105 protein-coding genes, 1 tRNA gene, 2 other RNA genes and 2 pseudogenes (1 of these 110 running past the window's edge) are annotated in these 115,343 nt (G+C 35.6%); 89 read left to right on the plus strand and 21 right to left on the minus strand.

The window, feature by feature from the left end; genetic code table 11:
* A protein-coding gene (locus J2Z26_RS16145) for a hypothetical protein (protein ID WP_193534487.1) crosses the window boundary here: on the minus strand, positions 1–266 show its 5' portion. Its footprint begins 364 nt before the window's first position; only the first 266 of its 630 coding nucleotides appear in the window; the start codon lies at positions 264–266; the stop codon falls past the left edge of the window.
* 211 nt (positions 267–477) lie between these two features.
* Between J2Z26_RS16145 and hprK the strand changes: the two genes are divergently transcribed.
* Genes hprK through J2Z26_RS16170 form a run of 5 tightly spaced genes read left to right on the plus strand, consistent with a single transcriptional unit; the run spans position 478 to position 4,392 of the window.
* Positions 478–1,413 (plus strand): HPr(Ser) kinase/phosphatase, encoded by a 936-nt coding sequence (gene hprK, locus J2Z26_RS16150; RefSeq protein WP_193534486.1) that lies wholly within the window; start codon positions 478–480, stop codon positions 1,411–1,413.
* Positions 1,414–1,443: 30 nt separating this feature from the next.
* Complete coding sequence (gene lgt, locus J2Z26_RS16155) at positions 1,444–2,262, plus strand: prolipoprotein diacylglyceryl transferase (RefSeq protein WP_193534485.1); 819 nt, start codon at positions 1,444–1,446, stop codon at positions 2,260–2,262.
* 22 nt (positions 2,263–2,284) lie between these two features.
* Positions 2,285–3,229: a nucleoside recognition domain-containing protein gene (locus J2Z26_RS16160; RefSeq protein WP_193534484.1), complete on the plus strand. Its 945-nt coding sequence runs from the start codon at positions 2,285–2,287 to the stop codon at positions 3,227–3,229.
* A complete protein-coding gene (gene ppaX, locus J2Z26_RS16165; RefSeq protein ID WP_193534483.1) occupies positions 3,219–3,860 on the plus strand; it encodes a pyrophosphatase PpaX in 642 nt (213 codons plus the stop codon). The genes J2Z26_RS16160 and ppaX overlap by 11 nt, the downstream gene beginning before the upstream one ends.
* A gap of 1 nt (position 3,861) precedes the next feature.
* A complete protein-coding gene (locus tag J2Z26_RS16170) occupies positions 3,862–4,392 on the plus strand; it encodes an acyltransferase (RefSeq protein WP_193534482.1) in 531 nt (176 codons plus the stop codon).
* A 108-nt stretch (positions 4,393–4,500) separates the two neighbouring features.
* On the opposite strand, the pseudogene adhE reads toward J2Z26_RS16170, so the two are convergent.
* Positions 4,501–7,107 (minus strand): annotated as a pseudogene (adhE, locus tag J2Z26_RS16175) (bifunctional acetaldehyde-CoA/alcohol dehydrogenase); the annotation flags it as partial.
* A gap of 65 nt (positions 7,108–7,172) precedes the next feature.
* Positions 7,173–7,400 carry a hypothetical protein gene (locus J2Z26_RS16180; RefSeq protein WP_193534480.1) on the minus strand — a complete coding sequence of 76 codons (228 nt, stop codon included), beginning with the start codon at positions 7,398–7,400 and terminating at the stop codon, positions 7,173–7,175.
* A gap of 415 nt (positions 7,401–7,815) precedes the next feature.
* On the opposite strand from J2Z26_RS16180, the gene J2Z26_RS16185 reads away from it, so the two are divergent.
* From J2Z26_RS16185 to hisIE, 8 genes are all read left to right on the plus strand, one after another.
* A complete protein-coding gene (locus J2Z26_RS16185; RefSeq protein WP_319638013.1) occupies positions 7,816–9,000 on the plus strand; it encodes an ATP phosphoribosyltransferase regulatory subunit in 1,185 nt (394 codons plus the stop codon).
* The gene (hisG, locus tag J2Z26_RS16190) at positions 9,000–9,632 is read left to right on the plus strand and encodes an ATP phosphoribosyltransferase (RefSeq protein ID WP_193534479.1); all 633 of its coding nucleotides are present in this window, start codon (positions 9,000–9,002) and stop codon (positions 9,630–9,632) included. Before J2Z26_RS16185 ends, hisG begins: the two co-directional genes overlap by 1 nt.
* Positions 9,633–9,660: 28 nt before the next feature.
* Complete coding sequence (gene hisD, locus J2Z26_RS16195; RefSeq protein ID WP_193534781.1) at positions 9,661–10,929, plus strand: histidinol dehydrogenase; 1,269 nt, start codon at positions 9,661–9,663, stop codon at positions 10,927–10,929.
* Positions 10,930–11,027: 98 nt separating this feature from the next.
* Positions 11,028–11,615 carry an imidazoleglycerol-phosphate dehydratase HisB gene (gene hisB, locus J2Z26_RS16200; RefSeq protein WP_193534478.1) on the plus strand — a complete coding sequence of 196 codons (588 nt, stop codon included), beginning with the start codon at positions 11,028–11,030 and terminating at the stop codon, positions 11,613–11,615.
* Position 11,616: 1 nt separating this feature from the next.
* Positions 11,617–12,252 (plus strand): imidazole glycerol phosphate synthase subunit HisH, encoded by a 636-nt coding sequence (gene hisH, locus J2Z26_RS16205; RefSeq protein ID WP_193534477.1) that lies wholly within the window; start codon positions 11,617–11,619, stop codon positions 12,250–12,252.
* Positions 12,249–12,986, plus strand: coding sequence for a 1-(5-phosphoribosyl)-5-[(5-phosphoribosylamino)methylideneamino]imidazole-4-carboxamide isomerase (gene hisA / locus J2Z26_RS16210; RefSeq protein WP_193534476.1), 738 nt, complete (start codon positions 12,249–12,251; stop codon positions 12,984–12,986). Before hisH ends, hisA begins: the two co-directional genes overlap by 4 nt.
* Entirely contained in the window at positions 12,983–13,741 is a 759-nt protein-coding gene (gene hisF / locus J2Z26_RS16215) for an imidazole glycerol phosphate synthase subunit HisF (RefSeq protein ID WP_193534475.1), read from the plus strand. The genes hisA and hisF overlap by 4 nt, the downstream gene beginning before the upstream one ends.
* A complete protein-coding gene (gene hisIE / locus J2Z26_RS16220) occupies positions 13,738–14,361 on the plus strand; it encodes a bifunctional phosphoribosyl-AMP cyclohydrolase/phosphoribosyl-ATP diphosphatase HisIE (protein WP_193534474.1) in 624 nt (207 codons plus the stop codon). The genes hisF and hisIE overlap by 4 nt, the downstream gene beginning before the upstream one ends.
* Before the next feature lie 70 nt (positions 14,362–14,431).
* Here hisIE and J2Z26_RS16225 read toward each other — a convergent pair whose 3' ends face one another.
* Positions 14,432–14,842: a hypothetical protein gene (locus J2Z26_RS16225; RefSeq protein WP_193534473.1), complete on the minus strand. Its 411-nt coding sequence runs from the start codon at positions 14,840–14,842 to the stop codon at positions 14,432–14,434.
* A 160-nt stretch (positions 14,843–15,002) separates the two neighbouring features.
* Between J2Z26_RS16225 and J2Z26_RS16230 the strand changes: the two genes are divergently transcribed.
* From J2Z26_RS16230 to J2Z26_RS16260, 7 genes are all read left to right on the plus strand, one after another.
* Positions 15,003–16,511, plus strand: a complete 1,509-nt coding sequence (locus tag J2Z26_RS16230) for a tetratricopeptide repeat protein (protein ID WP_193534472.1) — start codon at positions 15,003–15,005, stop codon at positions 16,509–16,511.
* A 284-nt stretch (positions 16,512–16,795) separates the two neighbouring features.
* Entirely contained in the window at positions 16,796–17,746 is a 951-nt protein-coding gene (gene trxB, locus J2Z26_RS16235; RefSeq protein ID WP_193534471.1) for a thioredoxin-disulfide reductase, read from the plus strand.
* A 616-nt stretch (positions 17,747–18,362) separates the two neighbouring features.
* Positions 18,363–18,821, plus strand: a complete 459-nt coding sequence (locus tag J2Z26_RS16240) for an 8-oxo-dGTP diphosphatase (protein ID WP_193534470.1) — start codon at positions 18,363–18,365, stop codon at positions 18,819–18,821.
* A 28-nt stretch (positions 18,822–18,849) separates the two neighbouring features.
* Complete coding sequence (gene rapZ, locus J2Z26_RS16245) at positions 18,850–19,734, plus strand: RNase adapter RapZ (protein WP_193534469.1); 885 nt, start codon at positions 18,850–18,852, stop codon at positions 19,732–19,734.
* Between the two features lie 2 nt (positions 19,735–19,736).
* Positions 19,737–20,717 carry a gluconeogenesis factor YvcK family protein gene (locus J2Z26_RS16250; protein ID WP_193534468.1) on the plus strand — a complete coding sequence of 327 codons (981 nt, stop codon included), beginning with the start codon at positions 19,737–19,739 and terminating at the stop codon, positions 20,715–20,717.
* 70 nt (positions 20,718–20,787) lie between these two features.
* Positions 20,788–21,744 carry a DNA-binding protein WhiA gene (gene whiA, locus J2Z26_RS16255; protein ID WP_193534780.1) on the plus strand — a complete coding sequence of 319 codons (957 nt, stop codon included), beginning with the start codon at positions 20,788–20,790 and terminating at the stop codon, positions 21,742–21,744.
* 29 nt (positions 21,745–21,773) lie between these two features.
* Positions 21,774–22,031 (plus strand): HPr family phosphocarrier protein, encoded by a 258-nt coding sequence (locus tag J2Z26_RS16260; protein ID WP_193534467.1) that lies wholly within the window; start codon positions 21,774–21,776, stop codon positions 22,029–22,031.
* A 401-nt stretch (positions 22,032–22,432) separates the two neighbouring features.
* On the opposite strand, the gene clpP is transcribed toward J2Z26_RS16260, so the two are convergent.
* Positions 22,433–23,038 (minus strand): ATP-dependent Clp endopeptidase proteolytic subunit ClpP, encoded by a 606-nt coding sequence (clpP, locus tag J2Z26_RS16265; RefSeq protein WP_193534466.1) that lies wholly within the window; start codon positions 23,036–23,038, stop codon positions 22,433–22,435.
* A 468-nt stretch (positions 23,039–23,506) separates the two neighbouring features.
* On the opposite strand from clpP, the gene J2Z26_RS16270 reads away from it, so the two are divergent.
* Positions 23,507–23,578, plus strand: a tRNA-Arg gene (locus J2Z26_RS16270).
* Positions 23,579–23,628: 50 nt separating this feature from the next.
* Here the strand turns inward: J2Z26_RS16270 and J2Z26_RS16275 are convergent.
* A complete protein-coding gene (locus J2Z26_RS16275; RefSeq protein ID WP_193534465.1) occupies positions 23,629–23,805 on the minus strand; it encodes a hypothetical protein in 177 nt (58 codons plus the stop codon).
* A gap of 156 nt (positions 23,806–23,961) precedes the next feature.
* Between J2Z26_RS16275 and rpoN the strand changes: the two genes are divergently transcribed.
* From rpoN to eno, 8 genes are all read left to right on the plus strand, one after another.
* Positions 23,962–25,278: an RNA polymerase factor sigma-54 gene (gene rpoN / locus J2Z26_RS16280; RefSeq protein WP_193534464.1), complete on the plus strand. Its 1,317-nt coding sequence runs from the start codon at positions 23,962–23,964 to the stop codon at positions 25,276–25,278.
* A 39-nt stretch (positions 25,279–25,317) separates the two neighbouring features.
* Positions 25,318–25,554, plus strand: a complete 237-nt coding sequence (locus J2Z26_RS16285; RefSeq protein ID WP_193534779.1) for a glutaredoxin family protein — start codon at positions 25,318–25,320, stop codon at positions 25,552–25,554.
* A gap of 143 nt (positions 25,555–25,697) precedes the next feature.
* Positions 25,698–26,723, plus strand: a complete 1,026-nt coding sequence (locus J2Z26_RS16290) for a sugar-binding transcriptional regulator (RefSeq protein WP_209794384.1) — start codon at positions 25,698–25,700, stop codon at positions 26,721–26,723.
* Positions 26,724–26,763: 40 nt separating this feature from the next.
* Entirely contained in the window at positions 26,764–27,771 is a 1,008-nt protein-coding gene (gene gap, locus J2Z26_RS16295) for a type I glyceraldehyde-3-phosphate dehydrogenase (RefSeq protein ID WP_193534463.1), read from the plus strand.
* Between the two features lie 303 nt (positions 27,772–28,074).
* The gene (locus J2Z26_RS16300) at positions 28,075–29,259 is read left to right on the plus strand and encodes a phosphoglycerate kinase (RefSeq protein WP_193534462.1); all 1,185 of its coding nucleotides are present in this window, start codon (positions 28,075–28,077) and stop codon (positions 29,257–29,259) included.
* A 31-nt stretch (positions 29,260–29,290) separates the two neighbouring features.
* Positions 29,291–30,052, plus strand: a complete 762-nt coding sequence (gene tpiA, locus J2Z26_RS16305) for a triose-phosphate isomerase (protein WP_193534461.1) — start codon at positions 29,291–29,293, stop codon at positions 30,050–30,052.
* On the plus strand, positions 30,045–31,580 hold the full coding sequence (gpmI, locus tag J2Z26_RS16310; RefSeq protein ID WP_193534460.1) for a 2,3-bisphosphoglycerate-independent phosphoglycerate mutase: 1,536 nt from the start codon (positions 30,045–30,047) through the stop codon (positions 31,578–31,580). Before tpiA ends, gpmI begins: the two co-directional genes overlap by 8 nt.
* Positions 31,581–31,602: 22 nt before the next feature.
* Positions 31,603–32,892 (plus strand): phosphopyruvate hydratase, encoded by a 1,290-nt coding sequence (eno, locus tag J2Z26_RS16315; protein WP_193534459.1) that lies wholly within the window; start codon positions 31,603–31,605, stop codon positions 32,890–32,892.
* A gap of 44 nt (positions 32,893–32,936) precedes the next feature.
* Here the strand turns inward: eno and J2Z26_RS16320 are convergent, their stop codons facing one another.
* Positions 32,937–33,080 (minus strand): hypothetical protein, encoded by a 144-nt coding sequence (locus tag J2Z26_RS16320; protein ID WP_193534458.1) that lies wholly within the window; start codon positions 33,078–33,080, stop codon positions 32,937–32,939.
* Positions 33,081–33,338: 258 nt separating this feature from the next.
* Between J2Z26_RS16320 and secG the strand changes: the two genes are divergently transcribed.
* From secG to rnr, 3 genes are all read left to right on the plus strand, one after another.
* The gene (gene secG / locus J2Z26_RS16325) at positions 33,339–33,575 is read left to right on the plus strand and encodes a preprotein translocase subunit SecG (protein ID WP_193534457.1); all 237 of its coding nucleotides are present in this window, start codon (positions 33,339–33,341) and stop codon (positions 33,573–33,575) included.
* Positions 33,576–33,878: 303 nt separating this feature from the next.
* Entirely contained in the window at positions 33,879–34,619 is a 741-nt protein-coding gene (locus tag J2Z26_RS16330) for an alpha/beta hydrolase (RefSeq protein WP_193534456.1), read from the plus strand.
* An 11-nt stretch (positions 34,620–34,630) separates the two neighbouring features.
* Positions 34,631–36,958, plus strand: a complete 2,328-nt coding sequence (gene rnr, locus J2Z26_RS16335) for a ribonuclease R (protein WP_193534455.1) — start codon at positions 34,631–34,633, stop codon at positions 36,956–36,958.
* A 42-nt stretch (positions 36,959–37,000) separates the two neighbouring features.
* Here rnr and cysE read toward each other — a convergent pair whose 3' ends face one another.
* Positions 37,001–37,654 carry a serine O-acetyltransferase gene (gene cysE, locus J2Z26_RS16340; protein ID WP_193534454.1) on the minus strand — a complete coding sequence of 218 codons (654 nt, stop codon included), beginning with the start codon at positions 37,652–37,654 and terminating at the stop codon, positions 37,001–37,003.
* A 189-nt stretch (positions 37,655–37,843) separates the two neighbouring features.
* On the opposite strand from cysE, the gene J2Z26_RS16345 reads away from it, so the two are divergent.
* Positions 37,844–38,422, plus strand: coding sequence for an LOG family protein (locus J2Z26_RS16345; protein ID WP_325168893.1), 579 nt, complete (start codon positions 37,844–37,846; stop codon positions 38,420–38,422).
* 79 nt (positions 38,423–38,501) lie between these two features.
* Here J2Z26_RS16345 and J2Z26_RS16350 read toward each other — a convergent pair whose 3' ends face one another.
* Together J2Z26_RS16350 and J2Z26_RS16355 are read right to left on the minus strand one after the other, a co-directional pair.
* A complete protein-coding gene (locus J2Z26_RS16350) occupies positions 38,502–38,999 on the minus strand; it encodes a hypothetical protein (protein ID WP_193534452.1) in 498 nt (165 codons plus the stop codon).
* Positions 38,999–39,457 carry a hypothetical protein gene (locus J2Z26_RS16355; protein WP_193534451.1) on the minus strand — a complete coding sequence of 153 codons (459 nt, stop codon included), beginning with the start codon at positions 39,455–39,457 and terminating at the stop codon, positions 38,999–39,001. The genes J2Z26_RS16350 and J2Z26_RS16355 overlap by 1 nt, the downstream gene beginning before the upstream one ends.
* Before the next feature lie 252 nt (positions 39,458–39,709).
* Here J2Z26_RS16355 and smpB point away from each other — a divergent pair, with 252 nt between their 5' ends.
* The 4 genes from smpB (at position 39,710) to J2Z26_RS16375 (ending at position 42,369) form a co-directional block, all read left to right on the plus strand.
* Positions 39,710–40,177 (plus strand): SsrA-binding protein SmpB, encoded by a 468-nt coding sequence (gene smpB, locus J2Z26_RS16360; protein ID WP_193470365.1) that lies wholly within the window; start codon positions 39,710–39,712, stop codon positions 40,175–40,177.
* A gap of 139 nt (positions 40,178–40,316) precedes the next feature.
* Positions 40,317–40,655, plus strand: a transfer-messenger RNA (tmRNA) gene (gene ssrA, locus J2Z26_RS16365).
* Between the two features lie 588 nt (positions 40,656–41,243).
* The gene (locus J2Z26_RS16370) at positions 41,244–41,582 is read left to right on the plus strand and encodes an Imm8 family immunity protein (RefSeq protein ID WP_193534450.1); all 339 of its coding nucleotides are present in this window, start codon (positions 41,244–41,246) and stop codon (positions 41,580–41,582) included.
* Positions 41,583–41,736: 154 nt separating this feature from the next.
* Positions 41,737–42,369: a Type 1 glutamine amidotransferase-like domain-containing protein gene (locus tag J2Z26_RS16375; protein ID WP_193534449.1), complete on the plus strand. Its 633-nt coding sequence runs from the start codon at positions 41,737–41,739 to the stop codon at positions 42,367–42,369.
* A gap of 151 nt (positions 42,370–42,520) precedes the next feature.
* Here the strand turns inward: J2Z26_RS16375 and J2Z26_RS16380 are convergent, their stop codons facing one another.
* A complete protein-coding gene (locus J2Z26_RS16380) occupies positions 42,521–43,744 on the minus strand; it encodes an IS110 family RNA-guided transposase (RefSeq protein WP_193534448.1) in 1,224 nt (407 codons plus the stop codon).
* 379 nt (positions 43,745–44,123) lie between these two features.
* Between J2Z26_RS16380 and J2Z26_RS16385 the strand changes: the two genes are divergently transcribed.
* The 3 genes from J2Z26_RS16385 to J2Z26_RS16395 all read left to right on the plus strand — a co-directional run bounded on the left by J2Z26_RS16385 (position 44,124) and on the right by J2Z26_RS16395 (position 45,748).
* Positions 44,124–44,744 (plus strand): nucleotidyltransferase domain-containing protein, encoded by a 621-nt coding sequence (locus J2Z26_RS16385; protein ID WP_319638011.1) that lies wholly within the window; start codon positions 44,124–44,126, stop codon positions 44,742–44,744.
* A gap of 94 nt (positions 44,745–44,838) precedes the next feature.
* Positions 44,839–45,024, plus strand: coding sequence for a hypothetical protein (locus J2Z26_RS16390; RefSeq protein ID WP_227413590.1), 186 nt, complete (start codon positions 44,839–44,841; stop codon positions 45,022–45,024).
* Positions 45,025–45,226: 202 nt separating this feature from the next.
* Positions 45,227–45,748 (plus strand): double zinc ribbon domain-containing protein, encoded by a 522-nt coding sequence (locus tag J2Z26_RS16395; protein WP_193534446.1) that lies wholly within the window; start codon positions 45,227–45,229, stop codon positions 45,746–45,748.
* Between the two features lie 277 nt (positions 45,749–46,025).
* On the opposite strand, the gene J2Z26_RS16400 is transcribed toward J2Z26_RS16395, so the two are convergent.
* On the minus strand, positions 46,026–46,646 hold the full coding sequence (locus J2Z26_RS16400; protein WP_193534445.1) for a hypothetical protein: 621 nt from the start codon (positions 46,644–46,646) through the stop codon (positions 46,026–46,028).
* Positions 46,647–47,040: 394 nt separating this feature from the next.
* Between J2Z26_RS16400 and J2Z26_RS16405 the strand changes: the two genes are divergently transcribed.
* From J2Z26_RS16405 to J2Z26_RS16415, 3 genes are all read left to right on the plus strand, one after another.
* The gene (locus J2Z26_RS16405) at positions 47,041–47,256 is read left to right on the plus strand and encodes a hypothetical protein (protein WP_193534444.1); all 216 of its coding nucleotides are present in this window, start codon (positions 47,041–47,043) and stop codon (positions 47,254–47,256) included.
* Between the two features lie 128 nt (positions 47,257–47,384).
* The gene (locus J2Z26_RS16410) at positions 47,385–47,966 is read left to right on the plus strand and encodes a HEAT repeat domain-containing protein (RefSeq protein WP_227413589.1); all 582 of its coding nucleotides are present in this window, start codon (positions 47,385–47,387) and stop codon (positions 47,964–47,966) included.
* Between the two features lie 58 nt (positions 47,967–48,024).
* Positions 48,025–48,399 (plus strand): hypothetical protein, encoded by a 375-nt coding sequence (locus J2Z26_RS16415; RefSeq protein ID WP_193534443.1) that lies wholly within the window; start codon positions 48,025–48,027, stop codon positions 48,397–48,399.
* Positions 48,400–48,456: 57 nt separating this feature from the next.
* On the opposite strand, the gene J2Z26_RS16420 is transcribed toward J2Z26_RS16415, so the two are convergent.
* Positions 48,457–48,888 (minus strand): hypothetical protein, encoded by a 432-nt coding sequence (locus J2Z26_RS16420; protein WP_193534442.1) that lies wholly within the window; start codon positions 48,886–48,888, stop codon positions 48,457–48,459.
* A gap of 168 nt (positions 48,889–49,056) precedes the next feature.
* Between J2Z26_RS16420 and J2Z26_RS16425 the strand changes: the two genes are divergently transcribed.
* The 36 genes and pseudogenes from J2Z26_RS16425 to J2Z26_RS16605 all read left to right on the plus strand — a co-directional run bounded on the left by J2Z26_RS16425 (position 49,057) and on the right by J2Z26_RS16605 (position 94,138).
* Positions 49,057–49,569 (plus strand): GNAT family N-acetyltransferase, encoded by a 513-nt coding sequence (locus tag J2Z26_RS16425; RefSeq protein ID WP_193534441.1) that lies wholly within the window; start codon positions 49,057–49,059, stop codon positions 49,567–49,569.
* A 112-nt stretch (positions 49,570–49,681) separates the two neighbouring features.
* On the plus strand, positions 49,682–50,035 hold the full coding sequence (locus J2Z26_RS16430) for an Imm8 family immunity protein (protein ID WP_193534440.1): 354 nt from the start codon (positions 49,682–49,684) through the stop codon (positions 50,033–50,035).
* Positions 50,036–50,157: 122 nt separating this feature from the next.
* Positions 50,158–50,685, plus strand: coding sequence for a hypothetical protein (locus tag J2Z26_RS16435; protein WP_193534439.1), 528 nt, complete (start codon positions 50,158–50,160; stop codon positions 50,683–50,685).
* Positions 50,686–50,828: 143 nt separating this feature from the next.
* On the plus strand, positions 50,829–51,710 hold the full coding sequence (locus tag J2Z26_RS16440) for a hypothetical protein (RefSeq protein WP_193534438.1): 882 nt from the start codon (positions 50,829–50,831) through the stop codon (positions 51,708–51,710).
* A gap of 393 nt (positions 51,711–52,103) precedes the next feature.
* Positions 52,104–57,626 carry a DNRLRE domain-containing protein gene (locus J2Z26_RS16445; RefSeq protein WP_193534437.1) on the plus strand — a complete coding sequence of 1,841 codons (5,523 nt, stop codon included), beginning with the start codon at positions 52,104–52,106 and terminating at the stop codon, positions 57,624–57,626.
* A gap of 13 nt (positions 57,627–57,639) precedes the next feature.
* Positions 57,640–58,002: a hypothetical protein gene (locus J2Z26_RS16450; RefSeq protein ID WP_193534436.1), complete on the plus strand. Its 363-nt coding sequence runs from the start codon at positions 57,640–57,642 to the stop codon at positions 58,000–58,002.
* 452 nt (positions 58,003–58,454) lie between these two features.
* Entirely contained in the window at positions 58,455–59,087 is a 633-nt protein-coding gene (locus J2Z26_RS16455) for a hypothetical protein (protein ID WP_193534435.1), read from the plus strand.
* Positions 59,088–59,391: 304 nt separating this feature from the next.
* Positions 59,392–62,592 (plus strand): metallophosphoesterase, encoded by a 3,201-nt coding sequence (locus J2Z26_RS16460; RefSeq protein WP_193534434.1) that lies wholly within the window; start codon positions 59,392–59,394, stop codon positions 62,590–62,592.
* A gap of 597 nt (positions 62,593–63,189) precedes the next feature.
* Positions 63,190–63,627 carry an SMI1/KNR4 family protein gene (locus J2Z26_RS16465; RefSeq protein WP_193534433.1) on the plus strand — a complete coding sequence of 146 codons (438 nt, stop codon included), beginning with the start codon at positions 63,190–63,192 and terminating at the stop codon, positions 63,625–63,627.
* Between the two features lie 419 nt (positions 63,628–64,046).
* Positions 64,047–65,363 (plus strand): TniQ family protein, encoded by a 1,317-nt coding sequence (locus J2Z26_RS16470; RefSeq protein ID WP_193534432.1) that lies wholly within the window; start codon positions 64,047–64,049, stop codon positions 65,361–65,363.
* Between the two features lie 74 nt (positions 65,364–65,437).
* Positions 65,438–68,176: a TnsA endonuclease N-terminal domain-containing protein gene (locus J2Z26_RS16475; protein WP_193534431.1), complete on the plus strand. Its 2,739-nt coding sequence runs from the start codon at positions 65,438–65,440 to the stop codon at positions 68,174–68,176.
* Positions 68,177–68,178: 2 nt separating this feature from the next.
* A complete protein-coding gene (locus tag J2Z26_RS16480; RefSeq protein WP_193534430.1) occupies positions 68,179–69,336 on the plus strand; it encodes an ATP-binding protein in 1,158 nt (385 codons plus the stop codon).
* 18 nt (positions 69,337–69,354) lie between these two features.
* Entirely contained in the window at positions 69,355–70,722 is a 1,368-nt protein-coding gene (locus tag J2Z26_RS16485) for a TniQ family protein (RefSeq protein WP_193534429.1), read from the plus strand.
* Between the two features lie 916 nt (positions 70,723–71,638).
* Positions 71,639–72,559 (plus strand): ABC transporter ATP-binding protein, encoded by a 921-nt coding sequence (locus J2Z26_RS16495; RefSeq protein WP_193534428.1) that lies wholly within the window; start codon positions 71,639–71,641, stop codon positions 72,557–72,559.
* Positions 72,560–73,510 carry an ABC transporter permease gene (locus tag J2Z26_RS16500; RefSeq protein WP_193534427.1) on the plus strand — a complete coding sequence of 317 codons (951 nt, stop codon included), beginning with the start codon at positions 72,560–72,562 and terminating at the stop codon, positions 73,508–73,510.
* Positions 73,511–73,530: 20 nt separating this feature from the next.
* Positions 73,531–74,231: pseudogene (locus J2Z26_RS16505) on the plus strand (response regulator transcription factor).
* Entirely contained in the window at positions 74,228–75,604 is a 1,377-nt protein-coding gene (locus J2Z26_RS16510) for a sensor histidine kinase (protein ID WP_193534426.1), read from the plus strand. Before J2Z26_RS16505 ends, J2Z26_RS16510 begins: the two are co-directional and overlap by 4 nt.
* A gap of 172 nt (positions 75,605–75,776) precedes the next feature.
* Positions 75,777–77,183 carry an ATPase domain-containing protein gene (locus J2Z26_RS16515; protein WP_193534425.1) on the plus strand — a complete coding sequence of 469 codons (1,407 nt, stop codon included), beginning with the start codon at positions 75,777–75,779 and terminating at the stop codon, positions 77,181–77,183.
* 11 nt (positions 77,184–77,194) lie between these two features.
* Positions 77,195–77,641, plus strand: coding sequence for a response regulator transcription factor (locus J2Z26_RS22450; RefSeq protein ID WP_319638007.1), 447 nt, complete (start codon positions 77,195–77,197; stop codon positions 77,639–77,641).
* 165 nt (positions 77,642–77,806) lie between these two features.
* Positions 77,807–78,283 (plus strand): chemotaxis protein CheW, encoded by a 477-nt coding sequence (locus tag J2Z26_RS16525; protein ID WP_193534424.1) that lies wholly within the window; start codon positions 77,807–77,809, stop codon positions 78,281–78,283.
* 12 nt (positions 78,284–78,295) lie between these two features.
* Positions 78,296–79,978: a methyl-accepting chemotaxis protein gene (locus J2Z26_RS16530; protein ID WP_193534423.1), complete on the plus strand. Its 1,683-nt coding sequence runs from the start codon at positions 78,296–78,298 to the stop codon at positions 79,976–79,978.
* Positions 79,979–80,068: 90 nt separating this feature from the next.
* A complete protein-coding gene (locus J2Z26_RS16535; RefSeq protein ID WP_193534422.1) occupies positions 80,069–81,826 on the plus strand; it encodes a putative bifunctional diguanylate cyclase/phosphodiesterase in 1,758 nt (585 codons plus the stop codon).
* A 128-nt stretch (positions 81,827–81,954) separates the two neighbouring features.
* Complete coding sequence (locus J2Z26_RS16540; protein ID WP_193534421.1) at positions 81,955–82,494, plus strand: DUF5698 domain-containing protein; 540 nt, start codon at positions 81,955–81,957, stop codon at positions 82,492–82,494.
* A gap of 155 nt (positions 82,495–82,649) precedes the next feature.
* On the plus strand, positions 82,650–83,678 hold the full coding sequence (locus J2Z26_RS16545) for a F510_1955 family glycosylhydrolase (RefSeq protein ID WP_319638006.1): 1,029 nt from the start codon (positions 82,650–82,652) through the stop codon (positions 83,676–83,678).
* Positions 83,679–83,698: 20 nt separating this feature from the next.
* Positions 83,699–84,364, plus strand: coding sequence for a response regulator transcription factor (locus tag J2Z26_RS16550; protein WP_193534419.1), 666 nt, complete (start codon positions 83,699–83,701; stop codon positions 84,362–84,364).
* A gap of 90 nt (positions 84,365–84,454) precedes the next feature.
* Entirely contained in the window at positions 84,455–85,681 is a 1,227-nt protein-coding gene (locus J2Z26_RS16555; protein ID WP_193534418.1) for a cell wall-binding repeat-containing protein, read from the plus strand.
* Positions 85,682–85,802: 121 nt separating this feature from the next.
* Complete coding sequence (locus tag J2Z26_RS16560; protein ID WP_193534417.1) at positions 85,803–87,179, plus strand: sensor histidine kinase; 1,377 nt, start codon at positions 85,803–85,805, stop codon at positions 87,177–87,179.
* Between the two features lie 85 nt (positions 87,180–87,264).
* Entirely contained in the window at positions 87,265–87,894 is a 630-nt protein-coding gene (locus tag J2Z26_RS16565; protein WP_193534416.1) for an NAD(P)/FAD-dependent oxidoreductase, read from the plus strand.
* 43 nt (positions 87,895–87,937) lie between these two features.
* A complete protein-coding gene (locus J2Z26_RS16570; protein ID WP_193534775.1) occupies positions 87,938–88,480 on the plus strand; it encodes a nucleotidyltransferase family protein in 543 nt (180 codons plus the stop codon).
* 91 nt (positions 88,481–88,571) lie between these two features.
* An RNA gene (rnpB, locus tag J2Z26_RS16575) (RNase P RNA component class B) lies at positions 88,572–88,971 on the plus strand.
* Between the two features lie 167 nt (positions 88,972–89,138).
* On the plus strand, positions 89,139–89,972 hold the full coding sequence (locus J2Z26_RS16580; RefSeq protein WP_193534415.1) for an undecaprenyl-diphosphate phosphatase: 834 nt from the start codon (positions 89,139–89,141) through the stop codon (positions 89,970–89,972).
* A gap of 150 nt (positions 89,973–90,122) precedes the next feature.
* Complete coding sequence (locus tag J2Z26_RS16585; protein ID WP_193534414.1) at positions 90,123–91,265, plus strand: MGDG synthase family glycosyltransferase; 1,143 nt, start codon at positions 90,123–90,125, stop codon at positions 91,263–91,265.
* 32 nt (positions 91,266–91,297) lie between these two features.
* Positions 91,298–91,903: a DedA family protein gene (locus tag J2Z26_RS16590; protein WP_193534413.1), complete on the plus strand. Its 606-nt coding sequence runs from the start codon at positions 91,298–91,300 to the stop codon at positions 91,901–91,903.
* Positions 91,900–92,700 (plus strand): patatin-like phospholipase family protein, encoded by an 801-nt coding sequence (locus J2Z26_RS16595; protein ID WP_193534412.1) that lies wholly within the window; start codon positions 91,900–91,902, stop codon positions 92,698–92,700. Before J2Z26_RS16590 ends, J2Z26_RS16595 begins: the two co-directional genes overlap by 4 nt.
* 132 nt (positions 92,701–92,832) lie before the next feature.
* Positions 92,833–93,519 carry a GntR family transcriptional regulator gene (locus J2Z26_RS16600; RefSeq protein ID WP_227413585.1) on the plus strand — a complete coding sequence of 229 codons (687 nt, stop codon included), beginning with the start codon at positions 92,833–92,835 and terminating at the stop codon, positions 93,517–93,519.
* A 1-nt stretch (position 93,520) separates the two neighbouring features.
* Positions 93,521–94,138 (plus strand): sterol desaturase family protein, encoded by a 618-nt coding sequence (locus J2Z26_RS16605; protein ID WP_193534410.1) that lies wholly within the window; start codon positions 93,521–93,523, stop codon positions 94,136–94,138.
* Positions 94,139–94,189: 51 nt separating this feature from the next.
* Here the strand turns inward: J2Z26_RS16605 and J2Z26_RS16610 are convergent, their stop codons facing one another.
* The 4 genes from J2Z26_RS16610 to J2Z26_RS16625 form a co-directional block, all read right to left on the minus strand.
* Positions 94,190–94,369, minus strand: a complete 180-nt coding sequence (locus J2Z26_RS16610) for a small acid-soluble spore protein H (protein ID WP_193534409.1) — start codon at positions 94,367–94,369, stop codon at positions 94,190–94,192.
* 73 nt (positions 94,370–94,442) lie between these two features.
* On the minus strand, positions 94,443–96,176 hold the full coding sequence (locus tag J2Z26_RS16615) for an ABC transporter ATP-binding protein (protein ID WP_193534774.1): 1,734 nt from the start codon (positions 96,174–96,176) through the stop codon (positions 94,443–94,445).
* Between the two features lie 164 nt (positions 96,177–96,340).
* On the minus strand, positions 96,341–97,411 hold the full coding sequence (locus tag J2Z26_RS16620; protein ID WP_193534408.1) for a GGDEF domain-containing protein: 1,071 nt from the start codon (positions 97,409–97,411) through the stop codon (positions 96,341–96,343).
* A gap of 42 nt (positions 97,412–97,453) precedes the next feature.
* Positions 97,454–98,203, minus strand: a complete 750-nt coding sequence (locus tag J2Z26_RS16625; RefSeq protein ID WP_193534407.1) for a GGDEF domain-containing protein — start codon at positions 98,201–98,203, stop codon at positions 97,454–97,456.
* 545 nt (positions 98,204–98,748) lie between these two features.
* On the opposite strand from J2Z26_RS16625, the gene J2Z26_RS16630 reads away from it, so the two are divergent.
* The 10 genes from J2Z26_RS16630 to J2Z26_RS16675 all read left to right on the plus strand — a co-directional run bounded on the left by J2Z26_RS16630 (position 98,749) and on the right by J2Z26_RS16675 (position 110,400).
* Positions 98,749–99,207 (plus strand): MarR family winged helix-turn-helix transcriptional regulator, encoded by a 459-nt coding sequence (locus tag J2Z26_RS16630; protein ID WP_193534406.1) that lies wholly within the window; start codon positions 98,749–98,751, stop codon positions 99,205–99,207.
* 2 nt (positions 99,208–99,209) lie between these two features.
* Positions 99,210–102,338, plus strand: a complete 3,129-nt coding sequence (locus J2Z26_RS16635; protein WP_193534405.1) for an MMPL family transporter — start codon at positions 99,210–99,212, stop codon at positions 102,336–102,338.
* A 398-nt stretch (positions 102,339–102,736) separates the two neighbouring features.
* The gene (locus J2Z26_RS16640) at positions 102,737–103,870 is read left to right on the plus strand and encodes a zinc-dependent alcohol dehydrogenase (protein ID WP_193534404.1); all 1,134 of its coding nucleotides are present in this window, start codon (positions 102,737–102,739) and stop codon (positions 103,868–103,870) included.
* Between the two features lie 99 nt (positions 103,871–103,969).
* Positions 103,970–104,527, plus strand: coding sequence for a DNA-3-methyladenine glycosylase I (locus J2Z26_RS16645; protein WP_193534403.1), 558 nt, complete (start codon positions 103,970–103,972; stop codon positions 104,525–104,527).
* A gap of 152 nt (positions 104,528–104,679) precedes the next feature.
* Complete coding sequence (locus J2Z26_RS16650; protein WP_227413584.1) at positions 104,680–105,027, plus strand: metal-sensitive transcriptional regulator; 348 nt, start codon at positions 104,680–104,682, stop codon at positions 105,025–105,027.
* A gap of 16 nt (positions 105,028–105,043) precedes the next feature.
* Positions 105,044–105,250 carry a copper chaperone CopZ gene (gene copZ, locus J2Z26_RS16655; protein WP_193534401.1) on the plus strand — a complete coding sequence of 69 codons (207 nt, stop codon included), beginning with the start codon at positions 105,044–105,046 and terminating at the stop codon, positions 105,248–105,250.
* An 86-nt stretch (positions 105,251–105,336) separates the two neighbouring features.
* The gene (locus tag J2Z26_RS16660; protein WP_193534400.1) at positions 105,337–107,757 is read left to right on the plus strand and encodes a heavy metal translocating P-type ATPase; all 2,421 of its coding nucleotides are present in this window, start codon (positions 105,337–105,339) and stop codon (positions 107,755–107,757) included.
* A 19-nt stretch (positions 107,758–107,776) separates the two neighbouring features.
* Positions 107,777–108,649 carry a hypothetical protein gene (locus J2Z26_RS16665; RefSeq protein ID WP_193534399.1) on the plus strand — a complete coding sequence of 291 codons (873 nt, stop codon included), beginning with the start codon at positions 107,777–107,779 and terminating at the stop codon, positions 108,647–108,649.
* A 174-nt stretch (positions 108,650–108,823) separates the two neighbouring features.
* Positions 108,824–108,934, plus strand: a complete 111-nt coding sequence (locus tag J2Z26_RS16670; RefSeq protein WP_193470331.1) for a YjcZ family sporulation protein — start codon at positions 108,824–108,826, stop codon at positions 108,932–108,934.
* A gap of 278 nt (positions 108,935–109,212) precedes the next feature.
* Entirely contained in the window at positions 109,213–110,400 is a 1,188-nt protein-coding gene (locus tag J2Z26_RS16675; RefSeq protein WP_193534398.1) for a D-alanyl-D-alanine carboxypeptidase family protein, read from the plus strand.
* A gap of 176 nt (positions 110,401–110,576) precedes the next feature.
* Here J2Z26_RS16675 and J2Z26_RS16680 read toward each other — a convergent pair whose 3' ends face one another.
* The 4 genes from J2Z26_RS16680 to J2Z26_RS16695 are packed head-to-tail and all read right to left on the minus strand — an operon-like array spanning position 110,577 to position 115,175.
* Positions 110,577–110,999: a GtrA family protein gene (locus J2Z26_RS16680; RefSeq protein WP_193534397.1), complete on the minus strand. Its 423-nt coding sequence runs from the start codon at positions 110,997–110,999 to the stop codon at positions 110,577–110,579.
* Positions 110,968–111,999 (minus strand): glycosyltransferase family 2 protein, encoded by a 1,032-nt coding sequence (locus J2Z26_RS16685; RefSeq protein ID WP_193534396.1) that lies wholly within the window; start codon positions 111,997–111,999, stop codon positions 110,968–110,970. Before J2Z26_RS16685 ends, J2Z26_RS16680 begins: the two co-directional genes overlap by 32 nt.
* 11 nt (positions 112,000–112,010) lie before the next feature.
* Complete coding sequence (locus J2Z26_RS16690) at positions 112,011–113,726, minus strand: DUF6044 family protein (RefSeq protein WP_193534395.1); 1,716 nt, start codon at positions 113,724–113,726, stop codon at positions 112,011–112,013.
* A 54-nt stretch (positions 113,727–113,780) separates the two neighbouring features.
* Complete coding sequence (locus J2Z26_RS16695) at positions 113,781–115,175, minus strand: S8 family peptidase (RefSeq protein WP_227413583.1); 1,395 nt, start codon at positions 115,173–115,175, stop codon at positions 113,781–113,783.
* Between the last annotated feature and the right edge of the window lie 168 nt (positions 115,176–115,343).

The raw sequence follows: 115,343 nt of genomic DNA on the forward strand, positions 1-115,343 counted from the left end.
AACTGAAAGTCTTTAAATAGATAGATGGAATATGGCTGATTTATGCTGCTATTCAAAAAGCCAGTTTCTGAATTCTCTAGTCCATCCATTAAATAGACAATATCTTGCTCATAAAGAAGAATAACCTCATCATCAATACTATTTGCTTCTTCCTCTTTTACTACACCTACGTTCCCATTTGATAACTCAGTATGATAAAAGCTACAAGCCGTTAATAGAGTTATAATTATGATCAATATATATAGTAAATTCCGACTCACTACCATTTTTATATCCTCCAGATTGCACAATTCTTCTCAAAATGATAGTCGACATAAGCTGGAATAATGTTACATTAATTTTACATTTTTTTTAAAAAAATTTCGACATTCTATAGCAGAGGGAGACGACCTGAAAATTATTTTCCTATTTATTTTTTGTTATTTGAAAAAAGTGCTAAAATGAAACTAATATTTACCTTTGAAAGGGGTTATAAAATTGCCTAAAGTTCGTACAAAGGATTTAATAGAAAAGTTCAATTTGGAGTTAGTCAGTGGGGAGGAAGGAATTAATCGCCCTATTACGACAAGTGATATTTCTAGACCCGGACTAGAAATGGCAGGCTATTTTACTTATTATCCAGCTGAACGAATTCAAATACTAGGAAAAACCGAGCTTACTTTTTTTGAACGTTTAAGTTCAGAAGAAAAGGCGATTCGGATGGAAAAGCTTTGTACTGATATCACCCCAGGAATTTTAGTTTCTAGAGGTATGGAGATTCCTCAGGAATTAATAGATGCTTCTGAGAGAGAGTCGGTTCCAGTTATAAGAACGGAAATGAAAACAACGAGACTTTCGAGTAGGGTTACCAACTATTTAGAAAGTAAATTAGCACCAACAACTGCAGTTCACGGAGTACTTGTTGATATTTACGGAGTAGGCGTATTAATTACCGGTAAAAGTGGTGTTGGTAAAAGTGAAACAGCACTAGAGCTTGTCAAACGTGGCCATCGTTTGATTGCAGATGATTGTGTTGAGATTCGTCAGGAAGACCAGGATACTTTAGTAGGTACTGCACCAGATTTGATTAAACATTTACTAGAGATCCGAGGCTTGGGAATTATCAATGTTATGACCCTTTTTGGTGCTGGCGCTGTGAGGAATTTTAAGCGCATCACACTTGTAATTAATCTAGAGCTTTGGGATCAAAACAAGCAATACGATCGTTTAGGTCTTGAAGAAGAAACAATGAAAATAATTGATACAGATGTTACGAAGCTAACCGTTCCTGTTCGACCTGGACGAAACTTAGCTGTTATTATTGAAGTTGCAGCGATGAATATTCGGTTAAAACGCATGGGTGTGAATGCAGCTGAGCAATTTTCAAATCGTTTGACAGATGTCATTGAAGATAATGATCATGAGGATATGTAAAATATATAGAAGTTGAAGGGAGACTAGGGGATGGAAAGAGATATTCAACCGTTGAATCCAGTGTTTTTAGAATTAGGCCCATTGGCAATTCACTGGTACGGATTAATTATTGGTCTAGGAGCAATGCTTGCATTACTTTTAGTTGTTAGAGAATCAGAACGAAGAGGGTTACATAAAGATACATTTGTAGACTTAGTTTTATTTGCGATTCCAATTGCGATTATCTGTGCAAGAGCATACTATGTGATTTTTAAATGGGATTATTACTCTCAAAATCCTGGGGATATTATTAAAATTTGGGAAGGTGGCCTAGCGATTCATGGTGGATTAATAGGAGCCATCGTTACTGGATACGTATTTGCAAGAATAAAAAAAATCTCCTTTTGGAAGCTTGCAGACATTGCTGCACCGAGCATACTCTTAGGGCAAGCAATAGGACGTTGGGGAAATTTCATGAACCAAGAAGCTCATGGTGGACCAATTCCTGAAGATCAAATACAAACCTATTACAACTTGCTACCAGATTTTATAATGGATCAAATGTTTATAAATGGAACGTATTATATTCCGACATTCTTATATGAATCGCTTTGGAATTTTGCAGGGGTTATTATTTTAATTCTTCTTCGTAAAGTGAATCTTCGCCGTGGTGAGTCCTTCTTAACTTATGTTATTTGGTATTCGATTGGACGTTTTTACATTGAAGGCTTACGTACAGATAGTTTAATGCTTACGGAAACACTTCGAATTGCGCAAGTCATCTCACTTGTTCTAATTGCTTTAGCCATTGTAACGATTGTTTATAGAAGAATGAAGGGTTATTCGAAACAGAGATATTTAGACAGCTAGAAAAATAGGGGAGAGAGTCACATTGGTTGATACACTTAAGAGGGGATTTGTCGTAGGTTTAAAAACAACCTGGACACTAGGTAAAGTTATTTTTCCTGTTACGCTGATTGTCACCTTGTTACAATATACACCGGTTTTAGGGTGGATTATCAATTTGATTACTCCTATTATGGGTTGGTTTGGACTATCAGGTGAAGCAGCCATTCCTTTTGTTATCGGTAATTTTTTGAATTTGTATGCTGCGATAGGGGCAATCTTAACACTAGATTTAACGGTGAAAGAAGTATTTATTCTAGCAGTTATGCTTTCCTTCTCACATAACCTGATTATTGAGTCAACAGTTGCTGCTAAGGTTGGGATTAAAGTATGGGTAGTTGTGGCCGTTCGTCTAGGCCTAGCCTTTTTTTCGGCATTCATTATTAATCTTACCTGGCAAGGTGGTGGCGAGTTAGCTCAATATGGATTTATCACTCGCTCAGATGAAGTGGTTACAGGATGGTTCAATATTTTAGTTGAAGGCTTAGAAAAAGCCTCAATCGGAGTCTTTCAATTGGCTATAATTGTTATCCCACTAATGGTGGCGATCCAAGTGATGAAGGATCTACAGTGGTTAGCTGTCTTTTCAAAATGGATGTCTCCGGTGACTAAATTACTCGGAATGAAGGAAAATACCTCAACTACACTAGCTGCTGGATTATTTTTTGGATTAGCGTACGGAGCAGGTGTAATGATACAAGCCGTTAAAGAGGATAATGTAAGTAAGAGGGATGTTACACTTGCTTTTATTTTCCTTGTGGCGTGCCATGCTGTGGTAGAAGACACCTTAATCTTTATCCCACTTGGCATTCCTGTTTTGCCATTATTAATTATTCGTTTAGTTGTTGCAATTTTGCTAACAATTACTGTTGCCTATATTTGGAACAGAGTAGAACATACAAGTAGAAAGGAAGCTACCTATGAAAATTGATACTCTTCTTTTTGATTTAGATGGAACATTAATTGATACAAATGAACTGATTATTTCTTCATTTCTACACACATTTGAAACCTATTATCCTGGTCAATATAAACGTGAAGATGTACTAAAATATATGGGTCCAACCTTGACTGAAACATTTACTTCAGTGGATAAAGACCGATACGAAGAGATGATTGCAACGTACCGTGCTTATAATATCGGAAAACATGATGAGCTAGTTACTGAATTTGAGGGAGTGTTTGAAACGATTCAAACCCTTCATGAAAAAGGATATAAGCTAGGTGTCGTAACAACAAAGGTTCGAAATGTAGTAGACATGGGTCTTAAACTAACTAAGTTAGACCAATTTTTTGATGTAGTTGTTACACTAGATGACGTTAAACATGCAAAGCCGGACCCTGAGCCTGTTCTATTAGCTTTAAAACAACTAGATTCAACTCCAGAAACAGCAATCATGGTTGGAGATAACCATCACGATGTGTTAGCGGGTAAAAACGCTGGTACGATGACAGCGGGAGTTGTATGGACGGCTAAGGGTGAGGAATATTTAGCGTCATTTAAACCTGATTATATGCTACAGCATATGGGAGATTTGTTTAAAATTATTGGAGCTGAATAAGTTGAGAAATACGACAAGATATCCTGTGTCAGGTGGAAATTCACTTTGGCACATTTATAAGACAGTCCCTTTTTCAAAAGTAATGAAAAATTTTATTGTCATTCAGTTGGCAAGGTATACACCCGTATTATCATTTAAAAACTGGTTATATCGTACCTTTTTAAAAATGAAGGTTGGTGACCAAACTTCATTCGCGCTAATGGTTATGTTGGATATCATGTTTCCAGAAAAAATTAGCGTTGGTAGGAATACTGTCATTGGTTACAATACGACGATTCTAGCTCACGAGTATTTAATCAAAGAATATCGTCTTGGAAACGTTGTAATTGGTGACGAAGTAATGATCGGAGCTAATTCTACGATATTACCAGGAATTACGATTGGAGACCGAGCAATCGTTTCAGCAGGTACCCTCGTACATAAAGATGTACCTGAAGGAGCATTTGTTGGTGGAAACCCAATGCGTGTTATTTATACGAAAGAAGAAATGGAAAAACGAATGAGTAATGACGAAATCTACAATCAGTTATAGAACTGGTTGTGGATTTTTTTGTTTTCACAGGTATTTGCTTATGATGGTAAACTATAAAACACACAAAAACCCAGGCCTGGGGGAAGGACTGGGCTAGGTGGGATACTCTTATACACCTTTGAAGGCAGAGCGATAGATGTTGGCAAGTTCTGAAACTAGAGGCAGTTTCGGATTTGCTGTAGTACATTGATCTTCAAATGCACGTTCAGCTAGGAAATCTACTCTGCTTTCGAAAGTTGCCTTGTCTACACCGTTTGCTTCAATACTCATTGGTATTTCAAGCTCTTTTGCTAGTTTAACCACCGCTTGAATTAAGCTCTCAACACCTTCTTCAGTTGTGCGAGCTGGTAAACCAAGTGCTTTTGCAATTTCTGCATAACGTTGGTCTGCAATAAAGTTCTCGTATTTCGGGAACGCAGTAAACTTCTTCGGTTTTGTTGCATTATAGCGAATAACATGTGGCATTAAGATTGTATTTGAGCGTCCATGAGCGATGTGGAATTCAGCTCCTAACTTATGTGCTAAACTGTGGTTAATGCCTAGAAATGCATTGGCAAAAGCCATTCCAGCGATAGTAGAAGCATTATGCATTTTCTCACGTGCAAGCTCATCACTGCCATTGCGATAAGCAGTTGGTAAATAGTCAAACACAAGTTGAATTGCTTTAATAGCTAATCCGTCAGTATAATCATTTGCCATCACGGATACATAAGCTTCAATGGCATGAGTCAATACATCCATTCCGGTGTCAGCTGTTACATGTTTTGGTACAGTCATAACGAACTGTGGGTCTATAATAGCAACGTCTGGTGTTAACTCGTAATCAGCTAATGGATACTTAATATTGGCTTTTTTATCTGTAATAACAGAGAAGGAAGTTACTTCAGAGCCAGTTCCTGACGTAGTTGGAATGGCTACGAATTGTGCTTTACCACCAAGCTTCGGATATTTAACAATTCGTTTTCGGATATCTAAAAACTTTTGCTTTAAACCATTGAACTCTGTCTCTGGATGTTCATAAAATAACCACATTCCTTTTGCTGCATCCATTGCAGAACCTCCACCAAGAGCAATGATTACATCTGGTTGGAAGCTAGCCATCATCTCTGCACCCTTCATCACTGTTTCAATAGAAGGGTCAGGCTCTACATCAGAGAATATCTCACAGTGTACATAGTCTGGTCGTTTTCTCAAATAGTATAGAACTTTATCTACATACCCGAGCTTGACCATTCCCTCATCCGTTACTATAAGGGCTTTTGAGATGTTAGGCATTTTTGCTAGATACTGAGTTGAATTTTTTTCAAAATAAATTTTAGGTGGAACTTTAAACCACTGCATATTCACATTCCTTTTCGCCATCTTTTTAATGTTAACTAAGTGAATGGCTCCTACGTTAGTTGAGATAGAATTTCCACCAAAAGTACCACATCCAAGAGTAAGTGATGGCATATACGCATTATATATATCCCCAATAGCACCTTGAGAAGATGGAGCGTTTACGATAATACGTCCTGCCTTCATTCGAATCCCAAATGCGTTCATTACATCTTGATTTGTTGTATGAATAACAGCAGAGTGTCCTAGTCCGCCGAACTCAAGCATTTCTTCAGCTCTTGTTAAGCCTTCTTCTACACTATTTACTTTATAGCAAGCTAATACTGGACTTAATTTTTCACGAGAAAGTGGATACTCAGGTCCGACTCCTAGAAGCTCTGCGACTAGAATCTTAGTCTCTTCAGGTACTGAAACACCAGCCATTCTGGCAATCTCATATGCTGGCATTCCTACTATATCAGCATTAACGGCACAAGATTTTTCGTTGATGACTAGTTTCTCAACTTTTGTGCGTTCTTTTTCATTAAGGAAATAGCAGTTGTTAGCCGTCATTTCTTTTTTTACTTCTGAATAAATCTCTTTATCTATTATTACGGCTTGTTCAGATGCACAAATCATACCGTTATCAAACGTTTTTGATAAAATTAAATCGTTAACCGAGCGTTTAATGTTTGCTGATTTTTCAATATAGCAAGGGACGTTACCCGGTCCTACGCCTAATGCAGGTTTCCCAGAGCTATAAGCAGATTTAACCATACCAGATCCACCAGTTGCTAATATTAATGAGATATTTGTATGGTTCATTAACAAACGCGTTGCTTCTAGTGATGGCTGTTCAATCCATTGAATACAGTTTTCTGGAGCACCTGCCATAATAGCTGCATCACGAAGAACTCTTGCTGCTTCACTACTTGATTTTTGAGCAGAAGGGTGGAATGCAAAGATAATCGGATTTCGTGTTTTAATGGAAATAAGTGCTTTAAACATGGTAGTTGAAGTTGGGTTAGTAACAGGAGTAACCCCCGCAATGACCCCAACCGGCTCAGCAATCTCATACATACCTTCATGCTCATTTTCATTGATAATTCCAACTGTTTTATTGTATTTAATATTGTGGTACACATACTCAGTTGCAAACATGTTTTTTATGATTTTATCTTCATAAACCCCGCGCTTTGTCTCTTCCACGGCTAATTTTGCAAGTGGCATATGTTGATCAAGACCAGCTAGAGCCATTTGCTTTACAACGTCATCGATCATTTCTTGGGTAAAACCACTAAATTCTTTTAATGCTTTTAAACCATTTTCAACTAATTTGTCGATCGTTTTAGATACAGATTGGTTTTCAGTTAATACTTTTTCTTCTACTACCATGTTATAGACCTCCGTTTGATAACAAAAGTTTTAGTTTGTGAAGTATTTCACAAGTTTCTATAAAAAAATTATTCACATACTGGGTTTCTTGGGATTTTTTCAAAGGAAATATCTGTATAAAGCTTTGAACACCTTTTAACAATGACTACATAGTTCACAGTCCAAATAAAAGCTGGTATCGTTTCATCATCTTTAAACATCATAGATTCAAACTCATCACCAATTAGATCTTCGAAGCTTTCTAGTGTATAAGATTCTGTGTCTGAAGAAAAGTTCTTCCATTCACATAGCATCATGTTTATCACCTCTATTCTGTTCTCGAGTTAAGAATATCATGATTTTGTATAATAAATTGTGAAAATAATGAACAAAGATTGAACGTTTTTTCTCAATAAATAGCTGAACTACAGGAAATCAGAATTAGCAACAAAGAAAGCGTTTTCAAAATAAAGTTATATTAATATATTGTGACTAAATCTTGACTAAATGTAGAACTAGTTAAAAATAACAAAGCATTTCGGTCAATATCTTCTGCGATTCGATCTAAGAGCTAAAATACTTCATTTTTGGTTGACGAACCTACAATAGCAGTGTAAACTTTAAAATAACTTTATCTTATTAGCATATTAGCGAACTAAAGTATTTTATAATGTTCTTACAATGGCCAAACTGGCTAACATATAAATCTAGCACAAAAAAGGAAGTGTGAATGTGTCTAAGTTATTCATGTTTGAAAAGCCACTCGGAATGCGTGATACACTACCAGCTCTATTTGAAACAAAAAAGCTGGTTCGAAATAGAATGTCTGATGAAATTGAAAAATGGGGCTATCAATTTATTGAAACCCCAACACTTGAATACTATGAAACGATTGGGAATGCATCAGCAATTTTAGATCAACAATTATTTAAACTGCTTGATCAACAAGGACATTCTTTGGTATTAAGACCAGATATGACTGCGCCGATTGCGAGGGTTGCTGCATCTAAGCTATATAAAGAAGGTTATCCACTAAGACTAGCCTATGCTGCCAATGTCTTTCGTGCACAGCAGCGGGAAGGCGGAAGACCAGCTGAATTTGAACAAATTGGCGTAGAGTGTATAGGGGATGGGACCATCAGTGCGGATGCTGAGGCAATTGCTTTAATGATTTCCTCTCTGAAAAAATCAGGGTTAGAACACTTCACAGTTGCCATCGGTCATATCGGATACGTGAATACCTTATTTTTAGAGATAGTTGGGAATGAAGATAGAGCCAATGTTCTGAGACGTTATCTTTATGAAAAAAATTATGTAGGCTATCGCGAGCATGTGAAAAGTCTTTCTCTATCATCTATTGATAAACAACGTCTGCTGGAACTTCTCAAGTTAAGAGGAGATATGACGAAAATCTCTGCGGCAAGAGAGCTTGTAGAAAGTACTACTGGTCGAGAGATGGTTGATGAACTTGAGCAACTCTGGCAAAGTTTAGAAGCCTATGGTGTTGCTGACTATATTAAAATAGACTTTAACTTAGTAAGTCACATGAGCTATTACACAGGTATTTTATTTGAAGTGTACGGACCAAAGGTTGGATTTCTATTAGGAAATGGTGGTCGCTATGATCAACTGTTTAATAAGTTTAATCGTCCGGAGTCGGCAACCGGTTTTGGTATACACATTGATCGTCTGATTGAAGCACTAGATCTAGATGAAAAGCCTAACAACATTCAATGTGTTATTTTTAGCCCGGAAAATCGAAAAGAAGCAATTCGTTATGCTGAAGAAAAAAGAGAGCAAGGTGAACGCGTGGTATTACAGGATATCTCAGGAGTAAAAGATATCGATGCTTGCACAAGTTCATTTTCTGAAGTGACGTATTTTATTGGTAATAAGTCAAAGACGGAGGCAAAGTAATGGGAGACCTTTTAACAATTGCAATGCCAAAAGGTAGAATATTTGAAGAGGCTGCTGAGTTATTACGTAAAGCGGGGTATCAACTTCCACCTGAATTCGAAGATTCACGTAAACTAATTATTGATGTTCCAGAAGAAAAGATTCGTTTTATCCTGGCAAAGCCGATGGATGTGACTACATATGTTGAGCATGGTGTAGCAGACCTGGGAATCGCTGGAAAAGATGTTATGCTCGAAGAAGAGCGTGATGTTTATGAGGTACTTGATTTGAAAATTAGCCATTGCTATCTTGCTGTCGCGGGTATTCCTGGTGCGAAAGTACAAGGAGTTGCACCGAAAGTAGCAACAAAATATCCGAACGTTGCTTCTAGTTATTTTCGAGAACAAGGTGAGCAGGTGGAAATTATTAAGTTGAATGGTTCAATAGAGTTAGCGCCATTAATTGGCCTGGCTGATCGAATCGTAGACATCGTGTCAACGGGACGTACACTTAAGGAAAATGGCCTTGTAGAGTTAGAGAGAATTACAGACATAACGTCTCGAATCATAGTCAATCCAGTAAGCTATCGTTTAAAAGATCAACGAATAGACGATCTAGTTGAAAGATTGTCCAATGTGGTAGATGGACTCTAGTAGTCTTTTACAGAAGGGATTGGAGAATATGAGAATTCAGTATGTAACATCTTCGGTTTCTTTAAAACGTTCCTTGGAAAACGGTACAGAAGAACAGAGACAGACTGTTCTTTCCATCATTGAGGATGTTAAAAAGAACGGCGATACAGCACTGTTAAACTATACAGAAAAATTTGATGGAGTTGCTTTATCTTCTCTTAGGGTAACAGAGGAAGAGGTAGCATTGGCCTTTAAACAGGTTAACTCAGAAACGATAAATATCATCCGTGAAGCAGCAGAGAATATCCGTGATTTCCATTCACGTCAAGTCAGGGAATCATGGGTGACGATGAAGGAAGACGGAACGATTCTTGGCCAAAAAATAACGCCAATTGACGCAGTAGGTGTGTACGTCCCTGGTGGAAAGGCAGCATATCCATCATCAGTTCTGATGAATGTCATTCCTGCACAGGTAGCTGGTGTTGAACGAATCGTAATGACCTCACCAGTTGGTAAGGATGGACATCTTCCTGCAGCCGTTTTAGTTGCGGCTAGTGAATTAGGTGTAAAAGAAATCTATAAGGTTGGCGGAGCTCAGGCTGTGGCAGCACTTGCTTATGGAACAGAGTCCGTTTTACCTGTTGATAAAATCATTGGACCCGGAAATATCTACGTTGCATTAGCTAAACGCGAGGTGTTTGGAGATGTAGACATTGATATGATCGCTGGGCCAAGTGAGATTGTTGTTTTGGCAGATGAAACCGCTCTACCAAATGAGGTGGCTGCAGACCTATTGTCTCAAGCAGAGCATGATGAACGTGCGTCTAGTATTCTTGTTACACCTTCATCTGAGCTTGCTGAACAAGTAGCATTAGAAGTAGAAAAACAGCTCTCAACGCTTCCAAAAAGAGAGATTGCAGAGGCTTCAATACGTGATTATGGTGCCATCTATGTCACTTCAACTCTTGATGAGGCGATTAAAGTCGTTAATGAATTGGCCCCAGAGCACTTAGAAATTATCACTGAAGATGCAATGGAGCAAATCGGTAAAATTAAACATGCAGGAGCTATATTCGTTGGGAGATTTAGCTCTGAGCCGGTTGGAGATTACTTTGCTGGTCCAAATCATGTGCTTCCAACAAACGGAACAGCCCGATTCTCAAGTCCATTAAACGTAGATGATTTTGTGAAAAAATCGAGTATCATTTCATATAGTGAAAAAGCCCTTAAACAAAACGGAGCTAAAATTGCAGCCTTTGCACGATTAGAAGGCTTAGAAGCACATGCACGAGCAGTTGAAGAGCGTTTGAAGAAGTAATTCGACAAGTGCCACGCATTTGTCGAAACGCACTTTATAGTCCAAAGCAATCGACAAGTGCGTGGCACTTGTCGAAAAACCCAAATGGAGGAATGTTCATGTCACGTCAAGCAACAATTCAACGTAAAACAAATGAAACAGATATAGAATTAGGATTTTCAATTGATGGAGAGGGAAGAACTGAGTTAGAGACAGGTGTTCCGTTTTTAAGTCATATGCTTGATCTTTTTGCGAAGCATGGACAGTTTGATTTAATCGTAAATGCAGATGGTGATATCGAGGTTGATGGTCACCATACAACTGAAGATATTGGAATTTGTATCGGTCAAGCGTTAAGAGAAGCTTTAGGTGACAAAAAGGGTATTAAACGTTACGGCAATGCATTTGTTCCAATGGATGAGACACTGGCTCAAGTTGTGATTGATTTAAGTAACCGTCCACACCTCGAGTTTAGAGCCGAATTCCCAAGTAAACAGGTTGGTACATTCGATACAGAGCTTGTTCATGAGTTCCTATGGAAGCTTGCTCTTGAAGCGAGAATGAACTTGCATGTAATTGTTCACTATGGTCACAACACGCATCACATGATTGAGGCAGTGTTTAAAGCATTAGGTCGTGCATTAGATGAAGCAACGACGGTTGACCCACGAATTAAGGGGGTCCCATCAACGAAGGGATTGTTATAGAATGCTAGGAATTATTGATTATGGAATGGGGAATTTGTTCAGTGTTAGCAAAGCACTGGAGCGAATGAATTATGAGTACGTGATTTCAGAAGATCCTAGCGTTTTAAAACAAATGAAGGGCCTCATTTTACCGGGGGTTGGTTCGTTTAAAGATGCGATGGAGATTTTAAAAAATACTGGCTTAGCATCGTTTATACAAGACTATGTTAATGAAGGTAAACCACTGCTTGGCATATGTCTTGGAATGCAATTGCTTTTTGAAGAAAGTGAAGAGAATGGTTTAACGAAAGGTCTTTCTTTGCTACCAGGGCAAGTGATTCGAATTCCTGGAGTGACTGAAAACGGAGAAGCATACAAGGTTCCACATATGGGCTGGAATCAACTTTTATTTAAAAATGATTCACCTCTATTAGAGGGTGTTGAACAAGGACATGTATACTTTGTTCATTCTTATTATGTAAAAACAGAAGACAACGATGTTATTTTAGCTAGTAGTTCATATGATGTTGAGGTTCCGGCCGTAGTGGGAAAAGGAAATGTGTTTGGAACACAATTTCACCCGGAAAAATCAAGTGAAATCGGCTTATCGATATTAAAGAATTTTGCAGCAATTGTTGAAGAGAGGGAAACAGTATGAGTTCATTTTCAATTTATCCAGCCATCGATATGAGAGGTGGCAAATGTGTTCGGTTAATTCAAGGAGACTATAATCAAGAGACTGTTTATGGTGACTCACCTTTTGAAATGGCACAACTATTTGCAAGTGATGGAGCTGAATGGATACATATGGTTGACCTTGATGGTGCTAAACAAGGGCAACGTGTTAATGATCAATATGTACTTGAGGTAGCTAAAAAACTGAATGTTAAGGTACAAATCGGTGGCGGAATTCGTACGCTTGAGGATGTGGCTTATTACATAGAAAACGGGGTAGACCGCGTTATTTTAGGAAGTGCTGCGATTTCAAATCCTGACTTTGTAAAAGAAATGTTAAAGAGATACGGAGCTAAAATTGCTATCGGAATTGATGCAAAAGATGGCTATGTAGCAACAGAAGGTTGGTTAAATACCTCTTCGATTAAGGCAACAGACTTAGGGATAGAACTAGCTCAAGCGGGTGCGGAGACGTTTATTTTTACAGATATCGCTACAGATGGAATGCTTTCAGGACCAAACATTGATGCTGTTGTGACAATGGCTGAAGCGACTGGTAAAGAAGTGATTGCTTCAGGAGGAGTAAGTTCACTTGCTGACTTAGTGCAGCTGTCTAAATTCGCACAATCAGGTGTTGGTGGAGCGATTGTAGGTAAAGCACTGTATACGAACATGTTCACAGTAAGCGAGGCTATCCGTGAGGTGTCATCTGTATGATTACAAAACGAATTATCCCGTGTTTAGATGTGAAAGACGGTAGAGTGGTAAAAGGGGTTCAATTTGTTGGACTTCGTGATGCTGGAGATCCGGTTGAACTTGCAAAGTTTTATGATGAAGAAAGAGCAGATGAGCTTGTATTCCTAGATATATCTGCCTCACATGAAGGACGTAAAACAATGGTAGAGGTCATTGAACAGGTTGCAGCACAATTAGCGATTCCATTTACAGTAGGTGGGGGAATTAACTCACTTGAAGATATGAAACGAATTCTGCGCGCTGGTGCGGATAAAGTGTCCCTAAATACTGCTGCGTTACTCAATCCCGACTTGATTAACGAAGGCTCTCGCTTTTTTGGCTCACAATGTATCGTTGTTGCAATCGATGCAAAATACGATGAATCACTTGGTTCGTGGCGCGTTTATACACATGGTGGTCGGAATGCAACAGAGTGGGAAGTTGTGGCATGGGCGAAGGAAGCTGTTAAACGTGGTGCAGGTGAAATTTTATTAACGAGCATGGATAGTGATGGAGAAAAAAATGGTTTCAACTTACCGTTAACTTCAGCAGTAAGTTCTGCTGTTACGGTTCCTGTTATTGCTTCAGGTGGAGCTGGAAACAAGGAGCACTTTTTCGATGCATTTACGGAAGGGAAAGCAGATGCAGCATTAGCGGCAAGTATATTCCACTATAAAGAAACATCCGTTAAGGAAGTAAAGGACTATTTAAAAGAGAAGGGAATGATTGTGAGATGAATACAGCTTCTATAAAATTTGATGAAAAAGGTCTCGTTCCAGCAATCGTTCAAGATGCGAACAGTAAAGAGGTCCTTACCCTTGCTTATATGAATGAAGAATCGTTGAAAAAATCAATTGAAACAAAAGAAACGTGGTTTTATAGCCGTTCAAGACAAGAGCTTTGGCATAAAGGTGCAACCTCAGGCAACACGCAACAAATTTTAGACCTTCGCTATGATTGTGATCAAGATGCAATCTTAGTATTGGTGACGCCTGCTGGTCCAGCTTGTCATAAAGGAAATTACACGTGTTTCAGTGATAGCTTACTAGAGCTGGAGACAATCCAAAAGGAAAGTGAACGCTTTGCCATCATCAACGAACTTGAAGCACTAATTGCAACACGAGAAGCAGAAATGCCAGAGGGTTCTTATACGACTTACTTATTTGAAAAAGGCGTAGACAAAATACTGAAAAAGGTCGGCGAGGAAAGTGGAGAAGTAATTATTGCAGCCAAAAATCGCGACCCCGAAGAACTAAAATGGGAAGTAGCTGACCTACTTTACCACCTATTAGTCTTACTTCGTGAACAAAAGTTACCGCTTGATGAAGTGCTTGATGCTTTGCAGAAGAGGCGCTAATAAGTTAGTAATCTAAAATAGCAGACCAAATCATTTTGATTTAGTCTGCTATTATTTTATTATAACTTAGCTATTGCTCTTTTTGTTGTTCTTTTAGTGCTAGTATCATCAGTGCGTTAAGTTCTTCTGGTGTTAATCTATTCAGGACCATTTCTTTTAATTCAACTTTCTCTTCTTCAGTGACACCATTAGCAACAATCGTGGTGATACTTGCAATTTCACGTGCGGAAAAAGCGCCTGTTACAACCTTAATGGCTTCTTCTTTAGTTGTGAAGGGAAGGTTGCTTTCTTCAAGAAGTTTTTCGTCTTTAAGGAGCGCCTGTATACTTGGGTCATTCAATAACTCCTTCATTTCGGGTAAGGTTTTTGTTTGAGCAAGCGCTGTATCCATTATTTTGACAGAAGTTTCTTTCCATACATACTGTACTGCAAAGAAACCGAGACCTAGTAAGATGAGAAATCCAATTCCTATTTTCTTCATTATTCTATCACCCTATTTCATCCTACTGAATTCAACATAAAGTGTAAACTACCAATTTATCTTTTTAGAAAACTAACCACCAATTCCAATCTACTACTATGTATCGCCTTAGCTATGTGTTATACTACCTTCGGTGAGATTATAGAAACTGGAGGAACAAATGGGAAAACGCACATATACTGAAGTTCAACAGACTGCCCTAATATTACCGTTTGTGCAAACTGGTGAGTATTATTTTAATAAAGGCCTTAAAGCGTATCGCAAACGCGACCTAAACAGTGCCAGAAAATACTTACAAAGAGCCATTCAGTTAGAGCCTAGAGACCCCATGTTTCTATGCCAATTAGCAGTTGTACTTACGGACCTTGGAAATTATCAACAATCTAATAAACTACATGCAACCATACTTAATGAGATTGATAGTGATATGACAGAGTGTATGTACTTTATGGCGAATAACTATGCCCATTTAGGCTTGTTTCAAGAATCAAACAAATATGCAACAATGTACTTGAAACACGATCCAGATGGTGAATTTGTCGAAGATACAGAAGACCTGCTAGACTTACTATCCATTGAATCAGCAGATGACGATATAGATTTCGAAGTAGAAGATGAATTGATTTTAAAACAAGAGCAAGCTCGTGAACTTTTGGAGACAGGTAATCTCCAGGAGGCGATTGAGCTATTAAATGAAATCACACAAGAATATCCTGAATTCTGGTCAGCATATAATAACCTGGCACTAGCGCATTTTTATACCGGAGAAATCGCTACTGCATCGCGCTTGCTAGAGGAAGTGTTGGCTAAAAATCCAGGAAATCTTCACGCACTTTGTAATATGCTTGTCTTCCTTTACTATCAAAGAAAAAACAGGAAGGTAAAAGAGCTTACGAAAAAACTTGAGTGTATCTATCCAATCTTAGTTGAACATCGTTATAAATTAGGTGCAACCTTTGGTCTGATTGGCCGTTATGATTTGGCTTTTAAATGGTTAAGAACGCTGCAAAGACAAGGATTTGATGGTGACGAAACGTTTTATTATTGGCTTGCTTATTCTGCATACTTTACAGGGAACATCTCAATCGCTGAAAATGCATGGAAGCGAGTAATTGAGGATAATCCTGATAAAAAAGGAACAGAGCCTTGGTCTGGGGACCGACCAAATTCTTTACTAACCATCAGTCATCCACACGATAAATGGTTACAGGGTGACTTTATTGAAGAACGTCTTTATGGATTATTTCTTGCAAGTAAATCCAATAGCCCGGTCTCATGTATTGATTTAAAGGAAAATCAGCTGTACTCTACTCTTGAAAAAGAATTTGCAGAATTTGTTTGGCATTCCTTTAACAAAAAATCAATCTTCAAAGGACCAGTATATATAGAAGATGGATATAAAGTAGCAGACTCCCTTTTTAAACATAATCAAGGTACAGATGAATTTCTTGAGGAATTATATCTAACTTGGTTCATGCTCTACGACCAGTTAATGAATGAGGAATATTCATTATCAAATACCTTGGCATGGGCTGCAGCTTCAGAGTTTGTGTGGAGAACACTCCAACAACAGCCCACTACAAAAAAACACATAAGTGAAAAATATGAGATCTCTCAATCAACCTTAAGTAAGTATGTAAAAATCGTGCAAAGCTTATTTGAGGTATAGAATGCCCCTGACCAAGGGGTATTTTTTATGACTACGTCCAGCTCCAGCGCCTAGCCCCTCGAGGTCAAATAACCTGTACCATAAAAAGTCGAAGTGCAGACTTTTTCTGTCACAGAACATTTGCTTGTCGGGGCTGATCGATGCGCTTACGCTTTTGTGTGAGCAAATTTGTGGCGTTTTATTACTTGTTTTTATAGGATAGTAGTTGGATACACTATATTTTGTATGTATGAATCGAGAGTAACAATTTACGTTATTATTTGCATTGAAGGAGTGTCAATACAATGTCTGAAGAAAAAATTTATGATGTTATCATTGCAGGTGCTGGTCCTGCTGGTATGACTGCTGCTGTTTATACATCTCGTGCGAATCTTTCTACCCTAATGCTTGAACGTGGAGTACCTGGTGGACAAATGGCAAATACAGAGGAAGTAGAAAACTACCCTGGGTTTGATCATATCTTAGGTCCTGATCTTTCCACAAAAATGTTTGAGCATGCGAAGAAGTTTGGTGCTGAATATGCATACGGAGATATTAAGGAAGTTATTGATGGAGAAGAATATAAAACAGTTATTGCTGGAAGTAAACAATATAAAGCACGCGCTATAATTATCACAACAGGTGCTGAGTATAAAAAGCTAGGTGCACCAGGTGAAAAAGAACTTGGCGGACGCGGTGTTTCTTACTGTGCAGTTTGTGATGGGGCATTCTTTAAAGGAAAAGAACTAGTCGTTGTTGGTGGAGGAGACTCTGCGGTTGAGGAAGGTGTTTACCTAACTCGTTTTGCGACAAAAGTAACAATTGTTCACCGTCGTGATGAACTACGCGCTCAGAAGATTCTTCAAAAACGAGCATTTGACAATGAAAAAGTTGATTTTATTTGGAATACAACAGTGAAAGAAATCAAAGATAAAGATGGAAAAGTCGGTAGCGTTATTTTAACAGATGCTAAAACTGGAGAAGAACGAGAATTTAGCGCAGATGGTGTTTTTATCTACGTTGGAATGGTTCCACTTTCTAAGCCATTCGAAGGTCTTGGAATTACAAATGCAAACGGTTATATCGAGACAAACGACCAAATGGAAACAAGAGTCGAAGGAATTTTTGCAGCAGGAGACATCCGCGAAAAAACACTTCGCCAAATCGTAACCGCAACAGGCGACGGAAGCATCGCAGCCCAAAGCGCCCAACACTATATCGAATCACTAATGGAAAAACTAAAAGAGCGTCAATAATAAGAAGTGTCAGGAGCTCCTGGCACTTTTTTATTTGCAATAGTAAAGCTTTATATTTTTTGAAGCTTGTTGAGTTCAGCGGAAGGTACGAGACTCCTGCGGGAGTGAGGGGCAGGGGAGACCCCACAGGAGCAAAGCGACGAGGAGGCTCCCCGGACCGCCCGCGGAAAGCGAGTACCTTCCGCTGAACTCAACGGGTATGTGTCAATGTAAACTCGTCCTTCATAAAAAAGTAACTACTATTTAACTCTGTTGTAACACGCATGAAATATTTTTCTAGTATGATGAGGTTAAGTAATTGACCCCCTTTTATATATTAGATACTTGTTAGGCACAGGTTCCCTTTCCTGTGCCCCTTTTTTATATAAAAAGTACTGAAAAATAGGACAATGGACATGTTTATCATGAAAACGCTATGAAACGTGAAACCTAAACAAAACTAATTCGTAATAAACTTTTAGAATATTACATTACAAAAATTTTTTATACATATCTTGTTCATTGTTACACATTACTTTAAATAGTATAATAAATGATAATGCTTTCATTTACATGCAGCGGGATAGGTAAATACATATATATACAGCACCTAGCTGTTCGACTCGGGGTGAAATGTGTGCAAAGGGTGACTAACTGCGTTCTTGTGAAAGACAATAAAGTTCTTCTACTTCAAAAACCAAGCAGAGGCTGGTGGGTAGCACCGGGTGGGAAAATGGAGCAAGGAGAATCTGTTAAAGATTCGTGTGTAAGAGAATATCGAGAAGAAACAGGAATATATTTAAAAAATCCTACAATAAAGGGGATTTTTACTTTTATTATTAAAGACCAAGAGGAAATCGTTTCCGAATGGATGATGTTCACTTTCTATGCATCAGAATATGATGGGGAAAATGTGGATGAATCTGAAGAGGGAAAGGTTTCTTGGCATGAAATTGATAAGGTGAGCGATCTTCCGATGGCACCAGGTGATTTTCATATCATTGACTACTTAATTAAGGGGAGTGGTACGATTTACGGAACCTTTACTTATACCCCCAATTTTGAACTACTTGCCTATCGCTTAGATCCTAGTTAACTATATCTTGTATATTGGAGGTAAAATAATGAGTACAGGTTCTACAAGTGATATTCAATTAGTGATAATCACAGGAATGTCCGGGGCTGGAAAAACAGTTGCTATTCAAAGTTTTGAAGACCTTGGCTACTTTTGTGTAGATAATTTACCACCTTCTTTACTTCCTAAGTTTTTAGAGCTTATGAAAGAGTCAGGAAGTAAAATGAATAAAGTAGCATTAGTGATGGACTTGCGTGGAAGAGAATTCTTTGAGAGTCTTTTTGAAGCACTAGATGATATCACTGAAAAATCATGGATTACCCCACAGATCCTATTTTTGGATGCAAAAGACTCTATTTTAGTAAGTCGTTATAAAGAAACTCGTCGCTCTCACCCGTTGGCAAATAACGGTTCACCACTAACAGGAATTGAGAATGAGAGAGAAGTTCTTGAGGAGTTAAAGGGTAGAGCACAATTAATATATGATACGTCTAACCTAAAACCAAGAGAGCTACGTGAGAAAATTCTTAAGCAGTTTTCAACACATTCTTCTCAGACTTTCTCGGTGAATGTCTTTTCATTTGGATTTAAATATGGCATTCCTATTGATGCCGACCTAGTTTTCGATGTGAGATTTTTACCGAATCCTCACTATATCGATACACTTAGACCGAAAACAGGACTTGATGAAGAAGTATCATCTTATGTTTTAAAATGGGGAGAAACTCAAAAATTTGCTGAAAAATTAATTGATTTATTGGCCTTTATGCTTCCTTACTACAAGCGAGAAGGAAAGAGTCAGTTAGTTATCGCAATAGGTTGCACTGGTGGACAGCACCGCTCTGTAACACTTGCTGAATATCTCGGTAAATATTTTTCGAATGAATACAAAACCATTGTCTCTCATCGCGATATTGATAAGAGGAAGGAATAGCTATGAAGAAAGCAAAACAACCTAGAATTGTCATAATCGGTGGGGGAACAGGGCTTTCCGTTTTACTTAGAGGGTTAAAAAAGTATCCTCTCGATATTACTGCGATTGTAACCGTTGCGGATGATGGTGGCAGCTCTGGTAGACTTCGTGATGAGATGGATATTCCTCCACCTGGGGATATACGGAATGTAATAGCGGCATTGTCAGATGTAGAACCCTTAGTTGAAGAGTTGTTTCAGCATCGATTTAAAAATGGAAGTGGGTTGTCTGGGCATTCACTTGGCAATCTAATTCTAGCAGCAATGACAACAATTACAGGTGATTTCGTACATGCTATAAGTGAGATGAGCAAGGTGTTAAACGTACGAGGACGAGTGTTACCTGCTGCAAACAGAAGTGTTATATTACATGCCGAAATGGAAGATGGAACAGTTGTTTCTGGGGAGTCAAAAATTCCATACTCAGGTAAGGAAATTAAACGAGTCTTTCTAACACCTCAAGACATTGAACCAGTGAATGAAACCTTGTCAGCGATCCGCGAAGCTGACTTGATTATTATTGGTCCTGGTAGTCTATATACAAGTATTCTTCCAAACTTACTAGTGCCAAAAATCGGAGAAGAAGTCATAAAAGCTAAAGCAAAAAAGGTTTATATATGTAACGTGATGACTCAGGCTGGTGAGACCTTAAATTACACAGCAAGTGATCATGTAAAAGCCTTATATCAACATATGAATACATCATTTCTTGATATGATTTTAGTGAATGATGAAGGAATTCCTGATAAAATTAAGGCGAAATATGCAAAAGAGCTTGCACAATCCGTTGATTACGACCTGCAGCGCCTTTCTGAACTAGGCCTTGAAATCATCCATGGCAATATTATTAGTTACGAAGACGAAGTGATACGTCATGATACGTCCAAAGTAGCTTCAATCTTATATAAATTAGTTGATTCAGCCCGTGTTTTAGAGGGGAATTAATTTACGAAATCATTTATAATAAAAAGTGCAAACGGATGCACTTTCTAACCATCTACACGGGGGTGATGTTGTGTCATTTGCATCAGAGACAAAGAAAGAACTTACAAATATACAATTAAAGCCTTGCTGTGTTCATGCTGAACTATCTGCTTTAATTCGAATGAATGGCTCACTCTCCTTTTCGAATAGAAAACTAGTCCTAGATATTCAAACGGAAAATGCAGCAATTGCCCGTAGAATATATACATTATTAAAAGCAGAATACAGTGTAACAATTGAGCTACTTGTTCGTAAAAAGATGAGACTGAAAAAAAATAATGTTTATATCGTTCGCCTTGTAGAGCGCGCACAGGAAATTCTAGAAGATTTAAAGATCGTTAACAGCGATGAGGGCTTTTCGTTTTTATATGATATTTCAAAGGAGCTCATTGCTAAAAAGTGCTGTAAACGTTCCTATCTACGAGGGGCATTTTTAGCAGGCGGTTCTGTTAATAACCCAGAAACATCGTCTTATCATCTAGAAATTTTCTCACTCTACAAAGAACATATTGAATCCTTGTGTGAATTAATGAATTCTTTTGGCTTAAATGCAAAAACACTAGAGCGCAAAAAAGGGTATATTACTTATCTTAAAGAAGCAGAAAGAATTACTGAATTTTTGAATATAATTGGGGCTCATAGTGCATTGCTTCGCTTTGAAGATATAAGAATTGTTCGCGATATGAGAAATTCCGTGAACCGTCTTGTAAACTGTGAGACAGCCAATTTAAATAAAACGATTGGTGCTGCACTGCGACAGGTTGAAAATATTCGATTCATAGAATCAACTGTTGGTCTAACTGCATTGCCAGAGAAGCTTCGTGAAATTGCAGAGCTTCGTGTTAATTATGCTGATGTCACTTTAAAAGAACTCGGAGAAATGGTTTCAACAGGAAAAATCAGTAAATCAGGAATCAATCACCGCTTGCGGAAGATTGACGAAATAGCAGATAAAATACGTGCCGGACATCCGATTTCAGATAACTAAAAAACAAAAAAATAGAGGAGGAATTCACAATGGTTGAAAAACAAGTAGAGGTATTATTAAAAACAGGTTTACAGGCGCGTCCAGCTGCCCTTTTCGTTCAAGAGGCAAATAAGTATTCTTCAGATATTTTCCTAGAGAAAGATGGCAAAAAGGTAAATGCGAAAAGTATCATGGGTCTAATGAGCTTAGCAGTCGGCTCTAGAGCTACAATTACGTTAGCTGCTGATGGTAATGATGAAGCAGAAGCTTTAGAAGCTTTAGCAACATTTGTACAACAAGAAGGATAAATGAGGAAAGGCCAATCACGGTTAAGTGAGGGGGCCTTTTTTTGTTCACCTAAAATGCAAGAACGAGTCTGTTCCCTGGTTGATTCGGACAGGTTGAGTGATGGAGTACAGGAACGAATCTGAATTCGAGGCTGATTGGGGCAGGTTGAGTGATGGAGAACAGGAACGAGTCTGAATTCAAGGCTGATTCGGACAGGTTGAGTGAAGGAGTACAGGAACGAGTCTGAATCCAGAGGTGATTCGTACAGGTTGAGCGAGTGAATGCAGGAACGAGTCCGAATCCAGAGGTGATTGGGACAGGTTGAGCGAGAAATAAAAGAACGAGTCGAAATCCAAATCCCAATCACCACACAAAAAAGGTGTCCCTACAAACTAAGGGACACCTTCCTCATCTTATACTTTTATTTACTAGCAGGACCTTCATCAGGCTTTCTTGTTAACACTTGATCAATTAGTCCATAATCAAGAGCTTTTTCAGCAGTCATAAAGTTATCGCGCTCTGTATCACGCTCAATCACTTCTAATGGCTGACCTGTACGCTCTGAAAGGATTGTATTAAGCTTATCACGTAAGAATAGAATACGTTTAGCTGCAATTTCAATTTCAGTTGCTTGCCCTTGTGCTCCACCAAGTGGTTGGTGAATCATTACTTCACTGTTAGGAAGTGCAAAACGTTTTCCTTTTTCACCAGCTGCTAATAGGAAAGCTCCCATAGAAGCTGCCATACCGATACAAATTGTAGACACTTTTGGCTTGATAAACTGCATTGTGTCATAAATAGCCATACCAGCTGTGATAGATCCACCTGGGCTATTGATGTAAAGTGAGATATCTTTTTCTGGATCTTCTGCAGCTAGGAATAATAATTGAGAAACGATTGAGTTTGCAACATTATCGTCAATTGCGCTACCTAACATAATAATACGGTCTTTTAAAAGACGTGAGTAGATATCGTATGCGCGTTCGCCACGGTTTGTTTGTTCAATGACTGTAGGTATTAAGTTCATGTAAATTGTTCCTCCTTTAATTAGTTCTTCAAATATGTATATGTTTATCATACAACTAAGGTCAACTAAGGTCAAACGAAAGGTCTTGCTACCACTATCCTATTTCTACTGAGGGGTAGTTATTACCTCTTTTTAATATGCAAATTGTATCTTGCCCGTTCCTTTGCGCTTCAGGCACTTGCTTTCCGCGGGGAGGAAGTCGAGCCTCCTCGGCGTTGCCGCCTGTGGGGTCTCGACCTTTCCTCATCTCCCGCAGGAGTCAAGTGCCTTCCGCTCCAATCCACTCATATAAATAATAAAGTTACAAATCAAAACAGTACTCAAAGGACCTTAGTAAATTATATGTAAAAAGTAAAACCACAATCACCATGATACCCTTGATTGTGATTTTTTAACCCTTTAAAATGTCTTGCAATGGAAATAAATCTAACTTATAATGATGAATGCAGTGTTTACATTTATTGTAATGCCCTCGTAGTGTAGTGGATAGCACAAGAGATTCCGGTTCTCTTAGGGTGGGTTCGAATCCTGTCGAGGGCGTAAAAATAACCGTTTTACCTTTTTAGAGGTAAGACGGTTTTTGTTTTTTGTTATGCATCTTTATATCCAATTGTACCATCGTAGTCTGCTTCATCAACTGGATTCACACGCCACATTTGCTGGATTGGGTCAAATTCCTCACCGAATTCTTCGCTAAATCCTTTTTCTTTTGCCTCTGCTAGTGTTCCTGTCAATGGACCAGCGTATATAACTTCATTTTTTCTCATAATTACATCCCCCCTTACAATTAGCATCTATCTCTCGTTTTAAAAAATACATACGAAAAGTCATTCCCAACAATTTGCCATTCACCATACAAGGAGGATGATGTAAAATAAGATACAAATGGCTTTTGAAAGGGCATACAGTGAGGAGGGGTGTGAATGAATATGAGAGTAGGGTTATTTCAACAACAGTCACTAAAGTTAACAATGACAAAAGAATTAACACAAGCTATTACGTTACTACAATATTCTTCACTCGAGCTGTCTGAATTTTTACAGGAGCAGACCCTTGAAAACCCACTAATCGAAATTTCTGGCGCAGAAGCTAATTTATATAGTAAGAAGAAAGCACCATTAAAAAGAGCAGAAAGAATGAATCCCTTAGATTTTGTCGACTTACACCAAAAAACCTTACATCAACACTTAAGTGAACAGGTGTCTTTAATTAAACTAGAGCCATATCAGCGTAAAATCGCTGAATATATCATTGATTTATTAGACCATAATGGATATTTAACAATGGACAGTGATGAAATTGCTGCAAATCTTTCTATAACTGAAGAGTTAGTGGAAAATACATTGAATTTAATAAAAAATTTAGATCCTGCAGGAGTTGGAGCTAGAAGTGTGAAGGAATCTTTACTGCTTCAACTTAAAAGACTTCCTAATAGACATCGATCTGCTGAAGATATAATTAGTAATCATTTTGACTTATTCGCCTCCAAATCATGGAGAGAGCTTTCGAAGCAAACTTCTTATGATTTAAAAACAATCCAGGAGGTTAGTGATCTTATCGTTACACTGAACCCTCGTCCGGGTAATGCCTTTTATGACGGGAAACAAGATTACATTACTCCTGATCTTTCTGTCACTGTAGAAAATGGGAATATTGAAATTAACTTACATGATGAGTTGTTACCTAAGGTCTCACTTAATCTCCAGTATTATAACTCGCTGGAAACAGTAAACGATGCACAAGCCCGTTCGTACTTAAAAGAAAAGGCACAACAATGTCAATGGATTATAAAAAGTCTAGAGCAACGAAAACAGACAATCTTACATGTTATGAATGAAATTATTCAAAGACAACCTGATTATTTTTTAAAAGGGACTACCTATTTAAGACCCCTTACGATGAAGGAAGTTGCTGACGCGATCGATGTACATGAATCAACTGTTAGTCGTACATGTCGTGATAAGTATGTTCAGACTCCTTATGGCGTAGTGGAAATGAAGTCTTTTTTTAGTAGTGCAATCCAAACAGCCAATTCAGGTGAAGAAACATCTTCAGCAGGGGTTAAGGAAATGATTGAAAAAATCGTTTCAGAAGAAGATAAAAAGAAACCATTATCCGACCAGAAAATTGTGGAAATATTAAAAGATGAGCATAACATAGTGGTTTCAAGACGAACCATTGCAAAATATCGTGATCAACTTGGGATTCTATCCTCTTCACAAAGAAAAAGATATGATTAATGTTAGGATGTGTTTCACTTGGAAAAAACAAAAATCATCATGTATTCAAAACTAGATTGTCCTCTTTGTATGAAAGCAAAAGTAGTTCTTGAGAAATTAGGGGAAGAATTTCCTATAACAATTGAAGAAGTTGATATATATCAGGATGATGTCCTGTTAGAGAAATATCAAATCATGATTCCAGTCGTTGAAATTGATGGTGAAGAGATTACTTATGGAATTGTCGATAAAGATTCAATAAGAAAGCGTTTACTTGATAAAACGCCTATTGAATAACGTTTTTACTACTGATAGAATATACTTGTAAAGATAGAAATCATTGATGAAGTAGCCTTCAGTGATTTTTTTTACGACTAGTGGGACATAATATGTCATATAGGGACATAAAATGTCCCGTCTGGTAAAAAGGGGAAATTTCAGTGAAGTCAATTCTTGAGATTCAAAGTAAATTGTTACCTGATTTACTTGAAGTTATGCAGAAGCGTTACAATATCCTGAAATACATACGGTTGATGCAACCTATTGGAAGAAGAAGCTTATCTACAAGTCTTGAACTTACTGAACGAATTCTTCGGGCCGAAGTTCAATTTTTGAAAGATCAAGACCTTATCGATATAGGTTCATCCGGTATGAGTCTAACAGAAGAAGGAACGATTTTGTTTCTTCAACTAGAGGAATTGATGAAAGAAGTATCTGGTTTAAAAGTTTTGGAATCAAAACTGAAGAAAAAATTAAAACTAAGAGATGTTATCGTTGTTTCAGGAGATAGTGATGTTTTCCCTTGGGTAAAAAAAGAAATGGGAAGAGCTACTATTACAAGGATGAAGGAGTACCTAACAGATAGAAATATCATTGCTGTAACAGGTGGAACAACCCTTGCTGCTGTAGCTGAGATGATGACTGCCGATTTTAAAAATCGCGATATGCTCTTCGTGCCAGCCCGTGGTGGTTTAGGTGAACATGTTGAAAATCAAGCAAATACAATCTGCGCAAAAATGGCAGAGAAGGCAGTAGGTAATTACCGACTTTTACATGTACCAGATGTTGTAAGTCCTGATGCCTATCAATCTTTTGTAGCAGAACCCTCTATCCAAGATGTCCTTGATCTAATTAAGTCCTCAAGTATTGTTGTTCATGGTATTGGAGATGCTATAACAATGGCAGAACGTAGAAAAACCTCTCCAGAGGATGTACAGAAAATCATAGCGTCACATGGAGTTGCCGAGGCATTTGGTTATTATTTTAACCAAGAGGGTATTGTTGTTCATAAGGTTCAAACGATTGGTATTCAGCTTGAGCATTTAGACAAAATTGAACATGTTATTGCGGTTGCGGGTGGTGCTTCAAAGGCTAAGGCAATTGAATCATACATGAAGCAAGCGCCTCATTCCATTTTAATTACAGATGAAGGTGCTGCCAATCAATTGGTAGAATCACATACTTAAAATTATTAATGTTTAGTCAACTAAAGGAGGAAATTTTAAAATGGCAATTAAAGTAGGTATTAACGGTTTTGGTCGTATTGGTCGTATCGTATTTCGTGCAGCTTTAAACAACCCAAACATTGATGTTGTGGCTGTAAATGATTTAACCGATGCTAACATGCTTGCACATCTATTAAAATATGATACAGTTCACGGCAAACTTGATGCTGAAGTATCTGTTAATGGCACAAACCTAGTGGTAAATGGGAAAGAAATTTTAGTTAAAGCAGAACGTGATCCAGCTTTATTAGGTTGGGGAGACCTTGGTGTTGATGTAGTTATTGAATCAACTGGTCGTTTTACAAAGCGTTCAGATGCAGCTAAACATTTAGAAGCTGGTGCTAAAAAGGTAATCATCTCAGCTCCTGCGTCAGATGAAGATATCACAATTGTAATGGGTGTAAACCATGAAAATTATGATGCAGCTAACCATCACGTTATCTCGAATGCATCTTGTACTACAAACTGTTTAGCACCATTTGCAAAGGTACTTAATGATAAATTCGGTATTAAACGTGGAATGATGACAACTGTTCACTCATACACAAATGACCAACAAATTCTAGATTTACCACATAAAGACTATCGTCGTGCTCGTGCCGCTGCAGAAAATATTATCCCAACTTCAACTGGGGCAGCAAAAGCAGTTTCATTAGTTCTTCCAGAATTAAAAGGAAAACTAAATGGTGGAGCAATGCGTGTACCAACTCCTAACGTTTCATTAGTTGACCTTGTTGCTGAGCTTAACACAGATGTTACAGCTGAAGATGTGAATGCAGCATTTAAAGCAGCTTCTGAAAATGAGTTAAAAGGAATCCTTTACTATAGCGAAGAGCCATTAGTATCAAGTGACTACAACGGTAGCCCAGCTTCTTCAACAATCGATGCATTATCTACAATGGTAATGGAAGGAAGCATGGTTAAAGTTATTTCTTGGTATGATAACGAAAGTGGATATTCTCACCGTGTAGTTGACCTTGTTGACTATATCGCTTCAAAAGGTTTATAAGATCGTTCTTCTGTCGAAAAATAGCCTTGGATTTTCTTGGTATATTAACCAAACTAATACTATAATAGATGTTGGTGTTAAACAAAGGGGAGAGGGGCAGATACCCCTCTCCTATTTTTAAGTATTAGAGGTTGTTCAAAAAGTCCGGGAAAAATAACTGTCGAATTTCTTCGTCAGCTTGCTCCTCCACTCCTCACGTATTATAAGCATACGCTCTGGTGCTCGGAGGCTGCACTTCCTCGAACTTCTCGGCTCTTTTTGTCCTCCTTCTTGAACAAACAATATGGAAACGGAGGGTATTAAATGAACAAAAAATCGGTTAGAGATATCGAAGTAAATGGAAAACGAGTATTTTGCCGTGTTGATTTTAATGTTCCGATGAAAGATGGCGCAGTTTCAGATGATACAAGAATCCGCGCAGCACTTCCTACCATTCAGTTTTTAACTGAAAAAGGCGCGAAGGTAATATTAGCTAGTCATCTAGGACGTCCCAAGGGTGAGGTTGTTGAGGAAATGCGCTTAACAGCAGTGGCTGGACGTTTAAGTGAACTGTTAGGAAAAGAAGTACATAAAACAGATGAAGCGTATGGGGATTCGGTAAAACAGAAGATTGAGGAATTGAATCAAGGTGATGTTTTACTACTTGAAAATGTACGTTTTTATCCTGGAGAAGAAAAGAACGATTCAGAATTAGCAAAGTCTTTTGCAGAGTTAGCAGATATTTATGTAAACGATGCCTTTGGTGCAGCACACCGAGCTCATGCATCAACAGAAGGAATTGCGAATTACCTACCAGCTGTATCAGGTTTATTAATGGAAAAAGAACTTGAGGTATTAGGTAAAGCTCTATCAAACCCAGATAGACCATTTACAGCAATCATTGGTGGAGCAAAGGTTAAAGATAAAATCGGAGTGATCGAAAACCTACTAGAAAAAGTTGATAACTTAATTATCGGTGGTGGACTAGCTTATACATTTGTAAAAGCACAAGGCCATGAAGTAGGTAAGTCACTTCTAGAGGAAGATAAAGTTGATTTAGCAAGGTCCTTTATGGAAAAAGCAAAAGAAAAAGGCGTTAAATTCTACATGCCGGTTGATGCTGTCGTTGCAGATGACTTTTCAAATGATGCAAATACAAAAGTAGTTGCAATCGATTCGATTCCATTTGATTGGGAAGCCTTGGATATTGGACCTGAAACTAGCAAATTATATAGTGATGTGATTGCTAACTCTAAACTAGTTATTTGGAACGGACCAATGGGCGTGTTTGAACTAGAAGCATTTGCAAATGGTACGAAGTCTGTAGCACAAGCACTTGCTAATGCAGAAAATACATACACCGTCATAGGTGGTGGAGATTCTGCAGCAGCTGTTGAGAAATTTAATTATGCAGAAAAAATGGACCACATCTCAACAGGCGGAGGAGCATCCCTAGAATTCATGGAAGGCAAAGCACTTCCAGGAGTGGTTGCTTTAAACGATCGCTAATTTTTAAAAAACGAAATGAGAGAGGTGTAGCATGAGGAAGCCAATTATCGCAGGAAACTGGAAAATGCACAAAGTTCTTTCAGAAGCTACTTCATTTGTTGATGAGGTAAAAGGTCTTATTCCATCATCACAAGTTGTAGATTCAGTCGTATGTGCACCTTCACTATTTTTAGCACAATTAGTATTAAGCGCAAAAGGTACAGAATTAAAAATCGGTGCTCAAACTATGCACTTTGAAGAAAGTGGCGCGTTTACAGGCGAAGTAAGCCCTGTTGCCTTAAAGGATGTAGGAGTAAGCTACGTAATTATCGGGCATTCTGAGCGCCGTGAAATGTTTGCAGAAACAGATGAAACAGTAAACAAGAAAACACTTGCAGCTTTCCAGCATGGGTTAACACCGATTGTTTGTTGTGGTGAAACATTAGAACAACGTGAAGCAGGACAAACAAATGAAATTGTGGGCTCACAAATTCAAAAGGCACTAACTGGCTTAACTGAAGAGCAAGCCAAAAATGTCGTAATTGCTTATGAACCAATTTGGGCAATAGGCACAGGTAAGTCATCTTCTGCAGAAGAAGCAAACGAGACGTGTGGTTACATCCGTAAAATTGTAGCTGAGCAATTCTCAAGCGCTGTAGCTGATGATGTTCGTATTCAGTATGGTGGAAGTGTTAAACCAACGAATATTAAAGAATATCTATCTCAACCACATATCGATGGTGCATTAGTTGGTGGTGCAAGCTTAGAGGCTGCGAGTTTCCTACAATTGTTGGAGGCAGGTAATAATGAGTAATAAGCCAGTTGCTCTCATTATTTTAGATGGATTTGCGCTACGTGAAGAAACAAAGGGAAATGCTGTAACCCATGCAAATAAGCCAAACTTTGACCGTTACTGGAATCAATATCCTCATGCTTCATTAGTTGCTAGCGGGGAAGCTGTTGGTTTACCAGAAGGACAAATGGGGAATTCAGAGGTTGGGCATTTAAATATTGGTGCTGGACGAGTGGTTTACCAAAGTTTAACGAGAGTAAATGTTGCGATTCGTGAAGGTGAATTTGAACAAAATGAAACATTCCTTCAGGCAATGACTCATACTAAAGAGAAAAACTCCAACCTTCATGTATTCGGCTTGTTATCTGACGGAGGTGTACATAGTCATATTCAGCATCTATATGCATTGTTAAAGCTAGCAGCTGCTGAAGGTGTAAAAAATGTGTATGTACACGGATTTCTAGATGGTAGGGATGTTGGACCTCAAACAGCGAAACAATATGTTGAAGAATTGAATGAAGAGATGAGAAAAATAGGTGTTGGTGAAATTGCTACGATATCTGGTCGATACTACTCGATGGACCGTGATAAGCGCTGGGAACGTGTTGAAAAAGCATACCGAGCGATGGTGTATGGTGAAGGACCAACGTATCAAAGTGCACTAGAATGTGTCAACGATTCCTATGAAAATGGCATCTATGATGAATTCGTTTTACCATCTGTTATTTTAAAACAAGATGGTTCACCAGTTGCTACGATCCAGGATAATGACGCTGTTATTTTCTATAACTTCCGTCCTGACCGTGCGATTCAAATCTCGAATACATTTACGAACGAAGATTTTAGGTCATTTGAACGTGGAGAGAAACATCCTAAGGATTTAAATTTTGTGTGCCTAACCCACTTTAGTGAGACCGTTCAAGGTTATGTAGCATTCAAACCAACGAATTTGGATAATACACTTGGTGAAGTTTTAGCCCAAAATGGATTAAAGCAGCTACGAATTGCAGAGACTGAAAAGTATCCGCATGTAACTTTCTTTATGAGCGGAGGGCGCGAAGCGGAGTTTCCTGGAGAAGAGAGAATATTAATTGACTCTCCAAAGGTTGCAACGTATGACTTGCAACCTGAAATGAGTGCATATGAAGTGAAGGATGCTCTTTTAAAAGAAATAAAAGCAGATAAGCATGACGCAATCATCTTAAACTTTGCAAACCCAGATATGGTTGGACATTCAGGAATGTTGGAACCTACAGTTAAAGCAATCGAAGTAGTAGATGAATGCTTAGGTCAGATTGTAGATGCTATCATTGCTAAAGGTGGAACGGCAATTATTACTGCTGACCATGGCAACGCAGATGAAGTGATCACGTTAGAAGGAACTCCAATGACAGCTCATACGACCAATCCTGTTCCAGTTATCGTTACGCAAGATGGAATCGAATTACGTCAGGATGGCATATTGGGAGATTTAGCTCCGACTGTTTTGGATTTATTAAAAGTTAGTAAGCCTTTAGAAATGACAGGCATAAGTTTAATTAAAAATTAATTTACATAAGGAGAGATTATTCATGTCAATTATTGTTGATGTATATGCTCGCGAAGTATTAGATTCACGTGGGAACCCAACTGTTGAAGTAGAAGTTTATACAGAGTCAGGTGCATTTGGTCGTGCGATCGTTCCAAGTGGTGCTTCTACTGGTGAACACGAAGCAGTAGAATTACGTGATGGTGATAAAAGCCGTTATTTAGGAAAAGGTGTACTAAATGCAGTACATAATGTAAATGAAAAGATTGCTCCAGAAATTGTTGGCTTTGACGTAACAGAGCAAGTGGCAATCGACAGAGCGTTAATCGAGCTTGATGGCACTCCAAACAAAGGAAACCTTGGTGCAAATGCAATCCTAGGTGTATCAATGGCTGTTGCACATGCTGCTGCTGATTTCTTAGAAATTCCATTATACCAATACCTAGGCGGATTCAATTCTAAAACTCTTCCAACTCCAATGATGAACATCATCAATGGTGGAGAGCATGCTGATAACAACGTGGACATCCAAGAATTCATGGTAATGCCTGTAGGAGCTGAGTCTTTTAAAGAAGCTTTACGTATGGGAACTGAAATTTTCCACGCTTTAAAAGCTGTTTTAAAAGAAAAAGGATTAAACACAGCTGTTGGTGATGAGGGTGGATTCGCTCCAAACTTAGGTTCAAATGAAGAAGCTCTTCAAACAATTATGACTGCAATTGAAAAAGCAGGCTACAAACCAGGTGAGCAAGTGAAGCTTGCAATGGATGCTGCATCTTCTGAGTTCTATAACAGAGAAGACGGCAAATACCACTTAAAAGGTGAAGGCAAAGTATTCACTTCAGAAGAAATGGTATCTTTCTACGAAGATCTTGTAAACAAATACCCAATCATCTCAATCGAAGATGGTTTAGATGAAAATGACTGGGAAGGTCATAAATTACTAACTGAGCGTATTGGTAATCGCGTTCAATTAGTAGGTGACGACTTATTCGTTACAAACACTGAGAAGTTAAGCCAAGGTATTGAAAAAGGAATTGCTAACTCAATTCTAATCAAAGTGAACCAAATTGGTACATTAACTGAAACATTTGATGCAATTGAAATGGCGAAGCGTGCAGGCTATACAGCAGTTATCTCTCACCGTTCAGGTGAAACAGAAGACAACACAATTGCTGATATCGCTGTTGCAACAAACGCTGGTCAAATCAAAACAGGTGCACCATCTCGTACAGACCGTGTAGCTAAATACAACCAATTACTACGTATCGAAGATCAACTAGCGAACACAGCACAATACGCTGGAGCAAAAGCGTTTTATAACTTAAAATAATAAAAAAACTGGTATCAAGGCTCTTGTCCTTGATACCAGTTTTTTTAATAAACTCCTTTTTCATTCTTACTCCTCTTACTCTTTGCCTCTTTTTCATGTCCTTTTACTTTCGGTTCATTTTCACCTAAGTAGATGCGCTGATATTTCTTTGAAGTTTCAAGTAACTCGTCATAATTCTCATTAATCATGTTTGTTCACCCCCCTCATAATTTGCTCAGAAAGTAAGAGAACAAAGATGGTAGTTTAACCCACTACAGACCGAGCACCGGACTGATTCCATGATGCGAAAAATACCTGTGAATGAAAGCTATTGTCCACAAACCTAATTTGTGGTACATTTAAACTACTGCTAAATGTGTTTAGGAAACAATTTTATTCTTATTCACGGTGATTACCCACGCCTTGGGTTTTCACAAGCCCATGTCTTATCAGGAGGTGTTGACTTAATGCTACACACATTACTTATTACATTACTTGTTATTGTAAGTATTGGTTTAATTGTATCTGTTTTACTTCAATCAGGGAAAAGTGCTGGTCTTTCTGGAGCGATTTCAGGTGGAGCTGAACAACTATTTGGTAAACAAAAGGCTCGTGGTCTTGATGCAGTTTTACAAAAAGCTACGATTGTTCTATCAGTACTATTCTTTGTACTAACAATTGCAGTTTCATATGTAGGTTTATAATTACCGGATATTACTTTAAAAGGGTCTGACCACATTGTAGGTCTGGCCCTTTTTTATGTAATTAGAGGGTATTTTTCAAACGTTTGTTTAAAAATAGAAGGAATTCAATCAAACGTTTGTTTAAAAAAAGGCGAAATTTAATTAAACGTTTGTTTGAATTTACGATTTTTACTCACTATTTATAGAGGAATCATAAGAAAGTCCAAATGCCGGCTTTTTCAAAGATCAGATTCCTCTTAATTGCATCGAATAAAAGCATATGATAATAATGAAACTATACTATCACGAAGGAGTAATCGTTTTATGAAAAGAGTAGTACCGAAGCCTTTCTTTTTTGAAGGAGGAGATAAGGCGGTCTTGCTTTTGCACGGGTTTACCGGAAACTCGGCTGATGTTCGAATGTTAGGTCGTTTTCTAGAAGGAAAAGGATATACATGTCATGCGCCTCAATACAAAGGACATGGCGTACCACCAGAAGAACTTGTCCATACAGGTCCTGAAGATTGGTGGCAGGATGTTATGGGTGGCTATGAATTTTTAAAAGAAAAAGGGTATGAAAATATCGCGGCAGTTGGATTGTCTCTAGGTGGGGTATTTTCCTTAAAATTGGGTTACACTGTACCTATAAAGGGAATTGTACCAATGTGTGCACCTATGTATATCAAAAGTGAAGAGGTTATGTATAACGGAATTCTAGATTATGCGAGAGAATACAAAAAATATGAAGGTAAATCACCTGAAGAAATTGAAACTGAAATGATTGAATTTCAAAAAACACCAATGAATACATTGAAAGCCCTACAAGAGCTAATCTCTGATGTTCGTAATCATGTAGACCATATTTATTCACCAACGTTTGTTGTACAGTCAAGACATGATCATATGATTAATACGGATAGTGCTAATATAATTTATAACGAAGTTGAGTCAGATCAGAAATTGATCAATTGGTATGAGGAATCAGGTCATGTTATTACTCTTGATAAAGAGCGTGAACAATTACATGAAGATGTATTTCAATTTTTAGAATCACTAGACTGGTAAGGAGGGATAGAATGGATCAAGAAATTAGGCAGCATATAGATAAGCTACTTTCTTTTATGAAAGAAGAGGCATACAAGCCATTAACTGTTCAAGAATTAGAAGAGGCATTTGGTATTCAAGATTCGTCAGAGTTTAAAGAGTTTGTTAAAGCACTAGTTGTAATGGAAGAAAAGGGGTACGTCGTTAGAACGAGAAGCAATCGTTATGGACTACCTGAAAAAATGAATCTTGTCCGTGGGAAGTTAACTGGACATGCTAAAGGGTTTGCTTTTGTTATACCTGAAGATAAAACAATGGATGATGTGTTTGTACCACCACCTGATATGAACAATGCCATGCATGGTGATATAGTACTCGTTCGAATTAACACTGAGGCTTCGGGCGCACGTAAAGAGGGAACCATTGTTAGAATCATTGAACGTGGTGTAACAGAAATTGTAGGAACGTATACTGAGAGTAGAAACTTTGGGTTTGTAATTCCAGATGACAAGAAGATTGCCAATGATATTTTTATTCCAAAGGAAGCTACAAATGGTGCAGCAGAGGGGCATAAGGTAGTTGTAAAGCTAACAACTTACCCTGAAGGCCGAATGAGTGCTGAGGGTGAAGTAATCCAAATTCTTGGTCATAAAAATGACCCGGGTGTAGATATCATTTCTGTTATACATAAGCACGGTTTACCTCAGGAATTCCCGAAAGAGGCATTAGATCAAGCAATAAGTGTACCTGATACAATTAATGAGGCTGAAATTAAAAACCGAAAAGACCTCCGTGACCAAGTCATTGTTACCATTGACGGAGCAGATGCGAAGGACTTAGATGATGCTGTTACTGTTACAAAACTGGAAAACGGTAACTATAAATTAGGTGTTCATATTGCTGACGTTACTCATTATGTTACTGAGGGCTCTCCGATTGACAAAGAAGCGAGTGACCGTGGAACGAGCATTTACTTAGTTGACCGAGTAATTCCGATGATTCCTCACCGTCTATCGAATGGGATTTGTTCATTAAATCCGCAAGTTGATCGATTAACACTATCTTGTGATATGGAAATTAATAGTGAAGGTGCCGTTGTAAAACATGAAATCTTCCAAAGTGTGATTAAAACGACAGAACGTATGACTTATTCAGATGTGAACAAAATTCTTGTTGATAAGGATGAAGAAGTCAGAGGTCGTTATGATTCACTCGTTCCGATGTTTGAGGAAATGGAAGTACTCGCTCAAATCCTTCGTGAAAAAAGGATGAAGCGTGGTGCAATTGATTTTGATTTTAAAGAAGCTAAAGTACTAGTAGATGACGAAGGAAAGCCAACAGAAGTTGTACTTCGTGAGCGTTCAGTGGCAGAAAAGCTGATTGAAGAATTCATGTTAGCTGCTAATGAAACAGTAGCTGAGCATTTCCATTGGATGAATGTTCCGTTCATTTACCGTATCCATGAAGATCCTAATGAAGAGAAACTAAGAAGGTTCTTAGAGTTTATTACGAACTTTGGTTATGTTGTTAAAGGAACTGGGAACTCGATTCATCCGCGTGCTTTACAGGAAATTATTGAATCTGTTCAAGGGCAACCAGAAGAAATGGTTGTATCAACCATTATGCTTCGTTCGATGAAGCAGGCAAAATATGATCCTGAGAGCTTAGGTCACTTTGGATTATCAACAGATTACTATACACATTTCACATCACCAATTCGACGTTACCCAGACTTAATTGTCCACCGTTTGATTAGAACGTACTTAATCAATGGCGAAATTGATAGTGGTACACAGGCGAAATGGAAAGATAAATTAGCAGGTATCGCTGAGCACTCTTCTAATATGGAGCGTCGTGCAGTTGAGGCAGAGCGTGAAACAGATAGCATGAAGAAAGCAGAATACATGCTTGATAAAATTGGTGAAGAATATGATGGGATTATTAGCTCTGTAACAAACTTCGGAATGTTCGTTGAGCTTCCGAATACGATTGAAGGGCTAGTACATGTTAGTTATTTAACGGATGACTACTATCGTTATGATGAGCGTCATTTAGCGATGATTGGTGAACGAACTGGAAATGTATTTAGAATCGGAGACGAAATTACCGTTCGTGTTGTAAATGTTAATAAAGATGAGCGTTCCATTGATTTTGAAGTAGTGGGCATGAAAGGGTCACGCCGTCCACTTTCAAAAGAAGCTCCGAAGGTTATTAGAGCGGATAGAGGACCAAGTCGCCGTAAAAAGACAGACACCAAGACTTCTGAAAAACAAGGTGATCCAAATAAACCACCAAAGAAGAAGAAAAAGTTTTATGATAATGTACCAAAGCAAAAGAGTAGAAAGCGTAAACGCAAGTAAAGATTAACCCCTTAGGAAAATACCTAAGGGGTTTCTGTTTAGTTACATCACTCTTTTTATCTTCTGACTAGACTGCTGATGTTGTAAAAGTATTTTCTCAAGTTCAAGCTCAATTCCTGTCAGTTGATCGCCAATTGGATCCGGTAGATTGCAATGGTTTAAATCTTTTTGGACTTTGATACCATTTTGGATAACGACACGTCCAGGTATGCCGACAACGGTTGAGTTAGAAGGTACTTCATGTAGTACGACTGAACCAGCTCCAATTTTTGAGTTTTCACCTACTGTGATTGAACCAAGAACTTTGGCGCCAGAAGCAATTAGAACATTGTCCATAATAGTTGGATGTCTCTTTCCTTTTTCCTTCCCTGTGCCTCCGAGTGTAACACCTTGATAAATGGTAACATCATTTCCTATTTCACAGGTTTCCCCAATAACAACACCCATTCCATGATCGATAAAGAAACGCTTGCCGATTTTAGCTCCTGGATGAATTTCAATACCGGTAAAGAAACGAGAAATTTGAGAAATTAATCGTGCTATAAAGTAAAACCTCTTTCTATAAAATTTATGAGCAATACGGTGAGACCAAATAGCATGTATACCAGAATAGGTTAGTATCACTTCTAAAACACTTTTAGCAGAGGGGTCTTGCTCGAACACCATATTTATATCCTCTTTCATGGTTATTAACATCTATTTCTTCCTCCTAAAAACCTTTTTGGTTAATTGTTCTATATTTATAGAACTTATTTATATTTTTCATTATATTAAAACCGGAAATAAAATCAATAATTTTGCTTACTTAAATTAAAAGTAGTTTATTGTTCATGTTAATCAGGATATACTCTACCTAACAACAACTACTAAAAAGGACGGAGAATTGTGGTGAAACCCTTAAAGAAAATTTGTATATTTTGTGGATCGAGTTTTGGAAATTCCTCTATCTATCAAGAAAAGGTTAATGAATTAGGGACAATTTTAGCAAAAAGAAACGTAGAGTTAGTCTATGGCGGTGGAAATGTTGGTTTAATGGGGGAAATTTCTCGATCGGTTCTTGCTCATGGAGGACGTGTAACTGGGGTTATCCCAGAAGTTATTTATCAAAATGTTGAACATATTGAGCTTACGGAGCTATTTGTAGTTAAAGATATGCATGAGAGGAAAGCGAAGATGTATGATCTTTCTGATGGGTTTATAGCGTTACCAGGCGGCATTGGAACACTAGAGGAATTGGCTGAAGTGATGACATGGTATCAAATTGGATACCATCAAAAACCAATTGGAATTTATAATGTAAATGGTTTTTATGATGGTCTTCTTGACACGTTTAAGCACATGATTAATGAAGGTTTTCTAAAGAAAGAGTATATAGATTCACTTGTAATCTCGGATGATCCAGATTCACTCCTTGAGAAAATGTCGAATCAAGAGATGAACTCCATTAATAAATGGACAAAGTAAGCGGGTAACAGTTGCCTAATGCAAACAGTAAAACATGTATAGGGAGTCGCCTGTCAAACGATATCTAGAAAGGTATTTTTTACTCCCTTATATATTCATAAAAATAAACCAAAACTGTTTGAACTAATAGATAAATTGGTATGGAATAGGTAAGTTGATATCCTGATTTATAGGTAAACACATCAAACTTAACATTAATCCACTCAAACAGTATTCCAGCTAACGTCCAAAGTGCGATATAGAAGATTGTTTTTATCCCATTAATATCCCATTTAACATAATAATAGATAAACAAGTATCCAAATGGACCATATACTAAATAAGCAAATAAATCCATCACGGTATACTTTGGTCCATCCATAATATCATAAAAGTCAAAAGGGGCTGCCCCAATTGTGCTATCAAATAGACTTGCAAATAAAATTCCGATAAAGATTAATAAGAAGCTCACAAAACGATTTGAAAACAATTTAGGCAGTATTAAAATAACACCATAAAATACAACTACTGCAGCAATAATAAAGAAATCGTTTCTACCAAAACTATTTTCTACAAAAGGTATTGCATTGGCTATCATCACGTCCACCCTATCTTTTTAAACAATCTCAGACAACCATAAGATAATAGTAAAAGACCAAACAGATAGCATATTGTAAAGAAAAAGTTCCAGGTTTTATAGCTAATAATTTCAAGTTTTAAGTTTAGAGCTTCAAGAACCATTAATATACCCAGTGATAGTAATAAAGCGATTATCTGCCCTTTTCCTACATCCCTTTTAAAAATCTTATTTAAACAGTAGGAAACAAGTAGTGGATTTAGAAAACTTCTATGTAGTATATAACTACTGTATCTAACTAGTTCGTGTGAGATACTGACAAGATTAAATGTCTCTGAAACAAGTAAATAACTATGAGTATTCACTGTAGACACCAGCATAAAGACAAACATGATTTCTCTATTTCCAATCACCTTTTTATCAACTATTACTAAACCTAATACAAACCACATTATTACTATATAGATCACCAAAGACATAATAAACCACCTAGTTTGGTTTTTTATAATATGTATTTATTCATGCTTATTTATTCTTCTAAATTAAAGTATGTTTTCAATTAGACTGTACTTACTTTAGCTAATTAATATGGAAAAGGCACGCTTTGGGGTGCATTAGAGATACATTTTATTTTAAAAATTTAGTTACAACGGTAGGTTTGGAACCCGTCATTTGAAATAAGAGGTTATTTTTGTTAAAATGATAGGTACCGTTTGTAAGGGGGAAGTGCGATGCCAAAAGGGACAGGAAAGGTCATTGCTCAAAACAAAAAAGCGAATCATGATTTTTTTATTGAGGAAACATATGAAACAGGGATTGTTCTACAAGGGACTGAAATTAAGTCGCTAAGAGCAGGTCGTGCGAACATGAAGGATTCCTATGCAAAGGTGCAAAATGGTGAAGTGTTCCTACACAACATGCATATCAGCCCTTATGAGCAAGGTAACCGTTACAATCACGATCCACTTCGTACACGTAAATTGTTGCTTCATAAACGTGAAATCAGTAAACTAATTGGATATACAAAAGAAACTGGTTATACATTAGTTCCTTTAAAAATCTACCTGAAAAATGGGTATGCAAAGCTTTTGCTTGGCCTTGGTAAAGGTAAAAAGCAATACGATAAACGTGAGGATCTTAAGCAAAAAGAGGCTAAGCGAGATATCGAGAGAGCATTCCGAGACCGTATGAAGGAATAGCTTACAGTTATTTACAATTGAAATCATAAGAGAGTATGTTATAATAACGTTGTAAGGTAATTGAATAGCGACGAGTAAGAGTTATTCACTGAGGACATTGATCCTCTTATCCGATACACCCTTTTATATATGGGGACGCTACGGATTCGACAGGGGTAGTTCGAGCTTGGGTTGCGAGTCGAGGGGATCGGCCTCGTTAAAACGTCAACGCCTATAACTGGCAAAGAAAACAACAACTTCGCTTTAGCTGCTTAATAACAGTCTATAGCGGTTCCTCCCTCCATCGCCCATGTGGTAGGATCAGGGACTCACTCTAAGTGGGCTACGCCGGAGTTCACCGTCTGAGGACAAAGGAAGAGAACAACCAGACTAGCTGCTCGGAAGCCTGTCGATAGGCTGAAGGGTTAGCGAAATGCTAATATATCGACTACACTCGTAGATGCTTAAGTGCCGATGCTTTTGGACGTGGGTTCGATTAGTTATTAGTCGCCTTATGTGGTAACACATAAGTGAAAATTCGGCTTTATCGGTGAAACCTAAGTCGCACACATAATTGCGATATGGCAATGCCGAGCGGTATGTGGAGCAATCCAACAGCCGTGTATCGACTTATAGACTACCACTCACCTGGTAGTACTAGGATGCAAAAAATTCTACCTTAGTAAGGTAAATATATATTTTGCATAATACGCCGAAGGACCTAACAAACTACAATAGGTTCAAGATATAGTCAGTGCCACGATGAAAATCTGGAATAGCACGTCCCACCGTCTCCACCAAATACATATTTGGTGGTTTTTATTTTGTCTTTTGTGACTGGAACCATAATCTTGCCGTTTTGGCAACGTTATGCTTCAATAAACTTGTGGCAAGAATATGCTTCAAAAAGTTAAAGTTGGTCTGTTAAGTTATGAACTGTAGAGATAAATACTCTACAGTTTTTTATTTACTGAACATCATACATACTTCGGACTTTGTGAAGATTTTCACTTGAATTAACGGGAAGGTTAGTTTAAGAAGCTCGTGATAATATAGGACTAAATAACAAAAGCAAGCAGGTGGAAAAATGATTAATCCTATCCTACAGTCCTCGCATATTCGGTATGATGAGTGGGGAGAAGAACCCGATGATTTTTATGTCTGTTTAGAAGCATTTATTGGAGAAGAGGATAAAGAAGGTTCAGAAGTGTTTACGTTTCATGTTATTAGTCCAAAGAGACTTTTAAAAAACTCGAAGGATACCCTTGAAATAGAAGTTGGGAGAGGGTACTTAATCACAAGCGATTATAGCCTACCAAGGATTGAAGCCAAAATTGATCAATTATTGAAAAACTGTAAAAAAGAAAATTGGGATTTGGCTATAAATGCTATAAGCAGATACGGAATATGGGAAGATGAAAGTTAAATTGCTTATTCAACAAACGATGGCGATTCTTCAATAGTGGATGATCACCTTTTTCCCTATTCAAGTAACGAAGCAGGTTAGTTGAACAAAAAATAGAATTACTTAAGGTTAAAAAAGTGTAATATAGAGAAAACACATATTGAGGGGAACGCTTATGAGACTATGTTTTATTGGGGGAGGAAACCCTTTAGTCGGAGAAATTGATGATGTAATGAATTATTTATCTAATTACGTTGAAGTAGGGGATAAAATCTTAGTAATTCCTTTTGCAACGGAGGAATCAAAAATTGATAGATGGCTTAACTCTGCCAAAAAGTCATTTGAGGATATTGGGGTAGAGCAAATTAAACTTCTTGACAATCAACTCACAAATCAAGAAATGAAAAACCAAATTAACGAACATAATGTGCTTTATTTTACTGGTGGGCGACCAGAAAAGCTAATGGAGAGTTTGGTAGAAAAAGAATTAGTTCAAGCCATAAAAGTTTTTTCGGGATTAATGGTTGGTGTTAGTGCCGGCGCGTTAGTTTTTTGTGGGGATTGTGTAATTACGAAAGATGAAGATTATCCTCAAACAAAAGTAATTAAAGGTTTAGGGTTAGTAGACTTTAGTGTAGAGGTTCATTATAAAGAAACGATAGACGAAGAATTATTATCTATATCAGACAAAAGGGATATATACGCAATTCCAAATGGTAGTGCAGTATTTTGGGATAAAAAAGTAGTTACACCAATTAACGATGTGTTTCACATAAGTAAAAGAAATAAAAATAGATTGGCGAAATAGGGAATCAAAAAGGTATGCTCCTTATTAAGCTACCATGAAAATAAACTTCTGGAATTTAGTAAAAAAGGCAATACTGAACTAGACGCAGCTCATTCAATTTTTAAAAATAGGAGAGCGCCGATCTGATGTTCACTATAGATAGTTGACTAGTTTAAGATGCTTCAGGTTCTTCTAAGGTTACTGTGTATCCTAAGCTTTCGAGTCTTCGAAGTGAATGTTTTACAATCGATTGCTGTCTCTGTTTGTCAAAGTAGTCTTCGCCTAAGTCTACATACATTTCTTCACGAGTTAAAAGGTAATACGCTATTCTCATCATCGCATGAGCGACTACAATTCCGGCTCGTTTCTTGCCTTTTCGCGAGGCTGTTCGCCGGTAGAGTGCTCCGAGATAGTTCTTAGAACCTTTTACTGAATGAGCTGCTTCAGTTAATGCTGATCTCAAGTATTTGTTGCCTTTTTTAGTTTTGGCTGATTTCCTCTTTCCTGCACTTTCATTATGCCCAGGTACCAAACCTGCCCAGGAACACATGTGAGATGCACTTGGAAATTGATTTTTAACATCAGTACCAATTTCAGATAGAATTTGTTCAGCCATTCGTCTAGCTATACCCGGAATAGAATCCAATCGATCAATATCTTCTTGATAAGAGCTCACTCTTTCCACTACCTCAGAATCTAGCATCTCGATTTGTTCAGTTAGAAAATCAATGTGCTTTAAAATAGTCTTCAACATAAGGCGCTGATGCGAACTAATATATCCTTTAAGAGCTAGCTCTAACTCTTCTTTCTTCTTTTTTAATGTACGTTGAGCGAAGTTTGCTAGTATTTCAGGATCTTCTTCACCTTCTGCAATTGCGTTAAGCATATTTCTAGCTGAAACTCCCATTACATCTGAAACAACAGAACCTAGTTTTATATTCGCACCTTCTAACACTTTTTGAATTCGGTTGTGCTGTCTAGCACGTTCTTCGATAATGCTTCGACGATAACGAACAAGTTCACGTAATTCACGTTGATTTCGGTCAGGTATATAACTTGCTTTTATTAGTCCGTGGCGAAGAAGTTTGGCAATCCATTCAGCATCTTTGACATCTGTTTTACGTCCTGGAACAGCCTTCATATGTTGGGCATTTACAACTAGAAACTCAATATCTTCAGCTTCAAGTAAATTCACGATAGGCTTCCAGTAGACACTTGTGCTCTCCATCGCAACATGCGTACAATTGTGTTGTTTAATCCAGTCAACTAGTTGGATCAAAAACACAGTCTTAGTAGAAAATGTTTGAATCTCCTTTCCTTCAGGCGTGATTATACATGCGGTGATATTGTCCTTATGGACATCCATACCACATGCTCTTTCAATGACTACATCCATTGAAAACATCCTTTCTACGGCGATGATTATTATTAGAGGCTGGTGCATCAACCAGAATAGGATTAATCTACCATGTGTGCTTCCCGTGAGGGAGCGACAGTCAGTGGTGCACCGTGGTCGGTGGAGTCAGACTAACGGATGGGCTCTAACGCACCATAGTTTATCGACCTTCCTCTCCCAGCCGTAGATTCAGTATTGACGGTTTAAAACCATTTTCATTCTCTGTGGTGAAGCGCTGAATTTTGCGCTTCATGGGTGGCTAACGGGGGCGAGAGTGGAATAGGAGTTGTCGTTGCGGCAGCTCATATTGTGTTAAAAGAGCAATTTATTTGGAGAAGGACAGTTTTATTCTAGGAGAAGAAATATAGGGGGATTGGGTGTGAATTTAGATGTTTTATTTGAACAGGTAAAAACTTACTTAAAACATAAATACAATTGTCATACAATAATTTTATATGGTTCTTACAATTCAGGTGATTATACAGAAGAAAGTGATTTAGATATTATTTGTTTTTCAGATGATATAGAGGATAAAAATGATGTCGAGTTGTTTAAAGGTAAACAATTAGATGTTTGGGTTTATAACAGTGACCAAATGAATAATTCAGAACAATTTTTGCGAGTACATAGAGGTAAAGTATTGTTGAATGATAAAGGGACTGCTGAAAGTTTCTTGTTAGAAATCGATCATGTATTTGATAAAGGTCCTAAGAAACTGTCTGAGGAAGAAAAGGACTTTTTAAAGAGTTGGCTTAAAAAGATGTATTTAAGGTCTAGTAAAAATGATATTGAAGGTAATTATAGGTTTTATTGGATGCTTAAAGATAGCTTGGAAATCTACTTTGAACTCAAAGGACTATGGTTTTTAGGTCCTAAAAAAGCATTTAGTTGGCTCCAGGAGAACGATACTTTAGGTTATAACCTGTTTAAAAATGCTTTAGAAAAAGAGGAAAATACTAAGGAAGTTGAACAATTACTTGAATTCTTGAATGAAATTTAGATGATAGTATTCATTCATTTAAATGGTGCATTTCTTCGAGAAGGAAAAATCTTTATTAATTGAACTAGCTTTATGTCTTAAAGGAGAGATATTGATGACTTTATTAACAGCACAAGCCTACATAAATGGGGGAGATATTCTCTTTCAATTGTTTGCTTTTATGGTTTTGTTAGTAATCCCTATAATTCTTGTAGTATTCATTTTCACAAGAAAGAGAAATAGCAGGTTAGCAAGAATTGAAGAAAAACTAGACAAGCTATTAAAAGGAAAAGACCAGTAATTGATAAATTGTATCTTCAGCTAAAGGGGGCTAATCTTCAAGAAAGAGATTGGCTTTTTCTTATTGAAGTAAAGAGCAGGGTTGGTGCAGCAAAGTGAAACCATTTTATCACTCACTTGAAACCTATCTACTAAATCATCCGTATATAATAGAAAATAAATTGCAGCTTTATAAAATAAGATAGTTAAAAAGGGTGAGTAAATTGAGGGAAAATAATAAACATTTTGTAACTAAAGAGCATACTCATGCTAGGACATTTTTTCGGGTAACAGGACCATTATTTCTTTTAATAGGAGTAATTTGTTTTGGAATAGCTGGATATGATTTCTTTACAGTTGATATGTTTGGAGAACCTAAATATTTCTGGCTCTTTTTTGTTGGAATGTCATTTATATTTGTTGGATTGGTGTTGTCTGGTTTAGGCTATGGTGGAAAAGTTGCTAAATATCAGTCAAGAGAATACGCTCCGGTTGCAAAAGATACATTCAATTATTTAGCTAAAGAAACAAAACTAGGTGTACAAGAAATTGCAAGTGGGGTAAAAAGTGAAAAACAAGTAAATTCAGAAATTATTTGTCAATCATGTAACACTTCTAATGACGAGAATGCTAATTTTTGTGATGAATGTGGTGGCAAACTAAAAAAAACTTGCTTAAGCTGTGGAGACAATAATCAACTAGACGCTAAATATTGTGATAATTGTGGTACAAGATTAGAAGAATAGAAGGTATACTCCTTACAGATGCAATTGTTCAATAAGAACAGTTGCCTATATTTTTTTATGAAGCTTTTAATACCAACTTTTCAGTACGAAATATCAATGATTGTTCAGAGGTTATTAAACGAACGGGTGCGAATGTTCAATAAGTGCATTCGCTTTAATCACTAATACATGACGAAATACATACTAAAAGGCATTTGCAATTATTAGCAATGCCTTGTTGATATTTATACTATGTTGTAATTAACCATTCGATGACACCAACAATAAATCTCGTTCATTATTTTCTAATGCGTTCAATGCTTTCTATTCTCCAAGCTTCCTCTTGGTTTTTAAACATACCTTCTCCCTTAGCCAATACGAACTGATAATTATAATGTTTTATGTCTTCATTCGTATGATAAGTGAGGTATATTTTTTCGCCTTCAACCTTAAAATCCTTTAGTTCTTGTATGGTATTAGGTACCCATTCTATAGTTCTTCCGTTAAACGAAATATCAAATGAACATTTACCCTCAGGGCAAAACTGACTGAAATTCAAACCTCTAGTACCTAAGAAAAACTCATATATCTCTTCGAACGTCTTAGCAGACTTGTAGGATTCTACGGTAGTAACTGCCTCATTAAAATCCTGGTAATCTATTGAAGTCTTTAATAAACCATTCTCTTCTTCTAATTTAGATACAGTGGCTATTAACTTTTCGTTTTCACTAAGTAGTTTTTCTGTAATAGTGGCTTGCACTTCTAGTTCCTTCTCCAACGTAGTAACCGATTCTAGCATGTTTTCGTTATCCTCTTGCAGTTCTGTGGCAACACTTTTTACATCAGATTCTCTCATTACAGAAGTAACTGTAATTGCTAGTAATAATACAATTAAACTCGATGTTATATGTTTTTTCATCTTTCCCTCCATAACTAATGACTTCATTAAATAGATATCATAATGAGCAAACTTTGAAGAATTTTTGGTAACATATATGTATTCAATTATTTATAACTTTACATTAAAATTACGAATTAAAGTTCAAAAAGTTTCACTCTTTCAAATATACTCCTAATTTTAGGACGCAGGTATATTAGCTTTATAAGTTTTGAGTTAACTGGTGCGAGAGTGGAACAAGGAGTTGTCGATTGTGGCAATCCTGTTGTTTTATTGAAGTTAACGAGCAGGCTAATTCAATAAATCCCAATCAGTTAAGAAACTTTCTCAGTGTTTATTCGTATAGTTAATTATAGTTATCATATATAGTTCAATGACGAAGTTCTATTGATTAACCTAAACAGGAGGTGTTTATTTGGAAAAGAAAATTGTATATTACTTTTTCATCTCTATATTTTTTGTCCTTTATGTACTTATATTTGATCATTTCTACAAATACATCGACATGTTATTTCCGCCTAACGTTGGGCTGATATTATTTATGTTTCAAATTGGCTTTTCAATTGTAATTCTCGTCCCTGCTTCAGTAGTAACTACCAGGAAAATATTTGAAATAATTCAAAGTCGTTAATTTAAGATTACTAAACTAAAGGGTAGCGTATCTACAATAAGCAGATACGCTTTTTCACTAAAGGAGCAGGCTAATACCGATACTGATAGGATTTATACACCTTCTTATTAAAGTAACGGGAGCGATTGTTGAACAAGCAGCAGTCGCTTCTTTCGTATAGTAGCAGTTTAACGAAAGATGAAGGGAATGAAAAAATGAATTTAGAAATATTAAAAAATGCTTTAGAAAGTATAAATGTTGAGGAAGCAGAAAGCTTGTTGGAAAGGGTCGATGAAATTAAAAACAATGATGCTCTTCCTCTTCTTATCAAGTATTTAAAATGCACTGAAAATCACAGAATACGAAATGCAATTGCTATTGCACTCAGTGACATTGGTGATGAGGCTGCCGTAAAACCACTAATAGAAATGATAAATGACCCTAAAACTATCGGCTATAGAGGTTCTTTGTTATTTGCATTAAAGCCTTTTGATTGTTCAGAATACCTTGAAACATTGGTTTATCATCTTCTTACAGGAAACTATGAGGTCCAAATGAACTCGTATCAACTAATTGAAGAGAACGTGAATTCAACCATCAGCGATGAAGTTTTATTAAATTCTATTTTAAAGGTAAAAAAAGAACTCGATGAGATAGAACGTCAAACGGAGATACTTTCAGATGCTTTAGAAATGTTATTGACTCTAAAGAAAAATATAAAAATTGACTAAGGCTTATTCAATTAACGGGGGCGAAAGCTGAACAAAGAAATTAAGTAAGGTGATGAAAATGATAAAAAACGTCGAACTAATTACAAACGAAGTTCAAGATTTTTCTCTAATAAACATTATTCTTATAACTGGCTTCTCTGTTTCTTTTTACAAAGAATTTGAAGAAAACAAATCCTTACTCGATATTGATTTTGTTATTGAAGATATAGACGGTAATAAGTTTCTTGCAAAATTCCACTTTCATAATCCAGAAAGTATTCGTTTTGAAAGTGGTGGTCCATATCATCAAATATCAATAAAAATTGAGGACATTGAGGACAAAGGTTGGGAAAATAAAAGGTATGAAGTGATTGACTATGAAGGAGATACTCTTCATTTTTTTTGTTCTGATATTGAGGTGATGTCAATAAAAGGAACCAATTATTTCATTTAAGTTTGTTGTGCTAACGGGTGCGTTTCTGCAAGTGGTAGAAACGCCTTGTTTGAATAATTACTCGATACTTTCCGTATTAATGTTAATATTTCCACCACTCGTAACTCTATTCATACCTACCACTTCCACAACTAAATGGTGGTGAAGGAAAGGTTCATCTATTTTCCATGTTAAAGAATACTTTTGAGTCTCATCAAACTTTTTACTCTTGTCTTCATTAATGTCATAACCGATAAGTTTTCTTTCCCACCATGTCTCAGTACCAGTAGGGATAAGCCAAAAAAGAACAGTTTCTGTATTCTGGGCTTCCACAAAGATTGTTATTTCTTTTGTTCCCTCTGGCACAGTAACCCAATTATCCTTTACAGGAATATTGGTAAAAGCACTTGTTATGACTTTAGGTGAAGGAACTATAACCTTGTTGTTAACGGCTAGATTAGTTAAATTAATTATAAGGTTTAAAGAAATTAAAGTTTTAAGAATTACCATTATTACCACCTCGGTGGTATTATTCTCAGCATTTAAATTACTATGTGTTATTGCATTAACGGGGGCAAATCTTTCATAAGACGGGTACTGATCTAAGGAGGATTGGTACCTCTTTTTGTTGAAGTATAGGAGCAGTTACCTTTAATAAATAAAGTCATGGAGGAAGATATGAATTTAAAAGATAATAATGCCGAGAATATAAAACTTAGACCTTTATCCATAGATGATTTTTCATATGTTTTAGAATGGAGTAAGGATGATAAATTCTGTTTAGCAAATGATTGGGAATTAAAGAGAAACGAGCAAGAATTATATAAATGGTGGCAACATTGTGTAAATAATTTATCTGGAGATTTTATTCGATTGGCAATTGAATTAGAAAATAGGTTAATAGGATATGCAGACCTAGCTTGTATTAAAGGTGATGAAGCTGAATTAGGCATTGCAATTGGTGATAGTTCGCTATGGGGAAAAGGAATTGGTTTTAATGCTAGTATATCTATGATGGATTATGCTTCTAAACATCTAGGTATTACAGTTTTTAATGCAGAGACACATGAAACAAATATTCGTTCTAGAAAGATGCTTGAGAAAATAGGGTTTAAGGAAATTAGTAGGATTGGAAGGGAAGAATACTTAGGAACAGAGAGCCAACTAATACAATACAGGCTTTCATCATAAAAAAGTTACTTTATTTCGCTAACGAGAGCATTTCTTCAAGAGGAAGAAGTGCTGTGTTTCAATTAAAGTAGAGTTTACTAAAAGATAAATAGTGTGTTAAAGGATGATAAATATGAGCTTGGAAATAAAAACCTATGATGCATCAGGTTTTTTAGAAATTGAAGAGCTTCACAATTTAAAGTACGAGGGTGATGCAGAGTTTCATTTCTACCTGACTCTTACAATAGGTATTAAAGGTTCTGATAGTGGTGATTTATTTTCAATCTTAGTAATGACACCAATGGCAAATAAAAATTACCAAATTAATAAAAATGAAAAGCACTATCTATTTAAATATGGTGACAACTGGGAGGCTCTTTATAAATCACTATTTGAAATAGTAAAAAGTTGTAGTGCAGATTCTTGGGATGAATCAGTAAGAAAGTTAAGTAATCACTTTAGTTGGGAGTATGATGGTATTCGATAAGGTGGATGTCTTATTGAATTAAAGGGAGCTTATCTTTAATAAGACAGGGACTAATCCACGAGGTAGTACCTTTTTTATTTAAGTGTAGAAGCAGTTATTAAGAATAACTAAACTGGTTATTTATGGTAAAAATATATGATTATAAAAAGGGGTTGGTATCCATTAGAATATTAAAGTTAAGTTTGTTTGTGATTTCCCTTTTACTACTAAGTGGTTGTTTTGAAAGTTCATCTAAGACTGAAATTGAACATTTTTCTACGAAAGAAAAAGCGTTAGAACACTTTATTAAAAAAGAAAAAATAAAAGGGAACATTGATTTGATTACAACAACAAATAAGGACCAGCTTTTATTAACACATTGGACTAATAATACTTATTTTGTTGGGGAGTTAAAGGAAGATGAAAAAGGGTATTACGCTGAGAGAATATCTAATTATTTTCAAATGGAGAGTAGTGGTTTTGGTTGGGAGCTTTCCGCGTTGAACGGTAATGAATATACTATATTTTTACAAAAGAGCAATGAACCTAATTTTATAAAGTTGTCTAATGAGAAATTATTCGTTTCCATACTAATAGGGCATACATTGAGTACAAATTCAAAAAATGAAACAAATGCAATAAAAGACTTTGATACTATAAAGAGTGATTAAACTAACAGGGGCGATTGTGAAAAATGATAAGGTGTTGATCCAATATGGATTAACACCTATTCACTTTGTTTTATAGGGAAGTTTAGTTAAACAACCACTAGGAAAAAATATAAGAAAGTTGCTTTTAATATAGGGGGAACTTCATGAACAATACACCTAATAACGATAATTATTTTATTACAGATGGTAGTTGGAATATAGGGAAGGTACTTGTTTGTACTGGAGAGTGGGACCCTAAATTAATTGAAGTAATGCGGGAAAATGGAATTGTTAATTTAAGATTAAGCGGTTCAGTCGGTAGGGAGGGAAAAGATATTAACTTTCTTTCCTCAATCCCATTCTTGAAAGGGATTGAAATCTATTTTTCAAGTATAAAGGATTTAAGTCCAATCTATTCTTTAGAAGAATTAGAGGTTTTAGGTCTTGATGGTTACATCAAAGCAGAGTTTGACTTTAATAAATTACCTAAGTTAAAAAAATGTTTTATTACTTGGAATAAAAAATATCAGAATTTATTTGATGTTAGTACGCTAAATCATTTGATAATTGATAAATATCCTTTTGAAAACCTCAATGCAATGTCAAATCTAAAAGATTTAGAAATCTTAGATATTACTTCTCGAAAGTTACAGTCTTTAAAAGGGATTGAATCCTTAAAAAAACTTCAAGAGTTAAAAATGTTTAGGTGTGTAAACCTTATTGATCTTAGTGGAATTGAATACCTTACTGAATTGAGAGTATTGGACATTAATACATGTAGAAAAATCCATAATTTGAATGGCTGCGAAAAGTTAGATAAGTTAGAACAAATTAGACTAGAAAATTGTAAGGAAATTGATAGTCTTCGTTTATTAAAACATTGTAATCGTTTAAAAAGAATTATTTTCATCGGTGATACTAGTATTGATGATGGGGATATAAGTGAATTATTAAAGTTGCCGCTGTTAACAGATTTACGGTTTACCGAAAAAAAGCATTACACCTTAAAAAGGGAACAAGTATCTACTCTTTTGCAGAGGAAATGAATTAAAATTAAATATATCTTGCTGTTGTTGCACTAACGGGTGGCTTTTGTACAACAGCTTCTATTACGAACGGGAGCAAGAGGTAAAAAAGGCGATCATTAAAAGTGACCGTCTTTTTCTTATCTAAAATACCATGATGGCTGTTTTGGAATATTCTTCAAACTATTCTGTGCAATTATATTAATAGGAAAGTATTTACTGTAAATTAATGATTACTTAAATCATCGTCCTTACGGGTATAAACTTTCATGTTTTATTGCTTTCAACCTACTAATATTCAATGTAACACACCAACATTATCCATTCCTTCCATGAAATTAACATATTAATCCTACTTTTAAAAAGTATAAGATTGAAAAGGATTAAAAAATTCATTTTCATCTAGGAGGAAGCATGAAGAACAAAGCATCTAGGTATTCACAAACTATTAAGGTTCTTTTATCAATTATTTTACTCTTTGCATCTTTTCCCTTTCATTATTTAACTGTAAGTGCAGAAACAACGGAAGAAATAGTCAATTCCCAACTGCCACTTGAAGGGAATGACAATCCCGGCATTCCAGTCGCACCAATTATAACTCCTTCTATAAATATAATAGAAGACGTACCACTAGTAAAGAAACGAGAAGCAAAAGAAGCAGTGGAGCTTCGGACTGAAAAATCCTCGACTATTGACAATGGAGATGGTACCTACACCTCAAGTTTTTATAGTAACCCTATTCATACTTTGAAAAACAATAAATTCGAAAAAATTTCACCCTCGTTTAAAATGGAAAAAGGAGACCCCACTACAGTTAACGAAGCAAGCAACGAAGACGTAGTCTCTGAAAATACGAAATTAGGAATTCGTTTTGCCCCGGTTATTCATAATGGTAAATATGCTAGATTCTCATACGGCAATAACAAAATGACTATGATATTTACAGGTAGTGAAGGAGATAAGCCTTTTACAAAACCTACAAATGTCCGTGCATCTTATGAAGAGAATCAAATTTTTTATAAAGATGTGATTCCATCAATCACCCTCCGAAATATCATTTCTGATAGCGAAGTAAAAGAAGATATTATTTTATCTAGTTACCAAGGTTACCATACGTTTGAATTTTTTATCGATACAGAATTAAAAGGAACATTAAGAGAGAATGGGGAAGTCGTTTTCTCCTTCCCTGATGGAGAAGAACAGTTGGTGTTTCCTAAACCTTATATGGTTGATTCGAATATTGATTCTCAAACAGGGGAACCTGAATACTCTGAAAATGTTCATTATGAGTTAACGAAAGAGCAAAAGGGCTATGTGGTAAAGGTAGTGGCTGATGCTAATTGGCTAAAAGATTCAAAACGCGTTTATCCTGTTTATATTGATCCAACAACAAAACTCCAAACCTCCAAGGATACATTCGTCTCTAGCGCTTATCGTACAACAAACTATGATAAGTTTTGGGATAATGCAATTGGCTCTTATGTATTAAAGGTTGGGTATGTTGATGATACTACTGGTTTTAATTACGCATATGTTCAGCAAGATGTGTCAAGTATCCAATATTCTACAATAAACACAGCATTATTTAATTTATATACAGTTCATTCTTACCAACCTACCACTCCTACAGAGGTATGGATTGATAAGGTAACAGAATCCTGGCAAGCAGGTACGTTAAATTGGAATAACATGCCTAGCCAAATCGGAATAAGCAATAATCAAGTAAGTGTTCATAAAGGACAATGGGCAAGTTTTAACGTAAAAGATACAGTGCAGTCATGGGTTAACAATCCTAGTACAAATCACGGCTTTAAGGTTCATACGAAAAATCATGGGTATACGCACTGGAAGAAGTTCTACGCATCGGAACATAGTAATGTCGATTACCGCCCTCATTTAAATATATCCTATTCATATCCAGCTCCTGCATCTCCTACCGCAACAACTGGATATACAGTTGATAAGAAGAGAGGGTTTGTTGATCTTACCTGGAACCCAGTTCAAGGAGCGTCTGGTTATTATATTTCAATCTATAATGGTGTTAACTACGAGAAGATAGATGTTGGGAATGTAACCAAGTGGTCAACCCTAGGAAAGGGGATTTGGCCTACGGACGCCGAAATTTTCAATAAGCGTTATCAGTTGCATATAACAGATTCTAATGGTACTGATTTACCTTTTGATCCTTCACCCGTTTATAGAAATTCTGGTGGGCAATATACCAAAAATCAAAATTATTGGTTCCGCATATCCGCGAAATACCCTAACGGACAAGAATCATTAGTATCCGACGCTGCTATGCCAACTATTCCTCTACCTACTGTGGATACTCCACATGGGATAGCCCATGTAGATGCATCAAAAAATGATACCGGATATGTAAATCTAAAGTGGAATCCAGTTCCAGGTGCATCGGGGTATAAAGTATGGGTATGGAATGGAGAGGAATATCAGGCAATCAAAGTAGGGAATGTAACAGAGTGGTCAACAAGAGGGCAAAAAATTTGGCCTACAAGTGGTCACACCCTTTCTAATGATGATTCTGTTTCGAGTAGAACCGGTACCGATCTATCATTAGATCCAACTCAAGTTTATAAAGATGCTTTTCAATATGGTACAATTACGAATCGTAAAGACTATAGTAATGATTTAAAATATTATTTCAGAATTTCGGCATACAATGAAAATGGTAATCAAAGCTTAAATAACTCTGAAGCTTTTTATTCTAAAATATCTAGCAATATTGGTTTTGAAACTACTTTACCTATGATTGATATAGCAGGTGGTTGGGTAAATGCGAAATCAGGAAACATTGTTTTACCTATTGTGGATTTTAGTCTAGGGAATAAAGGTGACGGAATTGCGTTTAAAAGAACTTATAACCATCATCTTAATTTAGAGTCAGAAAACAATTGGTTTTTCAGCTTTAATATGAATATTCAAGAACAAACTAATGGAAATATTTTATATAAAGATTCAGATGGGACTTTGCATCACTTTAAGAAACTAAATGATGAAACATATGAAATAACCAGTGATATTACTCTAAGTAAAATTTCAACTGGATATATAATTGGAGATTACGAAGGGGAATATACATTTGATTTAAATGGCCATTTAATAGGTATAACAGACAATGACTCTAATAATATTTCAATTACTCGTGTAGAAGAAAAGTTATTGATAACTTCAGATTCTGGTGAAAATGTTGAAATTTATACAAGTTCTAACCAAATTGATTATATCTTAATAAAGAACCAAAATTTAAAAATAGAATATATTTATAGTGAAGGTAGTTTAGCCACTGTAAAATATAGTGATTTAAATAAACTTGAAACTCCTAATGAATATCAAGTTCAATATATTTATGAAGAAAATAAATTATCTGTATTATTACCAAACCATTTTAGCCCTAATAAACCAGTAGAAAATGAATATAAAAATATTTATGTATTTAATGATAATAGACTTACTCAGGTAGTCGTACCTGTAAGCGAAATTAACGAAAATTCTATAATAGAAAGAAAACAAATAGTTACAAATATTGAATATGATATTTTAAATAGGATTACAAAGAAAATATTGCCAAAGGGAAATATTAATACGCTAAATTATGACTTAAACGGAATTCCAGTAAATTTTGATGAAAAGAGTTTAGCCGAAAATAAATATTCAATTATTTATGATATTACAAAAAGGACAGAAGACGAGATACAAGATGGTTATAAATTCAAGTTAAAAAGAGATCTAAATGGAAATATTATTTACAAGGAAACCTCAGAGATAGAGTGGGATCAAGTAAATAATAAGCCGCTATATGATACAAGTGGAGAATTAATAGTTAAAAATAAAATAGAAACTAGAGAGTTTTTATATGACGAAGCCGATAGGCTTATTGAAACAAAGGAAAGAATAGATGAGAAAAATGAAATCACAGGAGAAATAGAAGAAAAACAACTAATAACAAAACTTTATTATGATTTAAATAGTAATCTAATAAAAGTAATTCAACCTAATAATGCCTCTAGAAAATATGATTATAATAGTAATGAACAAATTAATCTTAGCTATATTAACGGTAATTTAAGGTACAAATATTTATATGAAAATGGAATTCTGTCGCAGGTAGAGGACTTAGCGTTAAATATAAAGAAGGACTATAATTATAACGTGGATACAAATGAATTATTAAGTTTAAATCTATATGAGTATGGAACTATAAATTGGAGATACAATATTGACGAAAATCTAGAAGTGCTAACAATAATAGATAAAAATGCAAATCAATACAGCATAAAATATCTAAATCAATTCGATACTTCTTCACATACAAAAACAATAACTGACTTATTCAACGGAAACGAATTTATACTGACAATGAATCAAATTGGAGATATTACTAGTATCAAGTCTGGTAATAATATTTCCTCGGTATATTCATATGATGAGAATAATTTATTGAAAAATTTGCAAATTAATAAAACTGATGGCTCACTTATTGCATCATATAGTTATGAAAAATATGACGGTAATGGTAATATTTTAGACTTTGTTTCAAATGGGGAAAATATTCAATATATTTTCGATGATAAAAATCAAATTAAAAAAGTAAATATTAATAATAATGAGATATATGAATATCAGTATGATAATCAGGGAAATATACTTTCAAAGACCTATAGTAAAAACGCTAGTCTAATAGAGAAAAATGAGTATAGTTATGTTTCTGATTATAATGGTAATAGAATTGACACAATAAATGGAGTTTCTATTGATTATAATCTAACAGGAGAAATAGAAAGTGATCAAAAAAATAAATACCAATGGAATGAACTAGGTCAATTAGTTAAAGTGTTTGATAAAGAATCAGATAACCTCTTAGCTTCTTTCAAATATGACGAAGAAGGGAGAAGGATAGAAAAAGATATAAACGGTAACAAAACAAGATATATATATAATGGAGACAGTGTAAATGTATTGTATGAAACCGATGAACTTGGAAAACTGTTAAGATATTACACTTATGATGATGTGAAAGGAACCCGTTTAAGTGTAACTGATATTACTAAAGAGGGAACATATTTTTATCATTATAATCATCATGGAGATGTAATAGCTATTTCAAATGAAAATCAAGAGATTATCGCTAGGTACGAATACGATGTATGGGGAAAAGTAATCTCTAAAACTGGAACTTATGCGGATGAAAATCCTTACAGGTTCTCTGGATATTACTATGATAAAGAAATATATCTTTATTATTTAACCTCGAGATATTATCATCCTGAGCACAGTATATTTTTATCACGTGATTCAATGACTAAAGATGTCCATAATTTAAGTAATATTAATGTATATAGTTATGCAAAGAACAATCCAGTCTCATTTAATGATCCGAGTGGAGAAACCTTTACATGGGCACTTAGACAAATTTCAAATATATACTCAAAAGGCGTTGTAATAGATGAAGAGGCTTCATTAATGATATTTGGCGCAAATGCAATTGCTCCAGGAAGGTATCGGAATATTTACGTACCACTACATGAAATTGCTCAAGTCAATATAGCAAAAAAACTAGGCCAAAACGCAATCCTTGAACAAAGAATAGGAAAGTACGAAGCGGATGTAGTATTAGGAAAAGAGCTATGGGAAGTAAAACCTATTTCTGGAAAAGACCCAAAGAATCAACTTGAGAAATATACGTTCGAGACTGGTTATGTTAAAGGGCATAAGCTTAAAACAATTAATGATATAACTGTCTTAGGAGAGATTAAAATGGAGATTACATTTCCAAAAGAGGGAGAAGCAAGGTATAGGTTATATTATAAAAAAAATGGAGTAATAACAACTTTAACAACTGTATATGCAGCTAAATTAATTATTGAAGAAATTATAAAAAGGACACCTGCTGGCAGAAAACTAGCACCAGCTTTTTAATGGAGGGCAAAACATGGATCATATTGAAGGATACTGGAATGGAGTGGATGGATATTATTCACCACCTAAATTTACCCGTAAAAAGGGGACTATTATGAAAATATTTGTTGAGGGTGACAGAGAAATAGACCCTATTAAACCTGAAACATTTGGTGATTTTTTAAAAGAATGGGCTTATGATACAACCAATGGTTGTATTAGACCTTATAAAATTTTAATTTATTCTCATGATAGATACTCCTTTACAGTTCAAGTAGAGATTATTAGAAAAAGAAAAGATATCGACGAGCTTAAGCATTTTTACAAAGGAATTCACGATTATTTCAATTTTTATGATATAAAAATTAAGAAGTTTGAAACTTCATTAATTTCCTAGTAGAATTAAATTTAAGAATTATTATAGAATATAGCTTCAATCTTAGGAAGATCTTAGGGACTTTTCTCCTTAAGATCTTTTTTAGTTTTTGGCAAGCTAAATAAGTTATCAATTTTGAATGAATTTAGGTTTATTAAATAAATGATGTCATTTACCAAGCTTTTAAAATATTATAAAATTAACATTTATCTTCACCTTTTCTCTTGACTATTCAAATATAGAAGTGGAGAGAAATGCAATTCTTAAACAACGTGACTTTTGGTGAAGCTATAGTCGGCATAGTAGCCCTTGAACTTTTGAAAAATTGTACTTAAGCTAAAAGGCAGTGTATCTGTAAGAAGCAGATATGCTTTTTCACTATTTAGGGATATAAATTTATTTACCATTTATCTTTAAACCGAAGTGTAAGACAATTAAGTAGAACAAATGAATTAAAAAAGGCGGGTTACTATATGGGAACAAGTTTTTCGAACGTACAAATAAAAACAAAAAATATAGAAGCAGTAAAAGAAGCACTTATAAAACTTCATGAAGATAAAGAATCTGATAACTTGTTTGTAATGGGTAAACAAAAATATTATTTTGCAAAGTCAGATGAATGGATTACTCTTTTAAACGAAATGTATGATGGGTTTTATTATGATTTTTCTATTCTCTTATCAAAATACATAAATGTTCCAATGTTTGTTATTGAATGTTTTGATGAATGTCTATTGGAGATATGTTTTATTCAGAGCGGGAAAATAGTGACTAAGCATAAATCTGATGAGGAAGAAGAGTTTGGCATAGATGAAATAAATGAAGAGATAGAGAAACTAAAAGAATTATTTGGTCAAGACATAAATGAAGACTATCTTCCTGAAGCCTCCAGTCATCAACTGGGGGATGTCGGAGCGATAACTAAATTATTAGACCTCTATGGTAATGAAGAAAAACTTACTGAGATATTAAAGGTTGAGGATATTGAAGAGAAAATTTCTTCCTTAGAAAATTTATTCAATATCGATATCTGGGTTAAAGCTGATTGGATTGAGGGCGATGACGATTTAAAGTTGAAATTCCAACCGCTGTCTATAGAAATGTAGGTTGATAAATCTTCAACTAAAGGAGAGCTCTAATCCAAAAAGGATTAGAGCTTCTTTTTGTTGAACTATAGAAGCAAGAATGTTTAACATCTACTGGTTGCTGACATAAAACCGGGTGTTTTGTGCGTTTAACATGTTACCTATTTTGAGGGTAAAAAGAACAGTTGTTGTTTTCTTACAATTTCAATGGCGAACTAGTTTGAAGTACTTAAGAAAGTAGAAATTAATTCGTTTTTACGAAGGAAATATGAAAGGTTTGTCGAAAGTTTAGAGTAAATTAATTGATTGGTGGTATTTTCTAAATATGTTAAGAATTGTACACTTTTCAGATTTGCATTTAGACTCAAATGAAATAGAAGATGTTAAAAACTTTATCGTTAACCCAATGATTAAGGATCTTAAGAATTACAATGAACAAAAGGAAATAGACTTAATTGTTTTTTCAGGGGACTTGATTGATAAGGGTGGAAGAAGTTTTGGAAACGATATATCACTTGGGTTTATGAACTTTGAAGAAATTGTAATCCAACCTATCCTTAATGCACTTAATTTATCTAAAGATCGATTCTTCTTTACGATTGGGAATCATGATATTGATCGAAATGCTGATAGCATTGTGCTTGAAAAAGGTCTCGAACACACCCTGGTAAATATTTCGAATATAAATTCCTATATTGATACTAATGACTTACAAGGTTCTCAACGGGTTGTAGCTTTTAAAGAGTTTGAAAAATACTTTTATGAAGATTTCAATGGAATCAAAGAGTTATCAAATTTTCAGTCTGCTTTTAAGATACCAATATCAGGTATTGATATTGGTATTACTAGTTTTAATTCAGCCTGGAGATGTTATGACAGTGACTTAGACAGAGGGAAGATTGTTCTAGGTGAGAGACAAATTACAAGAGCGAGAGATGTTATTAAAGAAGCTGATGTAAAAATAGGAATTATTCATCATCCGTTAGATTTTTTTGCTCCATTTGAAACTAGAGTTATTGAAAGTATGATGACAACTGATTATGATATTTTACTTTGTGGCCATGTTCATGAGGGGAGTACATGGACTAAATCAATATTTCTGGGAACTACATACGTATCTGTTTCACCGTCCAATTGGACAACTAATTCTCGAACAAGTGATAGGTATATAGCTAATGGATATTCCATTATTGATTACGATATTGATAACAGTCGAATACAGACTTTATATAGAAGGTACAGTCATCCTAAGGAAAGTTTTGTAGCAAATACTGATATTGGGGATGATACTGGAAAAACAGTATTTAATATGCCAAGTAGTGAAGTTGTAAAAAAAAGAGATGTTGAAAAAGCCATTATTACAACTATAAGAGAAGTTCAATTGGCTGAAATTGATGAACATCTGATAACTTATAATACTGAAACTCTTGCACCTAAAAAAATTGAAGAAATGTTCGTACTACCTAAAATAACGGTCCAAGAAGAAATTGTAGTAAACGGTGATGAGGTTCATAAAAAAGAACAAACCTACAATATTGAGGATATATGTTCCTCGAGTCATAATATACTATTAGTTGGCGGAAAGGAATATGGAAAAACAGTTTTATTAGATAGAATCCTTCTCGAATTTACCAATAATATAGGGTCATATGCCAAGCTTCCTGTTTACTTTGATAATCAAGATATATTAAGAACCACTCGAATCGAAACGATTATTAGTCGATATTTAAATGTTGGAATAAGAGAAGTAAAGGATTTATTGGTAAATCATAATCTTGTTTTAGTCATTGATAACCTTTCGTTTGATGAAAGTAATAAATCCTTTTTGTTAAAACTTAATGATTTTATTATGGAGTTCCCAGATATCCAAGTAATAGCTACTTGTACTAGTTCAATTGAAGGTGAGATACCTGCAGAAGCATTACATTCAACACCTCAACTATTACACTATTTTAAGGTTGCATTTATAAAACGTTTCCGAACAAAGGAAATGAGAGAATTAATGAACAAATGGTTTATTGGACATGAGCTATTTGATCAACCAGATAAATTGCAAAATTTAATTAAAACATTTTCGACATTGAATTTACCAAGTACCCCGTTGGCTGTTTCCATGTTTTTATGGATTATTGAAACGCAAGAAAATTACAAGCCGATTAATAATGCAACAATGTTAGAAAATTTCATTGAACGTATATTTACAAAAACATCGGATAGTGAAATCTATTTAAGTGAATTTAACTTTAAAAATAAAGAACGATTACTAACGGAAATTGCCTATTATATGTATGAGGTAAATGACATAAATTATCGTATCCCATACAGTGTGCTAAGAGGCTTTATAGAAGAAAACTTAAGGGTAAAGAAATTTGATTACGATGAAGAAGAACTCTTACGTCACTTTATTAGAAAAGGTGTTTTAACAATTGAAAAAGATGGGCTAGAGAGATATGTGAAATTTAAGTTTACTTGTTTTTTTGAATTCTTTTTAATGAAGAATATTGATATTAATAAAAAATTCAAAGAACATGTCTTTTCAGAGGAACATTATCTCAATTTTATAGAAGAGATTGACTACTACACTGGCTTAAAAAGGGATGAAGCAGAGTTACTACAAGAATTTCAAAAAAGAATGATGAAGGAATACGATAAAATAAATACAGCAATTGAAAAAACCGATCTTGGGTATGACAATGTTTTTGAAACGTTAAAAACCATTACTGAGAAGTTAGATAAAAAGTTACTAGAAAGAATTAGCGATGAGCCAAAACCTTCCGAAGAAGAGTTTGATCATGTTTCAGATACTGCTTTAGAAAGTACAGATGAGAAACATGACATTGTTAAGAAAGAACAGGGTATCAATCCCTTAAAAAAACTAGAAAAGATGTGGGTAATCACTGCAAAAGTTTTAAAGAACACAGAAGAAACAGCAGTAGAAAACTTAAAAACACAAGCATACAGAGATATAGTAAAATGCTCTATGGCATTTGTTAGTCTATACAAATTCTTATTAGACAAATACTTTGAAGAGCAAAATGAAGAGGTTAAGCCGATTGATAGTAAGGAGGGGATGGATGATTTCATTAGAAAGTTCCTACCTGCTATCCATCAAGTTGTAGTTTACCAAACGTTAGGAACTGCTAAACTTAACATTGTTATTCAAGAGGTTATTGAAAGTATAATGGATAATCCAAACGTAACAGATCTGGAAAAGTTTATTGCTGTATTTACATATGCTGATTTAAAGGGTAAGGATTACTTAAAATACATCGACCAGTTAATTAAGAATATCAAAAGGTACTATATTAAAGACATGGTTTTTTTGAAATTGATAAACTATTACTATCAAACAAAATCTAAAGAACTTGAGGATAATTACAGATCTTTACTTGGTGAGTTGATTCCCGATAAAAAGATAAATGTTCAGTCAAAAGCTAAGTTACATCGTAAGGGAAATGTGATTAGTTTATTAAAAGAAAAAAAATTGATTAAAACAAAGTTTAGCAAAGAAGAAATTGAAGATTGATAAGAAATCCATAATAAATTAAGGCCTAATAAAAATATTATTAGGCCATTCTTTTGAAATTTGGGTTATAGAGTTTTCATAGGATGTGTATTGCATTAGATCATGCGATTGAAGAATATGCAATTCGACTTGCAGTTGCCGCAGCAATTCCACAAACCAAATCGTAAATAAAGGTAGAGGTAATCGCGTCTTTCTGAGTTCTCGAAAGAAGGCTTATCAGTTGAGTTAGGTATAATTGACACTTTGCCAAGTTTCGCAGGAGTACAATTGGAAGATTTACAAATGCTTCAATCTGGAGACATATAAGGTATTATTTACTAAATCCGAACCAATATTTAAGTGTTAACGAATCTTCATCCAAGGACAGTTATCGAGCAGATAACAATAATAAAAAAGATTTTAGAAAGATAGATTTCTTAAAATGCATGATATTTGCTCATTAAAAATCTTACCAAATCAAATTGTGCTAACCGGAGCTCTAATTATAGAAGGTTTAGGGCTTCTTCTGTTGAAATATAGAAGCAGTTTAAAGGAAGAAGGATAACACAAAATAAAGTTGAATTTTCTCTTTAAACTAATAGGGCAGGTGTTTTTTAAATGAAAGATGTTAGAGAACTAATTCATACAAGGAAATTAGGGGTAGATGAATCTGATATAAAAGCAGCAGAAAATAAGTTAGGTGCTGTTTTTCCAGACCAATATAAAGAGCTTTTCAAGTTAGTTAATAATGCAGAAATAGGTGAATGGATACTTTATCCTATCAAAGACCATAGAAATACTAAAAAGACCTGGGATGATGTTGTTAGACAAAATACTGTAGTCAGAGAAGAACATATGTCAGAAGATCTTATTGCAATCGGTGATGATGGTTCGGGAGATAAATTATGCCTTAAAGAAAATGACGGAATAATGGGGAATGAGATTTATCTTTGGTATCACGAAGATGGAGAAATCGAAGAGTATGCTTCTAGTTTGAAAGAATTTATAATTTCAATATCAGATGAAGATAACGAAGACGATTTAGAGGACGAATAAATCCTTGTTCAACAAACAGGTAGCTTTAACACAATAAGGAATAAAGTAAAGGAGCTTAAAACATGCAAAGTTTATACATTTCTTGGATATTTGGGCTCTTTTTCTATTCATAAAATATACTGCCATAAACAGCATTTTTTGACTGCCGAATACAAACTGGATTAATAGAAACTAAAGTTTTTCGGACCGGTTAGTTTTATTAGGAGAAAGATTAATAAAGCCTGTATCTATGATTACTTTGTAATCTTTGATACAGGCTTTTTCATTCGGAAAATATACATATATATTTTTAAAAGTTAGCAGTTTCTTTTATTTTTTTAAAATCATTTAACATATCAGGCAAGTAGACATAATAAAAAAATTGAATAAAATTCCATTACTTGTATATTTTAACTATTAAATATACAAAAGGAGAATTTATGGAGAATATTTTAAAGTCACAATACCCGTCAAGAAGTGTTCTCTTCAATATTGAACCATTAGGTTTGGGAACACCTTATGTTGAATCATTATCAAGTTATATTTCACGCCTAGCAAGATATCATTGTTTATCCACCGGTACTTTATTCTCGAAGCTAATTGCTATTTATTTAAACAAGTACTATATAACTGAAATTGCCGGAAGAGGAGGAGATGGATTCTATGATTCGTCAAATGGAGTCAATGGTATAGGAAGTCTTGCAATTGATTTTGTAGAGGTAATAGAGTTTTTAACATCAAGAAACAATATATCCAAGCTAACATTTTTGCCATGGTCAAGCATACTTCCTACAAGAGGGTTAATGGAAACAAAGAAAAAGTGGTGCCCGTTTTGCTATGAAGATTCATTAGCCAATCAAAGCGAAGTATATGATCCACTTATTTGGTCTCTTAAGGAAAGTAAATATTGCTTAAAGCATAAAGTAACCTTGGTTTCTACTTGTAATAGATGCTATAGGAAGATAAATTTCCTCTCAAGAGATTCAAACCCTGGGTTTTGTCATTCGTGTAAAAGCTGGCTGGGAAGCCATACTGAAACTTTCTATAATGAAATAGAACCACTCGATATGAAAATTGGGAATTCAGAAAGAATTGGTGAAATGTTAGAAATTAGTTCTGGAGTAAGGCCAATAAATATCCGGAGAAGCCAAGTTGGTGAAGCATTAAATTTTTACCTAAATAGCTGTTTTAAAGGTGACCTGAAAGCTTTTGCTCATGTTCTTGAAACTCCGATAACTACATTTCGATATTGGCAAAAGGGAATAAACCTGCCTCCTTTAAGGGGTTTACTTAAGATCTGTTTAAACTTAGACATCGGTCTATTAGATTTTATAGAGATGAAACATATTGAGATACATAGCTATGAAAATAAAGTATTTTCGCAAACGTATACAAAAGAAATCAAGAAGTATGATCACGACAAAGTAAAGGCAATTCTTATGGAGGAGATAACAAATCCTAAAGGTACATCATTATCCCAACTCGCTAAGGTCATTGGCTGTGACCGTAAGTTATTATATATAAAGTTTCCAAATGAATCCAAACAAATAGTAGACAATAATAAAAGCAACTTAATGTACAGAAAAATAGAAAGACGTGTCACCTCTGAGGAAAAGCTTTTAAAAGCTATCAAAAATTTACTAGATAAAGATTTATATCCTAGTAGACGAAGGGTTGAACATGAACTCGATGGGGAAATTTTACTAAAGGAAAGCCATTTTAGGGCAATATGGAATCAAATGATAAAAAATTTGTAGGAAAAGAAGGATTTAATTTATTAATTGTCGAAAAATTCAGATATATAGTAATAGTGCCAAGGATGGTGTGATTTATGAATAATATAAAACTTGAAAAATGGTTACAGGATAAAGGGATTCCTAATGACGGTATGAAACAAATTCAAAATGTAAGACGATCTGAACCATCAAGAAAAGTGAAGAGCAATGGTAAAAATGTTCCAGGCTTTTATCCCAGTAAAAAAATGGGTCTTACTATACAATTTGAGAGTCATAAGTTAGAGCTTGCTGGAATTTACGAGAAAGAACACGATCCAAACGTGATTGAATACTATGACCAACCCCCTTCATTTACAATTAGATATCAAGATAAAGAAGGGAAAAATAGAGGGCATAGATATACCCCAGATTTTTTTGTTATTGAGGAAGATTGGATTGGATGGGAAGAATGGAAGACTGAGCAAGAATTAATTGTTTTATCTCAAAAAAATCCGAATAGGTATTCAATAGATGAAAGTGGAAATTGGAGATGTCCACCTGCGGAAAAACACGCAAATGAATGTGGACTATCCTTTAGAATTCGTTCTTCTAAGGATATTGATTGGACATATCAACGAAACATAAGGTTTTTAGAAGATTACTTATTAGAGCAGACCCCAAACATTTGTGATGAAACCTCAAGTATTATAAAGAAGATAATTGGAGATAAGCCTTCCATCTCACTTGATGAACTTCTTTCAAATCAAAGCACATTTGATGCGGATGATATTTATACAATGATGGTTTTAGATGAGATTTATGCTGATATAACTAGATATTTAATAATTGACTTTGATAAATTTCCTCTATTTCTTAATAAGGAAGCGTTTATTGCCTATCAAAATATGAAAAGTGCATCAAACACTCTTCCTTTTAAGCCTATTACCCTTGATATTTCAGTTGGTAATAAGATTCAATGGGATTCTAAGATATGGAGAATTATTAATATAGGAGAAAGTGTAATCACCCTGCTTAGTCAATTTGATGAACCATCTGAGATTCCAATGGTTGTATTTGAGGACTTAATAATAAAAGGTTCAATATCCGAGATTCAGTTCAATAATGAGCTGGAAACAGAAGAGGAAATTACAGTGCTAAATATGATTAGGCAAGCTGGTGAAAAAGATTTAGAGGATGCAAATAAAAAATACTTTATTGTAAAAGGGCTATTAGAAGGAAGAAGTTTATCTGAATATGATATACCAGATAGAACGCTAAGGGATTGGATGAAAAAGTATAAGGATGCAGAAAAGGTTTATGGAAATGGTTATGTCGGTTTACTCCCATTGAGGCATCGTCAAGGAAATAGAACACGTAGATTACCCTTAGATGTATTAGAATTAATGGATGAATATATCGAAAATGATTTTGAAACAATCATACAAAAGAACAGTCAAACCGTATTCAATGCCTTTAGAGAAAAGTGTATAGCTAAGGGGTATTCTCCTCCAAGTTTTAAGACATTCTGCAGACGAATTAAAGACCGACCTATAAACTTACAGATAAAGAAAAGAAAGGGAACAAAGGCTGCTTATAATACAGAGCAAGTGTATTATGAATTATCCCTGACTACTCCTAGACATGGTGATAGACCATTTGAAATATGTCATATTGATCATACCGAGTTAGATATAGAGTTAATTTGTTCCGAAACTGGTGGAAGTCTTGGGAGACCTTGGATTACCTTCTTAGTAGATGCATTTTCAAGAAGGATTCTTGCCTTCTATTTAACCTTTGATGAACCGAGTTATAGATCATGTATGATGGTTTTACGTGAATGTGTTAGAAGATATTCTAGAATGCCCTCTATGATAGTGGTAGATGGAGGGAAGGAATTCCACAGTGTATATTTTGATACACTAATCGCAAGGTATAAAGGTAAGAAAATAGTTCGTCCAGGAGCGAAACCAAAGTTTGGTTCGGTTTGTGAAAGACTATTTGGAACTACAAACGAAATGTTGATCCATAATTTAATGGGAAACACCCAGATTATGAAAAATGTTAGGCAGATTACTAAAGAGGTGAATCCCAAGAAACATTCGGTATGGAACCTCGAAGAGTTATATCTTATTTTTATTAAATGGTGTTATGAGGTATATGACACAACTCCGCATAGTTCACTTGGAGAAAGTCCAAGAGAATTATATGTCAGGAGAATTGCAAAAACTGGTTCGAGGAAAAATACTTATATTAAATACGATGAAACCTTCAAAATGTTAACCTTGCCAACTACTAAAAAGGGAACTGCTAAAGTTGTTGTTGGTCAAGGTGTGAAGATAAATTATTTTTATTACTGGGCTGAAGTCTTCCTACATCCTGATGTAGAGGGAGAGAATATTCCTATAAGATATGATCCATATAATATTGGGATTGCTTATGCGTATGTTAATAATTACTGGGTGATGCTAAATTCCGAGAATTTTAGTACTTTAGCTAACAGAACAGAGAAAGAATTAAAAATTGCTACTGCTGAACTTAGAAAAAGGAAAAGACAATTCGGTCAAAAAAAGCAAATTTCAAGCAGCCAAATTGTTAAATTCCTTCAAAGTGCTGAGGAATTTGAACAAATGCAATTACAAAAATTGAAAGATAAAGCAGTACAGAGAACATTTAGGGTTATCGAGGGAGGAAATCAAAAACAAGATGATATTGTTATGAAAAAAAATAATACAAAAGAAGAAAAACAGGAAACAGCAAGCTCAAACAGAGGAAAAAATGAGGTGATAACCCAATTATCTGATGTTGTAAAATTGATGAAAGAACAGAATTCATTCCAAATATATAAGGAGCTTTAATAATGATGGAAAGGTTATTTCCGGAAGAGTTGTTAAACAGTACTCCAGCCGAAAAATCAAACTATTTTAAAATGCTAACTGTATCGCATCCTGCTTTCGAAGAAGCATATAACGATTTACTCGACCGAATTTATAGAGGAACTGAAAATTCTATTATCTTAGTCTATGGACCAACCGGTGCAGGGAAGTCAACATTAATTAAAAAGGTTAAGGAAAAGATCATTAAAGACAACTTATCCGTATTAGACAAGGATAAAGGATTGATACCATATTTGGCCGTAGAATCAGTGCCTCCAGACTCAGGAAGTTTTGATTGGAAAGATTTTTATTATCGTGCCCTTATAGAAGCAAATGAGCAATTAATTGATTATAAAATTCTACTAGAAAATAAGAATATGGATAAGAAGGTTAAGGATGAAAACAGGTCGGCTCTAAGAAGATCATTAGAGAATGTACTAATTTATAGGAAACCTAAAGCATTTATTATAGATGAGGCTCAGCATATAACCATGACTATAAGTGGAAGGAATCTTAGGAACCAAGTTAACATATTAAAGTCACTGGGGAATATCACTAAGGTTCCAATCATTTTGACAGGAACTTATGATTTACTAGCATATCGTGATTTAAACGGTCAAACGATAAGAAGAGGTACGGATATAGAGCTTAGAAGGTACCAAGCTAATAACCAAAGTGACATCGAATCATTTATTAATGTTCTTTTAGCTTTTCAGAAGCACTTACCATTAGAATTAGAACCAAATTTAATTGATTATTGGGATTACTTTTACAGTAGGACAATAGGTTGTGTTGGTATTCTCAAAGATTGGTTGTACCTTACTCTTCAGTCTAGTTTAAGAGCTAACCCATTAACAAAAACCCTTGAATTAACGGACTTCAAGAGATATGAACTATCTTCGGAAAGGTGTATGAAACTGCTCACTGAAGCATCTTATGGTGAAAGTAAACTTAAAGTCAGTGATGCCGCAGATTTGGAGTTATATCAAAAACTGGGTCTAGTCCAAATTGAACAAGAGAATGAAGTGACCGTTGATGAAAATGTTAAAAAAAGAAATAAAAGTAATAAAAAGGGTCGACCAGTTGGGCAAAGAAAACCAAAGAGAGATCAAGTAGGTAATACTATGGCAGATGCACAATAAGTTTTAAGGGAGGAAGCAATGGAGAGAAATTATCAGGGCATTAAGAAAAGAAGTGCTTTTTTTAACATTCCTGCTATAGGTGTCTATACAAAGGATATTGAATGCCTTACAAGTTATATATCTCGCCTTTGTGAATTGCATAATATTACTGTAGGTGTTTTTGTTGAAAAAGTAATCTTCCCTCAAACTCCAAAACAAAAGTTACTTTCAAAAACAGGTAATCACTTTGGTAAAAAGTCGGCTGCATTAAATAATTCGCATGCTTCTGCAAAAGAAATAGTCAGGATAATAAAGATATTGACAGGAAATAAAATTGTTAACTTACTAACACTAGTAGACTATAATTCGGTATTTTCTAAATTTGAGCTAGATGGGGTAAAAAAATGGTGTCCTCGCTGTCTGGAGGATTGGGAAAAGTCTCGTGAACCTCTGTATTCGAAGTTATTATGGTGTTTTAAGGAAGTTAAGGTTTGTATAGAACATAGGTGTATGTTACTCTCAAGTTGTTTTAAATGCGATACTCTTCAATTACCTATTCATGCAAAAGGGCGAGAAGGATATTGTCAAAAGTGCCAAGTATTTCTGGGAGAAGGAGCGGCAAACTCTCTTACTAAAGAAGATGATTGTTTTCTATGGAATGAATGGCTTGTAAAGAACATTGGTGAACTAATATCTTTAGACACTATGGAAAGAAAAGTCATTAAAAACAACAAAGACTCAATTCATACATTTCTTAATGAAATAAAGGAAAGAACTGGATTAACTAAAAATTTAATTGCCAAGGAGGGGAAATTTGACCCAGGGAATTTTTGTTACTGGCAAAGAGGTGAAACCAAACCTAGTTTATTAAGTCTTTCAAGGTTGTGTTATATGACTAACACATCTCTCTTGGATTATTTTACAGAACAATACCTATTGAAACCACCATTGAAGAGATTACCAAAGTACTTAGAATCCCCCAAAAACGTAAATAAGAGTAAATATAAGGATGAAGAGTTGAAAAAAATTCTTAAAATTATAATCGCGGAGAATGTTTCTGAACCACCCTCACTATCACAAGTGGCAAGGTCATTGGGTTATAAAAAACCTGAAACTATTAAACTTAGGTTCCCTCAAGAGTGCGATATAATAATAGATAGATACCAGTCACATAGGGCTAAAGCGACTAAAGAAAAGAGAATAAACATAAAAAATGATATACGGAGAACTATATTGGAACTAATTGATCAGAATATATATCCATCATATACAAGTGTTGGTGAATCACTAAAAAATCCATCTCTATTTAGGAATAATATCTACAAAGAAATGGTTAAGGAAATTTTTAATGAGCTAAATATCATTCCAAGACCAAGATATTATGGTGGATCTAGGAGCATGAATTAATCTTAATAAAGTTTAAATGAATAATAAGTATGGAATCCAATCGAGAGGACATACTTATTATTCGTTTAACAACCAAAGTTATGAATTATTTCTGAAGGATGGAATCTTTATGTAACATCTAACTTACCCAAATTACTGCCTAAAATAAAATAATGGTTCCATATTATTGCCTAAAGTACAAAGTTAGGTGAGTTTTTGGAAACGTAGTGTATGTTATTTTGCTAAAAAACAATGAAGTTTAGGAATTTATGATACAGGCATCTCTTGCAACATAAGGGTTGGCAATATTATGGGTAATAAAATGGCAAAAATATAGTTCAAGTGACATCTTTTTTAGATTTGGAAAAATTTATCTTCGAAACTTAGTTTTTTTCTTAAACTTTCCACACTATACTTGCCATTACGCGGAGTGACCTTCTCGTAATTATCCAATATCCACAAAGCTCTATTTCTCTTTTTATCAACTCTAAGATAGACGGATATATTCTTAAGAATGTATAACACCATTTCTTTGTTTTTAATAGTTAAAGTGAAGGAATCCTTATGGCGCTCAGGGTTGTAATTTTTCTTACTCGAAATGGCTCCTCCAGTTAAACTCTGAATATAAAGTAATAGCTCACAATCGGTTGATGCAATTGTTATACAAGGTCTACGATGTTCACATTTATGTATTCTAGTAAGTGTTATCGTTCCTTCACCGTCAATTATCCCTGCTAAATATGCTGCCTACCAATTCTGCATCTTAAACACATCCTCACTATTATCATTAAAAGTGGAACAAATGTTCTTGTATTGATTATACTTCTACTACATGGAAATTTCTATTTCATTTTTTTAATACTTTTTTAATAATTTCATAATCCGCTTATAAGACCTCCTGGGCATAATAGCCTTAGATAACAAGGGAGGGATTAGGATGAACAAACAAACTGTGGTCGAGTTGATAAATGTTAAAAAACGAATTGGAAAAAGTGAGATTATTAAAGGCATTTCACTTAAGGTGTATCCAGGAGAAGTATTTGGTTTTTTAGGGTCAAATGGCGCTGGTAAAACAACAACGATTAGAATGATGGTCGGTTTAATGGATATAACAGAGGGAGAGATTTTGATAAATGATTTAAGTATCAAGAGCAACTTCGAAAAAGCGATAGCTCATGTAGGAGGAATCATTGAAAATCCTGAAATGTATAAATTTATGTCTGGATACGATAATCTTGTTCATTACGCTAGAATGGCACCGACTAGGATATCACAAGAACGAATGAATGAAATTGTAAACCTAGTGGGACTGGAAAAAAGCATTATGAAGAAAGTTGGAAGCTACTCATTGGGGATGCGTCAAAGATTAGGGCTAGCTCAAGCTCTTCTCCATTCGCCTAAACTTTTAATTTTGGATGAGCCTACTAATGGACTAGATCCAGCGGGTATAAGAGAGATTCGAAATTACATCAGACGCATTGCTCATGAGGAAAACATAGCTGTGTTTGTCTCAAGTCACCTTTTATCAGAAATGCAATTGATGTGTGACCGCATCGGAATTATACAGCATGGAAAGTTAATTAGTGTTGAAACTGTTGGGGATTTCGTAGGTTCTTCGGTAAAGGAGAACACAAGTTTTTACGTAAAAGAAGTGAAAAAGGCAGCGGAAATCATTAAGTCAAACTTTGAAAAATTGGATGTGAAAAAAGGACAAGACTTTGTTAGCTTAACGGTCGAAAAGGATCAAATAGCAGATATAAATGAGGTATTGGTAAAAAACAATATCAAGGTCTATGGAATCACATCGACCCAAACAACCTTAGAGGAAAAGTTCTTAGAAATAACGGAGGGGAAATAGATGACGACATTACTGAATTTGATAAGAAATGAAAACATGAAGCTGTATAAACGAACAGGAACATGGGTAATGGTTGGAATCATTGTGTTAGTTGTTTTAGGCTTGGGTTTATTTTCGAAGTTTGTTTTAGATTCAACGATTAATACAAACTGGAAAGAGGAACTAATTGCGGAAAATGAACAATTACAACAAACTGTTGCTGCAAGCCCATTAATGGGAGTTGGTGAGAATTACGTAAAGCAACAGATTGAAATCAATAATTATCGAATTGAAAACGATATTCCTCCAGTTCATTCCGAATCATTATGGGGTTTCATGATTGATACAACAAACTTTACAGGATTGGCTGCATTATTTACGATTGTTATTGCTGCAGGGATTGTAGCTAGTGAATTTTCATGGGGAACAATTAAGCTACTATTAATAAGACCAGTAAGTCGCTCAAAAGTTCTGTTATCAAAGTATATATCAACCCTTTTATTTGCATTTTTTAACTTAGGCTTATTATTTGGTTTCTCATTTATTGTTGGTAGTTTGTTGTTTGGTTTTGAAGGAGCTGAACAACCCTATTTAGTTTATACTGATGGTACAGTGATTGAAAAGAATATGATTACCCATATTATTAGTCTCTTAGGCATCAATAGTATCGACCTTCTTATGATGGCAACATTGGCCTTTATGATCTCAACTGTGTTTCGTAGTAGCTCCTTGGCTATTGGTATTTCAATTTTTCTAATGTTTACTGGACCTCAAATCGTACAATTATTAAGTAAGTATGAGTGGGTTAAGTATGTTTTATTTGCCAATACTAATTTTCAACAGTATTTTAACGGGATTCCATTGGTAGAGGGGATGAGCATTACCTTCTCTATTATTGTATTATGTGTATACTATGTTGGCTTCATTGCACTTACATGGATTATCTTTAAAAAGCGTGATGTAGCAGCATAAAATGAACAAAGGCGGTCTTTATGGATAATGAAAAAATACTAATTGTAGAAGATGAAATAGAACTTGGGGAGCTAGTAAGAGATTACCTGTTAGTAGAAGGCTATCAGGTAATACTTGCCCATGATGGGGAGGAAGGAATTCGAAAGTTTCACGAAAATCAACCGATCATGGCAGTCCTTGATATTATGCTCCCAAAACTTGATGGGATTGAGATTTGTCGTAGGATCAGGCAAGAATCTACTATTCCCATTCTAATGATGAGTGCAAAGAAAAGTGAAACAGATAAAATCATTGGTCTTGGTATGGGGGCTGATGATTATATTACCAAGCCATTTAGTCCTGGGGAGTTAGTGGCGAGAATCAAAGCACATCTTCGTCGATTTCAGACATTTTCATGGCAAAAAGAAGCGACCACTCATATCGTCCAGTTTGGAGATTTAAAATTAGATAATAAAAGGTTCGAGGTTTTTGTAAGAGGGGAGAAGGTAGATTTATCAGCAAAAGAATTTCAGTTGCTTCATCTACTTGTTTTAAATAGAGGACAAGTCTTCTCTAAGGAGCAAATATATGAAAAATTTGGGGCTATGGCCACTTCGGAGATTTAAATACTGTGACTGTTTATATTCGAAAAATCAGAGAGAAAATTGAAGTCGATTCATCAAATCCACAGTATCTTCAAACGGTATGGGGAATTGGCTATAAATTTAATGATTCGTTATGAAATCTAGCTTGAAATCAAGGCTAATCGTAGCTTTTTTATCTATTATTATTGTTCCTCTCCTTACAGTGTTTATCTCATTGTACATTGGCTCAGTCTACCTAGAAAGAGGTGGAGAAGATGAACTAGATACATTATTTACTGAGGTAAAGCAAGAGATAATAACGAATGAACCTGTCCTTCCTGATACAGAACTCTTTTATACAAACATCAAACCATTATTAGAACGTTATGATATTAATATGGTAATCTCTACAGAATCAGATGTTCTACTTTTTGATTCGAAAATGTACAGCCCTGCTGATAATATGAGAGAATTGCCAATCAATATCAATGCTTTTGAGGTTAAGGTACAGCCGAAAGTCAATGAAGTATGGATAGCAGAAATTGAAGCAAACTCATATGACCGAGAGCCCTTTAATGTTTTAAGAAATATTCTATATGTTCTTTTTATTAGTGTAGGATTCGGGATTCTTGTCATGTTAATCCTTATTGTAGTCTGGACTTGGTATATTTCAAGGACCATCCTTCTTCCTTTAAAGAATATTTACCAAGCAACTGAGGAAATGAGAGAAGGGAATATGGACTTTCCTATCCACTATAAGAGAAGAGATGAGCTTGGCAGATTTATTGAGGGTTTCAACTTAATGCGTCAGAATTTAAAGGACTCCTTTATCAAACAAAGGCAATATGAAGATGCTAGAAAAGAACTAATCGCAAGTATATCTCATGATTTACGTACACCACTGTCTTCTATTAAAGGCTATGTAGAAGGCCTTAGGGATGGAATTGTTCAAAATGAAGAGATGAAGTCCAGATATCTAAAGGTCATTCATGAAAAAACAGATCATCTTGATAAGCTAATTGAAGATTTGTTTATGTATTCAAAAATGGAAGCAGAAAAACTACCCATTAATAAGGAACTGGTTCGTACTGGAGAGTGCTTTGAGGAGTTATTTGAAAAGTATCAATTTGATTTGAAAAATAGAGGGATTAACATGTCCTACACTCTTCAAGTTACTTCAGCAGAAATTCTCATTGATCCAATAAGAATAGAACAGGTATTCAGCAATTTAATTGAAAATGCTGTACGTTATGGTAGTGATGAGATAATAATTGAAGTTCAAGAAGACCCGATAATCAATAGTGTTGTGATTAGAGTAAAAGATAACGGACAAGGAATAGAACCAAAAGACTTAGCTTATATATTTAATCCGTTTTATCGAGGTGAAAAATCGCGGTCAACTAAGCTAGGGAGTTCAGGGCTAGGACTATCTATTGTGAAATATATCATAAATGCACATGATGGAAATATCAGTGTTAAAAGTGAGATTGGAAAAGGTAGTGTCTTTGTATTTACCATTGGGTTGCTGTAAGTATATTAAAATGTTTGATAGCTAAGAACAGTAAGAGCTGTAGGATTATTTTCTACAGTTCTTTTTAGTGCAAAAATAATTGCTAGTATTTACTGTCTACTACTTTTAAGTTGAAAGTGTTAAGATTATTACTGGGAGATGTAGAAATATGTCGAATGGGAGGGGGAGTCAAGTGAATATTAAGAGTGGTGTTAAGGGACTTGATTTCATACTGCAAGGTGGTATTCCCTTGCATTCTAGCGTTCTGTTAGAAGGCTCCCCAGGAACGGGAAAAACAACATTAGGTATACAATTTCTTGTTGAAGGAGCAAAAAATAATGAGCCTGGAATTTATTTGTCCTTTGAGGAATTCCCAAGCCAAATCTATCAAGATATGAAGCCATTTGGTTGGAATTTGGATCAATATGAGGATAATAAATTAATTAGAGTCATTGGAATATCTCCGGAAACGATAGTTAAAGATATGTTAAATCCTGATGGACTATTTGAAAAGCTCATTAATGAATTGGGCTGTAAAAGGTTAGTCCTGGATAGTTTAAGTGTGATAAATTATTTGATTCGGGATGAATATGAATTGCGTAGCTCAGTTTATACATTTCGTAACATTTTACGTAAAAAAGGAATAACTTCGTTAATTATTACGGAGGAAAATGACAATAATTGCTTTGAACATTACATCTTTGATGGAGTTATAAAGCTAAGGAAAACCGATATTTTAGAGGGTGTTCCACAGAGGACAATAGAAATTCTGAAAATGCGAGGAGCAGATTTCATACAAGGTAGTCACACTTATCGTTTAACAAATAATGAAGGTGTATATCTTGTACCTATGAACCGCAATATCAGAAATATTCCATTAGTTGGTACAGAAAATATTCCAACGGGTGTGAAGGGAATAGATATGATCCTAGGTGGGGGAATTCCTAAAGGTGAAATTTATTTAATCGATGTGGATAGTCATTCGAATTATAAATATATACTTATAGCCTTAATGGTAAATCAGCTAAAACGTGGAGATAAAGTGTTTGTTTTATTACCTGATGATTTAACAATATCGTTATTAAGTAGCTTTTTTGAACAATACGGACTTCAACTATATAATTTAATAAAAAAACAAGATTTACTTATTATAGACCAATTTAACCGCATAACTGATAAAGAACTGCATCCTTATATTCTAAAGGTAGATGAACTATCAAATGAGGAGTTCAGTAACTTTATTCAGAAGAATATCAGAAATATCCTATTGGAACGAAAAAATAAGGGAGAAAACTGGCTAATTATATATGATATGAATGCAGCTCTTCATCTAAGAGGAGAACAGTATATCAAGAACATCCTTCCTTTAGTAACATCTATTACCCGAGGCCTAGAATTTACCTCTATTAGGATATGCAACACCAGGGAAACTTCCACTGTAACCTCTGAGCAGATAAAACGAAAATCTACAGGAATTATTAAAATATGGTCAGATAGTAAGTATCAATATGTTAAGGTTGACAAATCACCAAATGGCTTTACATCTAGGCCATATATAATGGAAGAGATAGAAGAGCAGCCTTATTTTAAATTTGTGTAAAAGGTGATTAAATGGAAAGGTACAATAAAGTTCTTAAAGACGAGTGTATTCAGTACTTTAGCTCTAACCCATATTCTGTTGAAACAATATTAAGTGTTAGCAGAAGAATTGGTAGAGATAAAGATATTTTAGGACGTACATTAGAGTCTTTGAGTAAAGAGATGTTTATCAATAAAGTTGAATTGAACGGTGAATACTATTACTCGTTATCTACCACACCAATTCCCTCAAAAAAAAATGAGTATCCCGAAAGTTACTTAAATGACTTTAAACTCCTCACTTCTCGCGAAAAAGAGGTATTTTATCAGTTAGTAGATGGCCATTCTAATGGCCAAATTGCCCAGAATTTAATTATTTCACCAGATACGGTTAAAAATCATATTTCAAATATATACCGTAAACTAAAAGTTAATGATCGAGTAAGCCTCATAAAGATGTATTTCGTCAATATAGAATAAGTACAGTGCCTCTTCGATTGGAAGGGGTATTTTTTTATCTAGGAAGTTATGACTAGACATCTTTTTTTTTGAAAAAAAGATAGGTAAGAAAGGTGATAGGTTTATATCCATTTATATTACAAAATAGGACTATACAACTAATAAATAGCTATGGGAGGATACATTATGGAAAGTTTTGATCATCAGAATATGCTAAAAGTTGTGGTTTTTAAAATTGGTAATGAAGAATATGGGTTGTCAATTGATCAGGTAGTGTCCATTGAAAGGATGCAACAAATTACAACCGTACCTAAAACTCCAGATTATGTTAGAGGGATCACAACTATTAGAGGATTAGTGACACCCGTTGTTGATTTACGTAAGGTGATGAATGTAGATACACATGATAGTGAATATTCACGTCTAATTATTGTGAAAATTGAGGAGCAGTCCATAGGTTTGGTAGTAGATTCCGCAACAGATGTGTTAGATATCCCAAGTGAAACAATACAGCAACCTAACCTCTCAACCTCGGATACCGACTATCTTCTAGGTGTCTCAAAGCTTAATAACCGCTTGATTTTACTAGTACATACTGAATTTCTTTTAAAGAATCTTTCAAGTATCCAGGAAATAAAAGAATTAGTTACTAATCATGAATAAGGGGAGATAAAAGTGAAATCCATTCGAACGAAATTATTACTTGGTTTTGGAGTTATTCTGTTATTAGTTGTATCTATGTCAGCTTTTACAATCTTCAATTCAATAAAAAATAACAACATAGCTAGTGAATTAGTTACAGATGACCTTGAAGAGTTAATTATATATGAAACCCTTCGATATAATATAGCGGAACGACTTTCTGTAACGAGAGGTTATTTATTATATGGTGATATAGAACTTAAGGAAAAGTTTTTTCAATATACTGAAGAAAGTCAGAGATTAGAGAAAGAATTAGAGAAATATTTATCAGAAAGTGAAAGCGAGCTTGCTTATGAAATTATTGAAAAAAGCAAGGCATGGGGCGATTATACGCAAGAAAAAGTCTATGATATTTACTCTTTAAACAAAGTGGTTGCAGATGAAAATAATAAGCTGGGTAGACCACAAGCAGAAGAACTTATGGATTTATTAGGAACAGCAGTAAAAAACAAGACAATGGAAGTAGATAAGTTAGGAAATCAAATTCTTAGTAATGCAAAGGCTACAGAGAGGTCAAACCTTGTGATTGCAATTATCGTTTTACTTTCAGGCATTGGAATTGCACTTCTCGTTGCAAGAATTATTATAAAACCGATCTTACAAGTAGTAGACCGATTACAGCTTGTTGCTGAAGGTGATTTTTCAGGGGAAGATATAGTAACAAAGTCAAAAGACGAAGTAGGTACTTTAGTTAATACAATGAATAAGATGGTCTCTGGACTAAGAGAAGTCATCCAGAAAGTACGCTACACGTCAGAACAAGTCGCTGCTTCTTCAGAAGAGCTTACTGCAAGTGCAGAACAAACAAGTAAAGCTACGGAACAAATTTCTATCGCAATACAAGAAGTTTCTGAAGGTTCTACCCAACAAGTGTCAACTGTCACACAAACAAACGACATTGTTGTCGAGATTTCTAAAGGTATGGAACAAGTGGCCAATTCAATACAATCAGTAGCAGAGTTAACAGTTGAAACAACTGAAAAGTCAACAACAGGTAACGCGGTTGTAAATCGAACAATTGATCAGATGAATGATGTTCAAAAACAGGTAGCAGAAACATCTGCTGTTATAAATGCATTAGGTGCTAAATCTAATGAGATAGGTCAAATTGTTGATCTTATTACTCAAATTGCAAACCAAACCAACCTGTTAGCTTTAAATGCTGCAATAGAAGCTGCCAGAGCTGGAGAACATGGACGTGGATTTGCAGTTGTTGCAGATGAAGTAAGAAAGCTTGCTGAACAGTCAGGACATGCAGCTGGTCAAATTAGTAATATAGTAGCTCAGATTCAAGATGAGTCGTTAAAAGCAGTAGAGTCCATGGAATTAGGAACTACTTCTGTTGTTGAAGGTATTGATATGGTACGTCAAACTGGTGAATCTTTCAAAGATATTACTAAGATGATTGAAGTCATTTCATCACAATCACAGGAAGTATCGGCTATTGTAGAACAAGTGAATGCGGGATCATCAGGAATGGTTCAAATGATAGAAGATGTTGCAAATATTAGTGAACAGTCAGCTGGAAATTCACAAAATGTAGCTGCTTCAGCAGAGGAACAACTTGCATCTATGGAAGAAATCGCATCTTCAGCAAACTCATTATCACAAATGGCAGAAGAGTTACAAAACCTAGTTAGAAAGTTTAAGATCTAATAAGCACTTTAACATATAGGATAATCTTTCAGTGATTATTCTATATGTTATTTAATAGGGTTGAACTATTTGTAGGAAGGAGGAGTTGTTATGCATTATTGTATTGGTGATTTGAAGCATAATAAAGGACTGTCACCTTTTGTGGATAATCTTTTGAAATCGATAAGTGAATTAATCAGCTGTCATACCATCTTTATTTCAAATAATGGTGAGATTCTAAAAGTACATACTCCTAAACAAGAAGAAGTATTAGAAAAAGCAATACTAAAATATGTTAACCGCTTTAAAGAAGTTGCAAATGAATATGAGCCAGTACCCATTATCCTTCAAACTTCATTAGATCAAGAATTTACTTTTCAAGAAAAAGTCCTCGTTTTAAGGGAGCTGGGTGCGGATATAAACTTTGTTGCTATTCCTATCTACCTACCCAATCAACAGTTATTTGGGGCAATTTTGGTAGTCGGTACACATGATTTCCCCTTCCAACCTGCACATATTTCCATGCTACAGAGTTTTGCACAGTTAATTACACAAACTATACTTTGTGAAAACAGATCTCTCCGTGATAGATTAACAGGACTTTATAATCGAGATTATTTGCTTAAAAACTTTAAAAATTATATAGCTAAGCATGATGCCATAGCAGTATTAAATTTTGAACTAGACCGTTTTAATTTACTTAATGATACCTATGGATATGAATTGGGCGACACTCTTATAAGAATCATTTCAGAACGAGTAATGACTTTTGTACGCGACAAAGGAAGTTGTTTCCGAATTGGTGATGATGAATTTATTGTTATACTATCTCACTTAAACATAGAAACTACTTTCCAGGTTGTTACCAAAATATCTGAGGAAATCATAAAAGTTATATCATCACCTATTCGAATTAATAATGAAGACTTTATAATTAAAACAGGCTTAGGGATAAGTTTATTTCCCTTACATGGCACCGAAATACAAACTCTTTTAAGGAAATCAAATATCGCGTTAAACTTAGCGAAAAAAAGTGGAACAAACTATGAGATTTATCATAGTGAATATGGCATTCAGCTTTCGAAAAAAATTAAGATTGAAAATGACTTGCGCAATGCCTTAGATAAAAATGAGTTTCAAATGCATTATCAATCACAGTTCGATTTAAATACAGGAAAGCTAATTGGTTTGGAAGCTTTAATCAGGTGGAAACATCTTAAGGAGGGTTTTATTCCACCTTCAGAGTTTATTCCGATTGCAGAAGAAAGTGGTCTCATTGTAGAGATTGGGAATTGGATTATGAGTGAAGTTTTTAAGCAAGCAAAAGCATGGCTTGATCAAGGCCTTGAACCTATACAATTCTCTATAAATATATCCTCGAAGCAGTTTAAAGACGAAGGATTTATTAATAGAGTAAAGAGTTTATTAAAGGAAACCAACTTACCACCCAAAGTGTTGAATTTTGAAATCACTGAAACTGTACTGATGGAAAACATAAAGAAAGCACTGGATGTTATTGAACAATTAAAGGAAATTGGTATTTGTATTGCAATAGACGATTTTGGTACAGGATATTCATCATTAAGTTATTTACGAAACTTACCAGTAGATCGTTTGAAAATTGATAAATGCTTCATCGATGAAATTACGAAACATCATGGTGACCAAGTAATAGTTAGGGCAATCATCGATCTAGGTAAGCAACTGGGGATGTCAATTGTTGCAGAAGGAGTAGAGTTGCTTGAACAGCATAATTACTTACGAGAAAAAGGATGTATTATTGGCCAAGGATATTTCTATCACCGCCCTAGTCCCATTGAGGCAATAATTGACTCCAAGGTTAAAATGATTTTGGCTAATAATTTATAGAGTACTAAGAATGCCCCTTCAGAAATGAAGGGGTCTTTCTATGGCAGAAAAGAACGGAATTAGAATTAGATAAAAGTAAATAATACCGATATAGTAAGCCTTTTTCCATGGAAAGGAGAGCTTTTACCATGTACGATATCATCCTCATTTTTTTACTACAGCTTATTCTAGTTCCCATCTTATCGCTTCGAATCATTTTTGTAGTTAAGAATCTTAGTCTACTTGCTTCTATTTTTGGATTCATGGAAGCTCTAATTTATGTGTTCGGTTTATCCATTGTTTTCAGTGGAGAGCAAAGTATAGCAGAAATGCTTGTTTACGCACTAGGTTTTGGAATTGGTATTTTTATTGGTGGGTTTGTTGAACAAAAACTTGCAATAGGTTATACAACCTTAACTGTGAATCTTTTACATGAAAATAGTGAACTCGTTACTAAGCTTAGAAATGATGGGTTTGGTGTGACTGTATTTGAAGGGATGGGTCGAGATAGTGTTCGATATCAGCTTCAAATTCTAACTAGCAGGAGCCTGGAGGAAAAAGTAATAAATATGATTAGCCTAGCAGATCCCCATGCTTTTATCATTTCTTATGAACCTAGGAAGTTTAAGGGAGGATATTTACTTAAGTCTATGAAGAAAAAGGCAAAGGGCACAGTGAAAGTTAATTGATTCCTTTTTAATAAAGCAGATATAAAATGTGGCAGGGTAAAACCGCCACATTTTTCTTATTATCTTAAATTCATAATTTCTGCATACTTTTTACATAAAATAAACAGGTAATGATGGTATAAATGATGTATAGCTTTGATAGGGAGTGGGAAGTAGTGAAAAGTGTCTTAGCGATAATAAGTATAATAGTTATAGCAGGATTCCTAGCTGCATGTGGAGACAGTGAACAGAAAAGTAACCTTGCAAAAGAGCCTATAAATAATCAAGAAGAGACGTCTCAGGAAGAGTCTAATCAGCTAGGTGAGGAATCAGAAACTAGTGATCCATCTAAAGTTAATCCAATTGAACAGCATCCAAACTTTGAACCATTTGATGGAAAAATAGATCATATTCATGGCCTAGGTTATGCAGGCAACCAAAATGCCATTTTCTTTGCAACTCATGACGGCATAAAGGTGTATTCAAATGGTAGCTGGCATAAAACAAAAACAGAGAATAATGACTATATGGGATTTAATGCGGTAGAACAAGGATTCTTCACAAGTGGTCACCCTGGAAAAGATTCTGGACTACCAAATCCATTTGGTGTGTTGAAGAGCTTTGATAATGGTGAAACATTAGAGAGTCTTGGCTTATTAGGGGAAACCGATTTCCACCTACTTGGAGTAGGTTATAAATCAAATGTAATTTATGCTTTACCTCCAAACAATAACTCGAAAATGAAAGCGGGAGAACTATATGTTAGTGAAAATCTTGCTGAGACATGGGAGAGGGTAGAAGCGGAGAATCTAGGTGGAAATCTATTCTTATTTGCAGCTCACCCTACTAATTCAAGTCTTGTAGCAATAGCGGGAGAACAAGGTATCTATTTTTCAAAAGACAAAGGACAAAGCTTTGAACTAATAACTGAAGGAATGCAAGGAACCACTGTCTTCTTTGACCAAGAGAATCTATGGTACGGAGGATTTGATGGCAATCCTAAATTAATAAAGAAATCACTCAAAGATGGAAGTGAAATAGAGATGCAACTTCCTGAATTAAAGAATGATGCAGTTATGTACTTGGCTCAAAATCCCCAAAATCCACTAGAGGCTGTTTTCTCAAGCTTTAATGGTGATATTTTTATTTCAACAGATGGAGCAAGTTCATGGAAACAATTGGTCAAAAGCGGGGCACTTCAATAATAACTTAAAGGAAGAGAAAAATGAGTCGATTATTATTGATTGATGATGAGATAAGGATGCTTCAGCTAGTAACCTTATATTTAGAACACCATGGTTTTAAATGCACTTCAGTTAATTCTGGTGAAAAAGGTATCAGTTATCTGGAGGACCATAAAGTTGATTTGGTTTTATTAGATGTTATGATGCCATCAATGGATGGATGGGAAACGGCTTCAGAGATTCGAAAGTTTTCTGATATTCCTATCATTATGCTTACAGCTAGAGATACAAATACAGATATGGTAAGAGGTTTACAGATTGGGGCAGATGATTATATTACCAAGCCGTTTGATGAAGATGTACTGGTTGCGAGAATTCAAGCAGTCTTAAGAAGAACCAAACAGCCAACAAAAATAGAAATGAATGGTTTGCTCTGGGATAAGGACAACCATACCATTCACTTTAAAAACAATACAATCCTTCTGACCCCTAAGGAATTTGAAATGCTTGGTCTTCTAATGAAAAATAAGAATATGGTTTTTAGCCGCGAGAAGTTACTGGAAACCGTTTGGGGATTTGCTGCCGACATAGAGGATCGAACGGTTGATTCGCATATCCGAAATATACGCGATAAGCTGCGCAAGATAGAATTCCCCATTGAAAATCATTTAAAAACGGTTTGGGGACTTGGCTACAAATGGGAATAAAGATAGTACTGAATAGCAATCTCTTCATAATTTCTGCACACATTGGAGGTAGATTGTACTTATATTGTACTTATGAAAGGGGAAACACCTATGAGAAAATTAGTACTTCTTTTAGTTCTGTTAGTAGCAATGACTTTAGCAGCTTGTTCATCAAAAGAAGAAGGATCTCAGAAGAATGAAAACCAGGCTACAAATCAGAAAGAATCAACAGAAAATAATGCACAAAGTAACGATATTAAAAAGGAATCAAACGTTTATAGTACGAAAAATGTTACGAGGCTAGACACAGAAAACATAGTCGATACCGCTGTACAAGTTTCTAAAACAATATGGCCAGCTACCCATAACGAAAATAAACCAGGTGCGATCATCCTGGCTCCATCTGAGAATTGGCAAATAGCATTGGCATCAGCCAACCTAATACATCACCCAAATAATGGCCCCATTCTTTTTTATGAAAATGGGGAACTACCACAGCAAACAGTAGATGAAATTAACCGCTTAGCCCCACTTGGAATTAGTGATGGTACACAAATCTTTTTAGTAGTAGGTAATATGGATACTAACATGGAAGACCAGTTAAAGAATTATAAAGTAGAGAAAATCAGTGGAAAAGATGCTCCTGATTTTGCAAGGGAAATCGATAAAAAATATGCAGAGGTTTCAGGAGAGTACCCCAAAGGTGTAATTATTGTCTCTTCAGAAGAAGATGCAAAGTTATATTCAATATTAGCAGGAAACTGGATTAGCCATATGCCAGAACCTATTCTTTATGTTACAAAAGATGAGGTTCCACAAGCCACTAAGAGTGCATTAGAACTTAGGGGAGAAGGAGCTTCAATCTATATCTTAGGACCAGAAAGTATTATTTCAAAGGATATTGAAAAGCAATTACAAGAATATGGTGATATTACTAGAATAAAAGGAAAAGATCCTATTACTTCATCAATTGAATTTGCAAAATTTAAGGATGAGAAAACTGGATTTGGTTGGGGATCAACTGAGCCTGGACATGGTTTCTCATTTGTATCAACTGGAAATGCAGAGTACGCCATTGCAGCAGCACCTTTTGCTCATTTAGGTAAGCATGCTCCGTTAATCTGGCTTGAAAATGGTGAAGTAGCAGAAGAAACTCATGAATTCCTTGGAGAGTTACAACCTACATTTAAAGATGACCCAACAACAGGTCCATACAACCACGGATACCTTATTGGTTCAGAAGATTTTATTACAATGAAGGTACAAGGTGCACTTGATATCATGCTTGAGATTATCCCTGAAAGCGGTGATGGCCATGGAGGCCATGGAGGGCATTAATTCGGACATTCGACATTAAACTAAGGGTTGACTCATAAGAGCCAACCCTTTTAAAAATAGAATCGGTTTAGTATTGGTAACCTTATAGAAACACTCATGTAAATCAATAAGGGGTAAACGAATGAATAAAATTTCGTATAAATTGGGATTGTTGTTTTTTTCTTTTATTATTCTAGTCGAGGTTATCCTTTTTTACTTCTTATACTCGGGATTACTAGATTCTCGTATAGAGGAAGAACTGGCAGCATTAAGAGCAAGAGGAGAAAGTCATCGACACGTTCTGGAGCAAAGTTTAGATGATATGACGATTGAACATGTAGCTTTAATGGAGTCAGAAACGGATACAGACGTAGTGATTATGACACACGAAGGAGAAGTACTTGCGAAATCGACTGAACTAACACCAGCCATTCAATCATTAATGCAAACTGAAAGAGGTCATGTTCCATTTGAAGGAATGATTGTCGAGAGTAGATGGGAAACACAATCTTATATTGCTTCAGTTAGCCCGATCATCATTAATGAACAATTAGTGGGTCATGTTTATATGTTTAAAGATACGTCATCCATTCAAAAAATGATTTCCAAACTCCAACATCATTTCATGTTGGTAGGGAGTCTTCTTGTTATTTTTACAATCATCACGGTCTTATTTCTATCACAAGCCATTACTCAACCATTGATCAGGATGAAAAAAGCGACCGAGAGACTTAGTAAGGGAGATTTTTCAGTTAGTATTAACCATACAAGCAAGGATGAGCTAGGAGAGCTTGCAAACAGCATTCAGACATTAGCAAATGATTTAAATCATTTGAAAAAAGAACGGAATGAATTCCTTGCAAGTATCTCTCATGAGCTTAGGACACCACTTACATATGTTAAGGGTTATGCAGATATTGCTAGAAGAAAGGGAATTAGTGAAGAAGAACGAAATAAATATTTACACATCATCTATGAGGAATCAGAACATCTTTCAAGTCTAGTTAAAGATTTATTTGAGTTAGCAAAAATAGATCAGCATTCGTTCGTAATTAAAAAGGAAAAAGTAAGTATGTGTGAATTTATTAAGAACCTTACACAAAAGATAGAGCCAGCCCTTCATAAAAAGAAGATTAATTTAATAGTAACGTGTCCAACAGGGATATATGCAAACTTAGATCGTTCAAGATTCGAACAAGTCATGATAAATCTATTAGATAATGCACTAAAATACTCAAGTAGTGAGAGTACGGTTACTCTAAAAGTTAAGGTAAATGATGTTACAAATAAACTAACCATTTCTGTAGAAGATGAGGGGATAGGTATCCCTGAATCAGAAATTCCACTTATCTTCAATCGATTTCACCGTGTTGAAAAGTCTAGGTCAAGGGAAAGTGGAGGAACTGGCCTTGGACTATCGATTGTAAAGGAAATAGTTGAAGCGCATGGTGGAAAAGTGTTTGTTGATAGTCAATATGGTAAAGGCACTGTAATAACAATTGAAATAGACCAGTTCTAAGATTATGGAAGTATTGCCAACTTTCCTTACATTTGTTTAACTATTATAGAAAGAGAAAATTTTTTGAATCATTGGGGTGGGAATAATGAACAACCAAGACAAGACGATAAAGCTTGCAGTAAACGGCGGAATTGGATTTGGAGCAAAATTAAATGCTAAACAGCTATTTGCACTTGCAAAGTATATAAAAGAAGACAGTGAAATTGAGCTAACCACCTTCCAACAACTATATATAGAAGTTTTAGAAAGCCAAGGAAGTACTGTAAAGGAAGAGTTTGAAAATGTAGGGTTATCTATATATCCTGTAGGTCCGTATGTAAAAAGTCTTCGTACATGTGGATTTTGTAAAGGAGCAGAAGAAGAGGGAATGCCTGTTGCAATTGAATTGAATAAGCGAATTGCAGGTATTGAAGTACCATGGCCGCTAAGACCGGCTTACACTGGGTGCCCTAACGCGTGTGGTGAACCATTAGTAAACGACATCGGGGTAATTAAAAGAAATGAAGGGTATGACCTATACATCGGTGGAAAAGCTTCAGGTGAAAATGCTAGAACCGCATTTAAATTCAAAGAGGGTCTTACTCCAGATGAATTATTTGAAACCGTTGAGAAGCTGTTAGAAGTGTACAAAAGCAACGCTAAAAAACGAGAAGCTTTTTGGAAGTTCATTAACCGTTTTGGTTTCGAAAATATTCAGAATGCAGTAGGTGCATAAGGGTGCGATATCGGACTCTTTTTTAATGAAAGTAGGAGTCACTATGTTAGAGACACTGGCTTATATAGCAAATAGTATTAATGAAAAGAACATCACTTGGGGAGTTGGGGGTTCTTTATTACTGTACTTTCATCAACTAGTGAAGGATCCGAATGATATTGATTTATTGGTTAGTGAAAACGATGCATTGACCTTAATAAAAACACTAAATGAATTAGGTTCATCAAGAGAAGCATATAGCACGTATCCGTTTTGCACTAAATATTTTTCTACATTGATTGTGAATACAACTGAAATTGATGTTATGGGTGGGTTTTGTATTCAGCATCCAGTTGGAAAATACAAATTAGAATTTGATGAAAAGTCAGTTGTGGATTACATTACAATTAATAAAAGTAAGGTTCCATTGACAGCACTTGAAGATTGGTTCGTCTTATATCAGTTAATGCCTAATAAACAAGAAAAGGTAGCGTTGCTAGAAAACTACTTTTCTAAAAATGGCATTAAGCATCCTTATTTTTTTGAGAAAGCCCTTCAACAACCATTACCAGTTGGCGTAAGAGAGAAAATTGAAAACCTAATGTGAGGTAAAAGTTTCCTTGAGAACTGCCCTTTCTTTTATGTTGACTTCTACGAAATAAAAGTGTATGATAATAAACGTAGACAACAACTTCATACAACCAGAGAGAATCGCACAGATATTTGTCTGTGAGGAAAGTCCGTGCTCGCACAGGCTGAGATGCCTGTAGTGTTCGTGCCTAGCGAAAAAATAAGCTAGGGCAGTCTGGCAAGCGCTGGATTGACGGCAGGGAAAATACCTAAGTCCCTTCTTAGGAGAGGATATGGTATGAATACCTTGAAAGTGCCACAGTGACGGAGCTTTGAGGGAAACCTTAAAGGTGGAACGAGGTAAACCCCACGAGCGAGAAACCCAAATTAGGTAGGGGAAGTGTCAGAAGGGAACTAATAACCAACTGACGCCATAACTCTAATGTTATGAGATAGATGATTCTCCATCATGTGCGAGAAGTAACTCTTCGCTTGCAGCACTAGATGAACAAAACACGGCTTACGAGGATTGTATGATTAAAAGTCTGTTGTTGATTAAAATTAATGTTGCCAAAAGACACCAACCTAGGTGTCTTTTTTGTATTTACATACCATATTATTTTTAAATACTTTTTCCCAATCGCGTGCTAAAATACATTGAATAGATTTAGATTTTGTTATAGGAGAAAACAATTATGGATATTAACTTAATTGAATTACTGAAGGCACTCATTCTAGGTATTGTCGAAGGATTAACAGAGTTCGCTCCTGTTTCTTCAACAGGCCATATGGTCATAGTTGATGACATGTGGCTTCAGTCTGAGGAATTCTTAACTAAATATGTAGCCAATACCTTTAAGGTTGTAATCCAATTAGGCTCTATTTTAGCAGTTGTTGTCATCTTTAGGGAACGTTTTATTGAAATGTTAGGGTTACGAGGGCGAAAAGTTAAGGGAGCAACCGAAAATAAGCTCAAATTATCTCATGTAATTGTAGGTCTACTACCAGCTGGTGTGTTAGGTTTACTTTTCGAAGATTATATTGATGAATATTTATTTACAATAGAAACCGTTTTAATTGGTTTGGTCATTGGTGCAGTATTTATGATTATTGCTGACCGAGTAAGTGGAAAAAGAGAGGTTGTTGAAACGGTCGATCAGATTACTTACAAGCAAGCATTAACGATTGGTGCAATTCAATGTTTATCACTATGGCCAGGCTTTTCAAGATCTGGAGCAACGATATCCGGTGGTGTTCTCTTAGGACTTAGTCATCGTGCAGCAGCAGATTTCACATTTATTATGGCGGTTCCAATCATGGTTGGAGCAAGTGGAATTTCTTTTATCAAAAATATTGAGTACTTTACATTAGATGCTTTCCCATTTTTTATTGTAGGCTTTATCAGTGCGTTTATTTTTGCACTTATTTCAATCCGCTTCTTTTTAAAACTAATTAATAAGATTAAGTTAGTTCCCTTTGCAATATATCGAATTGTATTAGCTGGAGTTATCTATATTGTGTATTTTTAAGTTGAGAGACCTTCCTACTGGAGGGTCTCTTTTCTATTTAATGGTAAAAATAAGGCTTAGGTCTTATTACAGAATTAGCCTGAGGTTGGTGTGGAAAATCATCCGCATTATGTATTCTTAAATTACATACTGTTTGAAAGGTTGATGAAGATGAAAAAGGTTTTGTTTTTCCCTTTGCTAAGAATGCCATCAGGTCATCATCAGGTTGCTGATACAGTTGCTGAATACTTGGAAAAGTACGAAGGGGATATTGAGTGTAAAAAGATTGATTTGCTGAGTGAATGGAACCCACTTGTCGAAAGCATCGTGACTAAAACATACCTTGAGTGGATTCATTATATGCCTGAAACATATGCTTGGGTTTATAAGCAAATGGCATGTAAAGCTAATACAAACCGATCTTATAAGTACTATGAATTCTTATTTTTAAAAAAGATGAAAAGAATACTTGAAGAAGAGAATCCAGATCTCATCATTTGTACTCACGGTTTTCCTTCATATATTTTAAATCAGCTTAAAAATAAAAATGAATGTGACATCCCAGTTATTAATGTTTATACTGATTTTTTCATCAATGACGTTTGGGGGAAAAGGAATATTGACTACCATTTCGTCCCAACTGAAGATGCTAAGATAGAGCTAATAAAGAAGTATAAATTGTCAGAAGCAAGTGTTTCCGTTACAGGTATACCTGTTAGTAGACAGTTTTATCAAGTAAAAAAAAATCCTGAGAAGAAAAGCCATAAAATAAGAGTACTCGTATCAGGCGGAAGTGTTGGTTTGGGGAACATTTTTCAATTGCTAACGCAAACGAGGAAGGATGATATTGAATATTTCGTTCTTTGTGGAAAAAATAAGAATCTATATCAAAAAATCGCAAATCTTAATTGTAATAACATTCATCCTTTATCCTATATTTCATCACGTGAAAAAATGAATGAATTATATGACAAGGTTGATGCAGTCATTACAAAACCTGGTGGGGTGACAATTAGTGAAGCCCTTAAAAAGGAACTTCCGATTTTTATTCATTCGGCTCTCCCAGGTCAAGAGGAAATCAACTTAAAGTTACTTGCCGAGCTAAAGCTAGTACAACTACTTGAGGCAGATCAACTAATTGAAGATCAGTTAATCAACTATTTCAATAATCCGGAATTAGTAAGTGGGTTTAATCATGCTTTACAAGAATATTTAATCGAAGTAAGTTCAGGTCATCCGGTAAAAATCTCGAGCTTTATTCACTCATTAATGAATTCAACAAATACATCACTAAATCGAAGGTGTGTCCTTTAACCTAATAAATAATGGGAAGTGGGAGAAAGGCAATGATTCAACAGATTGTGGAATGGTTAGGATTAATAGGGCTTCCAGGCTTGTTTATAGTAATGGCTTTAGAAGGATCATCCTTACCAATTCCAGGAATTATTTTAGTGTTGTCATTTGGTTATATATTATCACCTGACCTTTTAAGTATGGCTTTCATTGCTGCTGTGATGGCCATTTGTTATAGTATCGCAAGTCTCATTCCATACTTCATTGGTATGAAATCAGGAGATTTGCTTCCTAAAAGGTTTGAAAAGGGCATTATCAGGGGGAAACAATTCTTTAATCGGTATGGGAAGTGGAGCATAGCCATTTCACGACCTTTTGGGATAGGAAACTATATTTCTTATGTTGCAGGAATCAGTAAGGTTCGACTGCTTCAATACTTGACTTTAACATTCCTAGGAATCTATCCATGGTCATTTATCATGTTGTATTTAGGCAATTACTTTAATGGAAATGTTGAAGCGGTTCAGGCTTTTTTTAGCTCATATAGCCTATATGCCTATATAGTTTTATTGGTGGTAGTGAGCTTAATAAGTGCTTTTTATTATAGAAGATTTAAGAACAAAGAAAAATCACTGGTGGGGAGAAGGGGAAATGTATGAATCGAACGGGGATATCACTCGGCGGTGGCAGTTTAAGAGGAGTTGCGCATATAGGCGTGTTAAAGGAATTAGTTAAAAATGAAGTAGATATTACCCATGTTGCTGGGACGAGTGCTGGGTCAGTAGTTGGTGGATTATTTGCAAGTGGTATGAATCCAGACAAAATGATTACTGTCTTAGAAGATTTATCCATTCGTCGTCATGTTGATATTGGGTTTAATCGTAAAGGATGGATTAAAGGAGATCGAATTTATCAAACCTTACTAAAGTTAACGGAGGGTAAGCATTTCTCAGATTTAGACCTTCCATTTGCAGTTGTTTGTGTGGACTTACTTTCAGGAGAAATAGTAGTTATTGATTCAGGTGAGGTAGCATTGGCTATTAGAGCAAGTATAGCCATACCTGGCTTGTTCTCACCAGTTGAGATGGAAAATAAATTATTAGTAGATGGCTATATCTTAAACAACAACCCCGCAGATATTGTTAGAAGCATGGGCGCAGAAAATGTCACCTCTGTTAGAGTTAGAAGCTCCAATACTCCTCAACCAACGAATATTTTATCCTTTATAAATCGCTATATAGATATTGCTAGTCAAAAAAATACAGAACGGTGTCTTACTCAATATACCGATGTGTTAATTGATATCGACCTTAAGGACATCGGCAGATTTGAAACTAAATCCTTATCAGAAGTCATTGACTTAGGTCAGCTAGAAGCGAGACGCGTACTAACAAGGAAACGTATTAAGAGTGAAAAAGTTATTTATTTGGATGAATGGATGCAGAAAATTAATTAGAGAAAAGTAGAGCTTGTTTTCTACTTTTTTTTAAATTTTACAGAAAATATTGACAATTAATACACACATCAACATATAATGGTAATACCACAGTGTAAATTGGTATTACCATAAATGAGGTGTGATAGAAAGATGAAGGAGCGGTCTTCAGAGATTATTGGGAGGAAAATTATACAGTCTATCTTAGAAGGGGATTTCAGTATTAATGAACATCTTCAACCTGAAAGAGATCTCGCCACCCTATTTAGTGTGGGGAGGCCAACGATTAGAGAAGCTTTGCAAAGATTAGAGCGAGATGGATGGATTACGATACGTAAAGGGATGCCAGCGATAGTAAATGATTACTGGAAGCAAGGTAACTTAATGACAATTGTAGATATCCTTCAATATCATGAAGAAATCCCAGATGAACTCATAAAATATATGCTCGAATTGAGAATATCTTTATCTCCAACCTATGTTAAAGATGCGATTGTTCATAATCGGGTGAAGGTTATTGCATTATTTGTGCCTCTCGATGAGTTGTCAGATGATGCAGGCAGTTATGCAGATTTTGATTGGAACTTACAACTGGGCATTGCTAAATTATCACCAAATCCAATTTTTTTACTTATCCTTAACAGCTTTAAAGACATCTATCAAAAAATGGCTGAGAAGTACTTTGGGAGTCAAAATCATCGAAAACAATCCTATCAATATTACACTGAGTTATTAAACGCAATATTAAAGGGAGAAGTAGAGGAAACAGAAGCATTGACAAGAAAGATGATGGAAACAAGTCTAATTCTTTGGAGTGAAAAGGTGAAGGGGGGAGACTAATATGAAGAGTAAAGGGCTTTATAGAGACTTCTTTTTACATTTCGATATTTTAGCTATGGCGTGCATCTTCCTCGGAGTAGTAGGGTCCTTACTAACTATGGAACTTACACTCTCAGTATTTTTGTATATTACGATAGGAATTATCACGTATATGTTTAGTGAGTATCTAACCCATCGATTTGTATTCCATATAAAAGCGCCAAAAAACGCACTTTTTCTAAAATTGATTAAACGTTTGCATTATGACCATCATAAGAAACCAAATGATTTGAAGTTGCTTTTTTTACCTATCTGGTATAGCCTACCAAGTCTGTTTACTTTATCACTAATTTTCTTCATAATTACGGGCTCAGTGGTTGCAACCTTGTCATTTACAGTGGGTATTCTTTTTATGTTCTTTGTGTATGAGTGGAAGCACTATGTAGCCCACCGTCCATTTAAACCTAAAACTAGATTTGGGAAATGGTTAAAGAAAACTCATGTTTTACACCATTATAAAAACGAAAACTATTGGTATGGAGTTTCTACTCCTTTTGTAGATGTTCTATTTGGAACATTAAAAGATGAAAAGAATGTGGAAACTAGTCAAACAGCGAAGGACTTAGAGAATAGATTTTAATAAGAGAGTCCAAAAGTGTACAATAACACTTTTGGACTTTTTATACTTCCTCTAATGTTCAATTAAGCTAGTCACAGGAACCTCTTGTTCTTGTTGTGGCTCATCAAGGGGATAAATGCGAGCCATTTCGTTCGTATCATCAACATGTTGAATATACACAGGTACCTCATTATATGTAACATTTGCCATGACTGGAGATGCCGCAATTTCTTGTGCTCTTTGTTTGTTCATCCGTAAACCTCCTACTGAATTGTTCAATAATAATGTTTACTTACTTTCCAAGAAGTATTCCTTGAACATCAAGCTACGCTAATTGTTGTTCTGCATATTCTCGGTACAAAGGATGTGACTCTACCAACTCTTGGTGAGTCCCACTGCCTGTAACCTTACCATTTTCTATAAAAACTATTTTATCTGCATTAACAATGGTCGATAATCGATGTGCGATGACAAACGTAGTACGTCCTTCCATTAAGCGGGTTAAAGCTTGCTGTACCACACTTTCAGATTGACTGTCTAAACTAGCAGTTGCCTCATCCATCATAAGAATTTTAGGATCACGTAAAAAAGCACGGGCGATTGCAATTCGTTGCCTTTGGCCACCGGATAATTTTACCCCACGTTCCCCTACCTCAGTATCAAATCCTTTAGGGAATCCTTTGATAAACTGATCTGCGTAGGCCATTTCTGCAACCTTCCAGAGTTGTTCATCGGTTGGTAGCTCATCCTCCTCTAATCCATAGCAAAGGTTTTCTCTGATGGTACCTGCCATCATTGCACTTTCCTGTGAAACATATCCGATTTGACTGCGCCACGAATGAAGAGAAAGCTCCTGAATTGGAGTGGATCCAACAAGAATCTGACCGGCTGATGGTTCATAAAAACGTTCAATTAAACCAAACATCGTTGTTTTACCCCCACCGCTTGGACCAGCAAAAGCAATCATTTGACCTGGCTGAGCCTCTAAAGATACCTGCTGGATCACGGGCTCATCTTCACTATATGAAAAAGAAACGTCTGAAACAATAATCGGGAGGCCACCGATATCAAATTCTACTCCAACATGGTCTTCTTCTAGAGGGAGTTCAAGTATGTCAATAATTCGTTCTGTTGCTCCTTTTGCTTTTTGAAGTTGTGTAAAAAACATTGCGAACGAGGTAATAGGCATAATGATTTGAAATAGGTAAAGTAAAAAAGCGATTAGAGACCCAGTAGACATCGTTCCATTTGCGACACGCATACCTCCGTAAGCAATAATCATTACAATAACAGCCATAATCACAAGATGCATAATGGGACCAATAAGTGCAAAAATCCTGGCTTCCTTTAAGCCGTAATGCAAAAGCTTCGAGATACCTAGCATGCCATTTGCTTCTTCGGTTTTTTCAGCTGTTGATGATTTCATTAATCGAATTTCACTTAATGTCTGTTGAATGTCTCCGGTGAATGTTGCTGTTTCGTCTTGAAGTCCTCGTGAGATTTTGGCCATTTTCTTTCCGAGTGGAATCATGATTGCCATTGTAAGTGGGACGGAAATCAACATAACTAAGGTCATTTTCCAATCCATGATCAGCAATATAATGACCGCTCCTATAATAGAAATGATTCCTGTAATAAACTGAGGAAAGTGTGTTGATATAAGCTCTTTTACAATACTTGTATCATTAACAACCCGACTCACAGTTTCACCACTTGATTGTTTATCAAAAAAAGGAACAGGCAATCGAATCAGTTTCGACCACATACGATCTCGAAGGCTAGCGACTATCTTTTGTCCAACTAGGCTTAGTAAATAAATTGAAATTCCACTGATAATTGCTTGGAGGATAAATGCAGCTCCAATCATAATCATAAGGGAGACACTAAGTGCTTCTACCGAAAAATTGTCTACTAAATTCTTTGTTAACAGAGGAACAATCAAACCTGTAATTGTCGTAAGAATACTAGCGACTAGTCCAATGATAAGAGCCGCTTTAGGAATATTCGTTGATAAGATAAGAGATAAAAAAGGTTTTAGTTTATACTCTTGTTTTTCCATCATGTAGGATAACTCCTGTCATCATTATGTATTTACTCTAGCTATATTTTACTGCAAATGACCCAAACAACCAATTTTCAACACCCTACTTTACTACTTTAACGCACCGGGGGTCAGGCCCCCGAAGACATATTTAAAAGGCTAACGATAGTACGTTAGCCTTTTTATGCAGTATATTGAACTTGGTTTTTTCCATATTCTTTTGCGAGATATAGTGCTTCGTCAGCACGTTTTAATAGATCTTTTGGTTGGTCCGTTGTTTGAAGTTCTGCGATACCGAAGCTGCATGTGATGCTTCCTACCTCTTGGAAGTGATGGTTCGAAATAATCTCTCTCAGTGTTTCCCCAAGCTTTATACATTCAATTTTGTTGAGGTTCTCTGCAATAATCAAAAATTCTTCCCCACCCCATCTGCCAAAGTGAGCAGTCGTTGGGAGCTGTTTTGATAAATAGGTAGTTAGTTCAACTAAGACTTCATCTCCAATTTCATGTCCATAAATATCATTTATTCTCTTAAAGTTATCTACATCAAATAAAATAATTGAAAGAGGCTGTTTGCTATTTTGTACTGCTAGTATTTTTTCCTGAAGCACATTGTCGAGGTTTCTTCGATTCGGTAAGCCTGTTAAATAATCTGTGACAGCATTTCTTTTATTTACTTCGACCTCTAAGAAGCCTTCAAATATATGCTGAGTAAAATACAAACAAATAATGAATCCGATCGTTGCCATATTAAATTGGATTAATGTATCAATCGTATTACTGTCTGAAAATGGGCTTGTTAAGGTATGAATACTACTAAGAATTACACTATAAGATAATGCCAACACAGAAAAAATGAGGGCAACCTTCCTTTTGAATATAAAGAAATAGAGAAGATAAGTAGTTGCCATCCAGTACGCAATTGGGCCTAAGTGGACATTTCCGTTATTACCAAGCTCAGTCAAAATATTAAAGCTAAGATTTGAGTTATATATAAGTGTAGTGGATAAGAATAATAAAATATCAATCACATTGGTATTGCGTTTATTTACCCATAATAAAATCATACAAAGAACTAAAACGCCTATTTGTGATAGTAAAGACACATACTTACCCATGTCACTGTTGCCACTGCTAAGCACGAGAAGACACACCGTTCCAAAAGATAAAATGAAAATTGGAATCAATGCCAGATAAATTCGGCGTTTAAGTTGTGTTAATGCTTGATTGGTATAGAAAAAGTAACTTGTCATATGACATACTCCACCTATTTTTGTAATAGAAGTAAACTGCTTTTAACTCGCTATGCATACTTGATTTTTGCCATTATCTTTCGCTTTATATAATGCTTCATCGGCACGGCTGATTATGTCCTTTGTTAACTCGTTTTCTAGTAAAGTCGCAACTCCAAAGCTACAAGTGACTGACTTGTCGATTCCGGTAAAGTGATGCTGTGAGATAGCCACCCTAACCTGTTCAGCTAATTCTTTAGTAGAATTTCCACTTGTAATTAAAAGGAATTCTTCGCCACCCCACCTACCAAAGTAAGTATTTTTCGGCAATTGTTTGTGAATGATTTCTGTTAGCTCTTTTAAAACACTATCACCCACATCATGTCCATATTGATCATTAATTTTTTTGAAATTATCAACATCAAATAGAATAGCTGATAAAACTTCCTTCGTTTTTGCAACTCTAGTAATTTCAGCATTAAGGACCGTGTCCATTTTCCTTCTATTATATATCGATGTAAGATAATCTGTGTTAGCCAATCTCTTAGCAGCATCCGCCTGCATAAAAACTTCAAACATATGCTGTACAAAGTATAAACAGATGATAAGACCTAAAATTGAAACATAATATTGAAGTAAAGTATCCATTGTTTGAGCTACTACATGCTCACTGAAAAAAATATGATAAAAACCTGGTATCAAACTAAGCACAAAGTTTGTGAAAGAAAAGAGTAATGCTGTTTTACCTCTAAACGTAAAGAAAATCATTAAATACACTAATGGCATCCAATATGAAAATGTACCTAAGTGCATATCTCCGTCTCGTCCTAAATGATAGAAAATCGTATAATATGTCCTTATGAGTGTTATGAATGCTGTAATTAGACAAAGAAGAATATCAACAAAGTGTAAGGAATTTTTATGAATAAAAAGAAATAGGTAACATACCATGAGACCAATGGAGAGTGAGCCAAAAGTTACACTATTTATTAAATTTAAGCTTCCAGTTGAATAAAGTAAGTAAGTTAGAAATAAAAAAGTCACAATAAAAATAGGGAAAACTACTAAATAAGTTTTTCTTTTAATAGTAGAAATAGAAGAGTTATTATAAAAAAATCCCTTAATATCCATCGATTCACCCATCCATCTCTTAAATCTAATCCTATAACTATAGTATATCACAGCAAAACTATTAGCAAAATATGTATATATCGTTGTTAATGCCATATAAATTTTTCTTGTTTATGAACGAAAAAAATTGACACCCTAATCATGTACAATTATAGTTAAACTTGTTAATAGTTAAACAGTTGAACAATTAAATTATAGAACAAAATTAGGTGAGGTGAAAAGATAAAATGACTGAAAACAATATTAAAGAGCTAGTCGATCGCTATATCGAAGTATCCTTTTCAGTAAATAGTAAAGCTGAATCTCTAGTGAAAGAGCAAATTAGCAGTGATTTAACGAATGACCAGCACTACACATTAAGGTACATGCATAAGGTTGGTACTTGTACGTCCTCTGAATTAGCTGAAGTATTTAATGTGAAAAAAAGTGCAATAACAGCCATGATTAATCGCATGTGGGAAAAAGGATTTATTGAAAGAACACGTGATGAAAATGATCGAAGAGTGGTTTACTTAACGCTAACGGATAAAGGTAATGAATTATTTTTGAAAACTGAACAACGAATTCATAAGTTAGTAGAGTCGTTGATTACTAAATTTGAACAAACTGAGATTGAACAATTCATCAAGACATTTGAAAAACTCAATCAACTATTACAAGAAAGTAACGATAAAGTGGAGGAATAGCCGTGAATTTTATTATTAAACAGAAATGGTTAGTCATGATAACTTGGCTTGCTGTCGTTGTAGGCTTATTTTTAATTGCCCCAAACATGGCAGACCTTGTTCGTGAGAAGGGGCAGATTAGTGTTCCTGAAGGATATTCATCAAACCTTGCTGGTCAAATTATGGAGGAAGTTCAGCAGCAAGAAGGTGGGGGAGATGAAACTCAGGTTGCTCTTGTGTTTCATAATGAGAATACATTAACCTCTGAAGAAATCAGTGAAGCTGAAAAAGCGATTCAGGCTTTAGAGGAAAAGAAAGCTGAACTGGGTGTTACAGAGATAGTAACCCATTTTAACGAAGAGAGTTTGAAGACTCAACTTGTGTCTGAGGATGGTAAGTCCATCCTTGCATCGGTTACATTCAGTTGGAATGAAAGAGAGCCAAGTGAATTACGCGATGAAATGTATCAAGCTATAGAACATATTAATGTAACCCATTTTTATACTAGTGAATGGTTAATCGGTGAGGATTTAATACAAAGTTCTCAGGATGGCCTGAAAAAAACAGAAGGGATCACAGTTGTATTCATTCTAGTCGTTTTATTACTAGTTTTTAGATCTATTATTTCACCGATAATCCCATTGTTAACGGTAGGATTTACTTACTTAGCTTCACAGTCGATTGTATCGTTTTTAGTAGATGTGTTTGATTTCCCGATATCAACGTACACTCAGATCTTCTTAGTGGCCATTTTATTTGGAATTGGGACTGATTATTGCATCCTCTTACTAAGTAGATTTAAAGAAGAGTTAATACAAAATGAAAGTGTAACAGATGCAATTGTTGAGACATATAAAAATGCGGGCAGAACAGTATTCTTCAGTGGTCTTGCCGTTATGATTGGGTTTGCTGCAATCGGATTTTCTCAATTCATACTATATCAATCTGCAGCAGCTGTTGCTGTAGGTGTAGCTATCCTTCTAATAGCATTGTTTACAATTGTTCCATTTTTCATGGCTGTTTTGGGTCAAAAGATTTTTTGGCCATCAAAAGGTAAGCTTGAGCATGGAGATAGCAAGCTATGGGCTTTCGCAGGAAGATTCTCGTTGGGTCGCCCACTTGTTTCTCTAGCGATCGTTGCGGCTATTTGTGTACCTTTTTTAGTAACATATGATGGTGAATTATCTTATGATTCATTAGAAGAAATTAGTGGTGAAGTGAATTCAATAAGTGCTTTTAATGCAATTGCCGGGAGCTTTGGTCCTGGAGAATCGATGCCAACACAGGTAGTCATAAAAAATGATGAGGCCATGGATTCTGTTGACTATATAGGTTTAGCGGAGAAGATTAGCCAAGAGTTAGGCAAAATAGACTTAGTAGGGACTGTTCGATCTGTAACAAGACCTACAGGTGAATCTATCGAAGACTTCTTTGTATCTAAGCAGGCTGAAAGTTTGGAAGAAGGCTTAGGTGAAGGGAAGGAAGGGTTAGAAAAAATAAGTGAAGGTTTACAAGAAGCAAGTAGTGAGCTAACCAAATCAGAGCCAGAATTAACAAGTGCTACAGACGGAATTAGTGAATTAATAACAGGAACAACTCAAATCAAAACAGGCTTATCTGACATTCAACTGAACCTAGCAAAGATAGAAAATGGAATTCGTCAAGGTTCAATGGGATCGAACGAAATCAGAGTTGGTTTAGAACAATCGAAAGCAGGAGCTGAAGAGCTGTTAGCTGGTTATAAAGAGCTATTGATTGGCTATAAAGATATGCAAGGAAATCTTTCAACATTAACTATGAATTATCAAGATATTGGTGAAGGACTAACTGGTATATCAAGTGCAATTGGAAAGATTGAGGAAAGTAATTTTACCAATCTTGAAAGTAATTACGATGGCTTAGCCACTGACATGAACTACCTTGTGATCAAGGGAACAGTTCAGGAATTACAAAAGCAATTACCGGTCTTATCTCAAGGGCTAACTACCTTAAATAATGGACTTGGCCAAATCAATGGAGGTATATCATCAGCAAATGAAGGATTCGAGCAAGCCCTTGGTGGTCAGCAACAGTTAACAGTTGGCCTTGAACAATTAATTCAAGGGATTAAGGCCCAACAAGCAGGTCTTGAACAATTAGCTAATGGCCAGGGACAAATTGTTAGCAATCTTCCAAGGTTAACAAATGGCTTAGCAGGAATTTCAGATGGCCAGAAGCAGCTCCTTGATGGCTTTGGTTCACTAGGTGGACAATTATCACAGTTAACCGAAGGACTTGAACAAAGTGCAGATGGTTTAATACAAGTATCTACAGGTTTAGGTTCAGCTCAAGAATATCTAGCAGGCCTCTCAAGTACTGAAGAAATGAATGGTTTCTACTTACCAGCTGAAGTACTAGAAAGTAAAGAGTTTGAGCAAGCATTAGATGTGTATATGTCTAAGGATCGTAAAATCATGACAATGGACATTATTTTTACAGAAAGTCCGTACTCAAATGAATCAATGCAGCAAGTGGAAGAAATAAAAGAAGCAGTAAAACGTGCAACAAAAAATACGAAGCTTGAAAATGCAGTAGTTGCTGTAGGTGGAATTACAAGTACGAATGCTGACTTAGATACAATGTCAGGAAATGATTATTCCAGAACAGTAGTCTTAATGCTAATTGGAATTTCAATCATTTTAATCTTCTTATTTAGATCTCTTATAATGCCAGTCTATATTATTGGATCATTGATTTTGACGTATTACACAACAATGGCCATTAATGAGGTGATTTTCGTTACACTTCTTGGTTATAGTGGTATTAGTTGGGCAGTTCCTTTCTTTGGATTCGTAATCCTAGTCGCTTTAGGTGTAGACTACAGTATTTTCCTAATGGATCGATTTAATGAATACAAAGATCTGTCAGTAGGAGAGGCCATGTTGATGGCAATGAAAAAGATGGGAACAGTTATCATTTCAGCAGTTATTATCTTGGGTGGAACATTTGCTGCAATGATGCCTTCTGGAATGCTTTCTCTGGTACAAATCGCTTCAATTGTGTTAATAGGTTTACTGCTCTATGCACTTGTAATTTTACCTCTATTTATACCGGTAATGGTTAAAAATTTTGGTGAAGCGAACTGGTGGCCGTTTAAGCGAGTAAATAATTAATTTAATTAATAGCCCCTAATCACATGATGATTGGGGCTATTGTTATTATAAGGCAAGAATAGGTAGGTTCAATTGTACTCTTTGCTCGGTATTAGGACTCGTTCAGAGGTACCCACGCTCAACCTGTCTGAATCAGCTCGGTATTCGGACACGTTCAGAGGTGCCCACGCTCAACCTGTCTAAATCAGCTCGGTATTCGGACACGTTCAAAGGAACCCACGCTCAACCTGTCCGAATCAGCTCGGTATTCGGACTCGTTCAAAGGTACCCACCTTCAACCTGTCCGAATAACTAAGCCTTCTCCAATAGAATTTAAATCCCTTCTTTCATGGAAAATAAATGGCAATAATTCGGGGAATGCTACTCATACAATGAATGATGAATTGGAGTGAGTAGTTATGAAGGCAGTTACATATCAAGGGAAGTATAGTGTAGCAGTAAAAGAAGTTGAAGATGCAAAATTAGAGAAAAAAGATGATATTATTGTGAGGATCACCTCTACTGCTATATGTGGTTCAGACCTGCACTTATATCAAGGGAATATGCCACTACCGATTGGCTATGTGATAGGGCATGAGCCGATGGGAATTGTAGAAGAAGTAGGACCTGAGGTAACAAAGGTTAAAAAGGGAGACCGAGTCGTTGTGCCTTTCAATGTGTCATGCGGTCATTGTTATTATTGTAATCATGATTTAACAAGTCAATGTGATAATTCAAACCCCCATTATGATTCAGGTGGGTACTTTGGCTATACAGAGAAGTTTGGAAATCATCCTGGGGGACAGGCAGAGTATTTAAAGGTACCTTTTGGGAACTTTACACCATTTGTTGTACCAGAATCATGTGAATTGGAAGATGAGTCCCTTCTTTTTTTATCAGATGTCTTACCTACTGCATATTGGAGTGTAGAACATGCGGGAGTGAAGAAGGATGATACCGTAATTGTGCTAGGGTGTGGTCCTGTTGGGTTAATGGCTCAAAAGTTTGCATGGATGAAAGGTGCAAAACGAGTTATTGCTGTAGATTATTTGGATTATCGTATGAATCGTGCAAAACAAATAAACAATGTTGAAGTCTTTGAATTTACAGACTACCCTGACATGGGTGAACATTTAAAAGAGATAACAAGTGGTGGAGCAGATGTAGTGATTGATTGTGTGGGGATGGATGGCAAGAAATCACCTCTTGAATTTATAGAACAAAAGTTAAAACTTCAAGGTGGTACACTTGGACCTATTCAAATCTCAACAAAAGCAGTTAGAAAAGGTGGAACCGTACAACTAACAGGAGTGTATGGCGGTAACTACAATCTCTTCCCATTAGGTGCTTTCTTTTCAAGAAACATTACATTAAAGATGGGACAGGCCCCTGTGATTCCAATTATGCCGAAATTGTATGATATGATCGTGGATAAAAAATTTGATCCAAAAGAAATCATTACACATAGTATGTCTCTCGAAGAAGCTAGTAAAGGATATCAAATTTTCAATGGCCATGAAGATGATTGCATAAAGGTTGTTTTAAAACCATAATAGCTATAAATAGTGAAAGTCATTCCGAAAAGGAGTGGCTTTTTTTCTATCCATGTTTTAGTGTAGAAATGTACAAGATTGTTGATGGAGGGAAAAGCTATGAACAGATGTGGCTGGGTCAATCAGGATCCTTTATATATTGATTATCATGACCATGAGTGGGGTGTTCCCGTTTATGATGATCGTTTACTATTCGAGTATTTAAACTTAGAAGGAGCACAAGCGGGTTTAAGTTGGTACACCATTTTAAAAAAGCGTGAGAACTATCGAGCTGCGTTTGATCAATTTCAACCTGAGAAAATTGTCCAATATGATCAACACAAAGTGGGGGAACTTTTGCAAAACTCAGGAATAGTTCGTAATAGACTAAAGGTAAACGCAGTCATTACAAATGCTCACGCCTATTTTAAAGTGGTAGGTGAATTTGGATCCTTTAGTAAATACATATGGTCATTTGTGGATGGAGCCCCTATCCAAAATCATTTTAAAGAAATGAAAGATGTACCAGTTACAACTGAAATTAGTGATAGAATGAGTAAGGATTTAAAGATACGAGGCTTTAAATTCGTAGGATCAACAATCTGTTATGCATTCATGCAAGCAGTTGGTATGGTAAATGATCATATCGTTACATGTGCGAGTTATAAAAAGGGATAAGCCAAATTATAATCACAAACTTGTTCACAAACAGTTCATTGGAATATCAAAACCTTTTAGGGTAAACTAAAAAAAGAATTTATATTTATCTAAACATTTCCCTTTACATAGGATAGGGGGGTATGGTAAATTAAATTCAAGGAGGGGAAATGATGGAAGAAATCAAAGAGGAGCAATTCGACGCTGAAGAGTTAGATGATTGTTGTTCTCCCCACAATGAAAGAAAAAGTCACCATTCTGATAAGACGAAAAAAAGTCTTGTTAGCCGCCTAAATCGAATTGAAGGTCAAATAAGAGGAGTAAAGGGTCTCATCGAGAAGGATACTTATTGCGATGATGTAATTACCCAGATCTCTGCCATTCAATCAGCCTTAAATGGCGTTAGTAAATTATTGCTTGAAGGCCATTTGAAAAGCTGTGTATTAGAGCGAATCCAAGAAGGCGATGTAGAAGTCTTAGATGAAGTATTAGTAACCGTTCATAAATTAATGAAGAAGTAAAAGGAGAGGTTTTATTATGGAAAAAGTTACATTAAAAGTTAGTGGTATGTCGTGTGGACATTGTGTCAAAGCAGTTGAAGGTAGTGTTGGTGAATTGAATGGAGTTAGTACTGTAACAGTTAACTTAAACGAAGGTACTGTAGATGTAGAATTTAATGCGAGTGAAGTATCTCTAGATGCTATTAAAGAAACGATTGATGATCAAGGATACGATGTGGCATAAATAAAAATGAGTCGTGCTATCTAAAAATAGCACGTTCTCTTTTACAAATTAATATACCCCTATACGGTATATTGGAGGGTTGTTAGATGAGTACAACAAAAGATACAAGTTTGCAAATTACAGGTATGACATGTGCAGCATGTGCCAACCGGATCGAAAAAGGACTAAAAAAGCTTGAGGGTGTAGAAGAGGCAAATGTTAACTTTGCTTTAGAACGTTCACAAATCAAATATAATCCAGAAGTCACCAACATTGAAGCATTTCAAAAGAAAATCCAGTCTCTTGGCTTTGATGTTGTAATGGAAAAAGCTGACTTTAATGTTACCGGAATGACTTGTGCAGCTTGTTCTGCACGAATTGAGAAGGGCTTAAATAAACTTGAAGGTGTTACGAAAGCGACTGTAAATCTTGCTTTGGAAACAGCATCGGTTGAGTATAATCCATCATTATTAAATAAAACGGATATTGTTAAGCGTGTTGAAAAGTTAGGGTATGGGGCAGCGGTGAAGGATGAAAAGGGTCAAGAGTCTGAAGATCACAGAGCAAAGGAAATTGAAATTCAGACTGGAAAATTCATCTTTTCATTAATCCTTTCCCTGCCGCTTCTATGGGCAATGGTTGGCCACTTTAGCTTTACAGCTTTTATTTATGTACCTGATATGTTCATGAATCCCTGGGTACAGCTAGCACTAGCTACACCTGTCCAATTTATTGTCGGTAAACAATTTTATGTCGGAGCGTACAAAGCACTTCGGAATAAGAGTGCAAACATGGATGTACTAGTAGCATTAGGTACTTCTGCAGCTTATTTTTATAGTGTGTATTTATCCTTTCTATCGATCGGTTCAAATGCTCATATGGTTGAACTTTACTATGAAACAAGTGCGATTTTAATCACTCTGATTATTCTAGGGAAACTATTTGAGGCTCGTGCAAAAGGGAAATCCTCTGAAGCTATTAAGAAGTTAATGGGATTACAAGCTAAAAAAGCAACGGTTTTCCGTGATGGCGTTGAAGTAGAGGTTGAGTTAGAGGATGTAATTGTTGGAGATATCATTTATATAAAACCAGGAGAAAAAGTTCCTGTTGACGGTGAAATCGTAGAAGGTAGATCTGCACTAGATGAATCTATGTTGACGGGAGAAAGTGTGCCGGTCGACAAAACCATTGGAGATCATGTTATCGGAGCGACAATAAATAAAAATGGATTTTTAAAAGTAAAGGCAACAAAGGTTGGTAGAGACACAGCTCTTGCTCAAATTATTAAAGTGGTAGAGGAAGCTCAAGGATCAAAAGCACCAATCCAGCGCATGGCTGACCAAATCTCTGGTATTTTCGTACCTATTGTAGTTGGTATTGCGATTATAACCTTCCTTGTTTGGTACTTTGTAGTTAGCCCAGGCGATTTTGCGAATGCATTAGAAAATATGATTGCAGTTTTAGTTATTGCATGTCCATGTGCTTTAGGGTTAGCGACTCCAACTTCAATTATGGCAGGCTCAGGTCGCTCTGCAGAATTTGGTATTTTGTTTAAAGGTGGAGAACACCTTGAAATGACACACAAAATCACAACAGTAATCCTTGATAAAACAGGGACAGTAACAAAAGGAACACCAACATTAACAGATGTACTTTTAACGTCAAATCAAAATGAAACGGAACTACTTCAGTTAATTGGAACAGCAGAAAAGCAATCAGAGCATCCATTAGCAGAAGCAATCGTTGCTGGTATAAAAGAAAAAGGAATTGAGTTTAAAGAAACCGAAAGCTTTGAAGCAATTCCGGGTTTTGGAATTAAAGCAGTTATTGATGGAAAAGAAGTAGTCATTGGAACACGTAAACTGATGGCTCAACATCAAATTGAACTTGGTGATGCACTTATTACAATGGAACAACTAGAGGAAAGTGGAAAAACGGCTATGCTTGTAGCCATTGATGGACTGTATACAGGGATTGTCGCTGTAGCCGATACAATCAAAGAAACCTCTCAAGCAGCAGTTGCTCGTCTGAAAAACATGGGAATTGAAGTGATTATGATTACTGGCGATAACCAAAGAACAGCAGAAGCAATTGCAAAAGAGGCAGGCATAGACCACGTTATTGCTGAAGTTTTACCTGAAGGAAAAGCAGAAGAAGTGAAAAAATTGCAGAATCAAGGTAAAAAGGTAGCGATGGTTGGAGACGGAATTAATGATGCACCGGCGTTAGCGACTGCTGATATCGGTATGGCTATTGGAACAGGGACAGATGTAGCAATGGAGGCTGCAGATATTACACTAATTCGTGGAGATCTTAACAGTATTGCAGACGCTATCTATATGAGTAAAAAGACGATTCGAAATATCAAACAAAACCTATTCTGGGCATTTGGATATAATACTCTCGGGATTCCTGTAGCAGCAGTTGGATTCCTTGCTCCATGGTTAGCCGGAGCTGCAATGGCTTTCAGCTCAGTATCAGTGGTACTCAATGCATTAAGGCTTCAAAAAGTTAAACTAAATAAGTAAGCCCAGGGGGGTTAGATTCATGAAGAAATGGATTATTTCAGCAATCTCCTATCTTGCAATCGTTGTGGTCGGTTACAATGTGTATGCATTTACGATAGGTACTGAGGCTGAAAATCACAATAGTAATATAGAAGACAATCAGCATTCTGAAAAAGATACTGCTCATTCTGAGGAAGAGCATGACGGTACAAGTGATCATCATGGTTCAGACGCTGGCCACGATTCTCATGGTGACAATGGTAGTGAACATACATCAAGTGAAGTTGATGTAAAAATTGATGTGAAAGGTGATAAGCTAGCCATCAATATTACTGATTTAACTGGCAACCCTGTTGAGAATCTTAAGTTAAATCATGAAAAGCTACTACATCTAATTATCGTGGATGAGCATTTAGAACACTACTATCACCTTCACCCTGAACAAATAGACAAAGGGGTATTCGAGGTAACAAAACAACTATCACCAGGGGTATACAAGGCTTTTGTAGATATAAAACCAGCAGATTTAGACTATGTTGTTAGTCCTATTAACCTAGAAATTGGAGAAACAAAAGCTAGCCATAGCCATGAATCTCTTATTGTAGACGAAACGTTTACAAAAACAGTTAATAACCAAACTGCGACCTTAACAACGACAGAGTTAGAGGCGGAGAAAACAGTTATTCTAACATTTGATCTCCCTAATGCCACAATAGAACCATATTTAGGAGCTATGGGTCATGTAGTTATACTTGATGAAACGGGAGAAGACTACATTCATGTTCATCCTACAAATGAAAAAGAAACAATCTTTGAAGCTCAATTCCCTCAAGCAGGAATATATAAACTTTGGGCTGAGTTCAAAATTGATGGAAACGTATTAATCTATCCATTTGTAATCGAAGTTAAATAATTGTTATAAGGTGCTGTAACCTATTTTTCTAAAGGAGAAATAAGTTGCAGCGCTTTTTATTTAGGGTGTTTTTTACCCTAAAAATTAAAAAATACAAAAAACTGGGTAAACGCCCTTTCATATTTATCTTCCATACATATATTGTAAACGTAGACGAAATGGAGGTGTTTTTGAATGAGTGGAACAGTTGCAGGAGCAGGATATGGTGGCGGATTCGCGTTAATCGTAGTATTATTCATTCTGCTTATCATTGTAGGAGCAGCATACGTTGGTTATGGTTACTAAAAAGTAATCTACTAAAACAATTGTAGATACAACAAATGTATCTCTTCGCCTCTAGTTAGAGGTGAGGTAGACTCATTTATACCCTTATCCCCAGTGAAAGCCCCTGTTACTAAATAGGGGCTTTTAATCTAGGGTCAGCCTATAATACATAAATATTATCTTTTAGTTACAGTTTGATTTCTTGATAATAAAGTGACAACCTATCTGATAAAATAAATTAGGATGATTTTACGTTAAAAGCTTTCAAGTAAATAAAATCATAAATATGGAGAACGATAATGAAATATTATAGTATATTCCTTATGCTCACTATTTCAGTGTTTTTTTTCTTTCCAGCTTATCACTATGCTGAAGATAATTCTCCTTCAGTACAGAGTGAAAGCGCTGTATTAATGGATGCGAAAACAGGTTCTATTTTATATGAAAAGAACAGTAGTGCAAGAATGTATCCTGCAAGTGTCACAAAAATAGCTACGGCAATTGTTGCAATTGAAGAAGGTAAGCTAGATGACATTGTGACAGTCAGCGAAAATGCTAGGTATGTTGAGGGGACACGTGTTTATTTAGAGCCTGGGGAACAGGTATCTTTAATAAAGCTTGTTCAAGGCCTGCTAATTAACTCAGGAAATGATGCGGGTGTTGCTATTGCTGAACATATGGATGGGTCAGTTGAAGACTTTTCAAAGAGAATGAATCAATTCTTGAAGGAAAAAGTAGGCATTCATGATACGAATTTTGTTAATCCACATGGACTTTATCATGATCAGCACTATACGACTGCGTATGATATTGCTTTGCTTACTAGTTATGCTTTAAAAAATGATACTTTCAAAGAGATATTTAGCACAAATGAGCTTGAATGGAAAGGCGAAAGCTGGGACACCGTTATTTATAATCATCATGAGATGCTTACTCATCGCCCCTATGAAGGTATAGTAGGTGGGAAAAATGGCTATGTTCAAAAATCAGGACATACCTTGGCAACTGTTGCCGAACGAGAAAATCTTACTCTAGTAGCAGTCACTATGAAAACAAATCTTAAAAGTATTATTTATAAGGATACAGCAGCTCTTTTGGACTATGGTTTTGAAAATTTTAAGACTACAGTTATTCCATCAACCAAAGTATTTAAAGATAAACAGAATAATAACTATTACCCAACTAACTCTGTTTACTATACTCATAAAATAAATGAAATTATTAAACAAAAGGTTACAAACGAAGGTGAACTTCTGATTAAGGGAGAGGACAATCGGGTGCTTTCAGTAACTAAGCTAAACCCCGTCGCAAAACTAAGTGATCGACCCGTCTCAGTTTTAGCCTCCACGAGTATAGAAAAAGAACAGGGAGAATCAAAGAATCTTGTATTACTAGTCTCTTTCATTATCGTAACTGGTAGCTTATTTGGCATATTTATTTATTCTAAAAAAATGACTAGACAAAGACAAAGAGACCCCTCTAATTAAGGGGTCTATATTATTTCCACTCACCTTATATGTAAGTGAAGAGTGGATTGGAACGGAAGGCACTTGACTCCTGCGGGAAGTAGAGGGAAGTGTGAGACCCCACAGGCGAAGCCGAGGAGGCTCACATCCCTCCCCGCGGAAAGCAAGTGCCTGTAGTGGAAAGGAACGGACAAGGTTCAAAGTTTTCTAAACACAATCAGCTTCTGACCAACATAATTTGTTATCGTATAAATTCCCGTCCCAATGAACACTGCTAAGTCGCGTTTATCTAGCGTTATTAACTCAATTGCTTGATGGATATGACGGGCAATTAAATCACCAGTATAATACGAAAACATGTAACAGCTTACGATTACAATTACAAATTGTACCGAACTTGTTGAAATCGACGCTTTACTTTGAAAGGTAAAGGATCTATTTAAAAAATAGCTAAAAATCGCACCAAGTGTGTTTCCCGTAAAGGTGGAGCCCCAATAGTTTATTCCAAGCAAATGCATCATGATAAAAATAGAAGAGAGACCGATTAGCGTGTTCACCACCCCTACCAAAAGAAAACGGAAAAAAGGATTAATTTGTTTTAGGTAGGCCAGTAAAACCAAGCTGTTCTTGCTCCTTTTCTACAGTAAGTGTTTGTCCAGATTTAAGCGCTAGGTTAAATGTATTAATATCAATGATAAACTTCGGTCTTCGCTTTGCTTCTTTATATATCTTACCTACATATTCCCCTATTAGCCCAACACCAATTAATTGCAATCCCCCGATTAACCAAATGGAAGTAATTAAAGAAGTCCAACCTGTAGTCGTATTTCCTGTTAATTTCAACAGTAAAAAATAGGCTCCGAATACTAAACTAATAAAAAAAGACAAAAAGCCAATTAGTGAAATAAAACGAATTGGTGTGACACTAAAAGATGTAATCCCATCAAGAGCAAAAGATAACATTTTCCGTAAGGGGTATTTTGTTTCTCCTGCGAAGCGTTCTTTACGGTTATAGAACACCTCTGTCGACTGAAAGCCAATGAGCGGTACAATTCCTCTGAGAAAAAAGTTCGTCTCTTCAAATTTCTCTAATTCCTCTACGGCTCGCTTGCTCATAAGTCGAAAATCCGCATGATTATAAATGAGATCAACGCCCATTTTTTTCATAAGTCTATAAAATCCCAGTGCAGTATTTCGCTTGAAGAAAGTGTCTGTGCTACGTTCTCTTCGAACACCATACACAATCTCATAACCCTCTGTAAATTTCTGAACAAAATCTTTAATAACAGTAACATCATCCTGAAGATCTGCATCAATCGAAACCATGCAATCAGAATGCTCTTTTGCAGTAAACAGTCCAGCAAGTAACGCATTTTGATGGCCGACATTTTTTGAAAGCTTTAACCCTTTTATCAAAGGGTTGGCTAAGCCTGCTTTGTAAATAAGTGACCATGTTTTATCCTTACTACCATCATCAACAAATAAAAGCTTGCTTTGTTCTGATATCATTTTTGAGGATATCAATTCTTCCAAAAACTCCCCCAAACAAATAAATGTTTCGGGAAGCATTTCTTCTTCGTTATAACACGGTACTACGATTGTTAGCTTAGGTTCAATCAACTTTATCCCTCCTAAGGTGCATAAGAAGTGCTATATAGGTGAATTTTCCAGGCGGATTCGTTTGATTCAAATACTTTTTCAAGAATTAACCCATTTTCAGCTGCATTGTTTATTGGAATAGCTGATAAGACATAACTTCCTCCCATCTCGTAAAACGGTTTTAGGTTTAATTCCATCTTGGTAATCTCTTTCTTCGTTTTCTTTTTGAACATATAATGCTTACCAACTTCATCTATAAAGATGTAGCACCTTCCACCCCATTCATCGAAGTACTGCTTTAGTTTTTTATCCTTTTCTAGTTCATTTTCAATGATTTGACGAAATTGATACTTGTAAGTTAGCGGATAAAAATTGTTATACGTATCAAGTGTGTAAAAGCCATTATATTGGGCAATCGCAGGATGGATACCAATACTAACGACACGATAATCCTCTGGTGGCATTCCAATATAGGTTTTAATCTCTTCAAATTGTTTCTCAGCATAAAACTCTTTAAATGAAGGTTTTTTTCGATGGACAATCTCTTCATTAAAAGCAGTTAAAACAAGTACCTGAGAAACTATAAAAAAAATACATGCATGTATCCACCAGTTTCTCCTACTATTTAATCTAGAGCCGTAATCCCATAGAATTTTCAAAGAAATAGCAAACAATGTATAAATAACTAGAGGTCTTAAGAAATGATAGCGAGCAAAATTAAATGTATCTAAAAAATGAAATCTTTCAGTGAGTGGGAGCCATCCCTTATAAAACCAGAATGCATACCAAGCTGAGAGAGATAGGTTTAGAACATGTAAAAAAACAAATACCTTTTCTCGCCTCCATGCCTTCTGCAAAATAACAGCATATAATGCAAGAATGGTTACCGGTAAAATGACCAAGCCATGTACAGTCATAACATGGGTGTGTCCTAGTACATAATTTTTAAAGGTTAGCTTTAAAGAATGTATAAAGGTTAATCTAGCATGAAAATATTCATCACGACTATTAGGCTCATGATCAAAGATAAAGGAATACACAAGTCGATATTCTACTAATAGAAACATAAGCGTCATAAAGATAATGGCTATTAAAAATCGACCATTCATCCCTTTTCCTCGGAGCACATCTACTAACCAGAAGATTCCCATCGCTGAAAGAAAAAAGAAAAATCCTAATACAATACTTGAGAACAAAGGGAGGAGAGCTAGTACTATCCAATTAGTCCAGGCTCGTTCCCCGTTTCGAATATTTAATAATGCCCAAAGCGCAAGTGGCATTCCAAGTGTGCTTAACATTCCCGAGGGCCAAAAGGGAGTTAAAGCAAAGGCAAGTGAAACCCCAATTCGAATCCAACTATATCTTTCACCCTGCACAAAGTGTTTCTTTAATAATAAGTACATGCCAATAAAAGCAAGAATTCGTGTGATTGTTTGACTAAGTGCATACGCTAACATGGAGGGAAATAAAGCATGCAGCCATACAATCACACTGTACTCTGTTCCAAATGCATTTCTTGAAAGATTTCCATTGATGATTTGTGGTATGACCGTATTAACCGGTCCAAATATTTCTCCGCTTTCCTTTAAAACCTTATACCATGCGATATTCGAATCTAGGTTATCATGAACCCGTAAATGGGCATCTTCACCAAGAATATAGTAGGGTGATACAAAGAGAAACAATACTACAATAGCAAGAAAGAAAAGTTTTCTTTCTAATGAATTCGTTCGCAATAGATGAAACATTTTATCCCCCCAATATGGTTAAATATTGGTCAGCGTTTAAAGCGATTAAATTTATTACCTATCGGATGCGACCTCTAGTGCGTTAACAACATCAATAAGCCCTTCTCCGAAGTAAATATCCTTCCCTCTATCTCCAAGGTCGACAGTGGTTTTTTTGATAATTTCCATTACTTCTGTATTACGTAACTCAGGATTAATAGACCGAATTAATCCTGCTAAAGCCGATACGTGAGGGGCAGCCATCGATGTACCAGACAAGGCTGCATACTGCTTATTAAAATAAGTGCTAGCAATTTGTACTCCTGGAGCAGATACATCAATGTAGTCTCCGTAGTTTGAGAAATTGGCACGATCACCGTAATAATCAACTGCTGCTACACTAAGTACTTGTGGATATGCAGCTGGAAAGCTAGGCTGGCTCGTATTGTCGTTACCAGAGGCAGCAATTAAGACAACATCTTTTTTAAAGGCATAATCTATAGCATCTTTTAACATATCTGAATGTTGATAATTTCCGAGACTTAAATTGATAACCTCTGCACCTTGATTGGTTGCCCAAATAATTCCTTTTGCAATATCAAAAGTTGAACCATACCCTTCTTCACCCATGACTTTTATGGGGATAATGGGGTTATACCAGGTTAACCCGGCGATGCCTTCATGATTATTTACTTTGGATGCAATAATTCCGGCTACATGTGTACCATGACCATTATCATCATCTGCATCATTTGAATCTGTTAGGGCATTATAGCCATCGGTTAAACGTTCTACTAAATCTGGATGTTCAAGGTCTACACCTGTATCAACCACGGCTATTTTAACAGCCTCATTCCCCTGAGTAATTTCCCAGCCTGCTTCTGCTTCAATTAATGGCAAATTCCATTGGTATCTTTGGTAATAGATATCATTTGGAGTTGTTTCATTTTGCATCATGATGTAGTTCGGCTCTGCATAAGCAACATTATCGATTGGTGCAAAAAACTGAATAAGATCTACTGTTGTTTCACTTTCTGATTCAAAGGTGAAAATTGAATCAAACTTTTTTAGCACTTGACCATTAATAGCTGTTAAATAAGTATTAAGTTGATCTTCAGAAATATCTTCACGGAACTTAACAATGATTTGATTTTCATAAAAATGACTCGTTTCGTTTGGATTGTGGTGAACGTGTGTTACCTTAGGGCTATTATCTAAACGTTGGACAATTTCCTCTCCAATTTGTAGAGAATTAACTGTAAAAATTTTAGAATGACCTTGTTTTGTATCATCGCTTGAGTGTTTAAGGATTTCATCATCCTTCTGATATAAACTTTGAATTTTTTGTACGGTTGGCCCCTGATGAATATTTTCACTGTTATTCTGACCACCAAAAGGTGTCATCACTGATATAAGAAACAAAGCAATAAATAGAGGGAGTATCAACCAAGCAAATCTTCTTTCCTTCATTTTAAAAAACACCTCGTGTAATTTTAATCAATATGTAAAGCATTTGCATATATGGTAGATTTCATGCGGATTTAGAAAAACATTCTAAAAATGTTAACTTCACTAATGGTTTACCAATTAATCTTATTTATGATTTAGAGGATTTTAGCAAACACTAAATTCTATCCT

It is taken from the genome of Cytobacillus luteolus (assembly GCF_017873715.1).
In the GTDB taxonomy this organism is placed as follows: domain Bacteria; phylum Bacillota; class Bacilli; order Bacillales; family Bacillaceae_L; genus Bacillus_BV; species Bacillus_BV luteola.

What these genes read in the sequence shown, in the direction of transcription:
- lgt (WP_193534485.1), top strand. Translation starts at nt 1,444, where the DNA reads ATGGAAAGAGATATTCAACCGTTGAATCCAGTGTTTTTAGAATTAGGC.
- ppaX (WP_193534483.1), top strand. Translation starts at nt 3,219, where the DNA reads ATGAAAATTGATACTCTTCTTTTTGATTTAGATGGAACATTAATTGAT.
- J2Z26_RS16180 (WP_193534480.1), bottom strand. Translation starts at nt 7,400, where the DNA reads ATGATGCTATGTGAATGGAAGAACTTTTCTTCAGACACAGAATCTTAT.
- hisG (WP_193534479.1), top strand. Translation starts at nt 9,000, where the DNA reads ATGGGAGACCTTTTAACAATTGCAATGCCAAAAGGTAGAATATTTGAA.
- hisD (WP_193534781.1), top strand. Translation starts at nt 9,661, where the DNA reads ATGAGAATTCAGTATGTAACATCTTCGGTTTCTTTAAAACGTTCCTTG.
- hisB (WP_193534478.1), top strand. Translation starts at nt 11,028, where the DNA reads ATGTCACGTCAAGCAACAATTCAACGTAAAACAAATGAAACAGATATA.
- hisH (WP_193534477.1), top strand. Translation starts at nt 11,617, where the DNA reads ATGCTAGGAATTATTGATTATGGAATGGGGAATTTGTTCAGTGTTAGC.
- hisA (WP_193534476.1), top strand. Translation starts at nt 12,249, where the DNA reads ATGAGTTCATTTTCAATTTATCCAGCCATCGATATGAGAGGTGGCAAA.
- hisF (WP_193534475.1), top strand. Translation starts at nt 12,983, where the DNA reads ATGATTACAAAACGAATTATCCCGTGTTTAGATGTGAAAGACGGTAGA.
- hisIE (WP_193534474.1), top strand. Translation starts at nt 13,738, where the DNA reads ATGAATACAGCTTCTATAAAATTTGATGAAAAAGGTCTCGTTCCAGCA.
- J2Z26_RS16225 (WP_193534473.1), bottom strand. Translation starts at nt 14,842, where the DNA reads ATGAAGAAAATAGGAATTGGATTTCTCATCTTACTAGGTCTCGGTTTC.
- J2Z26_RS16230 (WP_193534472.1), top strand. Translation starts at nt 15,003, where the DNA reads ATGGGAAAACGCACATATACTGAAGTTCAACAGACTGCCCTAATATTA.
- trxB (WP_193534471.1), top strand. Translation starts at nt 16,796, where the DNA reads ATGTCTGAAGAAAAAATTTATGATGTTATCATTGCAGGTGCTGGTCCT.
- rapZ (WP_193534469.1), top strand. Translation starts at nt 18,850, where the DNA reads ATGAGTACAGGTTCTACAAGTGATATTCAATTAGTGATAATCACAGGA.
- J2Z26_RS16250 (WP_193534468.1), top strand. Translation starts at nt 19,737, where the DNA reads ATGAAGAAAGCAAAACAACCTAGAATTGTCATAATCGGTGGGGGAACA.
- J2Z26_RS16260 (WP_193534467.1), top strand. Translation starts at nt 21,774, where the DNA reads ATGGTTGAAAAACAAGTAGAGGTATTATTAAAAACAGGTTTACAGGCG.
- clpP (WP_193534466.1), bottom strand. Translation starts at nt 23,038, where the DNA reads ATGAACTTAATACCTACAGTCATTGAACAAACAAACCGTGGCGAACGC.
- J2Z26_RS16275 (WP_193534465.1), bottom strand. Translation starts at nt 23,805, where the DNA reads ATGAGAAAAAATGAAGTTATATACGCTGGTCCATTGACAGGAACACTA.
- rpoN (WP_193534464.1), top strand. Translation starts at nt 23,962, where the DNA reads ATGAATATGAGAGTAGGGTTATTTCAACAACAGTCACTAAAGTTAACA.
- J2Z26_RS16285 (WP_193534779.1), top strand. Translation starts at nt 25,318, where the DNA reads ATGTATTCAAAACTAGATTGTCCTCTTTGTATGAAAGCAAAAGTAGTT.
- gap (WP_193534463.1), top strand. Translation starts at nt 26,764, where the DNA reads ATGGCAATTAAAGTAGGTATTAACGGTTTTGGTCGTATTGGTCGTATC.
- J2Z26_RS16300 (WP_193534462.1), top strand. Translation starts at nt 28,075, where the DNA reads ATGAACAAAAAATCGGTTAGAGATATCGAAGTAAATGGAAAACGAGTA.
- tpiA (WP_193534461.1), top strand. Translation starts at nt 29,291, where the DNA reads ATGAGGAAGCCAATTATCGCAGGAAACTGGAAAATGCACAAAGTTCTT.
- gpmI (WP_193534460.1), top strand. Translation starts at nt 30,045, where the DNA reads ATGAGTAATAAGCCAGTTGCTCTCATTATTTTAGATGGATTTGCGCTA.
- eno (WP_193534459.1), top strand. Translation starts at nt 31,603, where the DNA reads ATGTCAATTATTGTTGATGTATATGCTCGCGAAGTATTAGATTCACGT.
- J2Z26_RS16320 (WP_193534458.1), bottom strand. Translation starts at nt 33,080, where the DNA reads ATGATTAATGAGAATTATGACGAGTTACTTGAAACTTCAAAGAAATAT.
- secG (WP_193534457.1), top strand. Translation starts at nt 33,339, where the DNA reads ATGCTACACACATTACTTATTACATTACTTGTTATTGTAAGTATTGGT.
- J2Z26_RS16330 (WP_193534456.1), top strand. Translation starts at nt 33,879, where the DNA reads ATGAAAAGAGTAGTACCGAAGCCTTTCTTTTTTGAAGGAGGAGATAAG.
- rnr (WP_193534455.1), top strand. Translation starts at nt 34,631, where the DNA reads ATGGATCAAGAAATTAGGCAGCATATAGATAAGCTACTTTCTTTTATG.
- cysE (WP_193534454.1), bottom strand. Translation starts at nt 37,654, where the DNA reads ATGTTAATAACCATGAAAGAGGATATAAATATGGTGTTCGAGCAAGAC.
- J2Z26_RS16350 (WP_193534452.1), bottom strand. Translation starts at nt 38,999, where the DNA reads ATGATAGCCAATGCAATACCTTTTGTAGAAAATAGTTTTGGTAGAAAC.
- J2Z26_RS16355 (WP_193534451.1), bottom strand. Translation starts at nt 39,457, where the DNA reads ATGTCTTTGGTGATCTATATAGTAATAATGTGGTTTGTATTAGGTTTA.
- smpB (WP_193470365.1), top strand. Translation starts at nt 39,710, where the DNA reads ATGCCAAAAGGGACAGGAAAGGTCATTGCTCAAAACAAAAAAGCGAAT.
- J2Z26_RS16370 (WP_193534450.1), top strand. Translation starts at nt 41,244, where the DNA reads ATGATTAATCCTATCCTACAGTCCTCGCATATTCGGTATGATGAGTGG.
- J2Z26_RS16375 (WP_193534449.1), top strand. Translation starts at nt 41,737, where the DNA reads ATGAGACTATGTTTTATTGGGGGAGGAAACCCTTTAGTCGGAGAAATT.
- J2Z26_RS16380 (WP_193534448.1), bottom strand. Translation starts at nt 43,744, where the DNA reads ATGGATGTAGTCATTGAAAGAGCATGTGGTATGGATGTCCATAAGGAC.
- J2Z26_RS16390 (WP_227413590.1), top strand. Translation starts at nt 44,839, where the DNA reads ATGACTTTATTAACAGCACAAGCCTACATAAATGGGGGAGATATTCTC.
- J2Z26_RS16400 (WP_193534445.1), bottom strand. Translation starts at nt 46,646, where the DNA reads ATGAAAAAACATATAACATCGAGTTTAATTGTATTATTACTAGCAATT.
- J2Z26_RS16415 (WP_193534443.1), top strand. Translation starts at nt 48,025, where the DNA reads ATGATAAAAAACGTCGAACTAATTACAAACGAAGTTCAAGATTTTTCT.
- J2Z26_RS16420 (WP_193534442.1), bottom strand. Translation starts at nt 48,888, where the DNA reads ATGGTAATTCTTAAAACTTTAATTTCTTTAAACCTTATAATTAATTTA.
- J2Z26_RS16425 (WP_193534441.1), top strand. Translation starts at nt 49,057, where the DNA reads ATGAATTTAAAAGATAATAATGCCGAGAATATAAAACTTAGACCTTTA.
- J2Z26_RS16430 (WP_193534440.1), top strand. Translation starts at nt 49,682, where the DNA reads ATGAGCTTGGAAATAAAAACCTATGATGCATCAGGTTTTTTAGAAATT.
- J2Z26_RS16435 (WP_193534439.1), top strand. Translation starts at nt 50,158, where the DNA reads ATGGTAAAAATATATGATTATAAAAAGGGGTTGGTATCCATTAGAATA.
- J2Z26_RS16440 (WP_193534438.1), top strand. Translation starts at nt 50,829, where the DNA reads ATGAACAATACACCTAATAACGATAATTATTTTATTACAGATGGTAGT.
- J2Z26_RS16445 (WP_193534437.1), top strand. Translation starts at nt 52,104, where the DNA reads ATGAAGAACAAAGCATCTAGGTATTCACAAACTATTAAGGTTCTTTTA.
- J2Z26_RS16450 (WP_193534436.1), top strand. Translation starts at nt 57,640, where the DNA reads ATGGATCATATTGAAGGATACTGGAATGGAGTGGATGGATATTATTCA.
- J2Z26_RS16455 (WP_193534435.1), top strand. Translation starts at nt 58,455, where the DNA reads ATGGGAACAAGTTTTTCGAACGTACAAATAAAAACAAAAAATATAGAA.
- J2Z26_RS16460 (WP_193534434.1), top strand. Translation starts at nt 59,392, where the DNA reads ATGTTAAGAATTGTACACTTTTCAGATTTGCATTTAGACTCAAATGAA.
- J2Z26_RS16465 (WP_193534433.1), top strand. Translation starts at nt 63,190, where the DNA reads ATGAAAGATGTTAGAGAACTAATTCATACAAGGAAATTAGGGGTAGAT.
- J2Z26_RS16470 (WP_193534432.1), top strand. Translation starts at nt 64,047, where the DNA reads ATGGAGAATATTTTAAAGTCACAATACCCGTCAAGAAGTGTTCTCTTC.
- J2Z26_RS16475 (WP_193534431.1), top strand. Translation starts at nt 65,438, where the DNA reads ATGAATAATATAAAACTTGAAAAATGGTTACAGGATAAAGGGATTCCT.
- J2Z26_RS16480 (WP_193534430.1), top strand. Translation starts at nt 68,179, where the DNA reads ATGATGGAAAGGTTATTTCCGGAAGAGTTGTTAAACAGTACTCCAGCC.
- J2Z26_RS16485 (WP_193534429.1), top strand. Translation starts at nt 69,355, where the DNA reads ATGGAGAGAAATTATCAGGGCATTAAGAAAAGAAGTGCTTTTTTTAAC.
- J2Z26_RS16495 (WP_193534428.1), top strand. Translation starts at nt 71,639, where the DNA reads ATGAACAAACAAACTGTGGTCGAGTTGATAAATGTTAAAAAACGAATT.
- J2Z26_RS16500 (WP_193534427.1), top strand. Translation starts at nt 72,560, where the DNA reads ATGACGACATTACTGAATTTGATAAGAAATGAAAACATGAAGCTGTAT.
- J2Z26_RS16510 (WP_193534426.1), top strand. Translation starts at nt 74,228, where the DNA reads ATGAAATCTAGCTTGAAATCAAGGCTAATCGTAGCTTTTTTATCTATT.
- J2Z26_RS22450 (WP_319638007.1), top strand. Translation starts at nt 77,195, where the DNA reads ATGGAAAGGTACAATAAAGTTCTTAAAGACGAGTGTATTCAGTACTTT.
- J2Z26_RS16525 (WP_193534424.1), top strand. Translation starts at nt 77,807, where the DNA reads ATGGAAAGTTTTGATCATCAGAATATGCTAAAAGTTGTGGTTTTTAAA.
- J2Z26_RS16535 (WP_193534422.1), top strand. Translation starts at nt 80,069, where the DNA reads ATGCATTATTGTATTGGTGATTTGAAGCATAATAAAGGACTGTCACCT.
- J2Z26_RS16540 (WP_193534421.1), top strand. Translation starts at nt 81,955, where the DNA reads ATGTACGATATCATCCTCATTTTTTTACTACAGCTTATTCTAGTTCCC.
- J2Z26_RS16550 (WP_193534419.1), top strand. Translation starts at nt 83,699, where the DNA reads ATGAGTCGATTATTATTGATTGATGATGAGATAAGGATGCTTCAGCTA.
- J2Z26_RS16555 (WP_193534418.1), top strand. Translation starts at nt 84,455, where the DNA reads ATGAGAAAATTAGTACTTCTTTTAGTTCTGTTAGTAGCAATGACTTTA.
- J2Z26_RS16560 (WP_193534417.1), top strand. Translation starts at nt 85,803, where the DNA reads ATGAATAAAATTTCGTATAAATTGGGATTGTTGTTTTTTTCTTTTATT.
- J2Z26_RS16565 (WP_193534416.1), top strand. Translation starts at nt 87,265, where the DNA reads ATGAACAACCAAGACAAGACGATAAAGCTTGCAGTAAACGGCGGAATT.
- J2Z26_RS16570 (WP_193534775.1), top strand. Translation starts at nt 87,938, where the DNA reads ATGTTAGAGACACTGGCTTATATAGCAAATAGTATTAATGAAAAGAAC.
- J2Z26_RS16580 (WP_193534415.1), top strand. Translation starts at nt 89,139, where the DNA reads ATGGATATTAACTTAATTGAATTACTGAAGGCACTCATTCTAGGTATT.
- J2Z26_RS16585 (WP_193534414.1), top strand. Translation starts at nt 90,123, where the DNA reads ATGAAAAAGGTTTTGTTTTTCCCTTTGCTAAGAATGCCATCAGGTCAT.
- J2Z26_RS16590 (WP_193534413.1), top strand. Translation starts at nt 91,298, where the DNA reads ATGATTCAACAGATTGTGGAATGGTTAGGATTAATAGGGCTTCCAGGC.
- J2Z26_RS16595 (WP_193534412.1), top strand. Translation starts at nt 91,900, where the DNA reads ATGAATCGAACGGGGATATCACTCGGCGGTGGCAGTTTAAGAGGAGTT.
- J2Z26_RS16600 (WP_227413585.1), top strand. Translation starts at nt 92,833, where the DNA reads ATGAAGGAGCGGTCTTCAGAGATTATTGGGAGGAAAATTATACAGTCT.
- J2Z26_RS16605 (WP_193534410.1), top strand. Translation starts at nt 93,521, where the DNA reads ATGAAGAGTAAAGGGCTTTATAGAGACTTCTTTTTACATTTCGATATT.
- J2Z26_RS16610 (WP_193534409.1), bottom strand. Translation starts at nt 94,369, where the DNA reads ATGAACAAACAAAGAGCACAAGAAATTGCGGCATCTCCAGTCATGGCA.
- J2Z26_RS16615 (WP_193534774.1), bottom strand. Translation starts at nt 96,176, where the DNA reads ATGGAAAAACAAGAGTATAAACTAAAACCTTTTTTATCTCTTATCTTA.
- J2Z26_RS16620 (WP_193534408.1), bottom strand. Translation starts at nt 97,411, where the DNA reads ATGACAAGTTACTTTTTCTATACCAATCAAGCATTAACACAACTTAAA.
- J2Z26_RS16625 (WP_193534407.1), bottom strand. Translation starts at nt 98,203, where the DNA reads ATGCACTTAGGTACATTTTCATATTGGATGCCATTAGTGTATTTAATG.
- J2Z26_RS16630 (WP_193534406.1), top strand. Translation starts at nt 98,749, where the DNA reads ATGACTGAAAACAATATTAAAGAGCTAGTCGATCGCTATATCGAAGTA.
- J2Z26_RS16640 (WP_193534404.1), top strand. Translation starts at nt 102,737, where the DNA reads ATGAAGGCAGTTACATATCAAGGGAAGTATAGTGTAGCAGTAAAAGAA.
- J2Z26_RS16645 (WP_193534403.1), top strand. Translation starts at nt 103,970, where the DNA reads ATGAACAGATGTGGCTGGGTCAATCAGGATCCTTTATATATTGATTAT.
- J2Z26_RS16650 (WP_227413584.1), top strand. Translation starts at nt 104,680, where the DNA reads ATGGAAGAAATCAAAGAGGAGCAATTCGACGCTGAAGAGTTAGATGAT.
- copZ (WP_193534401.1), top strand. Translation starts at nt 105,044, where the DNA reads ATGGAAAAAGTTACATTAAAAGTTAGTGGTATGTCGTGTGGACATTGT.
- J2Z26_RS16660 (WP_193534400.1), top strand. Translation starts at nt 105,337, where the DNA reads ATGAGTACAACAAAAGATACAAGTTTGCAAATTACAGGTATGACATGT.
- J2Z26_RS16665 (WP_193534399.1), top strand. Translation starts at nt 107,777, where the DNA reads ATGAAGAAATGGATTATTTCAGCAATCTCCTATCTTGCAATCGTTGTG.
- J2Z26_RS16670 (WP_193470331.1), top strand. Translation starts at nt 108,824, where the DNA reads ATGAGTGGAACAGTTGCAGGAGCAGGATATGGTGGCGGATTCGCGTTA.
- J2Z26_RS16675 (WP_193534398.1), top strand. Translation starts at nt 109,213, where the DNA reads ATGAAATATTATAGTATATTCCTTATGCTCACTATTTCAGTGTTTTTT.
- J2Z26_RS16690 (WP_193534395.1), bottom strand. Translation starts at nt 113,726, where the DNA reads ATGTTTCATCTATTGCGAACGAATTCATTAGAAAGAAAACTTTTCTTT.
- J2Z26_RS16695 (WP_227413583.1), bottom strand. Translation starts at nt 115,175, where the DNA reads ATGAAGGAAAGAAGATTTGCTTGGTTGATACTCCCTCTATTTATTGCT.